Origin of the sequence: Glycomyces luteolus (assembly GCF_027622875.1) — a bacterium.
Lineage (GTDB): Bacteria > Actinomycetota > Actinomycetes > Mycobacteriales > Micromonosporaceae > Glycomyces > Glycomyces luteolus.
Genome location: NZ_JAPZVP010000008.1, coordinates 42,518 through 157,860 on the forward strand (window position 1 = coordinate 42,518; position 115,343 = coordinate 157,860).

Sequence of the window (115,343 nt, forward strand, 5' to 3'; positions counted from 1 at the left end):
CCCCCGGGCGCCACCCGGCACGGCCCCCCCCCGACGCCCGCTGGGTGCCGCCGGCGAACGGCGGGCCGCTCCCATCGGGAGCGGCCCGCCTTCTTCTTCCGTGCTCGCTTACGCCGCTTCGAGATCGAGGCGCTCGGCGGCCTGGCGCTTGAGGGCCGCCTCGACCAGGCCCGCGAAGAGCGGGTGCGGGCGGGTCGGGCGCGACTTCAGCTCCGGGTGGGCCTGGGTCGCGACGTAGTACGGGTGCACGTCGCGGTCGAGCTCGATGAACTCGACGAGTCGGCCGTCGGGCGAGAGGCCCGAGATCACGAACCCGGACTTCAGCAGCTGGTCGCGATAGGCGTTGTTCACCTCATAGCGGTGACGGTGGCGCTCGTTGACCTCCGTGGCGCCGTAGACCTCGGCGGCGATCGAGCCCTCGGCCAGCTGCGCCGGGTAGGTGCCCAGGCGCATCGTGCCGCCCATGTCGCCGCGCCCGGCGACGATGTCCGTCTGGTCGGCCATCGTGGAGATGACCAGGTGCTCGGCCTCGCGGTCGAACTCCTCGGAGTTCGCGCCGACGAGCCCGGCGACCTCGCGCAGGCCCTCGATCGCCATGCACTGCATGCCGAGGCACAACCCGAGCGTCGGGACGAGCCGGGTGCGCGACCACGTGAGCGCCTGCAGCTTCCCGGGCACGCCCCGGTCGCCGAAGCCGCCCGGGATCACGACCGCGTCGACACCCGCGAGGGCCTTCGCGGTGCCCTCGGCGGTGGAACACTCGTCGGAGATGACCCAGCGGACCTTGACCTTCGCGCGGTTCGCGAAACCGGCGGCGCTCAGCGCCTCGACCACGGACTTGTACGCGTCGGGCAGCTCGACGTACTTGCCGACGATCGCGACCTCGACCGTGGCGACCGGATTGTGGACGCGGTCGAGCAGGTCGTCCCAGCGGGTCCAGTCGACGTCGCGGAACGGCAGGTCCAGCTTGCGGACCACGTACGCGTCAAGGCCCTCCGAGTGGAGGGTCTTGGGGATCTCGTAGATCGACTTCGAGTCCGGCGCGGAGACGACCGCCGCCTCGTCCACGTCGCAGAACCCGGCGATCTTGCCCTTGAGCCCGTCCGGCAGCGGCCGGTCCGAGCGGCACACGATCGCGTCGGGCTGGATGCCGATGCTGCGCAGCTGCGCCACCGAGTGCTGCGTCGGCTTGGTCTTCATCTCCGAGGACGCGGCCAGGTACGGCACGAGCGAGACATGGAGGAAGAAGCAGTTGTCGCGGCCGATGTCGTGCCGGTACTGGCGGATCGCCTCGAGGAACGGCAGCGACTCGATGTCGCCGACGGTGCCGCCGACCTCGGTGATCACGACGTCCGGGACGCGCCCGGTCTCGGGGTCCGGGTCGGCCATCGCGGCGAGGCGCGACTTGATCTCGTTGGTGATGTGCGGGATGACCTGCACGGTCGCGCCGAGGTAGTCGCCGCGGCGCTCCTTGGCGATGACGTCGGAGTACACCTGGCCCGTGGTCACGTTGGCGTGCTTCGACAGGTTCCGGTCGAGGAACCGCTCGTAGTTGCCGATGTCGAGGTCGGTCTCGCCGCCGTCGTCCGTGACGAAGACCTCGCCGTGCTCGTACGGGTTCATCGTGCCGGGGTCGACGTTGAGATACGGGTCGATCTTCTGCATCACCACGTACAGGCCGCGCGCGGTCAGCAGATTGCCGAGACTCGCGGCGGTCATGCCCTTGCCGAGAGCGGAGGTGACTCCACCGGTGACGAAGAGGTGCTTCGTGGAACGGATCTGACCATTAGCGGCGCTGGCCAAGGCGGACTCCCGTGATGTTCGTGGCGAACGAGCCGCTAGAAAAGCAGCCGGTGGATCGCATCATCCACGGGATTCCACACTAACACTTTCACCGTCGTTTTCCTCATCGACCCACGACGGTGCGTCGACGATCATGTCCGAGTACTGGCCGTCCTTGACGTGCGCGCGGGCCAGCACGCGGTGACTCATGATGACCGCCAAGGGAACCATGACGGCGAGCGCCGAGCCGAGGCTCATGAGGCCCTTGCCGAGGAGGAGGCCCGCGACGGCGGCGCCGACCACGGCGGCGGAGAACCCGGCCCGCAGCGGCGGATACAGGCCGAAGGCCCGGCGCAGGCCGCCGCCCGGTCGCAGGAGGATGAGCCAGCAGTAGGCCCCGGCCATGACGGTGAGCACGCTCAGCGGCGAGGTGAAGACCGCCACGATGTTCGAGCCGACGCCGGAGGCGATGACGCCGTTGGTGTCGCCCATGATGTCGCCGAGGAACGAGCCGAGCTCGCCGCGTTCGGCGGCGGGCCGCTGGAAGTCGATCCACATCAGGCCGAACAGGACCGCGACCCCGGCGAGGCCCGACCACACGAAGCGCTGGAAGGTGACCCAGCCGCCCGTGGCGAGCGCGGCCGCGAGGCAGGTGCCGACGATGATGGCCACGGCCGCCGGGACGGAGTCGCCGAGGAACCCGGCCGAGGCGACGATCACGCCGGCGCAGCCGATCCCGGCCATGGCCGGGGACTGGAAGCGGCGCGGCAGCCGCCACGACACCGTCGCGGCGAGCAGCCACAGCGAGGCGATGAACATGCCGGTGGCGACCGGCCCGAGCTCGTTCGAGGCAGAATCGGCCACGGTGTAGTCGCCGAGGAGGGTCCCGAGGGGGTCCTGCGTGTGGAGGAGCATCGCGAGGACGGTCACGATGATGCCGAAGGCGGACACCGAGATCATGAGGCTCGCGGGCCCGTGCCGGCCGGGCAGGACGATCGCGACGAACGCGCACACGACGGCGATGCCGAGGGCCGTGAGCGGCCCGACGACGCCGGGACGCGCGGCCGACCACCAGCCGAAGAAGTCGGCGAGGATCGCGGCGGCCACGAACAGGGCGCACACGAGCGCCGAGACGATGTTCAGGCGCATGAGCCACAGCGGCGGCGGCTTGACGCCGGGCTGCCCTGCGCGGCGCAGCAGGTGCAGCAGCGGCCAGGCCACGAAGGTCAGGGCGAGGAACAGGAGCACTTGGAGCCACTGGGTGGCAGGGGCGGCAGCGTCGGCGGCCATGAGGCGCGTGTCGGTGTCGTCGAACACCGCCTGACGGTCCTCATAGGTCAGCGAGTCCTCGGCGGCCCCGGCGGCGGTGCCGGTCACGGTGTCAGGGAGCGGCGAGTCCAGGAGCGTCAGGATGGTCGCGGTCAGATCGGTGAGCCGCAGGTAGCCGGGGCGTTCGGCGGGCAGGTCGAGGAGGTTGTGGCCGTCCTCGTCGCCGAAGTTCGCGACCGTGGCAAGCAGCCGGTCCGGTTCGGCCACCTGGCCGATCCCCGAGATGATGAGCGCCGAGTTCTCGCCGCGGGCGGCCTCGAGCTCGCCGACGGTGGCGTCGAGCTGCGCGAGCGCATCGGCCCGCGACTGGGTCTCGACCGGCAGGATGCCGCCGTCGACCACGGTGAGGGGGCATTCCGCCAGCGTCTCCTGGAGCTCGTCTCCGGCGGGCAGGCCGGGCGAGTAGTCGGCGACGCGGCCGACCGAGTTCGCCGTCGCGTACGCCGCGCCGGGGCCGATCGCGGTCGCGCAGCTGGTCCCCGCGGCGAGGGTGCCGAGCTGCGTGCCACGGTCGAGGTCGCGGTTGAGGGTCACGAGGTCGGTCATGTCCCCCACGGTCGCGGTGCCGTCCTCGACGCCGATCCGGTCGGCCGAGACCGGCTCGCACGACGAGCCCTGCCCGTAGGGGTCGCTCACGGCGGGAGCGCCCGCCGAGAGGGTGAGCCAGCCGTCGAGGGCGCACGTGAAGTTGCGGCCCGAGTTCGTGTTCAGCTCGGCGAGCGAGCCGTCCTGGGCCAGCTCGGCGAGGTTCGGGGTCGTCTGGGCGTCGATGTCGGTCCAGGTGAGGCCGCTGACGCCGAGGAGCACCACGGCATCGACCGTGCTGGGCAGCGACTCCTCGCCGTCTTCGGGGAGGAGCTGGAAGGCCGCCACGGCAGCGAGGACGGCGACGCCGGTCCAGGCGCCGATCCTGCCGAGGTTCTCGGTGAAGCCGCGGGCGATCGCTTTGCGGGCTTTGCGGGTCAGGCGCCCGGCATCGAGTTTTCGCGACACGGCGGCGCTATCTTCCCGTCAGTTCCAGGTAGAGCGCGTCGAGGGAGTCGAGCATCTGGGCCTCGTCGGGCCACGTGGCGGCGCGGGCGAGGCTCTTCTCGCCGTAGGAGGCGAGGCGGTCGGGGTCGTCGAGGAGACCGTGCACGGTCTGGTCGAGGCCGTCCACGTCGCCGACCTCGAAGTACGCGGCGGCGTCGCCCACGAGCTCGGGGATGCCGCCGGTGCGGGTGGTCACGAGCGGCACGCCGGCCTGCATGACCTCCTGCGCGAAGAGCTGGCGGGCCTCCCACTGGCTGGAGATGACGGCGAGGTCGGCGGCCGCGAGGAGGTCGGCCACGTCGGTGCGGTGGCCGAGGAGGCGCACGTCGGCCCCGGAAGCGTCGATGAGTCCCTGCAGGCGCATCCGTTCGGGCCCGTCGCCGGCGATCGCGACGACCGGCTGCCGGTCGAGGGCGGTCCAGCGCTGCGCGGCGGCGATGAGCGTGTCGTAGTCCTTCTGCGGGTGCAGGCGGCCGACGGAGAGCAGCAGCGGGCGGTCGCCGATGCCGAGTTCGGCCCGGATCGCGCCGGCGTCGCTGACGGCGATGCGCGGCGGGGCGGCGACGGGGGCGAGGCGGGCGTCGCGCGCGCCGAGGTCGATCAGGTGCTCGTGGAGATCGGAGGAGGCCGCGAGGGCGACGTCGACGCCGCGCGCGAGGCGCTTCTCGAGCTCGTCGGAGACGCGCCGCTTGATACCGGAGGTGATGAGCTGGTTGTGCCAGGTCGTGACGAGGGCCGCGCCCGAGGGGCGGGCCGCGAGCGCGGTCAGGCCGCCGGTGAGGCCGTGCGCGTGCACGAGGTCCACGCCGCGACCGGTGATGCCGCGCAAGGCGTTCCGGGCCGCCCACCAGGCGAGCGGGAGCTCGGGCGAGGGCTTGGCGGTGATGGGGGCGGGCGCGAAGCGCGCGCCCTTGGCGCGGAAGCCGAAGCGCTCCTCGGTCTCGGGCGGGCCGACGACCAGGACGGCGTCGCCTCGTTCGACGAGGCCCGCCGCGAGCGACGCGACGTGCGTCCCGATGCCGCCGGTCGAAGGGCCGAGCACCAAGGCGATACGGCGATGGCTCACTTGTCTGCTCCACTGGGTTCGTCGGGTGCTTGGGCTTCGGGTGCATGGTCGTCGGATGCGCTGTCGTCTGAGGCGCTGTCGTCGGGCGCTTGGCCTTCGGGCGCGCTCTCGTCGGGTTCTTCAGACGCTCGGATTATGCCAGCGCGTCGCAGGACGGGCCGCACGACACCGGAACCGCCGATGAGCGCGGCGAGGCCGAGATAGACGACGCCGACCGCGGCGCCGACGACGACGCCCTGGACGAGGGCCGAATAGAAGGATTCGGCGTGGCCCCAGAAGGCGATGATCTCGCGGGCGGCGAGGACTGCCGCGATCGCGGCGACGACGGTGGCGAGCGCGGCCCGGGGGATGCCCTTGAGGCTCGCGGCGCCGGTGTGGCGCGCGATGGCGGCCGTGAGGGCGAGGCCGATGACGGTCATGCCCACGGTCCAGGCGATGGCCAGCGCCAGGGTGCGGTCCTCGACGGGCATGGTCATCGAGAGGATGACGGCGGCCAGTGCCCCTGCGCCCCAACCGATCGAGGTCGCACCGGCGGCGTATTTGTTGCGGCCGATGGCGTACAGGCCCCGCGAGTAGATCGCGAACATCGAGTAGCCGAACAGGCCGAAGGCGAGGCCGGTGAGGGTGTCGCGGAACTGCGCCAGGGTGTCCGCGGACTGGTCTGCTGAGACCGAGGACAGGACGGTCGCGATGGGTTCGGCGATGCCGGCGAGGGCGGCGACGCCGAGACCGGACAGGAGCAGGACCGCGCGGCCGGTCTGGGAGAGGCGGCGCTCGAAGCGGTCGTTCTCGCCGAGCGAGTAGGCCTCGGCGAGGACGGGGTACGCGGCGGTGGCGAGGGGGACGGCGAGGATGGCCCAGGGCAGGAGGAAGAAGGTCTGCGAGATGGTGAAGACCGCGGCGGGTCCTTCTCCCGCGCGGTTGGCGAGGGTGATGAGCAGGGCTTGGCACAGCTGCTGCGCGCCGACCGTGATGGCTCCGGCGATGGCGAGGGACTTCAGGCCCGAGGCCACGTGGGTCTCGAGTCTCCACGCGGGCCGGATGCGGAGTTCCAGGCCGCGCAAGGGCATGATGAGCGATCCGGCGAGGACGGCGACGCCGACGGTGGTGCCGAGCGCGAGGAGGATCAGTTCGCTCTCGGTGATCTGCTCGACCTTGTCGTTGCGGCCGGACAGCAGTCCATAGAGGACGTAGACCCCGGCCATGACGACGCTCGAGAGGAGCGGGGCGAGCGCGGGCCACGCGAAGCGCCGGTGCGACTGGAGGATGCCGGTGAGGACGACGGCGACGCCGTAGAGCGGCAGCTGCGCGGCGAAGAGCACGAGCATCTGGGTGCCGGCGTCGACGCCCGCTTCCGAGTATCCGCCGCCGGAGAGGAGTTCGATGATCGGGCGGGCGAATACGGCCACGAGGAGCCCGGCCGGGACGAGGATGGTCAGCGCCCAGGTGAGCAGCGCCGAGGCGATGCGGCTGACCTGGTCGGGATCGTGCCTCGCGAGCGGCGCGGCGAGCAGTGGGATCACCAGGGCGGCGAGCGCGCCTCCGGCGACCAGTTCGAAGATGATGTTCGGGATGCCGTTGGCGGTCTGGTAGACCGCACCGAGGGTCCCGGCGCCTACAGCCCACGTGAACACCATGGTGCGGCCGAATCCGGCCAGGCGGGAGGCGACGGTGATCGCACCGATGACCGAGGCGGCACGACCGACTTCGCGTCGGGTCTCGGTCAAGACTTCGTCCGACCCAGCTCGTCCAACTCCCGCAGCACGGGCGTCTCGGCGATCACTTTCGTGAAGCTCACTTTTTCGGAGGCGGCGATGAGGGCCGCGACGCCCGCGAGGGCGACGTGGCGGCCGATCATGCCGGTGCGGGCGATGTAGGCGAGGCCGAGGAGCGCGCCGAGGGCGTTCGCGCCGCCGTCGCCGAGCATGGTCTTGCCGTCGAGGTCTTCGGCCATCGCGGCGCCGGCGGCCGCGGAGACGGCGAGCGCGGTGTTCGCGCCGCCGGCCGCGGTGCGGCGGCGGGATTTGGGCCCGGCGGGGCGAGAGAGCGGCGCGGAGGCGAGGGTGACCACTTTGAGGGCGCGGCCGGGCCGCAGGTCGAAGAGGTTGATCACGTTGGCGGCGCCGGCGATGACGCCGCCGCCGACGCCCACGTTCCAGACGCGGCGCAGCAGCGGGCGGCGCTCGTCGGTGAGTTCGCCGTTCTGCAGGTCGATGAGGGCGGCGGAGGCGATCCCGGCGGCGGAGATGCCGAGGACCTTGACGAGTCCGGCGCTGACGCGGCCCTTGAGGAGCGCGCCGACGTGGCCTTTGAAGCCTTTGGCCTTCTCGCCCTTGGCGTCCGCGAGGTCGTCGTAGAGGCCGACCGCTCCGGCGGTGAGTCCGGCGGTGGCGGCGGCGGCCGCGTACGCCGGGGAGTTCGCCCCGAGGACCGCTCCGGCGGTGGCGCCCACCGTGATCCCGGGGCCTTCGGCCAGGGACACGGTGTCGCCCTTGTGGTTGACCCGTTCCAGTTCGGCCGCCCACTTGGAGCGGCGTACGGCGCTGATCGCGGCCATCGTGCCGCCCGCGGCGAGGCCTCCGATGAACGCCCGCCCTACCGTGCGCGTTAGCTGGCTCATGGCCGCGATACTAGGCCGCGCCGGGAAGCAGGTCTGAAGCGCCCTCCCCGGTGCCGAGGTGGTTGACGGTGCCGGTGTTGATGAAATCGGCGAGCGCGGCGACGGCGGCGATCTGTCCCTGGGTGAGGGCGACGTTGTCGACGGTGGCGACGGTCTCGCTGTTCTCGGCGAGGAGCGTCTTGATCGGATTGCCGTCGCCGGTGTCGGTCGTGGCCGCGTAGACCGTGGGGTCGTCGGCGGCGTACGCGTTGGTGAACGCGACCATGCCGGCGTTGCGGTCGGCGGCGTCGGAGTCGACGAAGCCGGACCCGGCGATGATGACGACGCCGTCGGCGACGCCCGTGGGCGTGGTCTCGACCGTGAGCATCCCCAGTTCGGTCAGGCCGGTGGTGACGGTGGTGATGGCGCCGGGGGTGATCGCCACGGTCGCGCCCGCCGCTTCACCGGTGGTGACGGCGGCGAGCACATAGCTCATCGCGGTCACGCCGTCGTAGGTGACGGGCGTGGTCATCGTGTCGGGGGTGGTCCGCTCCGCGAGATCGCCGAGGGTGCCCGTGTTGGCCGGGTCGAAGAAGTCGTCGAGGATCGAGATCCGGCCGGAGACGGTGGCCCCCGAGTAGCCGAGCATCTCGACGGTGCCGTCCACGACTTCGGGTTCGGCGCCGGGCAGGGCGACGACGAGGACGTTCCGCGCGGTGAGCTGACCGGCGAGATAGGACGGGGCGACCGCGTTCGCGAAGGCCTGGTCGTCCTCGAGGTCGTTCTCCATCTGCTGGGCCTGCTCCCGCAGCTGCTCGTTGCTGTCGCGCAGGCTCTGGATGGTGTTCTCGAAGGTCTGGATGGCGGGGCCGTTGAGGGCGGCGGTGCCGAGGATGAGGCCCACGGTGAGGGCGAGGAACACCGCGGTGAGGCTCACCAGGTGGTAGCGGAAGTTGATCACGAGAACAGCCTTTGGATTTGGTAGAGCAGTCCGTCCCACCAGTCGGCGATGACGTCGACGAATGAGCGCCCGACGGTGGAGATGGCCACGGCGGTGGCCATCGCGGCGAGCCCGGAGACGATGAGCAGGAGCAGTGCGGAGATCGACATGTCCTGGCGGTAGAGGCGCGAGACGCCCTTGGCGTCGACGAGCTTGCCGCCGACGCGCAGCCGGGTGAGGAAGGTGGAGGCCATGCCGCCGCGTCCCTTGTCGAGGAACTCGACCATGGTGACGTGGGTGCCGACGGCGCAGATGAGCTCAGCGCCCTTCTCGTCGGCCATGAGCATGGCGATGTCCTCGGAGGTGGCCGCGGCCGGGAACGGGATCGCGGGGACCCCGAGCTTGTCCATGCGCTCCATGCCCGGGGCGCGCCCGTCGGCGTAGGCGTGGACGACGATCTCGGCGCCGCAGCGCAGGGCGTCGTCGGAGACGGAGTCCATGTCGCCGACGATCATGTCGGGCGTGTACCCGGCTTCGAGGAGGGCGTCCGCGCCGCCGTCGACGCCCACGAGCACGGGTTTGAACTCGCGGATGTACGGGCGAAGGACGTCGATGTCCTCTTTGTAGTTGTAGCCGCGGATGACGATGAGCGCGTGGCGGCCGTTGAAGGAGGTCTTCACATCAGGCACGCCGACGCCGTCGAGCAGGAGGTCCCGCTCGCGCTTGAGGTACTCCATAGTGTTGGCCGCGAACGCCTCGAGCTGGATCGAGAGCCCTTCCTTGGCGGCCTCCATGTCGGCGCCCACGGTGACCTCGGTCTGGACCGCGCCTTCGGCGATCAGGTCGCCTCCGGAGTAGATCTGCCCGGCCTCGAGGTCTACGGAGACGGACCGGCCCTCGCGCACGCGGTCGAAGATCTCGTCGCCGACACCGTCGATGAGGACGATCCCGGCCTTGACGAGCACTTCGGGGCCGAGGTTCGGGTAGCGGCCGGAGATCGACTTGGCGGCGTTCACGACCACCGGGACGCCGGTGCCGACCAAGGTGTCGGCGGCGACCCGGTCGAGGTCGACATGGTCGATGATCGCGATGTCGCCGGGTTCGAGCCGGCCGCACAACCGCTTCGTACGGCGGTCGAGGCGGGCGGTGCCGACCAGCCGATCATCGGAGGGATCACCCTCCGGGTTCCGCCCGGGCAAACGCAAGCTAGGTACACGCATCGTGCATCATCATGCCATCCGATCGCACGCTCCGAGGCGACGGCTCGCCGGGGCGGGCCGTGCCGATCGAGCGTCGTCAGGACTTCATCTTCGCAGCCTCTGCGAGCAGTTCCTCGGCGTGGGCCACGCCCAGGTGCGAATCGGGCATCCCGGCGAGCATGCGAGCAAGCTCACGCGCCCGCTCCGCGTCGTCGACCACCCTCACGCCCGAGACCGTGACGGCCCCCGACGTGTCCTTCGAGACCACCAGGTGGCGGTCCGCGAAGGCCGCGACCTGCGGGAGGTGGGTGACGACCAGCACCTGGTGGCGGCGGGCGAGCTTGGCGAGGCAGCGGCCGATCTCGATCGCGGCCCCGCCGCCGACCCCGGCGTCGACCTCGTCGAACACGAGGACGGGCGGGCCGCCGATCTCGGCGAAGACCACTTCGATCGCGAGCATGACGCGGGAGAGCTCGCCGCCCGAGGCGCCCTTGTGCAGGGCGGCGGGCAGTGAGCCCGGGTGCGGGCGCAGCAGGAGCTCGACCTCGTCGGCGCCGTCCTCGGTCGCGCCGGAGACCGCCGTCTCGACGGCGAGGTCGATGCCGCCGCGACCGGCCGGTCGCGGCTCGACCGCGGCCGTGACCTCGGCGTGCGGCATGGCGAGGCCCTTGAGTTCGGCCGAGACCGACGCGGAGAAGCGCTCGGCGGCGGCGCGGCGGGAGGCGCGCAGCTGGGCGGCGAGCTCGGCGGCCCGCACGGTGAGCTCAGTGTGCTGGGATTCGAGCTCGGCGACGCGCTCATCGGAGACGTCGAGCTCCCCGAGTCGCTTGCGGGCGTTCTCGGCCCAGGCCAGCACGCCGGGAAGGTCCTCGGCGTACTTGCGGTACAGCGTCTTCATGGCCGCCTGGCGCTGGTAGATCTCCTCGAGGCGACGCGGATCGGCCGAGAGGTCGTCGAGGTACGCGGAGAGGTCGACGGCGGCCTCGGCGAGGAGCGCGCCGGCCTCGGCCAGGCGCTCGGCGAACTCGGCGAGCTTCGGGTCGGAGTGGGCGTCGTGCTCCAAGGCGCGGGCGGCCGCGCCGACCGTGTCGGTCGCACCGCCTTCGCCTGTGGACGGGTCGCCGCTGATCGCGCCGTGCGCGGTGGCGGCGGCGAGGCGCAGCGCCTCGGCGTTCTCCAGGCGGCGGGCCTCTTCGGCGAGCTCGGCGTCCTCGCCTTCCTGCGGGTCGACGGCGGTGATCTCCTCGAGGCCGAGGCGCAGCATGTCCGCCTCGCGGGCCATCTCGCGGGCGCTGGTGCGCAGGCGCGAGAGCTCGGCGGCGCAGGCCCCGAGTTCGTGGAAGGCGGCGCGGTAGGCGTCGAGGATCTTGCCGTGGTCGGACCCGGCGAAGCGGTCGAGCGCGGCCCGCTGCTCGGCGGGCTGCAGCAGCCGCATCTGGTCCGACTGGCCGTGCACCGAGATCGCCAGCTCGCCCAGTTCCGCCAGGACGCCGACGGGCGCGGAACGGCCGCCGACCCAGGCCTTCGAGCGGCCCTCCGAAGACACCGAGCGGGCCAGCAGCAGCTCGCCGTCCTCGAGGTCGGCACCGGCCTCGATCGCGCGTTCACGCAGTTCGAGCGCGCTCTCGGGTACGGCGAATCGGCCCTCCACAAGGGCCTTATCCGCGCCGAGGGGGGCACGGGAGGCACGACCGCCGAACAGCAGCCCCAGACCGGCGACGACCATGGTCTTACCGGCGCCGGTCTCACCGGTGATGCAGGTCAGGCCGGAATCGAGCGGCAAGGTGGCGTCAGCGATCACGCCCAGGTTCTGGATGCGAAGCTCCTCCAACACGCTTCGAAGCCTAGCCGGTCTGTCTGACATCCGGCGGCCGAGCGGGGTCAGATGCGGCCGTGACGCCAACCGTCAACGGGCAGAGAGAGTTTCGACACGAGCCGGGAGGCGAAGGGCTGACTGGACATGCGCACCAGGCGTACCGGGCGGTCCGAGCGGCGGATGGTCACCGTCGATCCCGAAGTGAGCCGCGTGAGCTCCTTGCCGTCCGCGATGAGCGAGCCCTCGGTGCCCACCGACTCCACGCCGATGCGGATCACGGAGGAGGAGTGCACCACCATCGGCTTGGCGAACAGGGCGTGCGCGTTCATGGGGACCACCACGAGGGCATCCACATCGGGCCAGACCACCGGGCCGCCCGCCGACATCGCGTGCGCGGTCGAACCGGTCGGCGAGGCCACGACGACGCCGTCGGAACCGTAGCGGGAGATGCGGGTGCCGTCGATCTCGATGTACAGCTCCAGCATCCGCGCGGGCTCGGCCTTCTCCACCGCGATGTCGTTGAAGGCCCAGGAGACGTGGTGCGCGCCGTCGGTGCCGAGGGCCTCGACCGCCAGCGCGGTGCGCTCCTCGACCGTGTACTCGCCGTCGAGGAGGCGTGAGACGACGGTCTCGAGTTCGCCGGTCTCGGCTTCGGCGAGGAAGCCGACCTTGCCGAAGTTGACGCCGAGCAGCGGGACGTCGGCCTTGGCGGCCATCTTGGCCGAGCGGAGGACCGTGCCGTCGCCGCCGAGGGCGAGCACGAGGTCGGCGGTCTCGCCGGTGACCTCGCTGCCGACCACGAGCGCGTCGGGGCGCTGGAGCGACTGGGTCGCGCCGGAGCAGACTTTGACCTCCACGCCCTCCGCCCGCAGGGCGGCGGCGAGCTTGTCAGCGAGTTCGGCCACGTCCTCGCGCAGCGGATGCGTGACCACCAAGACCCGGCTCGGCTTCTGCTGCGGCTCCACTCGCGCTCCTACTCAGACGGTTCCAGGGCCTCGAACTGTACTCCAGGCGGGTTCACCGGGAGTACCGGAGAGCATACCGAGGATAACGCTTGCACAAAGCGGTTCCGCGTGAAAGCACTGCATCCGACTTCCCTTGGGAGACAAGCCGCTCTGAGCCCTGGTTAGGTGTGATCCCTTGCGGCACAATGTGTCCCCAACACCACCAGATACCAAGGGAGACCCCGTGGCGACACGCAGACAACTCTTCGGCTACTCGGCGCTCACCGCCGCCGCGGCGGCCGGGCTCACCACCGTCGGACCCCGGGCCGCCGCCGCGAACGGCGCCCACGTCCCCGCCATCGTCATCGGCTCCGGCTACGGCGCGGCCGTCTCGGCCCTGCGCCTCGGCGAAGCCGGGATCGAGACCACCGTCCTCGAGATGGGCCGCCTCTGGAACGAACCGGGCGGGGACGGCAAGGTCTTCTGCACCATGACCAGTCCCGACGAGCGCAGCATGTGGTTCAAGCGCCGCACCGAAGCGCCCCTGTCCACGCTCCTGTGGCTCGACGTCGTCAACCGGGACATCGACCCCTACCCGGGCGTCCTCGACCGCGTCAACTACGCGGACATGTCCGTCTACGTCGGACGCGGCGTCGGCGGCGGCTCACTCGTCAACGGCGGCATGGCGGTGGTCCCCCGCCGCGACTACTTCGAAGAGGTCCTCCCCGGCGTCGACGCGAACGCGATGTACGACCGCTACTTCCCGCTCGCGCAGACCGAACTCCAGGTCAACACCATCGACACCGAGTTCTACAAGTCCACCGAGTACTACCGCTTCAGCCGCGTGGCCGCCGCCCAGGCCGAGGCCGCCGGGATCAAGACCGTCTTCGTGCCCGACGTCTACGACTTCGACTACATGGAGCGCGAAGCCGCCGGGACCGCTGAGAAGTCCGCCCTCGGCGGCGAGGTCATCTACGGCAACAACCACGGCAAGATGAGCCTCGACAAGACCTACCTCGCGTCCGCGCTCGCCACCGGCAAGGTCACCATCGCCGCCCGCCACCAGGTGCGGTCCATCGAGCTCGACGCCGACGGGAACTACGCCCTCACGGTCGAGCACCGGGGCGACGCGGACGAGCTCATCGAGACCAAGCGCCTCACGTGCCGCCACCTGTTCCTCGGCGCGGGCAGCCTCGGCACCACCGAGCTGCTCCTGCGCGCCCGCGACACCGGCGCGCTCCCCGACCTCGACGAGGCCGTCGGCTCCGGCTGGGGCCCCAACGGGAACGTCATGACCGCCCGCGCCAACCACCTCTGGAACCCCACCGGGCTCAAGCAGTCCACGATCCCCGTGATGGGCATCGACGACTGGGACAACCCTGAAGCGCGGGTCTTCGCCGAGCTCGCGCCGCTCCCGGCGGGCATCGAGACCTGGATCAGCCTCTACCTCGCGATCACCGACAACCCCGAGCGCGGCCGCTTCACGTACGACGCCGCCGCCGACAAGGCCGTGCTCGACTGGAGCCTCGAGCAGGCGCAGCCGGGCGTCGCCGCCGCGAAGTCGATGTTCGACCGCATCAACGAGCGGCACGGCACCTCGTACCGCTACGACCTGTTCGGCGACGACCGGGCCTTCGCGGACGACTTCTGCTACCACCCGCTCGGCGGCTGCGTCCTCGGCAAGGCCACCGACGGATACGGGCGCCTCAACGGGTATGAGCGGCTGTACGCCACCGACTCCTCGCTCATCCCCGGCTCGATCGGCGTGAATCCGCTCGTGACGATCACGGCGCTGGCAGAGCGGAACCTGGAGGCGATCATCGCCGCCGACTTCGCTTAGGGAACGCCGCAGGCCGCGTCGACTCCGGCTCGGTCGATCAGTTCGCCTTCGGTGACCATGCGGCAGAAGAACTCCACGTTCCCCTTGGGGCCGGGCAGCGGGCTCGCGGCCACCGCGGTGGTGGTCCAGCCGAGCTGTCCGGCCTTCTCGATCACGCCCCACACGGCGTCGGCGCGCTGGGCCGGGTCGCCCACGACCCCGCCGGCGCCCACCTGGCCCTTGCCGACCTCGAACTGCGGCTTGACCATCGGCAGCATCATGCCCTCGGGTTTCGTGCACGCGGCCAGCGCGGGGAGGACGAGTTCGAGGGAGATGAAGGACAGATCCCCCACCGTCAGGTCAACCCGGCCCCCGAGCTGCTCGGGGGTGAGGTGGCGGACGTTGGTGCGGTCGTGGACGACGACGCGGTCGTCGGTCTGGAGCTTCCAGGCGAGCTGGCCGTAGCCGACGTCGACGGCGAGCACCTGGGCGGCGCCGCGGCGCAGGAGGACGTCGGTGAAGCCGCCGGTGGAGGCGCCGGCGTCGAGGACGCGCAGGCCCTTCGGGTCGACGTCGAAGGCGTCGAGGGCGCCGATGAGTTTGTGGGCGCCGCGGGAGACGTAGTCGTCCGCGTCGCCGACGAGGCGGATGGAGTCGTCGCCGGTGACGCTCGTGGCGGGTTTGGTGGCGGGGATGCCGCGCAGGTGGATGCGGCCGGCCGCGATGAGTTCGCGGGCGTGCTCGCGGGAGCGGGCGATCTTGCGGCGCACGAGTTCGGCGTCGAGTCGGTAGCGCGTCGGCATGGCGCGGGATCGGTGCTTTCTAAGGCTGGACGCTAGGCGTCGTCGACGTTGCTGAGGATCTCGGAGAGGCGCTGCTGGACGCCTTCGAAGACCTGGACGTGCTCGGTGACGGGCAGGTCCGGCAGGGCTTCGAGGCGGCCGAGGGCCTCCTCGACCTCCATCTCGACGTCGTCGGTGTCGGCTGCGGGCTTCAGCCGGCTGGCCAGGGCCCCCGGGCTGGGCGTGTCGGTCATGCGTCCTCTTCCTCGCCGTCGATCGGCTCCATGGTCGCGGCGGAGTCGGACGGGGGCGTCTCGGCGGGAGCCCGCTTCTCCGCGGCGTTCATGCGGGCCTCGGCTTCGGCGAGGCGGATGCGGAGATCGCGGACCTGCTCTTCGGAGTGCTCGAGGCGCAGGTTGAGGTCGTCGAGGTCGGCCTGGGTGGCGACGCCGAGGCGGGTGAGGCTGGCGTCGAACTCGGCTCGGATGAGTCGGCCGAGGTCGGTGGCGGTGCGGCTGCCTTGCTCGCGTACCTGCTCGGTGCCGGTGCGGAGGTCCTCGCGGACCTTGCCGGCGAGATTGCGGGCGCGGCGCGCGGGTTCGCCGGCCATGCCGAGGAATGCGTCGAAGTAGGTGCGGGCGGAGTCCGTCATGGTGGTCCCACTCCCTTCAGGGTCTGCCGAGTCCGCGGGTTGGCGTCCCCGCCTCGGTGAGGCTCGCGAGCCGTAGTCTGGCTCTGGCGTCAACGGTACTGCCAAGCTACCGGTGCCCGGCCTCGCCCGCGAGGTCGTACTGGCCGGTAACATTCTGACGGGGCGCACTGCCGCGCCCGCGCCGATCGAAACAGGAGGGCCCATGGCCACCATCGACGAATGCCGGACCGCACTCGAGCAGTTCTCGGAGAACCTCGCCTCGAACCCGAAGACGGTCCGCAAGCTCCAGGGCTTCCAGCGCTCGCTCGCCGCCGACATCACCGACCTCTCGGTGTCGTTCAACGGCAAGTTCGACCAGGGCAAGCTGACCGGCATCACCGACGGCGACAACCCCGACGCGGAGATCCGCATGATCGTCTCCTCGGACAACCTGCTCAAGCTCGTCGCCGGGGAGCTCGACTTCATGAAGGCCTTCACCGGAGGCCAGGTCAAGTTGAAGGCCAACATGATGGACCTCATGAAGCTCCGCGGCGTGCTGTAGACGGCCCTGCTCGCGCCGTCGGTTCGCATTGGGCGGCTTGGACAGCGCGAGGTGCGTAGGGTGCGCGGGCGCGGGCCGTGAGGCCCGTCCCGCGCCCGGCCGCGGCGACGCCTGCGAGCCGTGAATCTGCATGAGCGTCCCAAGGGTCAAATGCGTCCCGGTCGGACGCAACGGCATTCGGGCCACGTTGTAATCTCTCGGCAGTCGAGCGCTTCGAGCTCAAGAACTATCCGGGAGGACCGTATGGCCACTGTTGACGAATGCCGCAATGTGCTGGAGAAGATGGCGGGCAAGGTCGCCAGGAAGTCCGACGAGCTCGAGCTCGAAGAAGACTTCGAGCGCACGCTGGCCGTTGAGATCACCGACCTGAACCAGGCCTTCAGCGCCAAGCTCTCCGGCAACAAGCTGACCGACCTGCTCGACGGCGACGCCGCCGACGCCGAGGTCCGCATCCTCATCGGCTCTGACGACCTGATCGCCCTGTCCAAGAAGGAGCTCAAGCCCGCCAAGGCGCTCCTGACCGGCAAGATCAAGATCAAGGCCTCCGTGAAGGACCTCGCCAAGCTGCGCAAGGCCCTCAAGGTCGACAAGTAGCCGAACCATGCCCTGAGGCGTTGCGCCCCACCGGTGCAGCGCCGTAAAGAAAACGAAGCCCGGACTGCGGCAGTCCGGGCTTCTCGCTTGCCTTCGTCAGGCCGACAGGAGCTTTTCTGCGGCCTCGCCCACCGGGATCGGCGCCGATGTCGGCTCGTAGCCGGTCATATCGGCTGCGGCCCAGCTCAACTCGCAGAGGGCCCGCCACGCGTCCAGTTCGGCGCCCTGGCCGCTGAGACGGATCTCCTTGCCGTCCAAGGCCGCCGTCCACCCGCCGCACTCGATGCGGTCGACAGCGTCGTTCCAGTCGGGTTCGGGGTGCGACTCGGTCAGGGCGGCAAGGCTCCAGCCGAGGTATGTCGGCCGCTGCTCGGGTGGCAGCGCGAGCGCCTCGCGCGGCGAGACGACACCGGTGAAGACCAGCAGCGAGTCGATGCCCGCCCGGTTGGCGCCCTCGATGTCCGAGTCCGGCCGGTCGCCGACCATCACCGCGCGGGCACCGGGCTTGCGCGCCAACGCCGAGCGGTAGATCCCCGGCTCCGGCTTCCCTGCGACGATATCCGGGCCGCGGCCCAGCGCCGTGCTGATCGCCCCGGCCAGCGCGCCCGTACCGGGCAGCGGACCGTCCGGCGTGGGCAGGGTGGCGTCGAGGTTCGTCGCCACCCACAGGGCCCCGTTGCGGGCCGCGATGGTCAGGTCGGCGAGGTCCCGCCACGTCAAGGACGGGATCATGCCGTAGCCGATGCCTTGGGCCGCTTTCGGATCCGTCGTCGCCACCAGGCCCTGGGACTCGACGGCGACGCGCAGCGCCTCCGAACCGGTCACGAGGATCCGGGCGCCCTCGCCGAGCCGCTCGCGCAGGATCTCGGCCACCACCTGCGCCGAGGTGAGCACCTGGGTGTCCTCGGCCGGGATGTCCATGCCGCGCAAGGCCTCCGCGACCGTCTGGGGGCTGCGTGAGGCGTTGTTGGTGACGAACACCGGGTCGCAGTCGAGCCCCGGAAGGGCCGCGAGGGTCGCGGCCGCTTCCGGGATCGGCTGACTGAGCAGGTAGACGACGCCGTCGAGGTCGAGCAGCGCTTGGTCGTAAGCGCCGGCGAGAGCCTCAGGCGCGCCTTTCAGTCGAGTCATCGGACTCCTCAGCGTCGGGGGTCGACTCGGCGTTGGAAGCCGCCGGAGTCGCGAACGGAGTGGTCGAAGGCGGCGCGGGGGTCGTCCCGGTCCTCACGTCGTCCTTGACGTCGGCCTCGGACTCCTCGTCGTCTTCGAAGTCTTCTTCTTCGTCGTCGAAGTCCTCGTCGTCTTCGTCGTCGTAGTCGTCCTCGGCTTCCACGTCGCGGTCGTCGTAGTCGGCCCGCACGTCGCGGTCGTCGTCCGAGTCCTCGTCGTCGTCTTCGAGGCCGTCTTCGTCGTCCTCGTAGTCGTCCTCGTCTTCGAACTCGTCGTCCTCGTCGTACTCCTCGACGACGATGCCCTCGAGCTCGAGCAGGCGCTCGGCGGCGCCGGTCTCGCCGGTCTCGTCGGCGGCGACCGCCTTCGAGAGCCATTCGCGGGCTTCGTCTTCGCGGCCGTCGGCCAGCAGGCCCTCGGCGTACGCGAAGCGGAGGCGGGCGACCCAGGGCTCGGTCTTCGGCGAGTTGAGCCCGCCGACCTTCAGCATCGCGGTCGCGGCCTCGCCCATGCCCATGTCGCGGCGGGCGCCGGAGGCGACGATGAGGAGCTCGACCCGCACCTCGGGGTCGACGCTCTCGTCGCTGCCGAACTCGCGGTACAGGTCGATCGCGCGCTCGGGGTGCCCAAGGGCGCGTTCGCAGTCCGCGATGAGCGCCACGTGGTCGTGCGTGCCGCCCAGGCGCTGCGCGGCGCGCAGCTCGTTGACGGCCAGCTGCCACTCTTCGGCGCCGTACGCGGCCACACCGGTGACCTCGCGGACCACGGCCACGCGGGACGCCTTGCGGCGGGCGTAGCGGGCCTGCTCGAGCGCGCCTTCGACGTCGTCCTCGGCGAGGAGCGCGGCGGCGGCGATGAGCCGGTTGCCGACGGCCTCGGCGAGCTGCTTGTTCAAGCTGCGCAGCCCGGCCTTGGTCTCCTTGTCGAGCTGGTCGAAGCCGTACTCGATGCCCTCGGGAAGGTCCGGGGCCTCGTCGGACTCGCCCATGCGGATCGGGCCTTCGTGCCCGGCCTCGCGCTCCTCGAGCGGACGCAGGGCGTCCTTGCCGCGGCGCTCCTTGCCGTCGCGGCCGAAGCGGTCGTCGCCCCGGTCGCTGCGGCGGGGGCGGTCGTCGCGGTCGAAGCGGCGCGGGCCGCCTCGGTCGTCACGGCGGGGACCCCGGTCGCCGCGGTCGAAGCTGCGCGGGCGGTCGTCGCCGTCGCGGCGGGGGCGCTCGTCGCGGCCGCCTTCGCGCTTCTCGAACTGGCGCGGACGGTCGTCGTCACGACGGGGACGGTCCTCGCGGCTCTCGAACTGGCGGGGCCGGTCGTCGTCGCGGCGCGGGCCGCGGTCGTCGCGCTTGTCGAAGCTGCGCGGACGGTCGTCGCCGTCCCGGCGCGGCCGGTCGTCCCGGCTGCCCTCGAAGCGACGAGGACCGCGGTCATCGCGGTTGAAGCCGCCACTGCGGTTGTCGCCGTCGCGGCGGGGGCGGTCGTCGCGGTTGCCCTCGAAACGGCGCGGGCCGCCACGGTCGTCGTCGCGGCGGGGGCGGTCGTCGTCGCGGCGGGGGCGGTCGTCGTAGCGGCGCGGGCCCCGGTCATCGCGGCTGAACCCGCCACCGCGGTTGTCGCGGTTGCCCTCGAAACGGCGCGGACCGCCACGGTCATCGCGGCTGTAACCGCCGCGGCTGTCGCCATCGCGGCGGGGACGGTCGTCGCGGTTGAACCCGCCGCTGCGCGGACGGTCCTCACGGTTGTAGCCACCACCGCGGTTGTCGCGGTTGAAGCCGCCACCGCGGCTGTCACCGTCGCGACGGGGCCGGTCGTCCCGGCTGCCCTCGAAACGGCGCGGACCGCCACGGTCATCACGGTTGTAACCGCCACTGCGGCCGTCCCGGTTGAAACCACCGCCGCGGCTGTCGCCATCGCGGCGGGGACGGTCATCGCGGTTGTAGCCACCGCGGTTGTCGCCGTCGCGACGGGGCCGGTCGTCCCGGTCCTCGTAGCGCCGCGGGCGGTCATCGCGGCCTTCACTGCGGCCGTAGCCGCCCCGGCTGTCCCCTCGGCCGTCCTGGCGGTTGTACCCGCCGCTCCGGCCCGAACGGTCGCCGTAGCCGCCGCCCTCGCGACGGCCGTAGCCGCCTCGTCGGTCATCTCCACCCTTGCGGGCGCGGCCGTCTTCAGCCACTCGATTCTCCCCCTCTATTCACCGCGACAAAACCAACCAAGTGTATGCCTCAGCTGACGACCTCGAATCCGGCGACGGTCTTCTTGCCGCGCCGGATCACTCCGTACCGCCCGTGAAGCAGGACAGACTGGTCGATAACGGCCGCAGGATCACTCACTCGGACGTTGTTGAGGTAGGCGCCACCCTCTTTCGCGGCACGGCGGGCCTCGCCCAGGCTCGCGACCACGCCGGACTCTTTCATGGCCTCGGCCACGGTGACGTCCGGCTTGGTGAACTCGGCAAGGCCGGCCTCCACGAGCGCGGCGCGCAGCGTCGGCTCGGGCAGCTCGGCGAGCTCGCCGCGGCCGAAGAGGGCCTGCGAGGCGGCCACGACGTGCGCCGTCTCCTCGGCGCCGTGCAGCAGCGTGGTCATCTCCTCCGCGAGCGCCTTCTGCGCGAGGCGCGCGGCGGGCTTCTCGACGGTGGCCCGCTCGAGCTCCTCGATCTCCTCGTGGGACTTGAACGAGAAGTACTTGAGGTAGCCCACGACGTCGGCGTCGGCGGCGTTCACCCAGAACTGGTAGAACGCGTACGGGCTGGTCAGCTCGGGGTCGAGCCAGACCGCGCCGCCTTCGGTCTTGCCGAACTTCGTGCCGTCGGCCTTGAGGACCAGCGGGGTCACGAAGGCGTGCACGTGCTCGGCCGCCTTGCGGCGCACGAAGTCCACCCCGGCGGTGATGTTGCCCCACTGGTCCGACCCTCCGAACTGGAGGGTGCAGCCGTGGCGGCGGTGCAGCTCGTAGAAGTCGTTCGACTGCAGGAGCTGGTAGGAGAACTCGGTGAAGGAGATGCCGGATTCGAGCCGGGCCTTCACGACCTCGCGGGCGAGCATCTTCGAGACCGGGAAGTGCTTGCCCACATCGCGCAGGAACTCCACGACGCCCATCTCGCTGGTCCAGTCGAGGTTGTTGACCGGGATCGCGCCGTTGTCGCCGTCGTACGTGACGAACGGCGAGAGCTGCGCCCGGATCTTCTCGACCCAGCCGGCCACCACCTCGGGCGGGTTGATGCTGCGCTCGCCCGCCTCCTTCGGGTCGCCGATCTGGCCCGTCGCACCGCCCACGAGCAGCAGCGGCTTCAAGCCCGCCTGCTGGAGGCGGCGGGCGGTGACGACCTGCATGAGGTGGCCGACGTGCAGGCTGACCGCGGTCGGGTCGAAGCCCACATAGAAGGTCACCGGGCCCGCGTCGATGTGCTCGCGGAGAGCGTCGATACCGGTGGAGTCCTGGATGAGGCCGCGCCATGCGAAGTCGTCGAGAATATGCACGTTCCCATTGTGCCCTAGCGGCCGAAACGCTTTTCGCGCTCCGAGGCCGCGCGTGACCCGCGCCGTCAGGCGTCCGCGTGCCGCCCGGTCTCGCCGAGCGCGAGGGCTACCTCGATCTGGACGCGCAGCTCAAGAGCCGCATTGGTCTTCGCGACCTGCTTGGTCGGGCCCTTCCCCTCGGCGGCGACGTGCTCGCCCGAGGCCGGCATCCAGCCCTCCGCCCGGCACGTGAAGATCCGCTCGTGCGAGGGACCGTCGACCGAGAAATCCCAGGTGAGCGGTTTGACCGCCCCCCTGGCGGCGTAGATCTGGACCGCTTCGGCGGGGTTGACCGCGGCGTCCACGAGGAGCTTCTTCGGGCCCTCCGTGCGCGGCTTCGCGGTCACGTCCGAGGAGGGGTCCGGCAGGCCCGCCAGCGCCGCGACGAGCGCCAGAGCGGCCTGATTGCGGGCCTCCTTCTTGTTGCGCTGCAGTCGTTTCGGCGAGTCGACCTGTTCGCCGTTGCAGCGGATCGAGACCTGGGCGGAGAAGAGCGGGCCCTCGAAGCCGGGGGCGTCCTCGACGGTCCAGAGCACGTTGGTCTCGTTGCTGACCGGGCCGCCGAGTCGGTCCTGGAGGTAGACGTTGACGATCGACTGGGCCTGCTGGGGCTCGTCGGCGAGCATCCGGTTCATGCGCTCGCGCAGCGGTTCGAACTCGCCGCGGCCGTAGAGGTAGACGGAGGCGAACTCGCGGAGCTGGAGTTCGCGGGCGTCGAGGCGGCGGGCGGTGTCGGCGGCGAGCCCGGCGGGGTTCTCGCCGCGTTCGACGGCGAACTGGAGGACGCGGGCGTACTGCTTGTAGGGCAGGGCGGCGAAGTCGGCGGTCTCGGCGTGCCGGGCGGTCTGCTCGTGGGCCTTCTGCTTGAAGTACTCGGCCTTGGCGCGGCGCTCCTCCTCGACGCGCTCGTTGACGTGGGCGGCGACCGCTTCGAGTTCCTCGATCGGGTAAGGGCTCGGGTGGCCGAGGGCGGCGGCGAGCAGGATGCGCTGGACGACGAGGTCGGGGTAGCGGCGGATCGGGCTCGTCGCGTGCGTGTAGGCGGGCAGCTGGAGGCCGTGGTGGCCGTGCACGGTGGGGCCGTAGGTGGCGGCGCGGGCGACCATGCGCATGCGGGTGCGGAGCATCTCGAAGGCGGCGCCGTCGCCGGTGGCGGCGATCGAGTCGAGCTCGGCGCGCAGTTCGGCGGGGTCGCCCGCGACGGCGGCGAGGCGGTGGTTGCGGAAGAGGATCGGCAGGTCCTCGCGCACGGCCCACGCGGCGATCTGCGCGTTGGCGGCGATCATGAACTCCTGCACGATGATGTAGCCGGAGTTGCGCTCGGCGCTGTCGAGTCGCACGAGTTGGCCCTCTTCGTTGGTAGCGAAGCCGGAGAGGAGGTCGTAGAAGGCGAGGGCGCCCGCGTTGCGGCGGGCGGCGAGCATGGTCTGGGCGAAGCGCAGGGCGAGCGCGAGGGTGGTGTGGAGGGGGTGGCCGGGGTCGTTCGCGGCGTCGGCGGCCTCGCCGTGGGTCATGACCCAGGACTTGGTGAGGCGGCCGGGGCCGAGGTCGGCGGAGCGGACCTGCCCGGCGTGGTCGAGTCGTAGGTGGACGGCGAAGGTGTCGTTCTCGCGGCCGGGTTCGAGGGAGGCGGCTTCGACCACGGGCGCGGGGAGCATGTGCTCGGTGTGCTCGGGCCGGTAGCGGGTGTGGACGCGGTGGTGGGCCTCGGCGTCGGCGCGGCCGCCCGTGGTGACGTGGTCGGCGACGCGGGCGATGTGGATCCAGACGTCGAAGCCGTCGCCGTCGGGTTCGATCCAGATGGCGTCGTCGCGATCGGCCGTGGTCGCGGCGTCGATCATGATCCCGGTTTCGGCTGGGTGGTGGTCGGCCAACTGCGCTCCTTCGAAGTCCGGCAACAATCGTAACCGCAGACACACGATGAGGTATGGACGGCGCGGGCGGTCGCGGCGATCCTGATCGCCGACCGGAACGGGCCGGAGGTTCGTCCAGGAACGTCCGGCCCGTTGTCGCGCTTCGGTCAGGGGCGCAGGTCCCAGGTCTCCAGGCGTCCGCACATGCCCCATTTGGCGGCCGCGTCCCCGGCGTCGCCGACGTGGGCGTCGCACAGGTGGGCCGCTTCGGCTTTCGCGAGGGCGTCCAGGTGGGCGCCGGTGGCGTCGGCCTGGGCCTTCGGGCCGTCGGCCCAGAGTCCTCGCCAGGTCCCGGTGCGGGACGCGACGATCTGGGCCGCCCGGTCCCACAAGGGCCGCATGGCCGTCGGGCCTTCGGTCTCGACGCGTTCGCGCAGGGCGAGGTAGCCGTCGATCGCGAGGTCCCGTCGGGCCCTGGTGGCTTCGCCGCGTTCGCCCTCGCTCAGGCCCGGAGCGGCGGGCGCGGTCGCGGCGGCGAGGTAGGCCTCCGGGTCGGCAAGGGTCGCTTCGGGAAAGGTGAACACGGCGTCCCCGGCCTCGGGGATGCCCGCGTTCTGCATGACCACCACGACCTGGAGGTCGCCCGAGCCGTTGACGAGGCGGTGGACCGTCCCGGGGGTGAACCACAGGACGGTCCCGCGCGCGAGGTCGCGGCGCTCGTAGCCGTTCCCCGAGAGGGTCTCGACCGCTCCGGTGCCGCTGACGACGACATAGCCCTCGGTGGAGGCGGTGTGCAGGTGCGGGCTGCCGCCCGCTTGGCCGTCCACTGTGGGCCAGTTGTAGACGGTGACGAGGGAGACGGCCGTGCCGCCGGGGAAGCCGCTCATGGCTACCCCAGCCGGGCCAGTTCGGCGGCGGCGAGCTCGGCGGTCTTGGCGGCGCCGTCGATCCCGGTGTCGCCGTTGCAGACCGCGACGGCGTGGCGCAGGGTCACGGTGTCGCCGGGCGCCATCGGCAGCTCGGTGTCGAAGAACGGCGCGGGGCAGACCGCGGCGAACGGGGTGGTGCGCACGAACCACTTGACGGGCGCGGTCGGGTTCTCCGGGTGGTCGGTGAAGACCAGGGTGGAGACGGCGTCGACGGAGTCGTGCTTGCCGCGGAAGGCGAGCCAGTCGCCGCGCTCGCCCATCTTCTCGTCGCCGCCTTCGCCCGCGGCGGTGTAGACCGTGCCCTCGGTGAAGGAGCGCGGTCCGCGCCAGAAGAAGCCGCCGTAGCCGGCGTTCTCGCGGCCCTCGGTGGTGGGGCTGCCCATGACGACCGTGTCCTGCGTGTCGTTGGTGAACGCGGTCGTGAAGGAGAGCACCCAGGTGTCGTCCGAGAGGACCGTGACGGCGAAGCTGCGCGTCTCGGAGAAGAAGTGGCGCCCGTCCTGGGTGACCCAGTCGAGTCGTTCGACCGCCTTGACGCCGTTCTCGTCCGTGGTGAGCTCGGTGAACTCCTGGTGGACCATGGAGCCGTCGTTCTTCTCGTCCACGTAGCCCTTGCCGCGGCGGAAGGTCGCGCCGCCCCAGAAGTTCTCCGGGCCCGCGTTCGGGATCGAGAGCGCGATGCCCTTGTGCCACACGTGGTCGTGCGGACGGTAGAGGCTCACCTGGTTGCCGGCCAGGTCGTAGAGCGGCTCGAAGTACGGCCGCGGAGACTCGAACTGGGCGTTCTGCGGACGATAGACGTAGCGCAGGATCTGCAAGTCGCCCCTGGTGATCGAGAGGGCGGTGCCGTCGTCTTCGAGGTTCAGCGTCATCGGTGTTCTCTCCAGTCGTTCCGGTAGGTCGTCACTTGCGGTCGGGCCAGGGTGCGCCGGTGCCGTCCATGCGCTGGTAGAACGGCGAGGTCGGGTCGATCTCGCCGGCGCGGACGCGCTTGCCGGTGAAGGCCGAGGCGTAGATCGCCGCGAGCAGTTCCAAGGTGCGGCGGGAGTCCTCGATGGTGACCGGCGGGGCGGTCTTGCCGTCGAGGGCGTCGGCGACGCGCAGGAACTGGGCGTAGTGGCCCGAGGACTTGCCGCGCGGCTCGCCCGCCCAGGCGAGGTTCACTTCCTCGGCGGCGGCGTCGATCGGGTGGATGCTCCAGTTGTCGTCGCCGTAGCCGTAGAGGTGGTCGAGCTCGACGGTGGCGTTGTCGAAGTCGAGCCGGATCTGCGAGACCTCGCGCGGGCTGAGCAACGAATTCGTGATGACCACGGACGCACCGGATTCGAGCGTGACGATCGCGTGCGAGACGTCCTCGGTGTTGGTGATGCGGCGGTGGCGGTGCGCGGTGGCGACCACTTCGGACCAGGGACCGACCATGGAGAGGAGCGTATCGATCTGGTGGATGCCGTGGCCCATGGTGGGGCCGCCGCCCTCGGTCTCCCAGCGCCCGCGCCATTCGACCGCGAAGTACTCCTCGGGGCGGTACCAGAGGGTGTCGCATTTGGCGACGGCGAGGCGGCCGAGGACGCCTGAGGCCATCATGTCGCGCACGCGGTCGGCGCCGGAGCCGAAGCGGTGCTGGGAGATGAGCGCGAAGTCGCCCTTCGAGGCGGACGCGGCGGCCGCGATCCGGTCGAACTCGGCCAGGCTGAGGGCCGGGGGCTTCTCGCAGATGACGCCGACCCCGGCTTCTAGGGCGGCGATGGCGCCGGGCGCGTGGGCCACGGGCGGTGTGCACAGGTCGACCAGGTCGAGGGCCTCCGCGGCGAGGAGCGCTTCGATCGAGGCGTAGCCGTGCTCGACGCCGAACTTCTCCTTGAACGCGTCGAGCCGGTCGGTGTCGGGATCGACGGCCGCGACCAGTTCGATCCGGCCCTGGCAGTGATCGCGCAGCTGTTCGGCGTGCAGGTGGGCGATGCCGCCGGTGCCGACCACGGCGAGGCGGTAGGGGGAGGACACAGTGGACTCCTTCGTCACAGGGTCTGTAAACGCTTTCCAGCGTTCGGGTCAATACTAGCCGACAACGGTCGCGACGGTGACCTGGGTCGCCAGAGCGCGGGTCCCCGGCTCAAGGCGGCGGGAGCCGGTCACCTCGACGTCGAGCGAGGCCACGGTGTCGGCGGCCGAACGCGCGACGCGCAGTTCGAGCGCCCCGGCCTCGACGATCCACTCGCCGTCGACACCCACGAACGCGGCCAGGTCGACGGGCATCGCGAAGCGGGCCTCGCCGGCCTCGCCGGGAGCCAGTTCGAGCCGCGCGAACCCGACCAGGCGCTGCACGGGGCGGACCGCGGAGGCCACCGGGTCGTGGAGGTAGAGCTGCACGACCTCGGTGCCGTGGCGCGCTCCGGTGTTGCGCACGCGCACCGCGAGCTCGACGACGCCTTCGGGGCCGACCTCGGCGCCGGACACGAGTTCCGGTGCGTCCCATTCGAACTCGGTGTACGAAAGGCCGTAGCCGAAGACGTACTGGGCCGTGGGGTCCACGGAGGAGACCGAGGAGCGCCGGGCGAGCTCGGGGGCGAGGTAGGTGGCGGGCGGCGAGTCGGGGCGGGCCGGGACGCCCGCGGGCAGGCGGCCTTCGGGCTCGGCGGCGCCGGTGAGCACCGCGCTGATCGCGCCCGCGCCCTCCTGGCCGGGCAGGAACGCCTGCACGATCGCGGCGGCCCGCTCGGGGGCCGTGCCGAGCGCGTACGGGCGACCGGAGATCACCACGAGGACGGTGGGCGTGCCCGAGTCGAGCACCGCTTCGACCAGTTCCGCCTGGCGTCCGGGCAGCGCGTGCGTCGGCGCGTCGCAGCCCTCGCCGGAAGTGCCGCGGCCGAAGAGCCCGGAGCGGTCGCCGACCGCGACGATGGCGAGGTCGGCGGCGGCGGCGGCGTTCGCGGCCGCGGCGATCTCGGCGTCGGTGGCGTCGAGGACGGAGCCCGCGGCGAGGTGCTCGATGGCCGTGCCCGGGAGGTCCGCGGTGAGCCGCTCGACGACGGTGGCGATCGAGACGCCCATGTCGACGTGCGGGTACGGGTCGTCCGAGTCGATCGACGCGGCGTCGTTGCGGCCGTGGTGGTTGGGGAAGGCGTAGCAGCCGAGCATGACGGCCTTGTCGTCGGCGACGGGGCCGACGAGCGCGATCCGTCCGGGCTGCGTTTCCGATCCCGCCTGCAGCGGCAGCGTGCCGTTGTTGGCCAGGAGCACGATCGACTTGCGGGCCACCTCGGCGGCCAGCGCGCGGGCGTGGGGCGGGTCGAGGTCGATCACCGCGGCGGGCTCGGGGAGCTCCTCGAGCAGGCCGAGCTCGATCTTCTGGGTGAGCACGCGTTCGACGGCGCGGTCGACCACGCCTTCGTCGATGCGCCCGGCGGCCACGGCGGCCTGGAGGGGCTCGCCGTAGCAGTCGACGCTCGGCAGCTCGACGTCCACGCCGCCCGCGAGGCCGAGCACGGCGGCGTCGGTGCGGTCGGCGGCGACGCTGTGGAGGGAGTTGAGGAAGTTGACGCCGAAGTAGTCGGAGACGACGGTGCCGTCGAAGCCCCACTCGTCGCGCAGGACGCCTTGCAGGAGTTCGGGGTTGGCGTGGGAGGCGATGCCGTCGTTGGCGGCGTAGGAGGGCATCACGGAGCCGGCGCGGCCGATGCGCACGGCCATCTCGAACGGAGTCAGGTAGGTCTCGGCGAACTGCCTGGGGCCCATGTAGACCGGGCCGAAGTTGCGGGCCGCGTGCGAGGCGGAGTACCCGGCGAAGTGCTTCAATGTGGCGATGATGCCGGAGTCCTGCAGGCCCGAGACGTAGGCGGTGGCGAGCGTGCCAGTGAGGTAGGGGTCCTCGCCCATGGTCTCCTCGGTCCTCCCCCAGCGCGAGTCGGCGACGACGTCGAGCACGGGGGCGAGGCCCTGGTGGACGCCGACGCTGCGCATGGTGACGCCGATCTGCTGGGCCATCGCGCCGATGAGCTCGGGGTCGAAGGTCGCGCCCCAGGCCAGTGCGGTCGGGAAGATGGTGGCGCCGTGGGCCATGAAACCGGTGAGGCATTCCTCGTGGGCCAGTGCGGCGATGCCGAAGCGGCTGGAGGCGCGGATGCGCTGCTGGAGGGCGGCGAGGTTGGCGGCGCCTTCGGCGGCCGGAACGGGGGCCGAGCCGAAGGGGCGGGTCAGCTGGCCCAAGCCGTGCGCGATGGCCTCGTCCTCGGAGACCCCGCCGGTCTGCTCGCTCTGGTGCGGGGCCATGTCGGCGGCGTCCGCGTCGACGCCGCGCCACAGGCTGTACAGCTGCGCGCATTTCTCTTCGAGCGTCATCCGCTTGACAAGACCGGCGGCGCGTTCGGCCGCGTCCGCGGGGGTGTCGGTGTCCATGCTGCTCCACTCAAGCGGCCCGGAACACTGGAACCGCTGGTTCCGGGCCGATAGTTTCTGAAACTTTTCTGATCGTTTTCGATACAGGTTTGCACACCATAACATTGATGACGGGCTACTTCTAGGCTTGATTTTGTCTTGGGATGCGTTTGCCCAGGACGCTTAATCGAGCAAAGTTCTCGAAAGTTTCGGGTGGAATCCGGGAGCCCAGAGGTGCCGCTATAAGATGTCGGCACTACGGTTGGGCAGGAACGACCAGGAGGACCCTTGAGCGAAGACGAACATGGGCGCATCACGATCCGCGCCATCGCCGACGAGGCCGGCGTCAGCGTGCCGACGGTCTCGCGCGTCATCAACGGCCGCTCGGACGTCGCCCCCGAGACGCGCAAGCGCGTCGAGGAACTGCTGAACGAGCGGGGCTACCAGCGCCGCCGCTCCACCCGCGCGCCGAGCCGCGCGCGCCTGGTCGACCTGGTCTTCAACGAGTTGGACAGCCCCTGGGCCGTGGAGATCATCCGCGGCGTCGAGGACGCGGCCCACGCCGCGGGCGTGGGCACGGTGGTCTCGGCGGTCCACCGGCGCCGCGCCTCCACCGAGCAGTGGCTGGACAACCTCCGCACCCGCGCCTCCGACGGCGTGATCCTGGTGGTCTCCCAGCTCGCGTCCCCGATCCTGGAGCAGCTGCGCCACCTCGGCGTCCCCATGGTCGTGCTCGATCCCTCGGGCGGTCCCACGATGGACGCCCCGGCGATCGGCGCCACCAACTGGGCGGGCGGGCTCGCCGCGACCGAGCACCTGATCTCCTTGGGCCACAGCCGCATCGGCTTCATCCACGGCCCCAAGCAGGTGCTGTGCTCCCGGGCGCGCTTCGACGGCTACCGCGCCGCCCTCGACGCGGCGGGGCTGCCCTTCGACCCGGCGCTGATCTACGACGGGGACTTCTACCACCAGTCCGGTTTCGACGCGGCCGCCGCGCTGCTGCGCCTGCCCGAGCCGCCCACGGCGATCTTCGCGTCCTCGGACCAGATGGCCTTCGGCGCCTACGAGGCGATCCGCCAGGCGGGCCTGCGCATCCCCGAGCACGTGAGCGTCATCGGCTTCGACGACCTGCCCGAATCCCGGTGGACCAGCCCGCCCCTGACGACGGTCCGCCAGCCCCTCGCGGAAATGGGCGCCCTCGCGGCGCGCACGGTCCTCGAGATGGCGGCGGGCAACGACATCGACTCGCCCCGTCTGGAACTGGCCACCGAGCTCGTGGTCCGCGAGTCGACCGCGAGGCTCGTGAAGTAGCTCAGCCCTGCGGGATGCCGCCGTTCTCCAGCGGCACCGGCGCGGCCTCGACCTCGGTCACCTGGCCGACGTTCAAGTGGTACGTGGTGCCCTCGTAGTCCTGGACGCCGTCGTCGATCGTGGCGATGCCGACGGTCTGGTACCCGGCGTGGTTGCCGTCGCTGTAGGTCAGCGGCACGATGCCGTTGCCGCGCAGGCCGCCCGATTCGACCGCGGCGATGAGGGACTCGCGCGTGGGCTCGTCGCCGGCGGCAGCGAGCGCCTCGGCGAACAGATAGCCCACGCTCATGCCGAACACCGTGTTGGCGGTGAACGGCGCGCCGTCGTTGTACTCGTCGTTGATCTGCCTGAACAGCGCGTTCCATTCGCTGTCGGCGTTGAACGGCAGGTAGTTCACGCTGACCATGCCCTCGAGGAGGGTCGGCCCGGCGTCGCCGAGGTATTGGAGCAGGGTCGGGTAGTCGGCGCCTGAGGAGGAGACGTACCACTCCGGCGACCAGTCGAGCTCCGCGGCCGTGGCCATCGCCATGGCGGTGAAGCCGTTGATGGTGCCGAGGATGTTCACTTCGCAGCCCGCCGTCTTGAGCGCGATGATCTGGTCGGTCAGGTCATCGTCCCAGGACAGGTAGGTCTCGACCTGGGCGACCTCGTTGCTGTCGATGACGATCTCGACGCCCTCGAGGATGCCCTCGCCGTAGTCGTCGTCCTGGCCGAGCACGCAGACCGTCGCGTCGGGCCGCTGGTCGACCGCGTACTGGGCGAGCGCGGCGCCCTCGGTGACGTACTCGGCGTTGAAGCCGAAGGTGTTGGGGTAGATGTCCGGCTGGTTCCACTCCCGCGAGCCCGAGGAGATGAACAGGTCCGGGACGCCCTCGTCGTCGACGTAGTCGAGCACCGAGGCGTGCGTGGGGGTGCCGAGGCCGTTGACGATGGCGAGCACGTCGTCGCGCTCGACCAGCTCGGTCACCGCGGTCTGCGTGGCGGTCGGGTCGTAGGAGTCGTCCTTGACCAGGTATTCGATCATGCGACCGTTGATGCCGCCGCCCGCGTTGACGTACTCGAAGTAGGCCGCGGTGGCCGCCGAGATCGCCGCGTACCCGGCCGCCGCGGGCCCGGTCAGCGGCTGATGAGTGCCGATCGTCACAGTGTCCGCCGTGACGCCGGGCGTGGCCTCCTCCTCGGGCTCGGTGCAGGCCACGAGGGCCAATGACGCCGTCGCGGCCAGTGCCGCGATTGCCGATACCGTTGTGGGAGAACGCATGACGATGACCTCTGACGTATTCGCTACCAATGGGTCACTTACTCGTGAGTAAGTAACACGTGAAGCGAAATCGTATGCGCTTTTGTCGATTTACGGGGTCCGGCGTTCGGTCAAGTTCTCCGTCGTTCGTTCGGCCCGGGAGCGACGCTAGGCGTTCGGGGCGACGTCGGTGCCCGCGCCGCGCTTGCGGGGCCTCACCGCTTCGGGGGCCGCCTCGGGCATCGCCTCCAGGCCCAGCGGCACCAGGCCCGCGTCCGCGATGAGGGCGAGGTCGTCCTTCGCGGCCTGGCCCTCGCTCGTGAGGTAGTCGCCGAGGAAGATCGAGTTCACGATCTGGAGCGCCACGGCCTGCAGGTGCCGCAGGTGGACCTCGCGCCCGGCCGCGAGGCGGACCTCGGCGGCGGGGTTCGCCAGGCGGACCATCGCCAGGATGCGGACGCAGCGGCGCGGGTCGAGCTCCCAGGTGCCCTCGAGCGGTGTGCCGTCGAAGGGCAGCAGGAAGTTGACCGGGATCGAGTCCACGTCGAGTCCCCTGAGCCCCAAGGCGACCGAGACGAGGTCGGCGTCCGACTCGCCCATGCCCGCGATGAGGCCCGAGCACGGGGAGAGGCCCGCGCCGTGCGCGGCGTTGACGGTGTCGACCCGGTCGTTGAACGTGTGGGTCGAGCAGATCTCGGCGTACGAGTCCTCGGAGGTGTTGAGGTTGTGGTTGTAGGCGTCCGCGCCGAGGTCGGCGAGGCGCTCGGCCTGGCCGTCCTTGAGCAGGCCCAGGCACGCGCACACCTCGACGCCCGGCGCGGCGTTCTTCACCGCGGCGATGGTCTTGCCCACCCGCTCGACGTCCATATCGGTCGGACCGCGCCCGCTCGCGACCAGGCACACCCGCGAGGCCCCGCCCGCGACCCCGGCCGCGGCCTGCTCGGCGGCCTGGTCCGGGCTCAGCCACGTGTACTTGAGGACGTCGGCCTTCGAGCCGAGGCGCTGCGAGCAGTAGCCGCAGTCCTCGGGGCACAGCCCGCTCTTGAGGTTCACCAGGTAGTTGAGTTTGACGGTGTTCCCGAAGTGGCGGAAGCGAAGCCGCGCGGCGGCGGCCACCACGTCCATGAGCTCGGCGTCAGTGCTGGCCAGCACCGCTTCGAGATCGGCGGCGGCCGGGTCCTCCCCCGCGTCGGCGGCGGCGGACAGGCGGCTGAGGGCTTCGTGCACTGCGGTCATGGCAAAAATCTTGCCACAGCACCGGCGAGGGGGACCTTTCGCATGGTTCACGGCCATTGGGCGGTATCGGCATCGGACATCACCCTCGGACCGCAGCGTCGCCATCTGGATACACTTGCTACAGTGGGTAGTCGGTGCTGCGAAGAACGCGGCGGGCTGGTGGAGGTCCCCCCTGCTCGCGTTTCATACGACGAACCGCTCGAGCCATCCGGAGAGAACCAACCGTGCCGATCGCACCTGGACAACCGGCGTTGATCGCCGTCGCAGTCGCGACCCTCTGGGCCCAGCCCTCTGCCCCGGGACCGGAGGACCGACTCGCGCTCGGCGTGCCTTCCGCCATCCGCGAATGGGTCGCCCGGCTCACCAACGACATCCGCGCCAACGGCCTCAAAGGACGCGTGCGGACCCAGTGCCTCCTCGGCACCCGCGTCGAGGTCCAGCGGATTACCGACGGCTGGGCCGAGGTGATCTGTCCCCAGCAGGAGACCTCCGGCTGGGTCCCGCTCGACCAGTTGGTGTACCCCGCCGAGGGCGACACCGACGGCGTCGAGCACTTCGTGAGCGCCACCGCGACCGCCGTGCGCGAAGAACCGGGCGGCGACGTCGCCATCCCGGGAGTCACGCTCGGCACCCGACTGCGGATCGTCGGGGCCGCCTACCGAGGCTGGGTCCCGGTGAGCCTGCCCGGACCGCGGCAGCCCGGCTGGGTGCCCCAGCGGGACCTCGCCAACGAACCCGTCGCGGTGCTGTCGAAGGCGGAGCCGCCCTCGATCGGGCTCATCTCCGCCGGACTCGACGCGGTGAAGCTCGCCCAGCAGCTCCTGGAGATCCCGTACCTCCACGGCGGCGTCAGCGCCTACGGCATCGACGCCCCCGGCCTGGTATGGATCGTCTACCGCCAGTTGGGGATCGACGTGCCGCGCTTCAACGACGCGCTCATCGAGTCCGGCGAGGCGGTCGAGTTCGAGGACCTGCACCCGGGCGACCTCGTGTTCATCGAGCACGGCGGCGACCCCAAGACCCCGGCGATCATGGCCGAGCGCAGCCAGTCCGACCTGCCCGAGGTCATCTTCTCGTCCTCGGTCTACGGCAAGGTCGTGGTCGAGTCGCTCAAGGACTCCGAACTGGCCGGCATCACCGCCTGCCGCCGCCTGCCCGTGCAGGCCTGAGACGCCGAAACGGCCCGCCCTCCCATACCGGGAAGGCGGGCCGTTTCGCTTGCCGTGCTTACTTCTCGGCGACGGCCACGGCGGGGGTGCCGCCGCCGCCCTCCATCGAGGCCTCGGACTCCGCGAAGAGCTCCTTGAAGGACTTGCCCTGTCGGCGCAGCAGGATCCAGTTGGCGAGCACGACCGCGGCCAGCACGCCGGCGATGATGCCGAGCGAGAGCGTGGTCGGGATGTGCGGCATCCACTCGATGTGGTGCCCGCCGTTGATGAACGGCAGCTGGTTCTCGGCGAGGCCGTTCATGACCAGCTTGACCCCGATCCAGCCGAGGATCGCGGCCAGGCCCAGGTGCAGGTACTTCAGCGACTTGAGCATCGCGGCCAGCAGGAAGTACAGCTGGCGCAGGCCCATGAGCGCGAAGATCGTGGCGGTGAAGACCAGGTAGGGCTCCTGGGTGAGGCCGAAGATGGCCGGGATCGAGTCGAGCGCGAACAGGATGTCCGTCGAGCCGATCGCGATCATCGCCAGCAGCAGCGGCGTCACGAACCTGACCCCGTCGATGCGGGCGAAGAGCTTGCTGCCGTGGTAGTCGGCGCTGACGCGCATCTTCGACTCGGCGAACTTCATGAAACGGGACTTCTCATAGTGTTCTTCGCCTTCTTCGCTCTCATGGGCGTTCTCGCGCAGCTGCCCGATCGCGGTCCAGATGAGGATCGCACCGAAGATGAGGAAGACCCAGCTGAACTTCGCGATGAGCACGGAGCCCACCGCGATGAAGCCGCCGCGGAGGACGATCGAGAGGACGATGCCGACGAGCAGCACGCGGGACTGGAGCACCGCCGGGACTCGGAAGCCCTGGATGATGAGCAGGAAGACGAAGAGGTTGTCGACCGAGAGCGCGAGCTCGGTCAGATAGCCGGCGTAGAACTGCCCGCCGTAAGACGCGCCTTGCGTGGCGAACATGATGATGCCGAACACCAGCGCGGCGCCGATGTAGACGCCGGCCCACGAGGCCGCTTCTTTTGTGGAGAGTTTGTGGGGGTTGCGGATGGCCATCGCCAGGTCGAGCACGACTACGGCCGCAAGCACCACCATCGTGAGAGCCCAGGCCCACGCGGGGAGGTCCAATGTGTTGCCTTCCTTGCCTTTGGAGGGTCACATGGTCTCTCCCGGTCCTCGCGGACCAGCGCCACCGGGGACCGATCGCGGTCCCGTGCATTGACGACGACGCTAACAGCGACGAGCGCTGCGGGATACTCCCCACATACCTGATTCTGAACAGACGGGACTATTCTGCCTGCCGGAACCCGACTTGTCATCAGTCAGATTTGTGACTTCACTCTCGACACTACGCCGCGTGGTGTCACTGTGGCAGAAGCTGTGGAAAGCTCCGCTTCATGGTTCTCGAAGTCGCTGAAATCAAGATCACCCCCGGGCAGGAGGACGCCTTCAAGGAGGCGTACCGCGCCGCCCGTGAATTCGTGAAGGTCTCCCCCGGCCTGCGCTCGATGCGCATGACGCAGGGCGTCGAAACGCCGAGCCGCTTCGTGCTCCTCATCGAGTGGGACTCGGTCCAGGCCCACGAGGAGGGCTTCCGCGAGACCGACCGGTTCCCGAAATGGCGCGAGGCCATCGGCCCGTACTTCGCCCAGCCTCCGCATGTCGAACACGTCGAGGACGTCGACTAGGCGATGCTTCGTGGAACGGCTCGCAGCCCGAGGGCTGCGAGCCGTTCTCGTCGGCTTAAGCGCCGGCCTCGTCGATCTCTCGCAGCTCGCGCTTGAGGTCGGTGATCTCGTCGCGGTAGGCGGCGGCCAGTTCGAACCTGAGTTCCCTTGCGGCCGCGAGCATCTGCTCGTTGCGCTCGTCGAGCTGCTTGAGGATCTCCGAGCGGACCTTTCCGGCGCCCTGCTCGCGCTTGCCCTTCGGGAGGGTCGCCCAGGGGTCCTCTTCGACCAGCTTCGCGGTCTCGGCCGCCGAGTCGTAGAGGTCCTCCATGATGTCGCCGATGCGCTTGCGCAGCGGCTGCGGGTCGATCCCGTGCTCCTTGTTGTAGGCGATCTGCTTCTCGCGGCGCCGGTCGGTCTCGTCGAGCGCGGACTTCATCGAGTCGGTGAGCTTGTCGGCGTACATGATCACGGCGCCGGAGACGTTGCGGGCCGCGCGCCCGATCGTCTGGATCAGCGAGGTGCCCGAGCGCAGGAACCCCTCCTTGTCCGCGTCGAGGATCGCCACCAGCGAGACCTCCGGAAGGTCGAGGCCCTCCCGGAGGAGGTTGATGCCGACGAGCACGTCGTAGTCGCCGCGCCGCAGCTCCCCCAGCAGCTCGACCCGGCGGAGCGTCTCGACCTCGGAGTGCAGGTAGCGGACCCGGATGCCGTTGTCCATGAAGTAGTCCGTGAGGTCCTCGGCCATCTTCTTGGTCAAGGTGGTGACGAGCACGCGCTCGTTCCGCTTGGCGCGCTCGCTGATCTCGTGCATGAGGTCGTCGATCTGGCCCTTGGTGGGGCGGACCTCCACGTGCGGGTCGACCAGGCCGGTAGGGCGGATCACCTGCTCCACGAACTGGCCGTTCGTCTGCTCGAGCTCCCACTTGCCCGGGGTGGCCGAGAGGTACACGCTCTGGCCGACGCGCTCGCGGAACTCGTCGAAGCGCAGCGGCCGGTTGTCCTGCGCGCTCGGCAGCCGGAAGCCGTAGTCGACCAGGTTGCGCTTGCGCGAGGCGTCGCCCTCGTACATCGCGCCGATCTGCGGGACGGTCTGGTGCGACTCGTCGAGGATGGTGATGAAGTCGGAGGGGAAGTAGTCGATCAGCGTGTGCGGCGGCGTGCCCGCCTCGCGTCCGTCGATGTGGCGCGAGTAGTTCTCGATGCCGTTGCAGGTGCCGATCTGCTTCATGTTCTCCAGGTCGAACACGGTGCGCATCCGCAGGCGCTGGGCTTCCAGGAGCTTGCCCTGGGACTCCAGTTCGGTGAGGCGCTCCTCGAGTTCCGCCTCGATGGTGCGGATCGCGCGGGCCATGCGCTCGTTGCCGGTGGCGTAGTGGGAGCCGGGGAAGATGAGCACCCGGTCGACCTCGCGGACCACGTCGCCGGTGAGCGGGTGGAGGTAGTAGAGCCGGTCGATCTCGTCACCGAACATCTCGATGCGGATCGCCAGCTCCTCGTAGGCCGGGATGATCTCGATCGTGTCCCCGCGCACCCGGAAGGTGCCGCGGGTGAAGGCGACGTCGTTGCGGCTGTACTGGACGTCGACGAGGCGGCGGAGCAGCTTGTCGCGGTCCCACTGCTGGCCGATCGCGACCTCGGTGGCCTGCTCGAGGTACTCGGCGGGGGTGGCGAGGCCGTAGATCGCGGACACCGTGGCGACCACGACCACGTCGCGGCGGGTGAGCAGCGAGTAGGTGGCGCGGTGGCGCAGCCGCTCGACCTCCTCGTTGATCGACGCGTCCTTCTCGATGTAGGTGTCGGACTGCGCGACGTACGCCTCGGGCTGGTAGTAGTCGTAGTAGGAGACGTAGTACTCGACCGCGTTGTTCGGCAGGAGCTCGCGGAGCTCCTTCGCCAGCTGCGCCGCCAGGGTCTTGTTGTGGACCATCACGAGCGCGGGCCGCTGGAGCTTCTCGATCAGCCACGCGGAGGTGGCCGACTTGCCGGTGCCGGTCGCACCGAGCAGGACCACGTCGCGCTCGCCTCGGTTGATGCGTTCGGTCAGGTCGGCGATCGCCGTCGGCTGGTCGCCCGACGGCTCCCAGTCGCTGACCACCTCGAAGCGCCCTTCGGCGCGGGGAATGTCGAATGCCACGGTCCAACGGTAGCGCCGGGGTACGACAGCGCCCGCACCCTGCTAGTGACTTTTCGCGGTCCGGCTCGTTGGTCCCTCCGTGAGCTCCACTACCGCAGTTCCCTGGAAATCGGCCCTGGTGTGGGTCATGGCCATCATCGTCGCGATCGCGGTCACCGGATGGTTCGCCGTCTCGTGCAGCCCCGGCGGCTCGAGCGCCGAACGGCCGGTGAACGAGGAGGAGGCCGCGCTGCTGGCCGGGATGCGCGAGCGCAACCACGGCGCGGATCCGGTCGCGGTGCGCATCAGCCTCCCGATGGACGGCGAGACGGTGACGGCCGACGGCTACCTCGACTGGCAGGTGCCGATGCTGTACGCGCGCGTCCCCGACGCCGAGGGCGGCCGCAGCCTGGTGCAGGCCATCCCGGGCCTCATCGCCACCCGGGCCGACGACGAGGCGGCGTTCGGCGAGCAGCGCGTGCCCGAGGACGGCTGGACGACCAGGCGGATGCTCTCCGGCGCGGCCACGCCCCTGGAGACGACCATCGACATCCTCGCGTCGTCGCTGTTCACACTGACCGCGGCCGAGGCGGACGACCCGGCCGAGCTGGCGAAGCAGGCCACCTGGCGGGAGGAGGGGGTCATCGACGGCGAGCCCGTGGACTCCTTCCGCGCGCCGATCATGGTGGAATCGGACGAACAGGGCGCGAGCAGCCCAGAGGCCCTGTACTCGCTCGACGCGAGCGGGGACCTGCGCCGCTTCCAGGTGAACACGGGCGAGGCGAGCCTCTCGGCCGTGGACTTCCTGCGCGACGTCGAGTTCGACGCGAGCGGGCTCGAGGCCACGGACCTCCTGGGCGGCCCGGCGATCGAGCCGACCGCCGTCGACGAGGACCTGGCCGAGACCATTGCGGGAGTGCGCCAAGGCAACTGGCAAGAAACGGCCATGGTGGACCTGGCCGTGCCGACCGGCGACGGACAGCTGACCACGGGCCGCGGCTCGATCGACTGGCGCACCATGACCGCGTACCTGCATCTGACCGACGCGAGCGGGCAGCGGCTGTTCCTGGCCAGGCCCGGCGGCTACGCCACCGCTGCCGCCGAGGGCGACGAGCTGCCCGAGACCCCGCCCGCCGAGGGCTGGGAGGCGCACGCGCTCGCCGACGAGGGCACCGCGGAGCAGTTCGGGGCGGTCGAGACGCTGGTCTTCCGACTGCTGGAGATGGCCTCGGAGGAGGCCGACGATGCCGACGCGATGGCCGAGAAGGCGTTCCTGCTCCGGGTCGACGAGGTCGACGGCGAAGCGATGAACGTGGTCGAGTTCCCGGTCGCCGGCGACACCGAGGCGGCCGCGGGCCAGTCCGCCTTCCGCTACCACCTCAGCGGCGAGCGGCTCAGCGAGGTCGAGATGATGTCGTACTACGGCGTCGGGAGCGCCGAGCTGTCCGATGAGGACTTCCCGATGGTCGAGATCCCGTGGGAGCTGGCCGAGCAGATCGGCTGACCCGGGACATTCGGAAGGGGCCCGGCGCAGTCGGCCGGGCCCCTCCTCATCTCACCTCCGCTAGCAGACCGGGGCGTGCCAGCCGGTCTCGGCGGCCCAGCGGTTGGCGCGGGGCCAGCCTTCGTGGTCGAACCAGGGCTCCTTGGCCTCGGCGTACTCCGAGGTCGAGTCGGCCTTGGCGGCGAGCACGCCCTTGGCCTGGGCGTAATCGGTCCGGGCGGCCGCGTCGGCGCGCATCCAGTCGCGGAACAGCAGCGCGAACCGCTGACCGGGGCTGTCGATCGGCCGGAAGTGGACATGGGCGACGTTGCCGGGGTCGGCGTACCCGTAGAGGCGCTTCTCCCAGGCCGCGGGGTCCGGGAACTCGGGCTTGGGCGCATCATGCATCACCCTGCCGTAGAACCCGGCATCGCCGAGGGCCTCCTCGAAGGGGTCGAGAAGCGGAAGCGACAGCACGGTCACCTGGATGTCGATGACGTCCTTCGCCGGCAGTCCCGCGACGGCGGTGGAGCCCACATGGTCGATCCGGATCGCGGTCGGGCCCAGAACGCGGCGCAGCCGCGCGGCCAGGTGCTCGAACCGCCGCGGCCAGGCCGGGTCGGATTCGACGAACTGGAGTTTCTCGGGGCGGGGCTCGGCGCGACCGGCCTGCACGTTCTCGGCGTACGGCACGATGCGCTCCTCCCAGAGCATCGCGACGCGGCGCTCCAGGTCCTCGCGGCCGTCCCGGTTGTGGATGACGACGTCGCAGACCTCGCGGCGCTCCGCGTCAGAGGCCTGGGCGTCGATGCGTCGGATGGCGTCTTCGCGGGGCAGGCCCCGCTCGGCGAGCCGTTCGAGCCTGAGCTCTCGCGGCGCTTCCACGTCGATGTTGAGGTGGAAGCCTGGCGCCTGACCGGTTTCGGCCAGGAGCGGAATGTCTTGGACGACGATCGCGTCCTCGGGCATGGCATCGGTGAGTTCACGGGCGCGGGTCCGAACGCGCGGATGCACGATCGCCTCGAGCTCCGCCCGGGCGGGCGGGTTGCTGAAGACGATCTTTGCGAGTTCGGCGCGGTCCAGCGCACCGTCGGTGTCGAGCACCTCTGGGCCGAAACGGGAGACCACCGCGGCGAGCCCCTCGGTGTTCGGGGCGACGACTTCGCGGGAAAGGGCGTCCGCGTCGATGACGCGGGCCCCGAGCTCTGACAGCTTCGCTGCCACCGTGCTCTTACCGGCTCCGATGCCACCTGTCAATGCGACTCTAAGCACATCTAAAACACTACCCGCCCCAGGCGAACGGCCTGGGACGGGCAGTGTGTATTTCAGCTAAACGAGCGACGAACCTAGTTGCCGGCGAGCTTCTCGCGCAGAGCCGCGAGCGCCTCGTCGGTGGCCAGGGTGCCCTGAGGCTCGGCCGGAGCCGACTTCTTCTCAGGAGCCTTGCCGCCCTTCTTGTCGCCCTTGGGGGCCGCTTCGCCCTCGGCAGGCTTGGCGGGAGCCTCGGTGATGACGCGCTCGGCGATCTGCTTGCCGTGCTCCTCCCACCGGGTGCGGGCCTCGGCGTACTGACGCTCCCACTCTTCGCGGGCCTCGTCGTAGCCTTCCATCCACTCGCCGGTCTCCGAGTCGAAGCCCTCCGGGTAGATGTAGTTGCCCTGGTCGTCGTACTGCGCGGCCATGCCGTACAGCGTCGGGTCGAACTGCTCCTCGTTCTCGACGAAGGCCTCGTTGGCCTGCTTGAGCGAGAGCGAGATCCGGCGGCGGTCCAGGTCGATGTCGATGACCTTGACCATGGCGTCGGAGCCGACCTTGACGACCTGCTCGGGCACCTCCACGTGGCGCTCGGCCAGCTCGGAGATGTGCACCAGGCCCTCGATGCCGTCCTCGACGCGGACGAACGCGCCGAAGGGGACGAGCTTGGTGACCTTGCCCGGCACGATCTGACCGATCGCGTGGGTGCGGGCGAACTGGCGCCACGGGTCTTCCTGGGTCGCCTTCAGCGACAGGGAGACGCGCTCGCGGTCCAGGTCCACCTCGAGGACCTCGACCTCGACCGGCTGACCGACCTCGACGACCTCGGACGGGTGGTCGATGTGCTTCCAGGACAGCTCGGAGACGTGCACCAGGCCGTCGACCCCGCCGAGGTCGACGAACGCGCCGAAGTTGACGATCGAGGAGACCGTGCCCTTGCGGACCTGGCCCTTCGCGAGCTGGTGGAGGAACTCCGTGCGGACCTCGGACTGGGTCTGCTCGAGCCAGGCGCGACGCGACAGGACCACGTTGTTGCGGTTCTTGTCGAGTTCGATGATCTTGGCTTCGAGCTCGCGGCCGACATACGGCTGCAGGTCGCGCACACGACGCATCTCGACCAGGGACGCGGGCAGGAAGCCGCGCAGGCCGATGTCGAGGATGAGACCGCCCTTGACCACTTCGATGACCGAGCCGCGAACGACGCCGTCCTCTTCCTTGATCTTCTCGATGGTGCCCCACGCACGCTCGTACTGAGCGCGCTTCTTCGAGAGGATCAGACGGCCTTCCTTGTCCTCCTTCTGGAGGACGAGGGCCTCAACGTGATCGCCCACAGAGACGACGTCTTCAGGGTCCACGTCGTGCTTGATCGACAACTCGCGCGAGGGGATGACGCCCTCGGTCTTGTAGCCGATGTCGAGCAGGACTTCATCCCGGTCGACCTTGACGACGGTACCTTCGACGATATCGCCGTCATTGAAGTATTTGATGGTCGCGTCGATCGCCGCGAGGAGTTCCTCGTCGGAAAAGACTTCTTCGACCGTGCTGTTCTCAGCGTTGCTCGAGGTGGCCTCGATGCTGCTCGTCATGTGGGCTGGTGCTCCGGATACGTAAGAATCGTGGGCTCGCGCCCGCGCCCTCGCTAGACGCGAATGCTCGCAGTTCGTTCCCGGGCCGCCCTTGCCGCTGGCAACGCGTCCTACTCCATTCTGAGGACGCGGACATGCCCAGGCCATCCCAGATTACCGTGCGCGATAACGCCGCGCCAGTCCGGGCCGGGGGCTCGTGTCGACAGCCACCGCTAATGGGCAGCGGCTTCCCACGATTCGCCGAATCCAGCCTGCACCGTGAGCGGCACCGCGAGCTCGGCGGCGTTCGACATCTGCTCGCGGACGAGCGTTTCAAGCGCTTTCGACTCACCGGGTGCAACCTCGCACACCAATTCGTCGTGCACCTGCAGCACCACCCGCGAGTTGAGCCCGGAGGCCCGCAGCTCGCGGTCGACGCCGAGCATCGCGGTCTTCATGATGTCGGCGGCACTGCCCTGGATCGGGGCGTTGAGCGCGGCCCGCTCGGCCATCTCGCGGCGCTGGCGGTTGTCGGAGGTGAGGTCGGGGAAATAGCGGCGGCGGCCCATGATCGTCTCGGTGTAGCCGGTCTTGCGGGCCTCCTCGACCACCCGGTGCAGGTAGTCGCGGACCTTCCCGAAGCGCGCGAAGTACTCGTCGGAGAGCTGCTGGGCCTCCTCGGTGGAGACCGCGAGCTGCTGGCTCAGGCCGTACGTGGACAGGCCGTAGGCGAGCCCGTAGGACATGGCCTTGATCTTGCGGCGGTGCTCGGCCGTGACCGCCGCGGGCGCGACGCCGAAGACCTTCGCGGCGACCGCGCGGTGGATGTCCTCGCCCGAGACGAATGCGTCGATCAGGCCCTCGTCGCCGGTGAGGCTCGCCATGATCCGCATCTCGATCTGGCTGTAGTCGATGGTCATGAGCGACTCGAAGCCCTCGGAGACCACGAACCCGGCGCGGATGTTGCGGCCGGCCTCGGAGCGGACCGGGATGTTCTGCAGGTTCGGGTCGGCCGACGAGAGGCGCCCGGTGGCGGCCACGGTCTGGTGGAACGTGGTGTGGATGCGCCCGTCGGTCTGGATCGTGGCGCGCAGCGTCGCGACGATCTGCTTGAGCTTCTCCACATCGCGGAACCGCAGCAGCTGCTCCAGGAGCGGGTGCTGGTTCTTCGCGTAGAGCTGCTGGAGCGCTTCGGCATTGGTGGTGTAGCCGGTCTTGGTGCGCTTGGTCTTCGGCATCTTCAGCTCCTCGAAGAGGATCTCCTGGAGCTGCTTCGGGGAGCCGACGTTGAAGGGGCGGCCCACGATCTCGTGGGCTCGCTCGGTGGCCTCCTTCGACTGCATGGCGAACCCGGCCTCGATGTCCGCGAAGTGGCCCTCATCCGCGGCGATCCCGAGGATCTCGATGCGCGCCAGGACGCTCGCGAGCGGGTACTCCATGTTCTCGGCGAGGCGCTCCTGGTGCCGGTCGGCCAGGCGCGCGGCCTGCTCGACGGCGAGGTCGCCGATCACCGCGGCGGCGGCGCAGTCGGCCTGCAGCTGCGCGGCGCCGTCGTTCATGGCGGCGTCGAGGCCCACGAGCGCGCCGTCGTCGGCGGGCGTCTCCGGGGTCTCCAGCTCGCGGCCCAGGAACTGCATGGCGAGGTCGCCGAGCGCGTACGAGCGCTGCTCGGGCTTGAGCAGGTACGCGGCGAGCACCGTGTCGGCCTTGATGCCCTGGACCTCGGGCCAGCCCGAGGCATCGGCGCCCCACAGGAACGACTTCGCGTCGTTGACGAACTTGCCCTTCGCGGGATCGGCGAGCCACGCGGCCCAGGCCGCTTCGTCCTCGGCGTCGAGCTGCGAGGGCTCGAACCAGAGCGCCTGGCCGCCCTCGGCCAGCGCGATCGAGTCGAACGAGCCGGAGCCGGAGGCGAAGGTGCCGGAGTAGGCGATCGCGACGGTGCCTTCGCGGGCGGCGAGCCAGGTGGCGAGCCCGCCGGGCACGAGCGCGGCGGCTTCGATGTGGTCGACCTCGGCGGCGGGGACGGCGACGGCGCCGACGGCCTTGGCCGCGAGGTTGGCGTTGAGCCGTTCGCCGAGGGCGCGGAACTGGAGGGCGTCGAAGAGGCGGTTGGTCTCGGCGACGGACCAGCCCTCCCATTCGAGGTCGTCGATGCCCTGCTCGAGTTCGAGGTCGCGCACGAGGTTGTTGAGGCGGTGGTTGCGCAGCACGTCGTCGAGGTGGTCGCGAAGGCTCTGCCCGGCCTTGCCGGTGATCTCGTCTACCTTGGCGACCAGGCCGTCGAGGGAGCCGTACTTGACGATCCACTTCGCGGCGGTCTTGGGGCCGACGCCGGGGACGCCGGGGAGGTTGTCGGCCTTCTCCCCCACGAGCGCGGCGAGGTCGCGGTAGCGGTCGGGGGTGACGCCGTACTTCTCCTCGACCTTGTCGGGGGTGTAGCGGGCGAGCTCGGTGACGCCCTTGACCGGGTAGAGCAGGGTCGTGGCCTCGTTGACGAGCTGGATGGCGTCCCGGTCGCCGGAGGAGATGAGGGTCGACAGGCCCGCCGCCTCGCTCTGGGCGGCGAGGGTGGCGATGATGTCGTCGGCCTCGAAGTTCTGCTTGGTGAGCCACTTGATGCCGAGGGCGTCCAGGAGCTCCTGGATGATCGGGATCTGGCCCTTGAAGTCCTCGGGGGTCTCGCCGCGGCCGTCCTTGTAGGCGGCGTACTCCTCGGTGCGGAAGGACTTGCGGGAGACGTCGAAGGCGACCGCGACGTGGGTGGGCTCCTCGGCCTTGAGCAGGTTGATGAGCATCGAGGCGAAGCCGTAGACGGCGTTGGTGACTTGCCCGTCGTCGGTGGAGAACTTCTCGGCGGGCAGCGCGAAGAACGCGCGGAAGGCCATCGAATGGCCGTCGATCAGGAGCAGGCGCGATTGCGAAGCGGTCACGTCCCCGAGCCTAGCGAGTGGGTCCGACAAGTCCGGCACAAGCCGGTGGCGGCGTGGCTCGGGCAAGAGGTAAGGCCCGCGTCGCATGGTGCGGCGCGGGCCTCGACGTATCTGAAAACCGGGGTGGCTGAGAACCGGGGGCTTACTCGGCCTCTTGGGCTTCCTTCTGCTCGGCCTCGGCGATGACGCGCTCGGCGACGGCGCGCATGGAGAGCCGGTGGTCCATCGCGGCGCGCTGGATCCAGCGGAACGCGTCGGGCTCGGGCATGCCGTACTGGGTCATGAGCAGGCCCTTGGCGCGGTCGACGAGCTTGCGGACCTCGAGGCGCTCGGTGAGGTTCGCGACCTCCTTCTCGAGGGCGGTCATCTCGGCGAAGCGGGTGAGGGAGAGCTCGATCGCGGGGACCAGGTCCGACTTCTGGAAGGGCTTCACGAGGTAGGCCATGGCGCCGGCGGACTGGGCGCGGCTGATGAGATCGCGCTGGCTGAAGGCGGTGAGGATCACGACCGGGGCGATGCGCGCGGAGACGATCTTCTCCGCGGCCTGGAGGCCGTCCATGATCGGCATCTGGATATCGCAGATGACCAGGTCGGGCTGGTGCTCCTGGGCGAGGCGCACGGCGGCTTCGCCGTCGGCGGCCTCGGCCACGACCTCGTAGCCCTCCTCGGTGAGCATCTCGGCCAGGTCGAGGCGAATGAGCCCCTCGTCTTCGGCGATGAGCACGCGCTTGCGCGGCTCCTCGGCGGCCTTGCTCGTCATGCGGGTCCGTACCTTTCCTGCGCGGATGGACGTGGGGGCGTGCGTAGGATCCGGCACACCAGGACGCTAGCTTAGCCGCAGGCTTTCGAGCCCGCACGTTCCTATGCCGAGCGTTTCGGACGATGGAACCGAAACGTGAGCGGCGCAACCCCGCCGCGGTGTTCGCGGTCCGCCGTCCGGAGGTGACCTCGGGCGCCGGGTCGCGGGGACCGGCGGGCCGTCGCCCGCCTCGCACCGGGTATCATTTGCTGCGGCTCCGGCGTACTGTCCGGTGCCCGGCCCGGTATTCCAACTGGCAGAGAAGACGGATTCAAAACCCGTACAGTGTGGGTTCGAATCCCACCCGGGCTACTTTGGAAACACCCAGCTCAAGCGCAAAGAAACCGCCGCCAACCAGGTGAAACACCGGTCAGCGGCGGTTTCTTCATGTGCGGCTGCGTGCCGCTTTCGGACGCTCTGTGGGAGACCCACGGACGCCCGGGACCTGGCTTGGTCAGGACCGGACGGTGAACTTGATCTTGTTGCTCTCCCCGGTGCCGTTGGACACCGAGATCTGGCCGCCACCGGCGGACAGGCCCCGCGGGACCCGCACCTTCACCTGGTTGTCCTCGCCGCGGTGGACGACCTCGCCGCGGCGAGAGTCCTGCCCGACCTGGAAGGTGCACTTGTCCACCGACACCAGGTGGCTGCCCCTGATGGTGATGGTGTCGCCTTCCCGGCCGGACTCCGGCGACGCCTGCTCGATGCTCGGTGCCCGAGTGTCGAGGTCCCGGTCGCGGTCGCGGTCGCGGTCGAGTTCGGGCCGCTGCTGTGCCTGTGTCATCTTGTTCCCCCGTGATCGATGACTGACTCCGGATGATCCGAAAGTCGCTCAGAGCAGATTCTGCGGGAGACGGAAGCCGTCATGGCCGAATCCGCGATGGTCGAGCTGTCGGAAATGCGACGCACTTATCCCAGGCCAAGTTCCAACACCGCCGATTCATTCCGACTAGGATGCCCCGTCGAGCAGATCGCGGGCGCCGGCGGACGAGTGGTCGGCGCACTGACACGATCCGGGGAGGATGCGGCTTGCGTACGGGTTCTATGGTTCTCTTCGAAAGCGTCGAACACTTCTCACACCTGAGGCAGGGCGAGCGATGAGCGAATTTGACACGGTCGAAGACGACTACACCACGGACGGTTACGGAACCGATTCGACCGAGGAATTCTCCACTGAGGACTCCACGTCGTACTCGGACGACTCGTACACCGAGGACGCGTACGCCGACGAGTCGTCGGACGACGTCTACTCCGCGGTCGTGGACACCGACGTCGACGGTGACGGCGTGATGGAGTCGGTGTCCTACGACAACGACGGCGACGGGTACGCCGAGACCATCGAGTCCGACATGGATGCCGACGGCTGGGTCGACACGGTCGCGACCGACGCGGACGGGGACGGGTACTCCGAGACCCTCCTGCTGGACACCGACGGGGACACGCAGCTCGACACGTACGCCACCGACACCGACCTCGACGGCTTCACGGACACCGTGGAGGCCGACACCGACGCGGACGGCTTCCTCGACACCTACGCGGAGGACGCCGACGGCGACGGCAACTACGAGGTCGTCGAAGCGATCTAGACCCGGTCAAAGCCGCTGCCGACCCGCTGGTCGGCGGCGATTTTCGTGTGTCCGGTCAGCGCAGGGGCGCGTTCGCGAAGGCCGCCATGCCCTCGGCGAAGGCGGTCTCGGCGCGGAAGCCGAGGGCTTCGGCGGCGAGGTCGGGGGCGGCGACGACGTGGCGGACGTCGCCCAGGCGGTACTCGCCGGTGACGACCGGGGCGGCCCCGAATCCGGCCGCGAGGGCCTCGGCCATGTCGGCGATGGTGTGCGGCTCGCCGCTGGCGATGTTGGCGGCGCCGGTCCAGTCCGAGTCGAGAGAGAGGAGGTTGGCGCGGGCGACGTCGGCGACGTGGACGAAGTCGCGGGTCTGGCGGCCGTCCTCGAAGACGCGCGGGGCCTTGCCGGATTCGAGGGCACTGCGGAAGATGCTGGCCACGCCCGCGTAGGGCGTGTCGCGGGGCATCCTGGGGCCGTAAACGTTGTGGTAGCGCAGAGCGCACACGGTCGCGCCGGATTCGCGGCCGTAGAGGAACGACAGGTGCTCGGTGTGGACCTTCGTGGCGGCGTACACGTTGCGCGGATCGAGTGCGGCGTCCTCCCGGACCGCAGCCCAGGCGAGGTCCGATCCGCAACGGCCGCAGCGGGGTTCGAATCGGCCCGCGTCGAGGTCGGCGCGCCGCCTCGGTTCGGCGCGCATATCGCCGTGGGTCGGGCAGCGGTAGCGGCCCTCGCCGTAGACGACCATGGAGGAGGCGACCACGAGGCGGCCGTCGAAACGCCGCCGCCACAGGGCCCGCAGGAGGTTCGCGGTGCCCAGGTCGTTGTCCGCCACGTACGCGGTCACGTCGTCGAAGTCCACGCCGAGGCCGACGCGAGCGGCCTGGTGGCAGACCGCGTCGACGCCTTCGACCGCGTCCCGCAGCGACGCTTCGTCGGCGAGGTCGCCCACGATCAGCTCCGCCTCGGGCGGCAGGTGCTTCGGGGCTGCCTCATGTGCGGCGAGGGAGTCGAGGATCACCACCTCGTCGCCTCGGGCCGCCAGCTGGTCGACGATGTGGCCGCCGATGAATCCGGCTCCGCCGGTCACGAGCACGCGCATGGACTGCCTTTCGTTCAGGTCACCACTGCACACGCAGCGCAGCGGCGAGGAGGACGGCCACGGCCAGCTGGAGCGCCAGCCAGGCCCGGGGCCGGGTCAGGGCGCATCCGGCGAGGAGCACCAAGGGCATGAACGGCTGCCAGATGCGTTCGGTCTCCGCCGACGACATGCCCGAGAGGTCCGCGACGGCGACGGCCGCGAGGCACGAGCCCACCACTATCCACATGCGGCGGTGGCGCAAGCGCGCCAGCGCGACCGCGATCGCGGGGCCGAGCGCGAGCGCGAACACGGCGAGGTTGGCGAACAGGAAGTACCAGTAGCCGCGGTCGGAGGCCACGCCCGCGTAGTAGCGGTCGCGGGTGGTCTGCAGGCCTTCCAGCCACCAGTAGCCCCACGCGAGCGGCAGCAGGAGCACCAGCGCCGCGAGCGCACCGCCGGCGAGGATGACCCGCCAGCGCCGCCGCATCACCGCCACGACCAGGAACGGGATCGCCAGTAGCGCGGCCGAGAACGACAGCATCAGCGCCGCCCCGGCGAGCAGCCCCCCGGCGGTCGTCAGCAATGCCGCCTTCGCGCCGCGGCGGCCGGTGGCGAGGACGAGGCAGGCGACGGCGGCGAGGGCGACGCCGCCGAAGATGATGTCGGCGTTGCTGTGCCAGAACGCGGCCGGGGTGACGACGAGGAACGGCGCGGCGCGGCGGGTGAGCCGCTCCCCCGCGACGTCCCGGGCGATGGCGAGCGCGGCCGCGATCGCCGCGGCGGCGCCGAGCAGCGCCAGGGTGTTCTCGAAGATCAGGCCCTTGAACCCGATCTGCGCTGCGGCCCAGAGGAAGAGGACCAGCCCTGGCGGGTGGGACTGCAGGTGGATCGCGAAGTGGTCGGTGGCCTGGATGTCGGTGTAGGTCTCGAGGAACGCGGTGACGCCGCCCGCGTCCTCGACGTAGTGGATCGGGTCGCCGTAGTGGTGGTGGATGTCCGTCCACGTGAGGGGATGCGAGTGGGCGGCGGCGAGTGCGAGGCTGATCGCGACGCCGCCGAGGGCGGTCGCGAGGACGGTCCAGCGCCAGCGCCAGTGCGCCGCGATCCAGGGCAGGGCGGCAATGAGCAGGCCGCCGACCGCGATGGGCACCAGGAGGTTCGGCTCGAAGTGCCATTCCCAGCTGCCGAAGAGCGGCATCGCCCCGAGCTGGAGGCTCGCCTCGGTCTCGGCGAGCTTGCGCTGGCCGAGCAGCCAGGCGGCGTACAGGGTGAGCGCCCAGCCGGTGAGGACGGCGGCGTTGAGGATCAGGGTGCGGCGCTGGGTCACCGGCGCGCCCCGGCGGGGATGCGGACGGTGAAGCGGCAGCCGTGATCGCCGTTCTCGACGGTGACGATCCCGCCGTGGGCCTCGATGAGGCCGCGGGTGATGGCGAGGCCGAGGCCGCCGCCGCGTTCGTCCCGGCGGCGGGCCTCGTCGCCGCGGAAGGCGATGTCGAAGACGCGCGGGAGGTCGTGGTCGGGGATGCCGCCGCACTGGTCGCGGATGTGGACGAGGGCCGCGTCGGGGGTGCCGGTGGCCTCGATGAGGACGGTGCCGCCGGGCGGGGTGTGGCGGATGGCGTTGTCGAAGAGGTTGTCGAGGGCGCGGCAGAATTCGCGGGCAGCGACCTCGACGGGCGGGGTGTCGCCGAGGCGTTCGCGCAGGTCGACGCCTTTGAGTTCGGCGGCGGCGCTGGCTCCGGCGAGGGAGTCGGCGACGGCGTCGCAGAGGTCGACGTGCTCGCTGCCGAGGGTGAGGGAGCCGCTGTTGATGCGGGAGAGCTCGAAGAGGTCGTCGACGAGGGCGGAGAGGCGTTCGGCGTCGGTGCGGATCTGGGAGTGGTAGCGCTTGACGGTGGCGTCGTCGTCGACCACGTCGTCGTCGAGGGCCTCGGCCATCGCGCGGATGGTGGCCAGGGGGGCGCGGAGGTCGTGGGAGACCCACGAGATGAGTTCGCGCCGTGAGGCTTCGAGGGCTCGTTCGCGGCGCTGGGACTCCTCGAGGCGGCGGGAGACGGCGGCGAGTTCGCCCGCGAGGGCGGCGAGTTCGCCGGGGCCGGTGACGGCGGGGGCGACGCCGTGGGTGATGCGGCCGTCGACGTCGACCATGGTGCGGGCGTAGGCGCCGACCTGCTTGGCGCCCGCGTCGATGTCGTCGCCGAGCTGCCAGGCAGCGCCGAGCGCGACGGCGGAGGCGACGATGAGGACCACGAAGAGCACGACCAGGTCGTGCAGGGAGATGAACATGGCCAGTGCGGCGGTGACGACGCCGGTGGCGGCGACCAGGACCGAGGAGAGGGCGACGGTGAGGGTCTGGAGGCGGGCGGGCCGGGTGCGCAGGAGCCGGAGGGCGATACCGCCGATGAGGCCCGCGGCGGCGGAGGCGACGGCGGCGATGGTGATGAGCGCGGCGATGTCGGCGGCGGGGAATTCGAAGGCGACGGCGATCATGCCGGCGCCGAGGATCGCGGCGAAGAGGACGATGACGGAGCCGAGGTAGCGGCGCATCAGGCCTCCCACTTGTAGCCGACGCCGCGGACGGTGGTGAGGTGGCGCGGCTGCGAGGGGTCGTCCTCGATCTTCTCGCGCAGGCGGCGGACGTGGACGGTGACGGTGGAGGTGTCGCCGATGCGCCAGCCCCACACGGTTTCGAGGAGTTCCTCGCGGCGGAAGGCCCGGCCGGGGTTGGCGAGGAAGCATACGAGGAGGTCGTACTCCTTGGTGGTGAGGGTGAGGAGTTCGCCGCTGCGGCGCACTTCGTGGGCGAACGTGTCGATGGCGATGCCGCCGCCGGATAGGGGTTCGGCGGCGGAGCGGGGGTCGCCGGGGCCGGGGCCTTTGGCGCGGCGGAGGACGGCGCGGACGCGGGCGGCGAGTTCGCGGGGCGAGAAGGGCTTGGTGACGTAGTCGTCGGCACCGAGGTCGAGGCCGCTGATGCGGTCGTCCTCCTCGCCGAGCGCGGTGAGCATGACGACGGGGAGGTCGGTGGCGAGGCGCAGGCGGCGGCAGACCTCGAAGCCGTCCATGCCGGGCATCATGAGGTCGAGGACGACGAGGTCGGGGAGGGTGTCGAGGGCGATGCGGAGCCCGGTGGCGCCGTCGGGGGCGTACTCGACCTCGAAGCCTTCGCGGCGCAGATAGCGGGCGACGACGTCGGCCAGGGCGGGGTCGTCGTCGACGACCAGTACGCGCGGGTCGGCGTCGGAGTGCATGGGGTAACGATGACCGATCACGGGCCGCCTCGTCATGTGTTGGGCCAAGACTTTCGCATACCGTAAGATTTCACGGCCCCGAAGGGCCCTCGCTGCGCATAGCATCGGCCGCATGCAGTCGCATCTCCTTGTTCTGGCGAAGGCCCCGGTCCCGGGGCGGGTGAAGACCAGGCTCTCCCCTCCGTTGACCACTGTGGAGGCGGCGGCGGTGGCGGAGGCGGCGCTCGCCGACACCCTCGAAGCGGTCGCCGGATGCGGGGCGGACCGGTTGATCGTGGCGCTCGACGGCGAGCCGGGGCCGTGGCTCCCGGAGGGTTTCGAGGTCGTGCCGCAGGTGCCGGGTTCGTTCAATGAGCGGCTGGCGGCGGCGTGGGCGTTCGCGGGCGGGCCGGGCCTGCAGATCGGCATGGACACGCCGCAGGTCACGCCCGGGCTGCTCGACGAGGGCCTGGCGGCGGCGGTCGAGCACGGGTCGGCGCTCGGGCTCGCCGAGGACGGCGGCTGGTGGGCGATCGGGCTCGGCGAGCCGCATCCCGAGGCGTTCGCGGGCGTGCCGATGAGCTGTGACGACACCGGACGGCGGCAGTTGGAGCGGTTGCGGGCCTTGGGGTTCCGTCCGGCGGCGCTGCCGGTGCTGCGCGATCTCGACGATGCCGCGGACGCCCGCGCGATCGCGGCGCTGGTGCCGCAGTCGCGTACGGCGGGCGCGGTGCGCGACCTCCTCGAGCCGGACATGGTGGACGTGATCCTGCCGGTGCTCGACGAGAGGGAGGCGATCCCGTGGGTGCTGGAGCGGATGCCCAAGGGGTACAGGGCGATCGTGGTCGACAACGGCTCCGCGGACGGTTCGGCGGCGGTCGCGGCCGAGCTCGGCGCGAGGGTCGTGTCCGAGCCGCGGCGCGGCTTCGGGGCGGCCTGCTACGCGGGGCTGGCGGCGGCGACCGCGCCGGTGGTCGCGTTCATGGACTGCGACGCCTCGCTCGATCCGGGCGATCTGCCGGGGGTGTGCGATCCGGTGCTCGACGGGGAGGCCGACCTCGTGCTCGGCGCCCGCGATGCCGAGCCCGGGGCGCTCGCGCCGCACAACCGGCTCGCGAACCGCTACCTCGCGAGGCAGGTGAAGCGCCTGTCCGGGGCCGAGGTCTCCGACATCGGCCCGATGCGGGCCGCCGGCCGCGAAGCGCTCCTGGGACTGGGCCTGGCGGACCGGCGTTCGGGCTGGCCGCTGGAGATGGTGCTGCGCGCCGGGCTCGCCGGGTGGCGCGTCGCCGAGGTCCGGGTCCCCTACCGGCCCCGGGTCGGCCGGAGCAAGGTCACCGGCACCGCGGCGGGGACGTTCAAGGCCGTCAAGGACATGCGGGCGCAGCTCGCGCGCGTCCGCCGCACATTGAGGAGCAGCGATTGAACGATCAGAGCCAGGCCGATGTCGGCGTCTTCGGCGGTTCGGGCTTCTACGCCTTCGCCGATGAGGCCGTCACCGTGGACGTCGACACCCCTTGGGGCGCACCGAGTGCGCCCGTCACCATCGCCGATGTCGGCGGCGTGCGGGTGGCGTTCCTCCCCCGGCACGGCACCGGCCACCGCTTCCCGCCGCACAAGGTCAACTACCGCGCCAATGTGGACGCCATGCGGGCGCTCGGCGTGCGCGCCTTGATCTCCCCGTTCGCGGCCGGTTCGCTGCGGCCGGAGATCCGGCCCGGCGAGTTCGTCGTCGTCGACCAGGTCGTGGACCGCACGTGGGGTCGGCCCGGCACGTTCTACGACGAGTTCGAGGACGGGCCGGTCCACGTGCCGTTCAGCGAACCGTACGACCAGCGGCTCCGGCGGGTCCTGCTCGACGCGGCGGCCGAGGTCGGCGTGACCGCGGTCGACGGCGGCACCGTCGTGGTCGTCAACGGCCCCAGGTTCTCCAGCCGCGCCGAGTCCCGCTCGCACCGCGACTCCGGCTGGCACGTCGTCAACATGACCCAGGCCCCCGAGGCCTCGCTCGCCGCCGAAGCCGGGATCCCGTTCGCGGGCATCGCCTTGGTCACCGACTACGACGCCGGTCTCGACGAGGACCCGGAGGTCGAGCCGGTGACCCAGGAGGCGGTGTTCGCGGTCTTCGAGGCCAACCTCGGGAACGTCCGCGCGCTCCTCGCGGCGGCGATCCCGAGGCTGGCCTCGCTCTAGGAGACCGATGCTCTCTCGCGCTGCTCGGCGGCGTGCGGGTGGCGGCGTTCGAGGGCGGCGCCTTCGACGTCGACGTCCGGGAGCAGGCGGTCGAGCCACTTCGGCAGCCACCAGACCTTGTCGCCGAAGAGGTGCATGAGCGCCGGGATGATGAGCATCCGCACCAGGAACGCGTCGACGAGCACGCCGAAGGCGAGCGCGAAGCCGATGGGCCGGATCATCGCCGAGTGCGAGAAGACGAACCCGCCGAAGACGGCGATCATGATGATCGCGGCGGCCGTCACGACCGAGCGCCCGGCGCGCAGGCCGTGCACGACCGCGAGGCGGGCGGGCACGCCGTGCGCGTAGGCCTCGCGCATGCCCGAGCCGAGGAACAGCATGTAGTCCATCGCGAGTCCGAACAGGATGCCGACGAGCAGGGTGGGCAGGAAGTTCAGGATCGGCCCGGGGCTGTCGACGCCGAAGACGTCGGCGAGCCAGCCCCGCTGGTAGATCGCGACCACGCCGCCGAGCGCGGCGAAGTAGCTGAGCACGAACCCGAGGGTGGCGACGATCGGCACGAAGATCGAGCGGAACACCAGGATGAGAATGAGCAGCGACAGGCCGACGACGACGCCGAGGTAGACCGGGAGGGCGTCGGCGAGCTTGTCGGAGATGTCGATGTTGCCGCTCGCGTTGCCCGCCACGCCGATCGAGTCGACTCCGTCGATGTCGAGGCCGCGCAGGGTGTGCACGAGCGCCTCGGTCGCCTCGCTGGTGGGGCCCGATTCGGGAAGGACCTGGAAAGCCGCGACAGTGCGGTCTTCCGAGGCGCCGATCGGGGCGACGGCGACGACCCCGTCCTCGTCGGCGAGGGCCTGCGCGATCTGGATCTGCAGGGCCTGCGCCTGGGCTGCATCGGGGCTGCCGGGGAGGGTCGCGACGACGAGCAGCGGCCCGTTCCGGCCTTCGCCGAAGCGCTCGGCGACGGTGGCGTACGCCTGGTACTGGGTGGTGTCGTGCGCTTCAGAGGAGCCGTCGGGCAGGTTGAGGCGCATGTCCATCGCGGGGATCGCGACGACCAGGAGCGCGCCGATGCCGACGAGCACGCGCAGGAGCGCGCCCGGGGTGGGCATGGCCTTCACGGCGGGCGCGCCCTCGGCCGCGGTCGGGTGCTCCGCGGCCAGTGCGGCGCGCTCGGAGCGGCGAAGGATCTTCATGCCCGCCAAGGAGAGCAGGGCGGGGACGAACGTGACCGCGACGAGGACGGCGACGGCGACGCACAGCGCGCCGACCGAGCCCATGAGGCCGAGGAACGGGATGCCAGTGACGTTCAGGGCCGCCAGCGCGATGAGGACGGTGGCTCCGGCGAAGACGACGGCGTTGCCGGAGGTGCCGGTCGCGAGGGCGATCGACTCCTCGAGGTCGTAGCCCTCCTTGAGCTGGCGGCGGTGGCGGTTGACGATGAACAGCGCGTAGTCGATGCCGACGGCGAGGCCGAGCATGAGGCCGAGGACCGGGGTCACCGAGGCCATGTCGATCACGCCGGAGAGCGACATGGTGGTCATGGCGCCCACGCCGACGCCGACCAGCGCGGTGAGCAGCGGCAGGCTGGCGCCGATGAGGGTGCCGAGCATGACGATCAGGGCGACGGCCGCGACGACGAGGCCGGCGACCTCGCCGGCGCCGAAGACGCTCGGCACGGATTCGAGCATGTCGGAGGAGTAGTCGGCTTCGACGCCGTCGATCGGGTTGTCGTCGAAGAGGTCGGTGACGGCGGCCTTGGTCTCGGGGGCGACCTCCATCTGCGGTGCGGTGAAGGCGATGGAGACGACGGCGGCGCTGCCGTCCTCGGCGACCATGGTGATGCCTTCGGCGAGCTCGAGCAGGGTCGCGCCCTGTTCGAGTGCGGCCGACCGGGTCTCGAGGTCGGCGAGCCCGGCGTCGAGCTGGGCCTGCTGCGCGTCGAGCTCGGGGGTGTCGCCCATCTGCTCGCGGGCGAGGTCGAGCTGGGACTGCGCGGCATCGAGTTCGGCTCGGGCCGTTTCGATCTGGGTGCGGCCGTCGGTGACGGCCCGCGCCTGCGCGGCGCGTTCGGCCTCAGTGGCGAAGGGGTCGACGGCGGTCTCGACGCCGTCGGCCTCGGCGGCGCGGGAGACGAGACCGCTGATCTGCGCCTGCTGCTCGGCGGTGAAGGCCTCGCCGTCACTCGTGCTGAGGACGATGCTGCCGGAGCCTCCGGCGGCGGCCGGAATGGCGTCTTCGAGCTGCTCGGTGACGGCCTCGGTGGGCGTGTCCGGGATGGAGAACGCGGTGGTCAGCGCGCCGCCGAAGAGCGCGTATGCGGCCGCCGCCGCGGCGAGCAGCAGCACCCATGCGGCGATGACGGTTTTGGCGCGGCGGGCGCACCAGCGGCCCACGCGGTACAGGGACTCAGCCATTTCGGCCTTTCGGGTGTTGGTGGTCAGGCCGCGGGTTCGCGCAGCACGAGGACGAGGCGGGCGAGGAGGTCGTTCCAGAGGCGCTGGGATTCGGGAGTGTCGGTGCCGCCGGTGGCGGCGGCCCAGCGCTCGACGAGGCCGAGGAGGCCACCGCTGTACGCGGCCACCAGGAGCGCCACGTCGAGTTCGTCGACGTGCGGATGGCGTCGGGTGATGGCGGCCGGCATCTGGGCGGTGAAGAGGGCGAGGGCGCGCTGCATGAGCACGGCGCCGCGCTCGTCCGGGTGCTCCGGCACGCCGCCGAGGATCTCGATGAGGTAGGCGACGGTGGGCACCAGGTGGTCGGCGGAGGCCGCTGCGGCGAGGTCGTCGAGGACGGTCGCGCCGTCGCCGGAGGCGGCCTCGGCCTCCATGGCGTCGACGATGTCGACGAGCATGTGCCCGGCGACGGCGGTGACCACGGCTTCGAGGGAGTCGAAGTGGTTGAAGACGGTACGGCGGGAGACGTCTGCGGCGGCGGCGAGTTCGTCGACGGAGAAGTTCGTGGAGCGGCGCTCGCGCATCAGCGCTGCGGCGGCGTCGAGAATCGCCTTGCGGCTCTTGGCTTTCAGGGCGGCACGCCGGTCGACGGCCTCGGGATTCACGGACATAGTGATTACACTAAGTGCAACGACGCACTGAGTGCAAATACTGGGGGACGTGCTCCTCGGCACAGCGGCGGCTGATACATGAGCGTCGCTTGCAGGCCGGGTTTGTGTCGCTTCGGTGCGTTAATGTGGAGCGCGACACACGGGGGCGATTCGGCTTTCAGGAGTGGAGAGACGGTTGCGCGCTGGGCAGGTTGTGGGCGATCGGTACCGGTTGGAGGAGCGGCTCGGTTCGGGCAGCCAGGGGCAGGTGTGGCGTGCCGCCGACCTGCGGCTGCGCGAGCGGTCGGTGGCGCTCAAGCGGGCCCTGAGCGGCGGCGACGCGGCCGCCGCGGCGAAGGTCCGGCGCGAGGCCGAGGTCCTCGCGAGCGTGAACCATCCCAACGTGGTCACGGTCTACGACGCCGTCGAGGAGGACGGCGACTGGTGGATCGTCATGGAGTACGTCGACGGCCGGACCCTCGCGGAGGCCGGGACCGTCCCGGCCGAGACCGCGGCGCGCTACGGCGCGCAGCTCGCCGGGGGCCTGGAGGCGGTGCACGCCAAAGGGATCCTTCACCGCGACATCAAACCCGCGAACGTCATGGTCACCGAGCAGGGGCACGCGAAGCTCGCCGATTTCGGGATCGCCCGGCAGGTGCACGCCGAGCCGACCCTCACCGGCACCGGCGCGGTCACCGGCACCCCCGGATACGTCGCTCCGGAGGTGGTGCGGGGCGGGAAGTTCACCCCCGCCGCCGACGTCTTCTCCTTGGGCGCCACCGTCTTCCACTTGGTCGAAGGCACCTCGCCGTTCGGCGAGGGGAACGCGCACTCGCTGCTGTGGCGGACCGCCCAGGGCGACCGGATCGAACCGAAGCGGGCTGGAGCGCTCGAGCCCCTGCTCGACCGGCTGCTCCACTCGGACCCGAAGCGCCGCATCAAGGTCGGCGAGGCCCGGGTCGAACTCGGCAGGATCGGCGGCGAGACCGCCATCGGGGCCGCGGGGCGCCCGCGGCGGTCGTGGATCTGGGCGGGTGCCGCCGCGGCGGCGCTCGTGGTGCTCACCGCGGCCGTGTGGAACGGCATGCGCGACACCGGTTCCGAAGCGGCGCAAGAAGACCCACCCGAACTGGACCCGTGGGACCTCGTCGGCGACCAGATCACCGCCGACCCCTGCGCGCTCTGGGACGAAGCGGCGCTCGGCGTCTACGGGCCGACCGACATCGACGCCGACAACGGTCCGTTCGAGAGCTGCGACCTCCGCATCGAGAACGCCACCGGCGGCGTCGACCTCAATCTGTACTTCTACGAGACGAACGGCGACCCCCTCCAGAAAGGCGAGGTCTCGATGGTCGGGGACTTCGGCCTCGTCACCGAGGAGGGCACGCACGACAAGTGCATGCGGACGCTGATCTTCCCCGACGGCGAGCACTTCGTCGAGATGTACGCCAAGCAGGACCCCGGCGAGAACACCGACATCTGCCCCATCATCGACACCGCCGCGAACGCCGCCATCGCCGTGCTCGAGGAGGGCCCGCTGCCGCGACGCGAACACGAGGAGGACCCGGCGTCGCTGTTCCACCTGGACGCCTGCGAGCTCCTGGACGACGAAGCGCTCGAACACTTCCCCGGCGTCGCCGCCGACGATCCGCTGGAAGGCTTCGGCGGCTGGAGCTGCTGGTATGTCAGCACGACCAGCGACACGATGGTGCGTGTCCTGTTCGACCGCGACGACCCCCCGGAGGCCGACGACGGCGAGCGCCTCGAACTCGCCGGCCTGCCCGCGTACAACGAGGGCGACCACTGGGCCGACGACATTTCGTGCCTGGTGAGCGTCATCTACCGCCAGTTTCCCAGCGCCGAGGAGGACGGCACCATCACCGCCGAGAACCTTCGGATCTGGGTGCTCGGGACTGATGAGGACTCGCAGGAGGAGCTGTGCGACCTCGCCGTGGCCATGGCCGGGCCCGCGGCCGAGGCCCTGCCGGACGCATAGCCTTGCGGCGCTTGGCGATTCGACTACATCGCAGTTGCAGCCGAGGCGGCTCGGGACGGGTCCCGAAGCCCCGTGCCAGGCTCGTACGCAGGAAAGGAGGTCGACATGACCGACATACCCCAGGTCGAAGGCCTCGAGCCGCTGCCGGCGAGCCACGCCAGCCTCGCGTTCGGCGTGCCCGAATCCGAGCCGGGCACGATCTACGCCCTCTCCGTCTCCGGCGGGGTCCGCTTCCGGCCCAAGGAGGAGCGGTTCGTCCTGTTCGGACGCAACCGGCCTGACGTGCACGTCTGCGTCGGCGAGGACGACCGCCGCGTCAGCCGCAGCCACGGACGCCTCTCGCGCCGCGGCGACCACTGGTGGCTCGCCAACACCGGCCACCTGCCGCTCCAGCTGCCCGGCGCGCGGATGCTGTTCCCCGAGGACGAGGCCTACCCGCTCGAGACCGGCTACACGCCGGTGTTCATCAGCGGCACGGCGCGGCGGCGCCACCTCGTGGAGGTGTACGTGGCCGGCGTCGACGGGCGCCTGCCGACGCCCGCGCCCGAGGCGTCCACGTTGAAGGACAAGCCCTGGAAGCTCGACGCCGACGAGCGGCTCGCGCTCGTGTGCCTCGCCCAGCGGTACCTCCTCCACGACGCCTACCCGCAGCCGGTGTCGTGGAAGCAGGTCGCCGCCGAACTCGCGGAGCTGCGGCCCGGCGGCGGCTGGCGGCCGAAGAAGGCCGAGCACCTCGTGGCCGGCGTGCGCAAGCGCCTCTCGGCTGCGGGCGTGCCGGGCCTGACCCGCGAGGAGGTCGGGGAACCGGTGGGCAACATGCTCAACCACAACCTCGTCACCGAGCTGCTGCGCACGCGCACCCTCGTCCCGCCGGACCTGTTCGTGCTCGACGAGGGTTGAGACTCGTTCGGACCCGACCGGAGACACCGCCGCGCCGAGTCGGGAAGAATGGTGTCCATGTTGATCGCAGTCCAGATACTCGCCGCCCTCGCCGGCCTCGTGCACGTCTACATCTGGGTCATGGAGTGCCTGCGCTTCTCCGACCCCAAAGTGCACCGCGGAGTGTTCCGCGTCGCGACAGAGAACGTGGAGACCGTTCGCTCCTGGGCGTTCAACCAGGGCTGGTACAACCTGTTCCTCGCGATCGGGGCGCTCCTGGGCGTCGCAGTGGTGCAGGCCGATGCGGCCGTCGGCATGACGCTCATCGTGTTCGCGTGCGGCTCGATGCTGGGCGCGGCGCTCGTGCTCGTGCTCAAGGACCGGTCGATGGCCTCGGCGGCGCTCAAGCAGGGCCTGTTCCCCGCGCTGGTCCTGATCTTCGCGGCGACGCAGCTGTAGCGCCTCCGCGATAGTCTGTCCTTCCTTTCGGAGGGAACGGGAGAGCGAAGTGGACGAACGGCGGTTGGTGAAGGTCTCCAAGTACCTGTCACGGCATCTGCGCCACGACCCGGGCCGGATCGGGATCGAACTGGACGAGCACGGCTGGGTCGAGGTCGACGTGCTCTTGAAGGCCCTTGCCGACCGGAACTTCCACGTCACCCGCGAAGAGCTCGAAGAGGTCGTGGCGCTCAACGACAAGCAGCGGTTCGCCGTGCGGGACGGGAGGATCCGGGCCAACCAGGGCCACACGGTGGATGTGGACCTGGATCTCACCCCTGCCGCGCCGCCGCCCGTGCTCTACCACGGGACCGCCGGCGGATTCGTCCCCACGATCCGCGAAGAGGGCCTCAAGGCCATGAACCGGCACCATGTGCACCTCTCCCCCGACCGCGAGACGGCGGTCAAGGTGGGTTCGCGACGCGGCGACCCCGTCGTCCTCGTGATCGACGCCGCGCGCATGGCCGGATCGGGCCATACGTTCTACAAGTCGGAGAACGGCGTCTGGCTCACCGATCACGTCCCCGCCTGGGCCATCATGCTCCCCGACTGAGAATCCATTTGCGGCGAGGGTGCCGACCCCGCCAGGATGAGCCCATGGACGGATGCCTCATCATCACTGGAACGCCGGGAGCGGGCAAGACCACGGTCTCGCGGCTGGTGGCCGAGCGGCTGCCGCGGTCGGCGCGGATCGACGCGGATGTGATGGCCCACATGATGGTCAGCGGCTGGGCGAACCTGCTCGACGAGCAGGGGAACTGGAATCCCGGGCCGGAAGGGCAACGTCAGCTGCAGCTTCGGGCCGTCAACGTGTGCTCGGTGGCGGACAACTTCGCCGCAGCCGGGTTCACTCCGGTGATCGACCACGTCATCGAGACCCGCGAAGAGCTGGGCTTCATCGCCGGGCGGCTGCTCGCCCGGCCGCTCATGCTCGTGGTCCTCTCCCCCTCGATCGAGGTCGCGCGGGAACGCAATGCCAGCCGGCCGCGCCAGGAGCAGGTCGACTACGACTTCTCACCGCTGGCGAGGAACATGCGCCGCGAACTAGGCGAACTGGGTTGGTGGCTGGACTCCGGCGAGCTGACCGCCGAAACGACGGCCGACCTCATCGTGGCCGAGGCCGCCAAGCGGGCCGTCGTCGACCTCTAGACGCGCCTACGCCCGGGGCCCGCATCCATCGCGGATGCGGGCCCCGGGCGTGTGTCCTCCCCTAGCCGATGGCGACCGGGACCGGTTCGGTGGTGCTGTCGTGGGACTTGCGGGCCTTGATGACCGTGACGGCGATGAGGAGGGCCGCCGCCGCGAGACCCGCGGCGATGGCGTAGCCGAGGCGGAAGCCGCCGGTCAGGGCTTCGGCCTGTGCCGCACCGCCGTCGAGCAGCGTGCCGGTGCGGGCCGAGACCGCGGTGCTGATGACGGCGAGGCCGACCGCGCCGCCGACCTGCTGGGCGGTGTTGAACAGGCCGGAGGTCACCCCGGCGTCCTCGGGCTTGGAGTCGGCCATGCCGAGGGTCATGAGGGCGGGCATCGCCAGGCCGAAACCGAGCGGGGCGGTGACCATGCCGGGCAGGACGTCGACGAGGTAGTTGCCGTCGGCCCGCATCTGGGCGAAGAGGATGAAGCCGGCGACCATGAGCGCCAGACCCGTGAGCACCATCGGGCGGGCGCCGAAGCGGGTCAGCAGCCGCGGGGCGAGCGCCATCGAGACCACCGCGATCACGATCGGCGCCGGCAGGAACCCGAGGCCCGCCGCCAGCGGCGCGAACTCGAGCACCTGCTGGAGGTAGAGGACGGTGAAGAACATGAACCCGAAGGCGGCGCCGACCATGAGCGCCTGGGCGGCGTTCGCCCCGGCCACGTTGCGGGAGAACAGGATGCGCAGCGGGATCAGCGGCGACGCGGCCCTGGCCTGGCGGACGAAGAACCCGGCGAGCAGCGCGATGGAGAGGGCGCCGAGGCCGAGGGTGCGGGCGGAGGTCAGGCCGTAGCGCTCGGTCTCGATCAGGGTGTAGACGGCGAGCATGAGGCCGGAGGTCACGAGCACCGCGCCGATCACGTCGGCTCCGGCTTTCAGGCCGATGCCGCGGTCGGTCGGGAGCAGCTTCCAGGCCAGCGCGGCCACGACGAGGCCGAACGGGAGGTTCACGTAGAAGACCGATTCCCACCCGAGCGTCTCGGTGAGCACGCCGCCGATGACGCTGCCCAGGGCGCCGCCGCTGGCGGAGGCGAAGCCGTAGACGCCGATGGCCTTCACCTGGTGCTGCGGTTCGGGGAAGATCGTGACGATCATGCCCAGGAGCCCGGCGGCCGTGATGGCGCCGCCGATGCCCTGCACGAAGCGCGCGGTCAGCAGGAAGCCCTGGGAGTCGGCCAGCGCCGCCGCGACGGAGGCGAGGGTGAAGAGGGCCAGCCCGGCGAGGAAGACCTGCTTGCGGCTGATGAGGTCGCCGAGCCTTCCGGCGAGGAGCAGCAGGCCTCCGAAGGGGATCACGTAGGCGTTGACGGTCCACACGAGGTTCGCCTGGCTGAACGCGAGGTCCTCGCGGATGGCCGGGAGTGCGATGCTCACGATGTTCTGGTCCAGGACGATCATGAGCTGGGCTGCCGCGAGTGCGATCACGGCGAGCCAGCGGGTGCGAAGGCTTTGCGCTGCAATGGGTGACATCGGAGGTCTCCTCTTGGAAGGGCCGTTTCAGCGGCGCCGCATGGGGAACGTTTTGTTCCTGGGGTAATCATGTGTTCCAATGGAGGAATCCGTAAGAAGGCACTTTCATGTGCCAGGGGGTACAGGAATGTTCCTGTCCAGGTCGATCGGCCATTTCCCTGGTTGTGACGTGCGACATAGATGCCTTGGGTCTCGGTCCAGGACAGGGAGAGCTCGATGAACGACGACGACTGCGTGCTGCCGAAGTCCGACGTGCAGGCCGAGGCCTGCCCCATCGTCCAGATCATCGACCGGGTCGCGGGCAAATGGTCGGTGTCGATCCTGGTCGCGGCCATCCGGAAGCCGGTGCGCTACACCGAGCTCGAGCGCTCGGTCCCCGGCATCAGCCGCCGGATGCTGACCCTGACCCTGCGGAACCTGGAGCGCGACGGCCTGCTGGAGCGCACGGTCTACCCGACCGTGCCGCCGAAGGTCGAATACAGCGCGACCCCGAGCGCACGGGAGCTGTACGGGCACTTGACGGGCCTGCTCGAATGGGCCGAGCGCCACCAGCCCGACATCATCGAGGCCCGGAAGGCCTACGACGAGCAGGCGCTCGCCGCATAAAGGACAGGCGAGCGCCCGCTCGCCGCGTAAAGGACAGGCGAGCGGGCGCTCGCCGCACAACGCGCCCCTTGCTCAGCAAACGTAACGACGCCCGCCGCCTGAAGTCCAGGCGGCGGGCGTCGACGTGTCTGCGGCTCAGCCGAGTTCGGTGAGCAGCGCGCGGTGGATGTCCGGTCCGGCGGCGAGCACCGACACGGCCCCGTCGCCGTAGTCGACGCCGTCGAGGTCGGTGACGAGCACGCCCGCCTCGCGGCAGATCACGGTTCCCGCGGCCACGTCCCAGAGGTTGATGCGCTCGTGGATGACCGCGTCGACCCGGCCCGCCGCGAGCCAGCACATGTCGAGGGCCGCGGTGCCGAGCATCCGGATCCGCTGCACCTTCGGTACGAGCCGCTGCAGGCCGGCGAGGCGGCGCAGGTTGCGCTTGTCCGCGTCGAGGCCGACCGAGAAGTCCCCCATGGCGACCACGGCTTCGCTGAGATCCGAGGGCCCGGAGGCGCGCAGGGCCTGCTTGTTCAAAGCCGCGCCGTGGCCGAGGGCGGCGCTGAAGCGCTCCTCCGACATCGGCGCGTAGACGACGCCGACCACCGGCATCCCGTTGCGCATCAATGCGAGCGAGACGCCGAACAGCGGCGATCCGTGCGCGAAGTTGATGGTCCCGTCGATCGGGTCGAGCACCCATTCGTAGTGGGACTCCGAGTCCCCCGAGCGGCCCCGCTCCTCCCCCAGCAGCGGGATCTCGGGAGTCTCCTGGCCGAGGAACGCGCGCACCGCGTCCTCCACGGCGTAGTCGACGTCCGTGGCGAAATCGCGGTCGCCCTTGCCGCTGATGGAGCGTTCGCGGCCCAACCCCGCCCGGATCACTTCAACCCCCCGCTCGGCAGCATGCTCCGCCGTGCCCAGGTAATCCAGCAGCTCCATCATTATTCGGTTCCTCGTCTCCGTCCGACCCACCCGACGGCCTCATCCTAAGGGTGCATGGCCATGCGGCACTTGGACTCCCGGTGCGACCTTCCGCTGGACATTTCCGGTTTGTAACACGAACGGGGCCGGTGCCCCCGCATTCCGGGTCGCACCAGCCCAATCCGGTCAGTCGACCGGCAGCCATACCCGCATGGACGCGGGGCCGCGAGTCGCCCTGCGGTGGAAGGGAATGAGCGCGACCTCGGCGGACTTGCCCTCGTCGTCCGGTGTGGCCGGACCGTACGGCCAGTCGCCGTCGCGGTCGTGGACGTGCGCGGACACGTACACGCGGCCGTCGCGTTCGATCGGCGCCGCCGACGCGTCGACCGTGAGTTCCGCCACGTCCGCACCTCCAGGCAGGTCGATCGACTCGGCGCACAGCACCACCGGGCCGCGTTCGACGGCCGCGCAGCCGCGCACGGCGTCGATGCGCGGGTCCGGCGCGGTCCACCGCGCGGACACCGGCAGGTGCAGCCGGATCTCGTCCCCCGGCTCGAAAACGGCGGTCACGGTCGCCGCGCCGCCGGCCTCGACCGCGCGGGTGGCGCCGTCCGGGCCGGTGAGCGTGGCGCCTTCGGCCCAGGCCGGCACCCTGAGCGAGACGGTGCGTTCACTGCCCTGGTTGGATTCCACGCGGACCACCACAGTGCCGTCCTCCGGATAGGCGGTCGCCACCGTGAGCGCGAACCGCGAACCGCCGACGACCGTGTCGATCGACCCCGGGGCGTACTGGTGGAGCTGGATCCCCGAGTCGTCGGCCGTGGCCAGGTAGACCGCGAACTGCGCGAAGGTGCGCGCCAGGTTGGTAGGGCAGCACGACACGTCGTACCAGGGGGCGCGCTGGCCGCGAGCCGCCTGGTGCGAGAGGGCGCTGTCGCGGGGCGGTTCCTCGTCGGCGGTGCGCACGTGGAGCGGGTTGGCGTAGAAGAACGCCGTCCCGTCCGGGGCGGCGGCTCCGGAGAGGACGTTCCACGCGACCCTTTCGATGAAGTCGCCGTAGCCCATGTCGCCGGTGGCGAGCATCAGCCGCCACGCGGTCATCACGGCCGCCACTCCGGCGCAGGACTCCGAGTAGGCCCGGTCCGGGGGCAGTGCGAAGTCCGGCCCGAAGGCCTCGTCGATGTAGCGCGAGCCCATGCCGCCGGTGAGGTGGGTGCGGCGCCGCACCGTGGCGCCCCATTGGGCGCGAACGGCTTCCAGCAGCTCCTCGTCGCCCGTGTCGACCGCGACGTCGATCGCCCCGGCGGCGAGGTACAGCGCTCGCACGACGTGCCCCCGCAGCACCTCGGCCTCGCGGACCGGCACGTCGTCCTGGTAGTAGGCCCGGCCGAAGCCTCCGTCGCCGAGGGTGTGCGTGCCGCGCCGCTCGATGAACAGCCGCGCCTGCTCCAGGTACCGCGGTTCGCCGGTGGCGCGGGCGAACTCCGCGAGGGCCGCTTCGATCACCGCGTGCCCGCAGACCCGCTCGATGCCGCCGGGCCCGAACACGTCGCACACGTGGTCGGCGGCGCGGCGGCACAGCCGCGTGAAGTCGTCCTCGCCGTGGCACCGCAGCCGCGCCACCCCGGCTTGGAGGAGGTGGCCGTAGCAGTAGAGCTCGTGCCCCCATTCCAGTTCGGTGTACCGCGGCTGCTGGCCGGGGTGGCCGAACATGGTGTTGAGGTAGCCGTCTTCCTCCTGAGCGGCGCCGATGACCGCGGCGAGCTCGGTGAAGCGCGCTTCGAGGGCGGGGTCGCCGGTGCGGCCGATTTCCCAGGCCATGGCCTCGGCGAGCTTGTAGACCTCGGAGTCGGAGAACTCGCGTCCGGCCCGCTCGAACGGCGCGCCGGTGGCGGCCCTGGTGAAGTTGTCGATCCAGCCGACCTTCTCCAGCCAGTGCAGGCAGTGCCCGATCGTGTTGGCGGCGTTGACGGCCTGGCGTTCACCCCAGTGCCCGCCGGTGAGGCGGACTTCGTCGAGGCCGAGCGGCCGAAGCGTCCCGCTCCCGGGTACCACTGGTGTCGTCATCCTTTGATCGCTCCTGACATGAATCCTCGGACGTAGTGGCGCTGGAGCAGTGCGAAGAGCACCAGGCACGGCAGTGCCATGACGACCACGCCCGCCTGCGTCGCCCCGAAGTCGATGGCGCCCATCGACTGCTGGCGCAGGTTGGCGATGGCCACCGGCAGCACGGCCTTGTCGGCCTCGCTGACGAGAATGAGCGGGGCGATGAAGTCGTTCCAGGCGGCGAGGAACGAGAACAGGCCCACGGTGATGAGGCCCGGCCACACCGCGAACAGCATGATGCGGGTGAGGACGCCGAAGGTGCCGGCGCCGTCGCACATCGCGGACTCCTCGATCTCCTTCGGCACGGCCTCGAACGAGATGCGCATCATGAACACCGCGAACGGCAGCTGGTAGAGGGTGAGGACCAGCGCGAGCCCGGTGAGGGTGTTGCGCAGGCCGAGGTCCCCCAGCATGGAGTACAGCGGGATGAGCAGGGTCGAGTACGGGACCATGAGGATCGCGAGGGTGACGATGAACAGGGTGTCCTTGCCGCGGAAGGTGAACCGCGCGAACGCGTAGCCGCCGAGGACGGACAGCGCGAGCGTGAACGCGACGGTGAGCACCGAGACGTAGGTGCTGTTCCACAGGTAGCGGCCGAGTCCGGCGTCGTAGTCGAGGAGGCTGGCGTAGTTGCCGAAGCCGAAGCCGTCCTGCTGGTTGGTGGCCCCGGCGGGGGCGACCGAGGCGTAGCCGGTCCAGATCAGCGGGAACAGGAACAGGACCGCCAGGCCTCCGGCGAGCACGTAATAGGAAGTGCTCCATAGCTTGGTGCTCACTGGTGGTCCTTTCTGAGGGCGCGGAGCTGCCCGATGTTGATCACCACGAGCGCGGCGAGCACGACCACGGAGATCGCGGCGGCGGCGCCGAGGTCGAAGCGCTGGAAGGCCTCCCGGTAGATGAGCTGCACGACGGTGACCGTGGAGTTGTCGGGCCCGCCCTTGGTGAGGATGAAGAACTGGTCGAAGGCCAGGAGCGAACCCGTGACGGACAGGATGAGGACGAGTCCGAGCGCGGGGCGCAGCAGCGGGACGGTGACGTGCCGGAAGGACTGCCAGCGGTTCGCTCCGTCGAGGCGGGCGGCCTCGTAGACGTCCGGCGGGATCGACTGGAGTCCCACCAGCAGGATGATCATGAAGAACCCGGCGAACTTCCAGACAATGAGGACCACTGTGGACCACAGTGCGGCCGTGGGGGTCCCGAGCCAGGAGACCGGATCCGCCCCGAGCGCTTCCAGGAGCGGGTCGAGCGGGCCGATGGCGGGGCTGTAGAACCCGAAGAACAGCAGCGAGGCCGAGGCGAGTCCGAGGGTGGTGGGCAGGAAGTAGGCCGTGCGGAAGAACCCGGTGCCCTTGCGGCGGTCGGCGACGATGAGCGCCAGGAGCAGCGAGAGTCCGATGAGGAGGACCACGACGATACCGGTGTACTTGAGCGTGAAGCCCACAGCGGGCCAGAACAGCGGGTTGTCGGCGATCCCGGCGTAGTTGTCCGGCATGTTGATGCCGAGGTCGCCGGCCAGCAGCGGCCAGTCGGACGCGGACATGCGCCCGACCAGCAGCAGCGGCGCGACGAAGAAGACCAGCACGAAGACCGCCACGGGGGCGGCGTAGAGGGCGCCGGCCAGCTTGCGCGAGTAACGCATATGGAGTCTGCTCCTCGCTAACTCGAGAGGGAGGCCGTGACGTCCTCGTTGAGGGCGGTCAGGTCGGCGTTCGGATCGCCGTAGACCGCCTCGCGGACCAGCGGGAGCCAGGGCCCCTGCGGGTCGTTGAAGGTCTGGCCGAAGTGCAGCGAGTACGGGGTGCGGCCGACCCCGACGAGGTCGTTGACGATGACGGCGTTCGGGTTGTCCGCGTAGTACTCGTTGTCGCCGAGGTCGGTGCGGGCCATGACGTCCCCGTTGGCGGCGAGGATCTCGACCTGCTGCTCCTCCTCCAGGCTCCAGCGCAGGAAGTCCCACGCCTGGTTCGGGTGCTCGGAGTTGGCGCTGATGCCGATCGAGTCGCCGCCGACGAACGTCGACTGGCCGCCGGTGAGGCCCGGGATGGGCGCCACGCCGATGTTCATGTCCTCGGGCATGAGGCCGAGCATGGTGGAGGGCATCGGCATGACGCCGATGTTCCCTTCGGGGAACAGCGAGACCCAGGTCGCGCCGGTCTCCTCGTTGTGGCCAGGGGCCACGACGCCGTCCTCGACGAGGCCCCGGTAGGTCGCGTAGAGTTCCTGCGCCTCAGGGGAGTCCAGGAGGGATTCGGTGCCCTCCTCGTTCATGACCTCCGCGCCTTCAGCCCAGAGCGTGGGCCACCAGGTGAAGACGAAGCAGCCGCCGCAGTTGCCGCCGAAGAACGTGCCGCTCACGTCCCCGCCGAGGGCGTCCACGGCGCGGGCCTGCTCCGCGAACTCGGCGAGGGTGGTCGGCGGTTTCTCGGGGTCGAGTCCGGCCTGCGTGTAGAGGTCCTTGTTGTAGAACAGGACCGAGAGGTCGAGCGTGTGCGGCACCAGGTACTGGCGGTCGTCCACGGTGCCGACGTCGAGGTGCGAGGGTGCGAGGGCGTCCTTGAACTCGAGCGAATCGATGCGGTCGGTGATGTCGAGGTAGGCCCCGGCGGTGGTGAAGTTCGGGGCGAACACCACGTCGAGGGCGAACAGGTCGGGCAGCTCCTGGTTGCCCGCGGCGGTGCCGACGCGGGTCTGGTAGTCGTCCGTGGGGATCACGGTGAGCTCGATCTGGTTCTCGTGGCTCGCGTTGTAGGCGTCCACAAGGGCCTGCGACTGGGCCTCGGTGGCGGCACGCGTCCACATGGTGAGGGTGGTGCCGTCGTCGACGCCTTCGAGGACGACCTCGTCACCGCCGCCGCCGTTCGGGCGTCCGTCGCCGCACGCGGCGGCGAACAGCGCCGCCGCGGCGACCGCCGCCCCCGCACGCAGAGCTCGTGAGGGGCGCTTGTCGATGCTCATTTCCGGTCTCCTCTGTGTAAGGGATCAAAGGGGTTCGGCGGTGGCTATCGCCGCCGCCAGTAGAGGTGGTACGGATCGCGGTTCCCGAGGTGGAAGGGAGCGAAGGTGTAGCCGCCGGCGGTGAAGTGCAGCGGTTCGCCCGTCGGCTCGAACGCCGAGAGGTCATCCCCGACGGCGAGGTCGATGAGGCCGGTGGCGAGGTCGTCGCCGACCGGCTCGTGCTGGATCGCCAGCAGCGTCGGTCCGTAGTAGACCGATTCGATGCCGGGATCGTCAAGGGCCGCTTCGGTATGGAGGCGCAGCGGCATGGCGATGTCGACGGTGTCGCCGCTCCTCCAGGTGCGGCTGACAGTGACGTAGGTGCCGGGGGCGGTGTCGAGGTCCTGGATGCGGCCGTTCACCTTCACGCTGAACTCCTCGGCCCAGGAGGGGACGCGGAGCTTGAGTGCGAAGGCGGCGCGGCGGCGGGTGCGCACGGTCAGGCGGCTCGCGCCTTCGAACGGGTAGTCCGTGGTCTGCACGACCGTGACGCCGCCCCAGGCCAGGGTCGAGGGCATGTAGAGGTTCACGTAGAGCGCCTCGTCCCCGGCCGCGGCGAAGTAGACCGAGTCCTGGTACTTCGTGTGGTTCTCCATGCCGGTGCCGCCGCAGCAGGTGCCGGTGTTGCCGAAATCGCGCCACCGGCCGGGCCGCACCGGCGCGAAGTAGGTGACCTCGGGGTCCTCGGTGCTGTCCTCGTCGTGGCGCGAGCCGAGGATCTGGTTGTACAGCGCCCGTTCGTAGTACTCCATGTACTTCGGGTCCCCGGTGTGGAAGAACAGGTTCCGCGCCAGTTTGAGGAGGTTGTAGACGCAGCAGGTCTCGGCGTGGTTGGGGTCGTTCGGGTACTGCCACAACGACCCGGCGATCACCCCGCGCTTTCGGAAGATCTCGCCGACCCCGGTGCCGCCGTGGGCGTACAGCCGGTGCGGCACGACCATGTCGAAGAACTGCTCCGCGGCGCGTCGATAGTCCTCGCCCGCGCCCTGCTCGTGCATGCGAAGGTAGCCGGTGAACTGCGGGAGGTGCTGGTTGGCGTGCTTGCCGTCGAGGAGGTCGGTGCCGGCGACGGTGGCCTGCAGGAGCGCGGTGTTGTCGAAGAGCTTCGCGGTCTCCAGGTACTCGGGCCGGTCGGGCCGCGCCTGGGCGAGGTTCGCCAGGCTCTCGTTCATGCCGCCGTACTCGCCCGCGATGTAGATGGACCACATGCGGTCCAGGCGCTCGCGCGGCAGCTTGGACAGTCGCGAGTGGATCCAGTCGCCGAGTCCGGTCGCCAGCTCCAGGGCCGCCGTGCTGCCCGAAAGGCGGTGGGCGTCAAGGAGACCGGCCATGATCTTGTGGGTGGTGTAGTACGGCGCCCAGATCCCGGCGTTGCCGCCGTACGTCGCGAACTCCTCTAGCCGCATGAACTGCGTCTCCGGATACGCGGCGATGAAACCGGCGTGGCGGTTGCCGTCAGAGGGGCCGATCAGCACGGCGTCGCGGCCGTTGCCGGAGGCGTCGGCGCACAAGGGACCGGGCTCGTCGTCGAAGCGGTAGGCGGCCAGGTCACCGCCTTCGCCCTCCCCAGCCGCGAGGGCGGCGACCTGCTCGGCGCCGAGGGCGGTGCCGAACACGTGGAACTCGTCGATATCGGCGTTGAGGTACTGGGTGAGTCCCTGCGGGAACTGCCCGCGGCCGATCCAGTTCGCCGCCGTGGCACCGAGATCGGCCGGGGCCAGCGTCACCGGGCCGGAGCCTGCGGCGGTGCCGTTCACGTACAGGACGGCGGTGCCGCCCCCGAGCGTCACAGCCAGGTGCGTCCACTCCCCCTCTGCGAGCGGCGCCGCCGCGGTCACCCGCTGCTCGGCGGTGGCCCCGCCGGTGGTGACCGCGAAGCGCGGGAACGGGTTCGCGTTGTCGGCGCGGATCGTGAGGTACATGTGCGCGTTCGCGTCGGCCCCGAAGTCGAAGACCTTCACGCCGTTGGCGAGCGGGGCCGGGTCGGCGTACGGGTCCGGCAGCTTTGAGCGGTCGGCCGAGCCGGGTTTGATCCAGGTGGCTACGGTGACGGCGGTAAGGCCGTCCACGAGCCCGGCCGGGAGCGCGAGGTGCTCGGCGTGCCCGATGGGCGAGCCGGTGAGCCGCACGGCGGTGCCGCTCCGGCCCTCCACGCGCGGCGTCGCCACGGCGGCCGCGGCGGCGAACGCGTCCCGGCACTCGCCCAGGCCAGCTACGAAATGGTCGAGCTTGCGCTTGTAGGCACGGTCGCCCGTGCCCGCCCAGGCCTGCGCGAGCATCGACAGGAAGTGCCCGCTGTAGTGGCCGCGCAGATAGCCCGTCTCGTTGTCCCAGCTGCCGGGCGGCTCGATACCGTCCGGGTTGGACAGTCCGGCCGCAGCGCGGAAGTTGTAGAGCATCCGGTCGGGCCCGGCGAGCTCGCCGAGCTCGGCCGCGTATCCCTTGGCGTAGCCGAGCATCCGGTCGCGCTTGGCGGTGAAGATCGAGTCGTCGAGCGCCACGTCGCCGAGCCCGAACGGCCGGATCGACCAGGCGTCGGGCGCGGCCGCTGACGCCAAGGCGCCCAAGCGGAGTGCGTTGCGACGGTTCAGATGCATCAAGCTCCCCTAGTCTGGACGACCTGCTGCATCGTCCCGTCGGCGTTGAAATAGAGCGGGTCGATCGCGACCGACCGGCGGAAGTTCCCTCCACCCGGCGCGTCCGCGGTGTGGTAGACCATCCACCACTGGCCGTTGAACTGCTCGATCGCCGGGTGGTTCGTGGTCGAGGTGACCTGGCCGAGGACCACGCCGCGGTGCGTCCACGGCCCGGCCGGGTTCGAGGCGGTCGCGTAGCGGATGCACGCGTACGCCGAGTCGGTGACGCAGCCCGAGCCGCCGTTGGAGGCGTAGGCCATGTAGTAGGTGCCGTTGCGCTCGAACATCCACGGCGCCTCCCAGAAATCGGTGAGGCCCTGGGGGGTCGTGACCGGACCGGCGAGGGAGGTCATGTCCTGGTTGAGCTTCGCCATGCGCGGCTGCCAGTACGAGCCCCAGTAGAGGTAGATCTGGCCGTCGTCGTCGATGAACACCGTCGGGTCGATGTTGAGCGCCGAGGAGTTCGGGGTCGAGTCCGAGATCAGCGGACCGCCGATCGCGTCGACGAACGGGCCGAGCGGGCTGTTGGAAACCGCGACGCCGATGTTCATCCAGCCGTTGTCGGTGCTGCCGTCCACGGAGACGAACCAGTAGTAGCGCCCGTCAGGGCCTTGGACAACTTCGGACGCCCACGCGTTGGCCCCGGCCCACGCGAAGGTGGAGAGGGACAGCTTGGCGCCGTGCGAGGTCCACGCGGCCGGGTCGTTGTCGGGCGCCTTGGAGGAGAAGACGTGCCACTCGTCCATCACGAAGGCCTGCTGGTTCGAGGCGGCCTCGTCGCGTCCCGAGTAGACGTACATGGTGTCGCCCACGACCAGGGTCGCCGGGTCGGCGGTGTAAATGTTCCGGACGATCGGGTTGCCCGCCTGGGTGGCCGAGCCCTGGCCCCAGACCCTCCATTCGAGGACGCCGACGGAGGCGGTCCCGCTCTGGAGGACGGCGCGGAGCGCGGTGGTGGTGACGGCGTTGAAGTTGGTGTGGTTGTATGCGTTCGCGTTGACGCCGTAAGCGCTGGCGCCGCTCACGGCGGTCCAGGCGCCGTTCGTGAGGTACTCGATGCGCCAACTGGCGGGCACCCTGACCCCGCCGGGGCCCGAGTTGAACGAGTCGTCGAAGAAGTAGAGGTCCGAAGAGGACACGGTGACGGGGGTCGCCCAGGTCAGCTGCACCCATTGCGATCCGGTCTGGGGCCAGGTGCCCCAGCGCGGGTTCTGGGTGTCGTTGGAGCCGGGCGGCTCGATGCCGTCGTTGACGGCGGCGACGGACTCCCACGAGGAGGTGTAGGAGGCCGAGGCGGTCGCCGAGCGGGCGACGTTCACGGACTGCTGCGCGTGGGCGGGGATCGCGATCTGGAAGAGGGTCCAGGCCAGGGCCGCGGCGAGCGCGGCGGCGAGCATTCGTCTGCGTGCGGTGGGCTGCATGGGGAGTCTCCTAGGTGCCGGTGGGAGATCAGCTGATGACGGTGACGGTGGCTTCGGCGGCAAGGGAGGTGCCGGCGATGGCGCCTTGGACAGTGAAGGTGCCGGGCTGGGCGTAGTCGGCCGGGTCGACGGCCTCCCAGGTGACAGTGGTGCTGACGTTGTCCTTCGAGCCGTCGTTGTAGACGGCGGTGACGGTGGGCGGCAGCTGGGGCGCCTTCCCGGCGACGGTGGTGACCGCCTCCGTTTCGAGCGCGGTGATCTCGACCTGGTCGTGGAGTCTGACGTGGACGGTGGCGTTCGCGGGGAGCGCGAGACCGGTGACGAGGCCGCCCACTTCGACTTGGGTGGCGGGTTCGTCGAGGTCCTCGGGGGTGAGCTGCTGCCAGACGACTGGCTGTTCGAGCCGGGAGCCGTCGGCGTACACGCAGGTCACCGTGGGCGGCAGGTCCGGCACGTTGCCCACGATCGTGGGCTGGTGCACCGCGCGGACCTGCTCGGGCGCTTCGGCGAAGGCCTTCCATTCGAGGATGCCGACGCTGGCGGCGCCGCTCTGGAGGACGGCTCGGAGCGCGGTGGTGGTGACGGGATCGAAAGTGACCTGGTTGTACTGGTCGGCGGCGGTGCCGTACGAATCGGCAGTGGTGACGTCCTTCCAGGTCTCGCCGTCCAGGTACTGGAGTTTCCAGGAGGCCGGGGTGCGGACGCCGCCGCCGTCGTCGAGGAAGTACATGTCGCTGGAGTCGAGGCGGACCGGTGTGTCCCAGTCCAACTGGACCCACTGCTCGCCTTCTTCGGGCCAAGTGCCCCAGCGGGGGTTGCCGCCGTCGTCGGAGCGGGGCGGGTCGATGCCGTCGTTGATCGCGGTGACGTTCTCCCATGGCGAGGTGTAGGAGGCTGTGGGCGTGGCGAAGAGGGCCGCGTTGGTGCGGTCGTCGGGTTCGGCGACCGCGATATCCACTGTGGAGATGGCTTCGGCGGTGCCGTCGCTCGCGGCGAGCTGGAGCTTGTAGGTACCCGGCTCAGTGAACGTGGCGACGGTGGCCGATGCGGCGGCGTCCTCGAAGACGACCGCTCCGGGGCCTTCGACCATGGACCACTCGGAGGTCAGGGCCCCGCTGAGCGGGAGGCCGTCGTCCTTCACGGTGCCGGTGAGCCACGCCTGCATCGGTTGGCGGAACTGGAGGTCCTGCCTGGCGAGGGCGTAGGGCGCGACGTTCTCGGGCGGTTCAGCGCCGTGGCCGCTCCGCACCACTTGGACTTCCTTGAGTCCGGTCGCGTGGCCGTCCTGGTGGTCCATGAGGATGCGGACGCGATCCGTGCTGACCTGCGGGAACTGCACGAGGTTGTAGTTGGCCTGCGGTATCGCGGGGGTCTTGGCCTGGTTCTCGATCGTCACCCAGTCGGTGCCGTCGTGGTACTGGACCTGGTAGACGGCGGGTTCGGCGAGGCCGTCCGCCGTTCTGTCGCGGTAGAAGTAGAGCCGGGCCTCGTCGATGCCCACCGTGGACCCGAGGTCCACTTCGTACCAGTCGGTCTCGTTGCCGGACCCGGCGCTGGACCAGTAGGGCGCGTTGACGGTGGTGCCGTCGACGGCCCCGGCGGTGCTGCTGCCGTTCGCGGTGTGCGAGGCGGTGGCGGGCCGGCCTTCGGCGAGGTTCTCGGCGCCGCCCTCGAGGTCGGCGCCCGCCTTGGCGAACACGTCGACCACGCGGCCGTCGAGTTCGACCTCTTCGGGGGCCGAGAGCTCGCTCATCTTCTTGCTCTTGACGACTCTCCCGGCGGCGGGGAGCTCCACCTTGCCGGTGTCCGGGTCCCAGACGGCCGGTACGAGGCTGTTGAGGGTGAAGGCGCGCTTGCCGTCGATGTAGACGGAGTAGCCCTCGGGGATGCCCTGGTAGTGGACCTCGCCGTCGCCGGGCTTGTCCCAGACGATGCTCAGGTCCGAGTCGCGGTAGCGGAGGTTGTTGACGGTGAAGTGGTCCCAGCCGATGTCGATCGGCGAGAGCTCGACCTTGTCGTCAGTGCGGGGCCGCAGGCCCGCCACGTCCTCCACATAGGTCCAGATGCTGGAGCCGAGGGTGGTGTGGTGGATCCAGGAGCGGTAGTCGATCGATTCGCTGCCGGGGTTCCAGTCGGCCCAGAACTCGTTCGAGTCCGGCCAAGCGGTGTCGCCGCCGATGTACGTGGACCAGGCGTTCCAGTAGAGCAGCTTCTTGTAGTCCTCGGTGGTGATCGAGTCCTGGTCGTAGTCGCGGATCGCCGAGGAGAAGAGCCGGAACTGAACGGTGGAGTTGATCTGCGAGAAGTTGTTCGAGCCGGGGTCGCCCTGCTCGGCCGCCTCCTGCTTGTCGGCCTGGTTGGCGGTGTAGAACGGGAAGACCGGGTACTCGGCGGGGTCCTCGAAGAGGCGCAGCGCGTTCGTGTACCGGGGCTCGTTCGGGATGGCGCCCACCGAGAACGGGTAGTAGTTGTTGATCTCCTTCCACGGCACGTGGTCGCCGGATTCGACGTGGACGTGCTCGAACAGCTGCGTCTCGGGGTTCCAGAGAACGTCGGTGAGGGCGGCCTGGATGTTCTCGGCGATGCCCCGCATCTCGTCGGCCTTCGCGGTGTCGCCGATGAGCTCGTAGGCTTCGGCGGCGGCCATCGCCCCGGAGTACTGGTAGGCGGATTCGGCCCGGTCGAGGTCGCCGTCCCTCCAGTGGAAGGAGACGGCGTCGGCGTCGTTGCCGGTCATCGCGCCCCAGTCGTACTCGATGAGGTAGTTCCCGTTCGAGTCGAAGGTCTCGAGCTGGCCCTTCACGTCGCCTTCGGCGTAGCGCGCCAGGTTCTCCACGACCGCCTCAGGGCCGCCGTGGATCTGGTAGGAGCGCCAGGCGGCCTCGGCGATGTACTGGGTGTAGGAGTTCGACCAGTTCTCGGGGTCGCCGGGGTTGTCCATGAAGCGGCCGCCTTCGGAGGACTCGCCGGTGGAGACCCAGGGCCCGTAGGAGTACGCGGGGTCGCGCAGGTACTTCAGGTCGTCGATGAACATCGGGACGGTGAGGGCGATGGCGTTGTTGTAGCCGGTGACACCCTCGATGGAGGTGGGGAACTGGAAGTCGTTGCCCGGGATGTCCGCGTCGAGGTAGTTGTAGCGCATCAGCCACCAGCGGTAGTAGATGAACTTCTTGTGGGCCTCGTCGGGGACGTCGAAGTAGGGCAGGTTGTCCGCCCACCACTGGTTGTAGGCGCGCACGTGGGTCGCGAAGGCGTCCTCCGGCGCGGCCGCCTTGTAGGCCTCGTACTCGGTGCTCGACTCGGGCAGCTCCGTGGCGACCATGCCGAGCTGCACCTTGAACGTCGCCGATTCGCCTTGGGCGAGTTCGAGTTCGCCGGTGAGCGCGCCTTCGGAGGGGGCGAGGCCGGTGCCGGAGAGTCGCGGGAAGACGCTGGTGAGGCGCTCGCCGCGGGAGTTCTGCACGTCGAGCACCCCGGTGAGTTCGTCTCCCGATGCCTGCCAGGCGAAGTCGGAGTCGACGCGGATCGGCACGGTGGCCGCGGAGCCGTTGTTCTGGACCGTCACGTTGGCGACGGCGGTGTTGTCGTCGGTGATGAACTTCTGCACCTCGGCGGTGAGGTCGCCGCCTTCGTGGACGCTCGTCCAGTGGCTGGGGGTCTGGCGGCGCTGGTCGACGACCTCGGTGAAGTCGGTGTCGCCGATGTCGATCGTGAAGCCGTCGGTGTTCGAGGCGCGGTCGAAGAACGGGTCGTAGTAGGCGAGCTGGCCGCCGAAGCCGATCACGTCGGGGTCGTGGACGCGCATGAGGAGCGCCCGGCCGCGGGTCATGAGCCACTGCTCGCCCGCCGGGTCGGCGCCCTCGCGGGCGAGGAGGCGGTCCATCCAGAAGTCGGTGCCGTCGGCCTCGGCCTCGAACATGGCCGGCATCATGCCGTTCACGTCGTAGGGCACCGGTTCCGGCGGGACGGCGTCGCCGCCGGTGAACTCGGGGTAGCCGATGGTCTGCTGGGCCGCCGCGGGCCCGGCGGTGCCGACCACGAGGCCAGTGGTGGAGAAGGCGCAGACGAGGGCGAGGGAACCGGCAGCGAGGAGTCGGGCGGACGTGGGGCGATGCACCATTGCGTGCCTCCGGGGAAGGATGCGGGGTGTGCCGAGGGGTGCCGAAAGAGTCCGAAAACCTTTTCGGTCATTGCGTCGCCACCGATGCTATGGGCCACGCCACTGCGATGTCAATGCATTGATCGCCATGAATTCCAAGCGGAGCGGGAACCGAAAGCCCGTTCGGCAAACTTTCGGCCGGTCGGCTACAGTCGAGCCAGCCCGGAGGAAACGCGGCCGCCGCGGGCGGCCCGGCCCGGGCTCCGGCTGAAGGAGGACGAGTGGCCCGAACCCCCGCATCGCGCGGCACGCGCGCCGCCACACTGTCCGATGTGGCCCGTCTGGCGGGCGTCTCGGTGGCGACGGCGTCGAAAGCGCTCAACGGCCGCAACCATGTGCACGCGCAGACCCGCGAGCGGGTCCTGGAGGCGGCCGCGCAGCTCTCGTTCTCCCCCAACTCGCTCGCCCGCGGGCTCCTCGCCGGGCGGACGGGCACCGTGGGGCTCCTGACCTCCGACCTGGTGGGACGCTTCAGCCTCCCGATCCTCATGGGCGCGGAGGACGCGTTCGGCGCGGGCCAGGTCTCGGTGTTCCTCTGCGACGCGCGCGGCGACGCGATCCGCGAGCGCCACCACGTGCAGGCCCTGCTGAGCCGCCGCGTGGACGGGCTCATCGTGGTGGGCTCCTCGACCGATCCGCGCCCGCCGCTGGCCGACGCGGTGGACGTGCCGGTCGTGTACGCCTACGCGCCTTCCGAAGCGCCCGAGGACCTCTCGATCGTGCCGGACAACGTGAACGCCGGCCGGATGGCCGTCGAGCACCTCATCGCGTGCGGCCGCACCAGGATCGCGCACATCAGCGGCGACCGCCAGTACAGCGCCGCGCGCGACCGCGCGGCGGGCGCGCAGGCCGCCCTCGAAGCGGCCGGTCTCGCCCTCGTCGGCGAAGTCGCCTACGGCGCTTGGGAAGAGGGCTGGGGCCGGGCGGCCGCCGGGATGCTGCTCGACCGCGAGCCCGGAGTCGACGCCGTGCTCTGCGGCTCCGACCAGGTCGCCCGCGGCGTGCTCGACACGCTGCGCGAGCGGGGCCGCCGCGTCCCCGAGGACGTCGCGGTCATGGGCTTCGACAACTGGGACGTGCTCGCCACGGGCGCCCGCCCACAACTGACCAGTGTGGACATGAACCTCGAGGAGCTCGGCCGCGCCGCCGCCCGGGCCCTCTTCGAGGCCATCGACGCCGAGCACGGCCGAGGCGTCCACACCGTCCAGTGCCGGGTCGTCGTCAGAGGTTCCACCGCGTCCGCCGGGTGACCTTGCCCGGCGGCTCGGCGCGCCACCGGATCCGCGAGGAGTATGTTCTCCGTTCGTGACCGGCAGATGACCTCGCCCCGCCACGCGACCTGGCTCGAGCTGTTCTTCGACCTCGTGGTCGTCGCGGCCGTCTCCCAGTGTCTTGTAGCGATGCACACCGAACCAGAAGGTCCTCTCCTCGTCTCAGCCCGACTCAGCTCGTGAGGTGTTCACAACCTCCCGAGACAGAACAGTTAGCGCTCGGGCACGTGGCAGTCGGCGAGGTGGTCGTCGACCATGCCGATCGCCTGCATCATCGCGTAAGCGGTGGTCGGGCCCACGAACTTGAAGCCGCGCTTCTTGAGCGCCTTCGAGAGCGCGGTCGACTCGGGCGTCACCGCGGGCACGTCCTCGATGGTCTTCGGACGCTCGCGCGGCTCGGGCGCGAAGGACCACACGAAGTCGCTCAGGCCACCGCTGGAGGTACCGGCGAGCTCGGCGGCGGCCCTGGCGTTCGCGATGGTCGCCTCGATCTTCATGCGGTTGCGCACGATCCCCTCATCGCTGAGGAGCCGTTCGGCATCGGTCTCGGTGAACGCGGCGACCTTCGCGATCCTGAACCCTGCGAAGGCCTTCCGGAACGCCTCGCGCTTGCGCAGGATCACCAGCCACGACAGGCCGGACTGGAAGGCCTCCAGGCTGACGCGTTCGAACAGGGCGTCATCGCCGCGGACCGGCCGCCCCCACTCCAGGTCGTGGTAGTCCCGGTAGATCTCCGGTGCGACGCCCCAGGGGCACCGCGTCAGCCCGTCGCCTGCGTCGCTCACCGTTCGCTCCCGTCCGTCATGGGCCCCGAGCGTACGCGCCGCAACCGACAATGCCCTCCGCCGCATTCCTCGACAGCCACTTGCTTATTGCAAGGTAGTTGCAATAGAGTCATGCCAGTCCCCCATTGCGAAGGAGCCCCGATGACCGCGACCCCCACCGGCCACCCCCTCCCCGAACTCGTCATGGCCTGGGGCCGCGGCCGCGCCCACTCGCGCATCACCGCGCAGCCCGAGCCGATCGACGGCGGCTTCCGGGTCGCGGTCGGGCCGCCGAGCACCGAGATCCGCCAGGTGTTCCACACCTACACCCCCGGATCCCTGGCCGCCACCGCGGTGCGGCTCGACGAGCCCGGCAACCAGGTCATGATCGCCGGTCCCTCAGCGCTGCTCGCCTCGGTCGTCCCCGCGACCTGGACGATGGACGAGGGCGGCCACCTCATGGCCGTCGCGTTCGGCCCGGCCGCCTACGCGGTGCCCGAGGACTACCGGCTCCTGCTCGATACCGAGGGTCCGCTCACCGTGGCCCGGGTCTTCCACCGCAACGGCGACCTCGCCGCCTCCGCGCGCCTCGGCCGCGACGGCGAGTTCGGCGTCTTCGACAAGGTCGTCACCGCCCCCGCCCACCAGCGCCGCGGCCTCGGCTCGCTCATGATGCGGGCACTGACCGTGAGCGCCTACGCGCAGGGGATGCGGTTCGGGCTCCTCGTCGGCAGCGACGACGGCCGAGCCCTCTACGAGCACCTCGGCTGGTCCTTCGTCAGCGACTTCCCAGGCGCGCGCAGCAAGCGCGATTGAGCAATTCGGTTGCCGCGCGGCCGATCCGCTGCGAAAGTGAGGCCATGACGAGCGGCTCCGAGTATCCCGCGGCCTGGATCGCGGCCAACCGCGAGATGTGGGACGAGCGCGTCCCGCTCCACGCGGCCAGCGCCCTGTACGACCAGGCGGGCTTCCGCGCCGGGCGCGACGAAATCCGCGACTTCGAGGCTGCCGAGGTCGGCGACGTGACCGGTAAGCGGCTCCTGCACCTCCAATGCCACATGGGGCAGGACACGCTGTCATGGGCGCGGCGCGGCGCGGAAGTCGTGGGGCTTGATTTCTCAGAGCCGGCGATCGAGGTCGCGCGCGGTCTTGCCGCCGACATCGGGCTCGCCGACCGCGCCGAGTTCGTGGTCTCGGACGTGTACGAGGCCCGAGAGGCCGTGCCCGACGAGGACTACGACATCGTCTACACGGGGATTGGGGCGCTGTACTGGCTGCCGGACATCGAGGGCTGGGCCGAGACGGTCGCGTCGCTGGTCGCTCCAGGCGGGTTCCTGTACCTCACCGAGTTCCACCCGTTCCTGAACGTCTTCACGTGGGACGGCACCGCCGAGGTCAAGGCGGACTATTTCCGCCCTGAGCCGCTGGTCACGGACGAGCCGGGCTCGTACGTGGACCTCCAGGCGGAGACGATCGACAACCTCAGCTACGCCCGGATCTACACGCTCGGCGAGATCGTGTCCGCGATCTGCGGCTCCGGACTCCGGCTCGAGTTCCTGCACGAGCACGAGGTGACGGTGTTCCAGCAGTTCCCCGAGCTCATGCGCGGCGAGGACGGCTACTTCAGGATGCCCGAGGGGCGGCCGCGGCTGCCGCTGATGTACTCCTTGAAGGCGTCCCGGCCCGCCTGAGGTCCCGGTTTCTCCGAGGTTCCTTTGACATTGCTCCTAGCGGGCCTGGTGGTTTCGCCCGGATCATTCGGTGGACGAACTGCCAGAGAGGGGCACACGGTGAGCAAGCAGCAGGCGGAGACGCTGAGATACGAGGGCCGTCCGTACGCGAAGCAGGACGAGGAGCTGGTCGACCAGGGCCTGCTGTTCGACATCGGGACGCTGCTGAGCCGGCGCGGGGTGCTTTTCGCCGGGGCGGGTGCCGCGGTGGCGGGGCTCGCGGCCTGCGGTACCACCGATCCGAATGCGACCGAGTCGAGTTCGGCGCCGGATTCGTCCGGGGATCTCGCGGAGATCCCCGAGGAGACGGCGGGCCCGTATCCGGGCGACGGGTCGAACGGCCCGGATGTGCTCGAGGAGAGCGGGATCGTGCGCAGCGACATCCGCTCGAGCTTCGGCACCGGCAGCGCGACCGCGGAGGGCGTGCCGCTGACACTGCAGTTCACGATCTACGACATGGCGAACGGCAGCGTCCCGTTCGAGGGGGTGGCCGTCTACGCGTGGCACTGCACCCGCGACGGCGAGTACTCGATGTACGGCGAGGGCCTGGAGAGCGAGAACTTCCTGCGCGGCGTGCAGATAGCCGACGCCGACGGCGTCGTGTCGTTCACGACGGTCTACCCGGGCTGCTATTCGGGCCGCTGGCCCCACGTGCACTTCGAGGTGTACCCGGACGAGGCGTCGATCACCGACAGCGCCAACGTGATCGCGACGTCGCAGCTCGCGTTCCCCGAGGACGTGTGCGACACCGTGTACGCGGAGGAGGGCTACGAGAACTCCGTCGAGAACCTGGCGCAGATCTCGCTGGAGTCGGACAACATCTTCAGTGACGACGGCGGGGAGTCCCAGATGGGGACCGTGTCCGGCGACGTCGCGAACGGCTACACGATCACGCTGGCGGTGGGTGTGGACACGTCGACCGAGGCGGGCGGCGGGGGCAGCGCCCCGTCCGGTGGCGGCGGCGGAGCCCCCGGCGGTGGCGAGATGCCGTCGGGCGAGCCGCCGGCGAACAACGGCTAGACGGACGCGAAAGGCCGCTCCCGCAACGGGAGCGGCCTTTGCCTGGTCTCAGTGGAGCACCACGAGCCCGGTCTCGCCGAAGACCGTGGCCGCCAGTGACGGCCGGTTCCCGGCTTTGACCGGGAGCTTCGCGCCGACGGCGTCGAGGTGCGGTTCGATCCGCTCGGGGTGCGGGTGCACGGCTTCGATTCCCACGAGCGGGACGACCGGCAGGTTCGCGGCCGGGTGCACCGCCTGGCCCCAGTCGATGAGGAACGGGACGAGTCCGGTCTGGCCGCGGTCGACGTCGAGCGTGAGCCGCCAGGAGAGCTGCTCCCCGCCGGGGGTCTGGCGCGACATCGCGTGCGGCTCGCCCGGGTCGTATCCGGCCTGGCGGGAGGCCGCGACGGCGGCGTCGATGTCCTCGACGCGGATAGCCCAGGTCGCCAGGCGGGCCTCGGTGAGGCCGTCGATCCCGAAGGGGCGCGGCGCTTCCGGGGTGCCCTGCTCGGAGTCGGGGCCGATGATCTCGAGGTAGCCGCCGTCGCCGAGGCCGAGCAGGAAGTTCCTGGTGCCGAGGCCGGTATGGACGCCGCCGGGGACCGGTCGGGTCCCCGTGAGGCGCGTGACCTCCGCGACCGTGGCGGCGAGGTCGGGTGTGGCGAGCACGAGGTGGTCGAGTGAGGACATAGGTCGCAGTTTAATCACCGTGCGCCACTGGCGTAACGGGTGTCGCGCGGGCCCCCGGCTCAGCGGCGCTCGGGGTAGGCGATGGTCTGCAGCATGTCGTCGCCGGGGTCGGCGAGGACCTTCTCGACGCTCTCCTCGACCGCTTCCGCGGCGTGCTGGCGGTAGTCGATGCGGCAGCCGTCAGGGGCGTACGCGGGATCGGGCGGGGGCGGATCGGTCTCACGGCGCATGAGGTCGCCGATGCCGTGCTCGAGCAGCCCGAACGCGTGCTCGGCGGCGGACACGGCCGCCGAGTGGATCTCGTCGATCGGGTCGCCGTCCAGGACCCGCCGGACGTTGACCTCGACGATGATGTGCTGGGTGTGCAGCACCTGGGAGGCGACCAGGCGCGAGGTGAGCGGCGGGTTCCCCTCCTCGATCAGGGCCTCGGCGAGCATCACCGCGGACTGGCGGCGGTAGTCCATGGCCCTGATGAGCAGGGAGGGCGTGGCGATGATGAGTCGCTGGACCCGCAGGAACACCGGATCGTCCTTCAGACCCACCTGCGGTGCGCGGCGCTCCAGCAGGTGGAAGTAGTGCTCGCGCAGGGCTTCGAGCGGCGTCTGGCCCTTGCGGCGTTCGCGAACGATCCGCGCCGCGTCGCCCGTGTGGCGCTTCATGCCGCCGATGACGAGGTCTTCCTTCGTGGGGAAGTAGTTGAAGACCGTGGCCTTGGAGACCTCGGCCGCGGCCGCGATCTCGGCCACGGACACGTCCTCGAACCCGCTCTCCTCGAACAGTTCGAGGGCGGTCTTCCTCAACAGCTCCCACGTCGCGTTCTTCTTGCGTTCGCGCAGCCCCGACTTGTGTTCCACCCTTTTACTGTACCAGATCAAAATCTGAGTCAAGAAAAAACTTGTACCCGGTCAAATTCTACTGCTATCCTCGACGACATGACAGGAAAACCACCCGCACCCCCGGCCTCCAAGGCCTTGGACGAGGAGGCCGCACCCGAGGGCTCGATCGTCCGGCTCCTCGCCGAATACCTCCGGCCCCACCGCCGCACCCTCGCCGTCACCGTCGTGCTCCAGATCGTCGGCACCATCGCGTCCCTCTACGTGCCCACGCTCAACGCCGACCTCGTCAACCACGGCGTCGCCACCGGCGACACGGGCTACGTGCTGCGCCACGGCGCGTTCATGCTCGCCGTCACCGTCGTGCAGATCGCCGCCTCCGGCTTCGCCGTCTACTTCGGCGCCCGCACCGCCATGGGCCTCGGCCGCGACCTGCGCGCCGACCTCTTCGCCCAAGTGCAGCGCTTCTCCGCCGCCGAGATGGACCGCTTCGGCGCGCCCTCGCTCATCACCCGCGCCACCAACGACATCACGCAGATCGTGACCATGCTCGTCATGGCCCTCACACTGCTCCTCACCGCGCCCATCGCCGCCTTCGGCGGCCTCGCGCTGGCGCTGAGCCTCGACGTGCCCATGACCGGCGTGCTCCTCGCGGCCATCCCCGTGGTCGCCGTGGCCATCTCCTTCATCGTCATCGCGATGGTCCCCGCCAGCCGGGTCATGCAGCGGTGCATCGACGGCATCAACCGCGTCATGCGCGAGCACATCACCGGCATCCGCGTCATCCGCGCCTTCGTGCGCGACGGCCACGAGCAGCGCCGCTTCAGCGAAGCCAACACCGAGCTCACCGAGGCCTCCCTCAAGGTCGGCCGCGTCCAGGCCTTCTTCGGCGCCACCGCGATGGTCTTCGGCAACCTCACCTCGATCGCCATCGTCTGGATCGGCGCGGGCCGCATCGCCGACGGCACCATGCAGATCGGCGACCTCATCGCCTTCCTCACCTACGCCGGGATGATCCTCGGCGCGGTCATGATGTCCATGGGCGTCTTCATGATGGCCCCGCGCGCCAAAGTCGCCGCCGGGCGCATCCGCGAGGTCCTCGACACCACCCCGAGCATCGCCGACCCCGCCGCACCGGTCACCGAGCTCGCCGGCCTCGGCGAACTCGAACTCAAGGGCGTCACCTTCCGGTACGACGGAGCCGAAGAGGCCGTCCTCCGGGACGTCGACCTCATCGCCAGGCCCGGCCAGACCACGGCCGTCATCGGCTCCACCGGCGCGGGCAAGACCACCCTGCTCCACCTCATCCCCCGCCTGTTCGACGTCGACGCCGGAACCGTCCGCGTCGACGGCGTCGACGTCCGCGAGATGGACCGGGCCCTCATCGCCCGCACCATCGGACTCGTCCCCCAGCGCGCCTACCTGTTCTCCGGCACCGTCGCCTCCAACCTGCGCTACGGCGACCCGGACGCGAGCGACGCCGACCTCTGGCGCGCACTCGAGACCGCCCAGGCGGCCGACTTCGTACGCGCCATGCCCGACGGGCTCGACACCGTCATCGGCCAAGGCGGCACCACCGTCTCCGGCGGCCAGCGCCAGCGCCTGGCCATCGCCCGGACCCTGGTGGCGCGCCCCAAGGTCTACCTCTTCGACGACTCGTTCTCCGCGCTCGACACGGCCACCGACGCCGCCCTGAGGGCCGCGCTCGCCCGCGACATCGCCGATGCCTCCCAGGTGATCGTGGCCCAGCGGGTCTCGACCATCCGCGACGCCGACCGGATCGTCGTGCTCGACGCCGGGCGCGTGGCCGGCACCGGCACCCACGAGGAGCTGCTCGCGGGCAACCCGGTGTACGCCGAGATCGTGAATTCCCAACTCACCCTTCAGGAGGCGCTGTGACCATGATGGGACCCCGGCCGGGCGGTCCGGCCGCGACCAAGGCGGAGGACTTCCGCGGCACCGTCCGCCGCATCCTCGACCTGCTGCGCCGCAACCCGCTGCGCCTCGCCTCAGTGGTCGGCTTCGGCGTCCTCATGGTGGCCGGCATGCTGTCGATCCCCACGGTGCTCGGGCACGCCACCGACCTCGTGATCGAGGGCGCGACCGCGGACGGCCTCGACTTCGCGGCCCTGACCCGGATGCTCGGGCTCGCGGTGGCGCTGGCCCTGGCGACCTTCGCCATCACCGTGCTCAACGGCCGCACGATCGCGAAGCTCGCGCAGGACATGGCGTTCGAGCTGCGCGCGGACGCCGACCGGAAGATCTCGGCGCTGCCGCTGCGGTACTTCGACTCCCGCTCGCGGGGCGAGGTGCTCTCGCGGGTCACCAACGACATCGACAACCTGACGCAGACCGTGGGGCAGGTGACCCAGCGGATCGTGCAGGGCCTGCTGTTCCTCATCGGCGTACCGATCATGATGCTCACGATCTCGCCGCTGCTCACCCTGGTCGTGCTCCTCACGATGCCGCTCACGGTGATCGCGGCGCGGGTCATCGGGAAGCGCAGCCAGCCGCGGTTCGCCAAGCAGTGGGCGACGACCGGGAAGCTCAACGGCCATGTGGAGGAGATGATCACCGGGCACCAGCTCGTGACCCTCTTCGGTCGCCAGGAGCAGGGCGCGGCCCGGTTCAAGGCCCACAACGAGGAGCTGTACGAGAACACCGTGCGCGCCCAGTGGGTGGCGGGCCTGCTCGGCCCGGCGATGGCCTTCCTCGGCTCGGTCACGTATGTGCTCGTGGCCGTGGTCGGCGGGCTCCAGGTGGCCGCGGCAGTGCTCACCTTCGGGCAGATCCAGGCGTTCATCCAGTACACCGGGCAGTTCTCGAACCCGCTGAACATGCTCGCGGGCATGTTCGGGCAGATCCAGTCGGCGGTCGCCTCGGGCGAGCGCGTCTTCGAGTTCCTCGACGCCGAGGAGCAGCGGCCCGACCCCGCGGACGCCGGCACCGAGCTCGACGCGGTGCACGGGAAGGTCGCGTTCGAGGACGTCTCGTTCCGGTACCTGGAGGACGAGCCGCTCATCGAGCACCTGTGGCTCTCGGCCGAGCCGGGCCAGACCGTGGCGATCGTCGGCCCGACGGGCGCGGGCAAGACCACGCTCGTCAACCTGCTCATGCGCTTCTACGACCTCGACGCGGGCCGGATCACCGTCGACGGCGTCGACGTCTCCACGATCGAGCGCGAGCGGATGCGGCGGCGCATCGGCATGGTCCTGCAGGACACGTGGCTGTTCGACGGCACGATCGCCGAGAACATCGCCTACGGCAAGCCCGAGGCCACCCGTGAAGAGGTCGTCGCGGCCGCTTCGGCGGCGCACGCGGACCACTTCATCCGGACCCTCCCCGAGGGCTACGACACCGTCGTCGGCGCCGAGGAGGGCAGCCTGAGCGCCGGGGAGCGCCAGCTCGTGACGATCGCGCGGGCGTTCCTGATCGACCCGTCGATCCTGATCCTCGACGAGGCCACGAGCTCGGTCGACACCCGCACCGAGATGCTCGTGCAGCAAGGCATGGTCGCGCTGCGACAGGGCCGCACGAGTTTCGTGATCGCCCACCGCCTCTCGACCATCCGCGACGCGGACGTGATCGTGGTGATGGAGCACGGCCGCGTCGTCGAGCAGGGCGACCACGACGCGCTCCTCGCCTCCGGTGGCGCCTACGCGCGCCTCTACGAGGCCCAGTTCGCGCAGCCCGCGGTCGAGGAGACGCCGGCAGGCGCCTGAGCGAACGCACCGCGGCGGGAACGGCCAGGAAACCAGGACCCGCGACGCCGGCGGGCCGAGGCAAGAGCCCCGGCCCGCCGGCAACGACCACCACCAGGCCCGGCCTCGCAGGCGACCCCGCCGGGCGGGCCCCGGCGCGCAAGACCCCGCCACACCCTGGTCCCTCGCCGCATCGCGCATTTTCTGCGAGGCCCGTACACCGGCACCGGGGCGATTTACGGTGAAAGCATGCGACTCACCAAATTCGGCCACTCCTGCGTCCGATTCGACACCGACGAAGGCGCCTTCGTGATCGACCCGGGCGTCTTCTCCGATCCGGCGGCCCTCGACGGCGTCGACGCGGTGTTCGTCACCCACCAGCACGCCGACCACTGCAACGACCCCGAGCTGCGGCGGCTCCTCGAAGACCAGCCCGAGACCCGGATCTACGGACCCGAATCGCTTGCCGAGGTGCTCGGCAGCCTCCCGTTCACGACGGTGAGCGCGGGTGACTCGATCCCGGTGGCGGGCACCGAGGTCAGGGTCGTCGGCAAGCACCACGCGGCGGTCCACCCGGACATCCCGGTGATCCCGAACGTCGGCTACGTCGCGGACGGCGTCTTCCACCCGGGTGATGCGCTCACGATCCCCGGCCTGCCGGTCCGGGTCCTGCTGGCGCCGGTGGCGGCGCCCTGGCTGAAACTCTCCGAGGTCATCGACTTCATCCGCCTGGTCGACGCGCCGATCGTGCACCCGATCCACGACGCGATCCTGAGCAAGGACGGCATCACCATCGTCGACCGAAATCTCGCCAACCTCATCGGCGACCCGTTCCAGCGCATCGCCGACGGCGACACCGTCACCATCTGAGGCACCCCCAGCACGGGCCCGGCCGAAGGCGGAGCATTGCGGCGCGCCCGGCCCCGAACACCTTGCCGCTCAGTTGAAGGCGGTGAAGACGCCGTAGGCGGCGCTCACCGCGACCGACGCCGCGCACACCGCCAGCGCCGCCGCGATGACCACCCAGTCCGCCGGGCGCATCCGCTGCTCGCGCGCATGGGTCCGCGGGATCGCCGAATCGAACCCGCGCGCGTCCATCGCGGCCGCGAGACGACCCGCACGGCGGATCGCACCCACGAGCAGGGCGAACATGGTCGAGGCGAACAAGTGCACGCGCCGTACCGGATTCCAGCCGCCTTCCAGGCCGCGGGCGCGGCGGGCGCTGGTGATCTGCCGCCATTCCGCGCCGAGCAGCGGCATCAGCCGCAGCGCCGCCAGAGCGCCGAGCGTGAAGCGGGCCGGGGTGCGGAGCTGCTGTGTGAGCGCGTCGGCGAGGTCGGTCGGGTCGGTGGTCGCGAATCCCAGCACGCCCGCGGTGGCGGCGACGCAGACGCGCAGGCCGATGGCGGTGCCGTCGAGGAGCGCGTCGGTGCCGATCGTCAAGGGGCCGAAGTCGATCAGGATGCGGCCGGTCTGCTCGGCGGCGAAGACCGCGTTCACCACCACCACGGTCGCGGCGGCGAACCAGAGCCAACGCAGCCGTCGGGCGAGCTCGCCGAGTCGGAGGCCGCTGAACGGGACGGTCGCGAGGAGCGCGGTGAGCAGGAGCAGCGGCGTGAGCCAGTCGGAGGCGATGAGCGCGGTCGTCGAGACGGCGGCCGCCGCGGCGAGTTTCGCCACCGGGTTGACGCGGGCGATGGGCGCTTCGGCGTCGCAGACGGGCGCGAGGGTCATGCTCATCGGCGGATCTCCTCGGCGATGCGCCCTTTCCCGAGGACGAGTTCGCGTCCGGCGAGGGCGGCCGCGAAGTCGCGGTCGTGGGTGACGGCGAGGAGCGCGGTGCCTTCGTCGCGGATGTCGGCGGTGAGGTCGACGAGTTCGCCCCAGGTGCGCCGGTCCTGACCGAAGGTGGGCTCGTCGAGCAGGAGCACGCCGGGCGCGGCCGCGAGCGCCCCGGCGACGGAGAGCCGGCGGGCCTCGCCGCCCGAGAGCGTGTGGGGGTTGGCGTTCGCCAAGGGCGCCAGTCGGAGCCGTTCGAGCAGTTCGGCGACACGGGTTTCGACGCGGTCCTTCGGCCAGCCCGCTTGCCGGGGCCCGAAGGCGAGTTCGTCTTTCACCGTCGAGGTGACGAACTGGTGCTCGGGGTCCTGGAACACCGAGCCGACCCGTGTCGCCAGGCGCCGGGCCGGGAGCCGGTGCAGGGGCCGGGGTTCGCCGGGAACGGTGGAGCGGCCGCGCGTGGGTTTCACGAGGCCGCCCGCGAGGAGCGCGAGGGTGGACTTGCCCGAGCCGTTGGGTCCGGTGACGGCGAGCAGTTCGCCTTGGCGCAGTTCGAAGGAGACGTCGTCGAGGGCGGGCGTGTCGGTCCCGGGGTGGACGAGCGTCAGCGACTCGCCGCGAAGCGCCGTGTCGCCCGCACTCGCGGACGGCCGGGTCGGGAGCGGCACCCCGGGGACCCAGACGCCTTGGGCGGCAAGGTGGTCGCCGTGTTCGGCGAGGACCGCCGCGGCGGGTCCGTCGGCGATGAGGGCGCCGCCGGGGCCGAGGGCGATGACGCGGTCGACCAGGTCGAGGATCTCGGCGACGCGGTGCTCGACGACGATCAGGGTGGCCTGCGTGTCGGCGAGCGCGGTCCGGAGGGCCTCGCGGACGTCTCGGGCGCCTTCGGGGTCGAGGTTCGCGGTGGGCTCGTCGAGGAGGATCAGGTCGGGGCGGCGGGCGAGGACTCCGGCGAGCGCGAGGCGCTGCTGCTCGCCGCCGGAGAGGGCGTGCGTGGCGCGGTCGATGGCGTAGGGGAAGCCGACCGCTTCGAGGGATTCGTGGACGCGCGGCCAGATCCGGTCGCGGGGCACGGCCTGGTTCTCGAGGCCGAAGGCGACGTCGTCGCCGCTGCGGGCCATGACGAGCTGCGTCTCGGGGTCCTGGAAGAGGATGCCGACGCGGTCGCGCTGCCCAGTGGCGGGTTGGCCGTCGATGAGGACGTCGCCGTCCTGCTCGCCGGAGTCCTCGGTGAGGAGTCCGGCGAGCGCGGCGAGCAGGGTGGACTTGCCCGACCCGGAGGGGCCGAGCAGGAGGACCCGCTCGCCGGGTTCGACGCGGAGGTCGACGCCCGTGACCGCCTGGGCGCGGCGTCCGGCGTGGCGCCAGGCGAAGCCGCGGAACTCGACCGGGATCATGTCGGCGTCAGATCCGACCGCGCTCGCGTCCGGCGGGGAATCGGTCGAGGACGCCGGTGGGGAGCATGGCCTTGACGAGGGCCTTGGAGCCGAGTCCGGCGACGACGGCGCTGGAGGCGGCGGCGATGGCGACGTAGGGGACCTTGAAAGCCCAGAGGTCGGCGGTGGGGTACCAGTAGAAGACGTCCCAGAGCGTTCCGGCGATGCCTGCGAGCGCGCCGCCGGCGAGGGCGGTGTACTTGCCGAAGCGGCGGTAGCGGCCCGCGGCGAAGGGCAGTTCGCCGCCGAGGCCCTGGAGCAGGCCCTGGTAGATGACGGTCATGCCGTAGGGGGAACCGAGGAGCAGGGACATGAGGGCGGCGAGGCCTTCGGTGAAGATGCCCGCGCCGGCTTTGCGGACGATGAGGGGGGCTAGGACGGCCGGAATGAGCCAGAGGCCGTAGATCACCGCGGCGAGCGGCGGGTAGAAGGACAGGGCCGGGCTGAGGACGGCCCACACGAAGTTCCAGGCCCAGAAGACGACGCTGAAGGCGACGGCGAGGACGGCGCAGGTGAGGATGTCGACGGTGCGCCAGCGACCGGGGGCGCTGACGAGGGTGCTGTCGGGCATGGGCATGCCTTTCACGAAAATCTTGGACACGACGCGACAGCGGTCGACGAACGACTTCCTCCGCCGGTATTACCCGGATCAGGTGTGAGGGTCTGCGGTCGGTTCCGCACTCTCAGCCAATCGGCTCCCCTGTCTGCTTCGACGTTAACACCAGGCGACGGGTCGTTAGCCGTAGCGATCCCGAGGGGTGGCGGCCGACGCTCGCTCGCTCCCGCCGGATGGGCGGCGGGCGTGTCGGCGCGCTGGGTAGATTGCCGTGGTGACGACTGAACGGGATTGGGAGCGGGTGCGGCGGGTCGTGGAGGCGCTGCCGGAGGGCACCTGGACCTCGTACGGGGACCTCGCGGAGTTGATCGGCACGGGCCCGCGGCAGGTCGGGGCGTACATGCGCGACGGCAATGTCGCGCGGGCCTACCGGGTCCTCACCGCGGGCGGCACGGTCTCGGAGGGTTTCCGCTGGGCCGACGGCCGCACCGGCCGCGATGTGCCGGACCTCCTCCGCGCCGACGGCGTGACGGTCAGCGCGAAGGGCCGCGCCGACCGCGCCCAGCGCATGTCGGTCTACGACCTCAAGCTCCTCGCGGCGGAAATCGACGAGGACGAGGCGGCACCAGACGACGAAGAAGACCAGGAATAACACGCTAAATCGTGATATTTCCGCCCTTAGGGACCCCTGGCGCAAAAGTACCCGGTAGGTGCGACATCGCCTTTCGAACAAGACACGAGCCTCGTCAAACCCGAGACCGGATCGGGTTCGGGCGACACTCGGCAAGGCGCGCTCGGTCCAACCCCGCGCTCAGTGCAGGGCCGGGTCCGGCTCCGCGAACCGCCATGAGGTGAAGGCGACCGTGAGGCCGGCGCGGCTCGGCGCGCAGCAGTAGGGCCCGGCTTGCACGCCGGCATCAGGGTCGAGCGGGGCGAGGCGCACGAGCCGCCAGGGCTCGTCCTCCACTCGGGCGCGGACGATGACCGCGTCGTCGAGGCGGCTGGCCCGGATGGTGACCTCGCGGCCGGCCCATTCGGGCACGGGCGCGACCGACCAGTCGGACTTCCTCGCGGTGACGACCGCGCCGACTTGCGGTGCGCCGTCGGCGTATTCGACCCCGGCCTTGATCCAGTGCTCGGCATCGACGCGGATCATCAGGCCCGCCTGGTCGAACTGCGCTTCGAAAGCTGCGATGAAGCTCACCTCGACCGCACGGTCGCGGTCCCAGTCCTCCAGGAGCGCGTGCTCGTTTTCGTGGACGAAGCCGTAGCCGGTGTGCCGCCACGCGTCGCTGCCCTCGGCCGCGGTGACGAGCAGTCGGCCCTCCGACTCCTCCGCCGCGACCGGCAGCGCCGTCCAGGCGCCGGACTTCCAAGGAACTTCGATGGGTGCCAAGTTGTCCATCGCCCCGAGCCTAGTGGCGTCGCCGATCGTCACACCAGTGCGGTACAACGGTCCCTATGGCAGCGACAGCGACACTCAGAGACGAAGCCGAGACACTGCTGCGCGCCCTCGCGGGCGAGCACGCGCGGCTGCGCGAGGACCAGTGGCGGGCCATCGAGGCGCTCTGCGACGACGACGCCGGCGGACGCCGCGTGCTCCTGGTGCAGCGCACCGGGTTCGGCAAGTCCGCGGTGTACTTCACGGCCACCTCGCTGCTGCGCCGCCGCGGCGCGGGGCCCACCGTGATCGTCTCGCCGCTGCTGGCGCTCATGCGCAACCAGATCGAGGCCGCCGAGCGCGCCGGGGTCCGCGCCCGCACCATCAACTCGGCCAACCCCGAAGACTGGGACGCGATCGCCGAGGCCATCGCCGAGGACGCCGTGGACGTGCTCCTCATCAGCCCCGAGCGCCTCAACAACCCCGCGTTCCGCGACTACCAGCTGCCGAAGCTCGCCGCCGGGTGCGGCATGCTCGTCGTCGACGAGGCCCACTGCATCTCCGACTGGGGCCACGACTTCCGGCCCGACTACCGGCGCATCGCCACCTTCATCGAGGACCTGCCCGACAGCGTCCCGGTCCTGGCGACCACCGCCACCGCGAACGCCCGCGTCTCGGACGACATCGCCGAGCAGCTCGACAAGCGGGACTCGGCGACGCTGGTCCTGCGCGGGAGCCTCGACCGCGAGTCGCTGCGACTGTCGGTAGTGGACATGCCCGACAACGCCCACCGCCTCGCCTGGCTCGACGAGCGGCTCCCCCGCATGGACGGCTCGGGGATCATCTACACCCTGACCGTCGCCGCCGCCGAGGAGGTCAGCGACTACCTCTCGTCGCGCGGCCACACCGTCGCCTCCTACACCGGCCGCACCGACAACGCCGAACGCCTTGCGCGCGAGGAGGAACTGCTCGGCAACCGCCTCAAGGCGCTCGTGGCGACCAGCGCGCTCGGCATGGGCTTCGACAAGCCCGACCTCGGGTTCGTCGTCCATTTGGGAGCGCCGTCCTCGCCGGTGGCGTACTACCAGCAGATCGGCCGCGCGGGCCGCGCCCGCGACCGCGCCGAGGTGGTGCTCCTGCCCGGCAGCGAGGACCGGGCGATCTGGGACTACTTCGGTTCGCTCTCGTTCCCGGCCGAGGAGGCGGTGCGCCGCACGCTCGACGTGCTCGCCGCGGAGGGCCGCGCGCTGTCGACCGCGGCGCTGGAGACGCGGGTCGATCTGCGGCGCACCAGACTCGAGATGATGCTGAAAGTGCTCGATGTGGACGGAGCGGTGCACCGTGTGAAGGGCGGCTGGGAGTCCACCGGCCAGACCTGGGACTACGACGCGGAGCGGTACGCCAAGGTCGAGGCGGCCCGGAAGCACGAGCAGCGGCGGATGCTCGCCTACGAGGCCACCGACGCGTGCCGGCTCGAGTTCCTGCGCAGGGAGCTCGACGACGCCGAGGCCGTGCCGTGCGGGCGCTGCGACAACTGCACCGGCACCCGCACCGAGGCGGGCGTCTCGGCGGAGGCGGCCGCGGGCGCGGCGGCGGCCCTGTCGAAGCCCGGCGTGCCGTTCGAGCCGAAGCGCATGTGGCCCACCGGATTGCAGGCCATCGGGATCGACCTGAAGGGCAAGATCCCGGTCGATTCGGGCGCCGAGGCGGGCCGGGCGCTGGCGCGGCTGTCGGACATCGGCTGGGGCGGTCCGCTGCGCGAGCTCTTGTCGGACGGCGCGGACCGGGAGGTTCCCGAGGACGTGTTCAAGGCGGTGGTGCAGGTGCTGGCCTCCTGGGACTGGGCGCAGCGGCCCGCGGCGGTCGTCTCGATGGGTTCGCTCTCGCGCCCGAGGCTGGTCGACGGGTTGGCCGAGCGCCTCGCGCGGCTCGGCCGCATGGAGTACCTCGGCTCCTTGGGCCGCGCGAGCGATACGGGTTCTGGAGCGCACCGCGCGAACAGCGCGCAGCGCCTCCAGCAGGTCCTTCATGCGTTCACTGTGGACTTCCCGGTTCCGGCTTCGAGCGTCCTCCTGGTCGACGATGTGCGCGACAGCGGCTGGTCGATGACCGTGGCGGCCATGCGCTTGCGCGAGGCCGGGGCGGCGGCGGTGTACCCGCTGGCGCTCGCGCTGCAGGCCTGAACGGAGGGGCGTCGCCGCGGAAGCGTCTGGGCGCCAGCGCGTTCGAACAGGTGGACGGCGCCGGTTACCGTCACTCCATGGCCATCTCCTTCAACACCACTGGACTCCAGCAACAGGACGCGACGACCTGGACCGACCCGCGCACCGGCGACGTCGCCAAGCTGATCGTCACGCGGGGGACCCCGTTTCCGGGTGAGTGGCTGTACGACCAGTCCGCGATGCAGCGCGGCTTCGCCGGCATGTCCGCCGAGCGCGGTTGCCTCATCGAGGTCGAACTCGTCAGCCTCGGCGGGGTCACCGCGGTGCGGCAGCTCATCAAGCTGCCGATCCCGAACGCGCCGAGCGGGCAGCTCTTCATGTCCATGTTCACGTTGGCGAAGGCGCCCCAGTACGCGCAGTTGATGTACATCGCCAAGGAAGCGGGCATGACGGGGATGCGCGAGGCCACGCTCATGGCGCAGCTCGGCTTCGACGACTGGACGATGCCGCACCCGTTCGACCCGCAGCTCCAGTCGCGCCTGCCGTTCCACCGCGGCGACGACCCGGCCTTCGACGCCCAGTTCCCCGACCACCCGCTCACGCGCACCCGCGCCTGGACCTGGAACGTGGGCCGCTACGCGGTCGTCGACCCGGGGTTCGCCGCGATCCCCGACAACTGGAACTCCTGAACCCGGCGCGCGAGGCGGGCCTGGCGGCGATGGCCGCCGGGCCCGCCTCGTCCGTTCGCTACAGGGCGCCCAGCACGGCCGGGAGGTAGCCGCCGCTGTGCCCGGAGGCCTTGGGGTGGTAGGGGACGTCGGTGAGGGTGAAGCCGTGCAGCCACGGCTGCTGGGAGCAGATCTCGTGGCCGGTGAACTCGTCGCGCACGTCCGCATAGGTGAACCCGTGGGCTTCGGCGGCCTCTTGGATGACCGCCGAGAGCACGTCCGCGCCGACGTTCATGCGCTGCTGCTCGGCGATGCTGATCGAGCCGAACGCGTCGCAGGTGTTCCGCGCCGCGAACAGCCGCGGGTAGCCGGTGACGACGACTTCGGCGTCAGGGGAGCGCGTCTCGATCTCGGTGTAGACCGCCTCGAGCTTCGCGGGCAGCTCCTCGGTGGCCTTGCGCTCGGCCTCCTGGATCGCCGGGGTGCAGTTCTGGAACGGGGTGATGCACGCAGTGATCGCCTCGGTCCAGCCGATGTCGTTGCCGCCGATGCCGATCGTCACCAGGTCGGTCTCGGCGTCGAGCGCCTGGACCTGCTCGGCGAGCACGTCGTCGGTGGTGGCGCCGCCGCAGGCGACGAAGGTGAACTCGGCGCCCAGCTCCGCGGCGAGGAGGGCGGGGTGGGCTTTGAGGGAGCGCTGGCAGGCCGCGTCGGTGTAGGGTCCGGCGCCCGAGCCCGAGGAGTAGGAGTCGCCGAGGGCGACGTAGTCGATGGCGGGTGCCTGCGCTTGGGCCGCAATGGGAACGGCCAGGAGTGCGAGGGCTGCGGCGGCGACGGTGGCCGCCCGGGGAAGTCGATGCATGGGGGGAGTTCCTTTGCGAGTCGTCGTTGACCTGCCACATATTGTGAACTCGCGAGTAACTTGCGGGGAACCCCTGCACCATCACAAATCGGGAACTTTACATATCTCATTCTATTTTCGGGCGTTGCAGGCGTTGCGCCGCAGGCCGTCGGCGGGGCGGACTCGCCGCGCCGCCGGCGTACTGCGTCAGGCGAGCGCCCGGACCACGGCCGGGTAGTAGCCGTCGCGGTGGCCCATCGCGGTCGGGTGGTAGGACTCCGCGGTCGGGTAGGCCAGGCCGTTGAGATAGGCGACGTCGTCGCAGATCGCGTGCCCGTCGAAGGCATCGCGCACGTCTACAAAGGTGAAACCGTGCTCCTCCGCCTTGTTCTGGAGGACCTCGGCGAGAAGATCTGCGGCCTCGTTCATGCGCACCTGCTCACCGACGTTCGGCTGCTTGAGCGCGCCGCAGGCGCTCTCGCCGTTGAACAGGCGCGGGTAGCCGAGCACGTAGACGTCGGCGTTCGGGGCGCGGTCCTCGATCGCGCCGTACGCGCCGTCGAGGAGCCCGGGCAGCTGGTTCTGCACGAGGGCTTCGGAGGCCTCAATCTCGTCCATGCAGTTCACGAACGGCGTGATGCAGGCCCTGGCCGCCCGCGCCCATTCGATGTCGTTGCCGCCGATGGTGACCGTGACGATGTCCGTCTCGGCGTCGAGCGCGCCGAGCTGCTGCGAGAGCAGATCGGCCGCCGTCGCCCCCGAGCAGGCCTCGAAGGCGAACTCCGCGCTGAGGCCTTCGGCGAGGAGCCGCGGGTACGCCTTGTCCGAGCGGCGGCACACCTCGTCGAAGTAGTCGCCGGTGCCGGTCCCGGAGGAGTATGAATCGCCAAGGGCCACATAGCGCGTCGGGTCGAACTCGGCCTCCGCCGCCGCGGCGGGCAGGAAGGCGAACGCGGCAGTTGCGGCGAGGGCCGCGGCCGCGAGGCGGGCAGGGATCATGCGTGCTCCGTTCCGATCAGGTACGTGGAGGAACGTTAATGCCCGAATAAGGCTGATCCTTGAGGAAACCGCTATAAATGGTGAAAACTGTCGGACACACGACGCAGGGGCCCTGCCGGTGCGGTGCGCGGCGCTGCCGCGGGTCCCGGTACGCCGAACGCACAGCGCCGCCGCGCCTGCTTCACGCGGTGCAGACGGCGCCTTTTCAGACCGTGCCTTTTCAAGACGCGGCGCCCGCGTCACGCTCCTCCCCTACGCTGGAGCCATGGGTGCATCGACGTCACCGCGCCGCCAGACCATGTCCGACCAGGCCCTTATCGAAGGCACCGGCGCGGACTGGAAGACCTGGCTCGCGCTCCTCGACGAACGCGGGGCGGCGCAGCTCGACCACGCCGCGATCGCGCGGATGCTGGTGCAGGAGTTCGAGGTCGACGGCTGGTGGGCGCAGTCCATCACTGTCGGCTACGAGCAGGAGCGGGGCATGCGCGAACCCGGGCAGCGGCCCGACGGCACCTTCAGCGCCACCGCTTCGAAGACCGTGGCCGGCTCCATAACCGACGCGTTCGAGCAGCTCGCCGACCCCGCCGCGCAAGCCGAATGGCTCGACGGCCTCGAACTGTCCCAGCGCAGCGCCGCACCGCCGAAGTCGGTGCGGTTCGACGCCTCGGACGGCACCCGCGTCCTCGCGAACCTCACGGCCAAGGGCGATGACAGGACCGCCGTCCAGATCGAGATCGCCAAGCTCGGCTCGGCCGAGGAGGCCGCCGCCGCGAAGGCGGCGTGGAAGGACCGCCTCGAACGCCTCGCGGAGCGCTTGGCGGGCTTAGCGTTTCCCCGCCGGAGCCGCGGCGTCCGTGGCCTCGACCGGCGGCTTGGGAGCCGCGCCCGCTTTCGCGCGTCCCCGCGAACGCGAGATCCCCACACCGACCAGCGCCAGCGCTCCGCCCGCGAGGGTCAACCAGGTCGGGACCTCGTCGAGGAGCAGCCAGGACAGGCCGACCACGATCGCGGGCACCACATAGGTCGTCGCGCCGAGCTTCCCCGCGGTCGTGAAGCGGAGGGCGTAACCCCAGGTCAGGAATGCCAGCGCGGTCGGGAACAGGCCGAGGTAGAGGACGTGGAGCGTCGCGGACGCCGGAGCGGACTCCAACTGGGAGAACAGGAGCGGTGCGAACGGCAGGCAGAGCACCGCGGCGATGGCGTTGCCGAACGCGGTGAACTGGAGCGAGGTGCAGTGCTTCAGGGTCGGCTTCTGGACGACGACGCTGATGGCGTAGGTGATGGCCGAGACCAGGCAGAGCAGGACGCCGAGGACCGACGAGGCGCCGTCGCGCGACATGGAGAGGCTGACGACGGCGACGCCCGCGAAGGAGATCGTGATGCCGAGGAACAGGCGGGGAGGGAAGCCCTCCTTGAGGATCCAGCCGCCGAGGAGGGCGATGAGGATGGGTCCGATGTTGACGATGAGCGCGGCGGTGCCGGCGTCGACGAGCTGCTCGCCCCAGTTGAGGGCGACCATGTAGAGGCCGAACCAGAGGATCCCGGCGGTGAGGATGCCGGGCCAGGCGGCGCGTTTGGGCAGGCCTTCGCGGCGGATCGCCCAGACGGCGAGGAGGACGACGGCGGCGACGCCGGCCCGGCCGAGCGTCAGCGGCCCGGGGTCGACGTGGCGGCCGGCGTCGCGGATCGACACGAACGCCGAGGCCCAGCACAGGACGGTGATGCCGATGGCGATGGCGGCGCGGGGGTTGAACTTGTCGCTCATGGGCAGTGGCTCCTCACGATGGCGCTGGCGGAGCTCTTTGGGTGGGCGGGCGGCTCCGGCCGGGGGGCGCTGGTGGCGCCTGGGTAAACCTAGCATCGGGAGTCCGATTCGGTTATCTGTTATTTGACTGTGTTCTCAGGCGGCCGCTTCGTTCGAAAGCGCGGCTCGGCGGGAACCCGATCCGGGTGCGCGGCGTCGAAGGGACATGATGGGACACAAGACTATGCAACGGTTCATCCCCGTCGCGCTGCTGCTGATGCTGGCGGCGTGCGGGCAGGGTTCGGGCGACGGCGGCGCGCACGACGGCGGGGCGGATTCGGCCGCCGACGATACGCAGCAGTCGGGTGAGCCGACACCGTCTTCGGACGCGGTGGTCTACCAGGCGGCGCTGACGGTGCTGCAGGGCGTCGAGCGGGACGCGGCGGAGCTGTGCGGCGCGGTGGCGGAGTCGTATCCGCCGCAGTGCGGGGGCCTGCCGGTCTCGGGCTGGGACTGGGACGCGGTCGCGCACGAGGAGGCCGAGGGGGTCCGGTGGGGCTCTTACGTGGTGACCGGGACGTTCGACGGGAAGTCGTTCGTGCTCACGGAGGACCCGGTGCCGACGGAGGAGATCGATATGGCGGACTACCCCGCGCTCCAGTACGAGGAGCCGGAGATCGGCGACCCGGCCGAGGATCTGAGTGCTGAAGAGCTGCAGGCGATCGCGGACGAGATCACGGCGGAGTTCCCGCGGTACGTCAACGGCGGCTGGGCCGACGACCAGAACGGGGTCGCGGTGATCGACACATTCCTGGTGACCCCGGAGCTGGAGGCGTTCGCGGCGGAGCACTATCCGGAGGACACGGTGGTGTTCGCGTCCATGCTGAAGCCCGTTGAATAGGGTGATATCGCGCGTTATGGCGATAGATACCCCCTAAGGGGCCCGGTCTCGGCGACGCTTGCGAGCCTTAGGTTTGCGGGACACAAATATGCCCGGGGGTCCGACATCGTTCACCACTCTTGAAACATGAACGTCTCCCGGGTATTGACTCCTCAATCGCCACCCTTAAGATAGAAACCGGTATCTATCCGGTCGGCCTGCCCTTTGAGACGGCGGGACCGGGCGCGGTAGACGCATCCGCCGCATGGCGGAGAATGAGCGGGCCCGCATCGCCGAACCGAGACGAGGCGGCCGCGCTGAAGCGCGGCAGCTCGGCGGCCGCGGGCTGGAAGTCCGGTCGACCCTCGGCCGACCGGGCGGATCGCATACTGGAAAGGGAACCTGGCGATGAGCCGAACCGATTTCACCTACGTGGAAAGCGTTAGCCCTGGCAGCGGGCGGCGCGATCCGCGGGCGGCGCTGGCCTCCGACGCCGCCGCGCTCAGCCTCGACGGCGAGTGGCGCTTCAACCTGGCCGCCGGCCTCCACGACACCACCGAGGGCTTCGAGGCCCCCGAATTCGACGCGGCGAACTGGGACACCCTCGCCGTCCCGTCGATGTGGCAGATGCACGACCTCGACGGCGACGCCCCCTACGGCAAGCCCGCCTACACCAACACGTACTACCCGTTCCCCGTCGACCCGCCCCGGATCCCCGACGCGAACCCCACCGGCGAATACCGCCGCACCTTCACCCTCCCCGCCGAATGGCCCGCCACCGGCCGCACCGTCCTCCGCTTCGAAGGCGTCGACTCCGCGTTCGCCGTGTGGGTCAACGGGGTCCTCCTCGGCGACGGCAAGGGCAGCCGCCTCCCCACCGAGTTCGACGCCACCGAACACCTCGCGGCGGGCGAGAACACGATCGCCGTCCGCGTCCACCAGTGGTCCGCCGCGTCCTATCTGGAGGACCAGGACATGTGGTGGCTCTCGGGCATCTTCCGCCCCGTCGCCCTCGTCCACCGCCCCGAGAACGGCATCGAGGACGTCTTCGCCCACGCCGACTACGACCACGCCACCGGACTCGGCACCCTGCGCGTCGAGACCACCGCGGGCGCCCGCGTCACCGTCCCCGAGCTCGGCATCGACATCGCCGCGGGTGAGACCGCCAGCGCCCCGGTCGAACCGTGGACGGCCGAGACCCCGCGCCTCTACGACGCCGTCGTCGCCACCGACGCCGAGCGCGTGAACCTCCGCATCGGCTTCCGCACCGTCACGATCGAGGACGGCCTCCTCAAGGTCAACGGCAGGCGCATCCTCCTGCGCGGCGTCAACCGCCACGAATGGGACCCCGACCACGGCCGCACCCTCTCCGTCGAGACGATGCGCCGCGACCTCGAGATCATGAAGCGGCACAACGTCAACGCCGTCCGCACCAGCCACTACCCGCCGGACCGCCGCTTCCTCGACCTCTGCGACGAGATCGGCGTCTGGGTCGTCGACGAATGCGACCTCGAGACCCACGGCTTCGTCCACCACGAGTGGCGGGACAACCCCAGCGGCGTTCCCATGTGGAGGGATGCCTACCTCGACCGCATGGCCCGCATGGTCGAGCGCGACAAGAACCACGCCTCAGTCATCATGTGGTCCCTCGGCAACGAGTCCCACACCGGCGACAACCTCGCCGCCATGTCGGAGTGGGCCAAGCAGCGCGACCCCGGCCGCCCCATCCACTACGAGGGCGACTGGGACTCCGGCTACGTCGACGTGTACTCCCGCATGTACGCCGACACCGCCGAGACCGACCTCATCGGCCAGAAGGCCGAAGGGCGCACCAAGGACCCGGCGCTCGACGAGCACCGCCGCAACATCCCGTTCATCCTGTGCGAGTACGCGCACGCCATGGGCAACGGCCCCGGCGGGCTCACCGAGTACCAGCGCCTGTTCGAGCAGTACGAGCGCTGCCAGGGCGGGTTCATCTGGGAGTGGATCGACCACGGCGTGCGCAGGCGCACCGAGGACGGCCGCGAATGGTTCGCCTACGGCGGCGACTTCGACGAGCCCCTCCACGACGGCAACTTCGTCATCGACGGGCTGATCTTCCCGAACCGCGAACCCTCCCCCGGTCTCGTCGAGTTCAAGAAGGTCATCGAGCCCGTCCGCATCAGCGTCCAGCCCGGCTCGCGCACCGTCACCGTCGCGAACCTCCGCGACTTCGCCGACACCGGCGACCTCGCGTTCACCTGGACGGTCGAAGACGAGGGCCGGGCCGTGGCCGAGGGCGAGCTCGAAGTCCGCGCCGTCGCCGCGGGCGAATCGGCGATCGTCGCCTTCCCCGCGGCCGTCGCCGCGCTCGCCCAGCCCGACGGCGAGCGCTGGCTCACCGTCCGCGCCGTGCTCGCCAAGGACGAGCCGTGGGCCGAGGCCGGGCACGAGATCGCCTGGGGCCAGTCGCGACTGGCCGGCGTCAGCGCGCCCGCCCCCAGCGGCGGCACCGCGCCCGTCGCCGAAGGCGGCGGCTACCGCCTCGGGGGCGCCGCGTTCGACGCCCTCGGACGCCTCACCGCGATCGGCGGCCTCGAGATCGAGGGCCCCCGCCTCGACCTGTGGCGGGCCCCGGTCGACAACGACCTGCTCGGCTGGACCTCCCAGCTGGCGCCCCGGTGGAAGGACCGCAATGCGGGCCTCGACCGCCTGGAACACAAGGTCCTCGACATCGAGTCCACTGCGGACGGTCTCACGGTGTCGACCCGGGTCGGCGCCGGCGGCGCCGAGATCGCCATGGGCGCCGTCTACCGGTGGCGGCTCGAAGGCGCCCGCCTGTGGCTCACCGTCGAGGTGAACCCCGAGGGCAAGTGGGACTTCCCGCTGCCGCGCCTGGGCGTGCGCGCCTCGGTGCCGAAGGCGCTCGACCAGGTCGAATGGTTCGGCGGCGGGCCCGGCGAGGCCTACGCCGACACCCGCGCGGCCGCCCGCGTCGGCCGTTTCCAGTCGACCGTGGCCGGGATGCAGACCCCGTACGTGTTCCCGCAGGAGAACGGCTCGCGCATCGACGTGCGCTGGGCCAGCCTCACGGGCGGGGGCAGGTCGCTCAAGGTGTTCGGTGCGCCGGAGTTCGCGTTCACCGCGCGCCCGTGGACCAGCGAGCAGCTCGAAGCCGCGAACCACACCTACGACCTGGTCGAAGGCGACCGCGTCTACGTCAACTTCGACGCCGCCCTGCAGGGCATGGGCTCGGCCGCGTGCGGCCCCGGAGTCCTGCCCCAGCACCGGCTGCTCCCCGAGGCCACGGCGTTCACGCTCGGCTTCGAGGTGACCGAGTAAGACCAATGCGACGGGTTCGCGCACAATGGAATCTGCGAGCGTGCACGACCCGGGTGCGGACCCGTCGCATCCCCGAGACCGGTGAGAGAAGGCCCCAGTGACCAAGAAGTCGAATACCGAGACGGGCAAGCGCCCCACGATCAGGGACGTGGCCGCCCGGGCCGGCGTATCGGTGCCGACGGTCTCGCGGGTCCTCGCCGGCAACTACCCGGTGGCGCCCGCGACCCGCGCGAAGGTGCTGCGCGCCATGCGCGAACTCGACTACGTGGTCAACGCCCACGCCCGCGCGCTCGCCGGGGCGACCACGAAGACCGTGGCGTTCGTGGTCGACGACGTGACCGGGCCGTTCTACGCGTACATCGCGCGCGGGGTCGAGCAGCAGGCCGCCTCAGAGGGGCGGCTGTGCCTGCTGTGCACCACGCACGGCGACCCGGAGCGGGAGCTGGCGGTCGTGGAGCTCATGCGCGAGCAGCACGCTGAGGCCGTGATCGTCGTCGGCGGGGCCTGGGACGACGAGAAGTACAACGAGCGGATGCGCTACTTCGCGTCGGCGCTGGACCGCTCGGGGTCGCGGCTGGTGCTGTGCGGGCGGCCCTCGCTGGGCGAGGACGTGCCCGCGACGGTGGTGCACTACGACAACGAGGGCGGCGCGTACGCCATGACCTCGCACCTGCTCTCGGCCGGGCACCGGGTCATCGCCTACCTGGGCACGGGCATCGGGCATTCCACAACCGACGAACGGGTGCGGGGTTTCAGGCGCGCGCACGCCGACTACGGCATCGAAGTCGACGAGTCCCTGCTGATCCCCGGCGAATTCTCCAAGCAGAGCGGTTTCGAGAGGACCCGGGAGCTCGTGTCGAAGCGCGACGACGTGACGGCGGTCTTCGGCGCCACCGACATGGTCGCGGCGGGCGTGCTCAAGGCCCTGCGCGAGGCCGGGATCGACGTCCCCAAGGACATGTCGGTGGTCGGCTTCGACGACATCCCGCTGGCCTCGGACCTCACCCCGGCACTCACCACCGTGCATGTGCCGCATGAGGAACTGGGCCGCGAGGCGGTGCGGCTGGGACTGCGCCGCGAGGCGTCGGCCCCCGACCAGGTCGTCCTCGGCACCCACATCGTGGTGCGCGAGTCGGTGGCCCCGCCGCCCCGCCGCGGATAGCGAAGACGTTTCGGGGCCGGGCCGCTGCGAGCGGCCCGGCCCCGATGCTGCGCGGTGGCGAGTGGGTCCCGGCTAGCGCCGGTCCTCGTCCTCGTCGCCGGTAAGGCGTTCCCTGGCTTCGTGGAGCTTCTCATCGCCCTTCTCTTTCAGGTCGTGCCACTCCTCCTTCGCCTTGCCCTTCAGCTCCTGCGCGCGCCCCTCGTTCGCGAGGCGCTCGTTGTCGGTCGCATCGCCGATCTTCTCCTTGGCGCGGCCGATGAGCTGTTCGGTCTTGTCCTTGGCCTTGTCGGTTCCACCCATGGCTTGCCGTCCCTTCTCGAACGGTGAATGCACGAAGGGTGTACCCGCTCAGCCTCCGGGCACACTTCGGCAGGTCAGGGCCGCTTCGGTGGGAATCTAGGAGGCAGGGCTGTAGGAGGCGTAGTCGAAATCGGCGAAACCGCCCTCTGCCGCGAAGTCCTGGACCCAGAGGCCGACGAACGCTCCGGTGAAGCCGAAGGCGTGGAGCAGACCGGGTTCGACCCAGGTGGCGTGCTCGTCGGAGAGAATGGTCGCGTCGCGTTCCTCGTGCAGTTCCGTCCAGGTTCCGGGCTCTCCGGAGGCGTGGTCGCAGTAGGCGAATCGCAGGACCGGACCGTCGAAGACGACGCGCAGGTCGAGCGTCGGGCCGACCTCGGCCACGGTGGCGAACGTGCGGCGGCCGCGGTCGGCGCTCACGAGGCTGAGCGTGCGCCGCCCCTGTTCGAGGCCTACTTGCAGGTAGTGCCAGTTGTAGGTGTTGTAGTAGGCGGTTATCCCGGCCGTCTGGTCGGCGGTCCGCGGGTCGAATGCGAGTCCCGCCTCGAAGACGCCGCGCTTGGCGGTGACGCGCTGCGCGACGAGGCTGGGGGTGCGCTTCCCGTACGGCGACTGGCCCCCGGTGACGCGCAGATGCGAGGGACGCGCGGTGAGGCTGAGCCAGGCCGGGTCGGCGTGGCGGCGGAGGGTGTTCCAGCGCGGGTCGAGGCGCGGGCCGTCGAAGTCGTCGCGGGCCGGCGCGTCCGGCCAGGGATGCGGCGCCACGTCCGGGGCGGGGACTTCCAACGCCGGTGCGGCGCCGTCGATCCGGGGCCAGCCGTCGGCCCAGGAGACGGCGGCGATGGCGGTCTCGCGGCCGAGGACGCAGCGGCCGGTGGCGTCGCGCTCGCGGGCGCTCTGGGGGAGGCCGTCCTCGACCTCGGTGTAGGGCCGCGAGGTCAGGTATGTCATGTACCACTCCCCTGCCGGGGTCGTGGTGAAGCAGCCGTGACCGGCCTTCTGCAGCGGCAGGTCGAGCTTGTCGCGGGTGGTGAGCAGCGGGCCGTTCGGATCGAGTTCGTAGGGACCCAGGAGGTTCCGGGAGCGGGCGACGATCGCGCCGTGGTTGAAGCCGGTCCCGCCCTCGGCGCAGAGCAGGTAGTACCAGCCGTCGGCCTGGTACAGGTGCGGGCCCTCGGTGTTGCCCGCCGGGCTCGTTTCGAGGAGCAGCGTCGGCTCGCCCATGGCCTTGCCGTCTTCGAGCCGCTGGATCTCGACGCCCTTGAAGCCCGTGATCATGTTGAGGAGCCACGTGGAGCCGTCGTCCTCATGGAAGAGCGCGGCGTCGAAGCCTCGTCCGGGCAGGCGGATCGGGTCGGTCCATGGTCCGTCGATCGACTCGGCGGTGGTCAGGTAGTTGGCGCAGTCCTTGTAGCCGTAGGCGTAGTTGTCGAGGACCGAGAAGACCAGGTGGAAGCGGCCGTTCGCGTACGTGAGGTCGGGCGCCCAGACCCCGCCCGAATCGGGGACGCCGGTGAGGTCGAGCAGCCGCGGCGAGTCGGCGACCCCGCCGAGCGGCCGCCAGTGCCGCAAGTCCCTCGAATGGTGCAGGCGGATGCCGGGGCACCATTCGAAGGTCGAGGTCGCCAGGTAGTAGTCCTCCCCGACGCGGACGATCGAAGGATCGGGGTGGAAGCCCGGCAGGACGGGATTGCGGATCACGTCGTTCACGGAACTCGATTCAACCGGTTCGCAGCCGAGTTTGCAAGCGCTATCCCATGGAATCGTCGGTCCCTCGGGGCAGAATCTTCTGGTGACTCGCGATTTCCAGATCCGCCCCATCACCCCGGCTGAACACGATGCGCTCGGCGAAGTGTCGATCCGCTCCTATCTCGAAGGCGGGCTCCTGCTCAAGGGCCTCGACGACCCCTACGCGCCGAACCTGCGCGACGTCGCGCTCCGGGCCGCCTCCTCGACGGTGCTCGTCGCCGCCGACGAGCGCGGGGGCGAGGACGGCGCCCTGCTCGGCGGCGTCACCCTCGCCTTCCACGGCAGCCCCATGGCGCAGCTGGCCGGGCCCGGCGAGGCCGAGATCCGGATGCTCGCCGTCGAACCCGCCGCGCAGGGCCGCGGCGTCGGCTCGGCGCTCGCGGCCGCGTGCGTCGAACAGGCCCGCGCCGACCCCGGGACCAAGAGCGTCGTCCTCTGCGCGCTGCAGGACCTGGCGAACGCGCACCGCGTGTACACCCGCCTCGGATTCGCGCGCGCGACCGACCTCGACTGGTCGCCGGTGCCCGACGTGCTCCTGTGGGGCTTCCGCCTCGATCTCTAGAGGAGCGCCCTGAACGCCCGCTTGTAATCGCCGAGCGCCTGGTCGACCTCGCCCTCGCTGAGGCCGTACCGGGCCAGGTCGTACCGGTGCTGGGTCGGCCGGGCCGCCAGCGCCGCGTCGAGCGCGTCCGCCTCCGTGCTCCCCCAGGGCGCGCCGAGGTGGTCGAAGAGCTGCGGCATCCGCTCGCGGGCGCGGTCGGTGAGGTCGCGGTAGGGCACGTCGACCACGGCGTACGCGGGCATGCGGGCGCGGGCGGCGCGGGCGCGGTCGAGGCCGGTAGCGAAGAGCCCCAGCCAGGTCCGGCCGATCTCGTGGGGGTCGATCTCGGCGGTGTTCATGGCGGTGGCGGTCTCGGTCATCGAGCAGAGCGAGGCGAGGGCGACGGCCGGGTCCCGGTGGGTCCACAGGATCTGGGCGTCGGGGAAGGCCTTGACGAGCGCGTTGAGGTTCCACAGGTGCGCGGGGGCGCGGAGGACCCAGCGGCGGCGCGGGCGGCCGTGCTGGAGCACTTGGAGGGTCTGCTTGAGGTAGCGGTAGTCGGGGGTGTAGTCGCGTTCGAGTATCCACTGGACGTAGCCGGGGGGCTGGGCGCGCACGAGGTGGGCGATGCCGTGCGGGAGGACCCAGACGTCCGCGTCGGGTTTCTGCGGGTGCATGTCGTAGACGGCGCCGAAGGTGGGGATGGCCTTGCCGAGGAAGTCGGTGGCGCGCTCGGCGCGGCGCAGGTGGTCGGCGGTGTCGAGGTCGGCGTGCATGAGCTCGTACATGAGGGGCGCGCGGTGGTCGGCGGGGACGGCGAGGAGTCGCTGGAGCATGGTGGTGCCGGTGCGGGGGACGCCGGTGACGACGATGGGTCGGCTGATGGGCTCGTCGGCGATCTCGGGGTTGAGGGCGTGGAGTTTGCGGATGCGGAGGCGGTTCTCGAGGCGGTCGGTGACCTCCTGCTGGACGGCGACCCAGCCGGTGAGGGTGAGGTCGGGGATGTCGGCGTAGCCGGCGAGGAGGGCGCGCATGTCGTCGATGAAGGCGTCTTCACCGTGGGCGGTGGAGCCGGTGCGGTGCTCGGCTTCGCGTACCGCGCGGTCGAGGAGGCGGTCGATCTTCTTGCGGCGTCCGGCGATGGCGGGGGTGAGCACGGTGTTGACGGCCCTGAGCCAGGGTGAGACGCGTTCCATCCTTAACACTCCTTTTGCCCCGCTTGGAAATTGAGGTGAGCCTACATTCAGGATCGAATGCGGGCCCACCTCAGTGCGGCGCAGTGTGTCGTGGAGCTATCGCGATCCGGGTGCCGCCGCCTCGGCCGCGAGCGGGATCATGGCGGCGATCCGCGGGGTGAGCAGGGACACGAATCTGGGTGCGAGGTGGTTGGAGTCGCGGTAGACGAGGAGGTTGCCGACGATGACGGGACACGTGCGCCGTTCGAGGTCGCACACCCAGGGTGTCGGGTCGACGACGTTCGCGCCGGCCTCGGCGACGGCCGCCATGGTCGCCTCGCGCCGTTCGGGATCGACGTTGGAATCGTCGACGTGGCCGATGCAGACGCTGGCGTTCTGGGGGTTCTCGGCGAGGCAGCCGGGCACGTTCAGGCCGATTTCGGGATTGTCGGCCAGGTAGTAGACCTCGCCCGCCACTTCCTGGAGTCGGTCGACGGTCTCGACCCACCCGTCGGTCCAGGCCTGGTCGGGGTCGTCGGCGATGACGTCCTTGCGGTCGTATGCGGTCGCGACGACCACGTCGGGTTTGATCTCGGCAAGGTAGTCGAGCACGTCCTCCTTCCAGTCCTCGCATTCGGTGTACTCGCGTTCGAGTATCGGATCGTGCTCCTGGATGTCCGCGACCGTGCAGTTGGCCTTCGTCATCGTCAGCAGCCGCCAGCCGGAGGCCGTGGCGGACTGGTTGAACGCCGGGAACCATTGGCCGGCATGGGAGTCGCCGTAGATGACGATGGTCTTGTCGCCGTCGGGGTCGCCGTACCAGCAGTCCTCGTTGACCTCGGGGTCGTTCCGGTCGACCTGGCACCCGTCCTCGTAGAGGGCCGGGACGTCCGCCACCGCGTCGTCCAATGAGGGCGTGAGGTTGGCCGGGACGATGTCGGTGTCCGAGGATTCGCCGAGGAGCTCCCAGACGGTGGTCTCGTTGCCGGTGATCTCGACGGCCTCGTCACTGGACTGGTTCGGCAGGGGCTGCGCGTACATGAACAGCGATGCGGCGAGGGCGGTGGCGATCAGGCCGCCGCCCATCGCCAGTGCCCGGGAGGGCACCTGGACCAGGGGCTTGCGCGTCCTGATCGGGTTCTCGACCAGGTAGAAGGTGGCTACGGTGACGAGGAGCGCCCCGGCCATGAGGACCAGGTAGTGGCGCAGGCGCACGTCTTCGAGACCCATCACCGTCGGACCGATCATGATGAACGGCCAGTGCCAGAGGTAGAGCCCGTAGGAGATCTTGCCGACGAACTGCGCCGGTCTGATCCCGAGCAGCGTCTGGGCGCCGAAGCGGTGCGGGACGCAGCCGGCGGCGATGACGAGCGCGGTGCCGGCGACGGGGAGCAGCGCCGCGGTCCCCGGGAAGACGGTGCGCTCGTCGAGGACGAACACGGACGCGGTGATAGCGGCCAGACCTGTCCAGGAGCCGAGGGCGGCGGCCCATCTGGGGACGGACCGGAGCAGGCCCGCTCCGACGGCGATGAGGGCGCCGACGGCGAGTTCCCAGGCGCGGGTGTGGATGCCGAAGTAGGACCAGACCGGGTCCGACTGCGTCCAGTTGGCGCTCATCCAGAACGAGACGCCCGCGGCGATGACGAGGAATACGGCGATGGCGATGGTTCGGCCGGGCCCGCGATGGCGGTGGCGCGCGGTGGTGAACTTGCCGGGCTTGCTGAGCTTGGCGCCGAGGACGGCGATCGCGAGGAGGATCAGCGGCCAGGCGAGATAGAACTGCTCCTCGACCGCGAGCGACCAGAAGTGCTGCAGCGGCGAGGGCACGGTTTCGGCGTTGAGGTAGTCGGTGCCCTCCTGCGCCAAGCGGATGTTGATGACGTTGAGCGCGGCGGTGGCCGCGTCGACGGCGGTCTCACCCAGCCTGGTGCGGGGCAGCCAGATCCAAGCGGCGAGCAGCGTCGCGAGGAGGACCGTGGCGGCGGCCGGGAGGAGCCGCACGGCGCGGCGGGCATAGAACCCGGCGATCGAGACGGTCCCGGTCTTGTCGATCTCGCGCAGGAGCAGCGAGGTGATGAGGAAGCCCGAGATGACGAAGAAGACGTCGACCCCGATGAAACCTCCGGCCGTGTACGGGAAGCCGATGTGGGCGGCGATGACGACGCCCACGGCCAAGGCCCTGAGGCCCTCGATGTCGGGCCGCCAGTGGCCGGGGCGAGCGCCGGACCGGCTCACGGCCGCCGGGTCGCGCTGGGCGATCCGCTGGATCTGGACGGTTTCGTGGTCCTGTCCTGCGGGGTTGGGGACGGCGGGGTCCTTCGACGTCAACGCTGAGTCTGTTGCGCTGGTCAGACGCATAAGTGATCGGTCTCCGAACGGTTCACCGGGCATCGGACTCCCAGCCGGGCAGGGCTGGGCTGACTGGGGGGCAGGGTCTCACCGGGGCGGGGTCTCACCGGGGCGAATGACGACCTTAACACTGCCCTCCGAACGGGAGCCACTCTCTCATCAGGTGATCGATCATTCAGTCTCAGCGTCGCGGAATGGTTTCGCACCGTGATGTGACGGGCGCCCTCCGCGCGAAGACGAGGTGAGCCTGCATTCAGGATCGAACGCGGGCCCACCTCTGCGGTGTGTCGTGAAGCTACCGGGTCTCGGCCGGCTGCGCCTCCAGCGGGACCGCCGCGGCGACTTGCGGTGCGAGTTCGGCGACGAAGCGCGCTGACAGGTGGTTGGTGTCGCGGTAGACGAGGAGGTTGCCGACGACGACGGGGCAGGTGCCCTGGTCGATGTCGCACAGCCACGGCACAGGGTCGACCACGTTGGCGCCGGTGCCGTCCACGGCCTCGATGAGTTCCTCGCGGCGTTCGGGTTCGACGATGGATTCGTCGAGGTCGCCGACGCAGACGCTGGCGTGCTCGGGGTTCTCGGCGAGGCAGCTCGGCGGGTCTTCCGGGAGGCGGGGCGAGCCGGCCATGTAGTACACGTCGTCGGCGGATCGCTGGAGCCGTTCGACGGTGTCGACCCAGCCGTCGATCCAGGCCTGGTCCGGGTCGTCGGCGACGACCTCCTTCGCGTCGTAGGCGGTGGCGAGGACGGCGTCGGGCTGGAGTTCGTCGAGGAGGTCGAAGGCCTTCTCCTTCCATTCCTCGCATTCGGTGTACTCGCGTCCGAGCTTCGGGTCGATCTCGACGACGTCGGCGACGGAGCAGTTGGCCTTGGTCAAGGTCTTGAGTTTCCAGCCGGCGGCCTCGGCCATCTGGTTGAGTGCGGGGAACCATTGGGCGGCATGGGAGTCGCCGAACAGGACGATGGTCTTCCCGCCGTCGGGGTCGCCGTACCAGCAGCCGTCCTCGTCGAGCTCGGTGCTGTCGCGTTCGGTGACGCAGCCGTCGTCGTAGAGGGTGGGCTCGTCGTCGACGGCCTCTTCCAATGCGGGGGTGAGGTTCGCCGGCACTGTGTCCACATCGGATGATTCGCCGAGCTGCTCCCAGACGGTGGTGTCGTTGCCGGTGATCTCGGCGGCCTCGTCGTTCTCCTGGGTCGGCATGGGCTGCGCGGCCATGAACAGCGAGGCGGCGAGGGCGGTGGCGATGAGGCCGCCGCCCATGGCGAGCGCCCGGGACGGCACCTGGACGAGCGGGCGCCGGGTGCGGATCGGGTTCTCGATGAGGTAGAACGTGGCGATGGTGAGCAGGAACGCGACGCCCATGAGAACGAGGTAGTGGCGCACGCGCACGTCGTCGAGTCCCCATACGGTGGGGCCGATCATGATGAGCGGCCAGTGCCAGAGGTAGAGGCCGTACGAGATCTTGCCGACGAACTGGGCGGGACTGATGCCCAGGAGCACGGTCGCGCCGAAGCGGTGCGGAGCGCATCCGGCGGCGATGACGAGCGCGGTGCCTGCGACGGGGAGCAGCGCCGCGGTGCCGGGGAAGACGGTGCGCTCGTCGAGGACGAACACGGACGCGGTGATGAGCGCGAGCCCGGCCCAGGAGGCGAGCGCGGCGGCCCACTTGGGAGCGAAGGCCCGGATGCCCCCGGCGGCGACGGCGATGAGCGCGCCTACGGCGAGTTCCCATGCGCGCGTGTGGATGCCGAAGTAAGACCAGATCGGGTCCGACTGCGTCCAGTTGGAGCTCATCCAGAACGAGACGCCCGCGGCGATGACGAGGAACGCCGTGATGGCCGCGGTGCGGCCCGGTCCCCGGTGGCGGTGGCGAGTGGTGGTGAACCTTCCGGGCTTGCCGAGCTTGGCGCCGAGGAACGCGATGGCCAGCAGGACGAGCGGCCAGACGATGTAGAACTGCTCTTCGACCGCGAGCGACCAGAAGTGCTGCAGCGGTGAGGGATCGACCGCGGCGTTGAGGTAGTCGGTGCCTTCGCGCGCCAGCCGGATGTTGATGACGTTGAGCGCGGCGGTGGCCGCGTCGGCGGCGATCTCGCCGAGCCTGGTGCGGGGCAGCCAGATCCAGGATGCGACGAGCGTTGCGAGCAGGACCGTGGCGGCGGCGGGCAGGAGCCGCACGGCGCGGCGGGCGTAGAACCCGGCGATGGACACGGTGCCCGTCTTGTCGATCTCGCGCAGGAGCAGCGACGTGATGAGGAAGCCCGAGATGACGAAGAAGACGTCGACGCCGACGAATCCCCCTGCCATGTAAGGGAAGCCGATGTGGGCGGCGATGACGGCGCCCACGGCCAGGGCCCTGAGGCCTTCGATGTCGGGCCGCCAGTGGCTGGGGCGCGCACTGGTCGGGCTCTGGTTGTTCTCCTGGTCCCGCCGGCCGATCCGCTGGATCTGGACGGTCTCGGGATCCCGCTCTGCTGATATGCGGGCGGCGGCGTCCGCAGACGTCTTCGCCGGTTCTGTTGCGTTGGTCAGACGCATAAGTGATCGGTCTCCGAACGGTTCACCGGGCATCGGACTCCCAGCCGGGCAGGGCTGGGCTGACTGGGGATCGGGGTCTTACCGGGGACGAACGCCGACCCTAACATCGCCCGCCGCATGGGATCCACCCCCTCCGAAACGGTGATGTATCCCTCAGCTGCAGCGTATCGGGGTTGCTACGCCACGCGAAACGACGAGGGCGCCCCGGTGTTCGGGAGCGCCCTCGTCGTGCGTTGTCGTCCGTTTCAGTGACCGCTTGGCCCTAGGGGACTCCGGGGGGTTCCGGGGTCTGGCGGAGCAGGCCTTCCTGCGTGGCCGAGGCGAGGTGCACCCCGTCCGCGTCGAAGAACCGGCCCTGGGCCAGGCCGCGGCCGTCGGCGGCGGTCGGCGACATCGAGTCGTAGAGGATCCAGTCGTCGAAGCGGAACGGCCGGTGGAACCACAGGGCGTGGTCGAGGCTCGTCCCGAGGTAGCCGCCGGGGCCCCAGACCTCGCCGTGGCGGGACAGGACCGAGTCCAGCAGGGTCAGATCGGAGGCGTAGGTGAGCACGCACACGTGGATGAGCGGGTCGTCGGGCAGTCGGCCGTCGGCCTTCATCCACACCCGCTGGTGCTCCTGCGCCGGGCGCTGGCCCGAGGCCGAGAAGCCCGAGCCGCCACCGGCGTAGCGCACGTCGATCGGGCGCGGGACGCGCGACCAGATGCCGAGGCGGTCCGGGTGGGACTTGAGCTGCTCGCTCAGCGGCGGGATGTCCTCGGGCCGGGCCAGGCCGTTCGGGGCCGGGTCCGAGTGCTCGAGGCCGCGCTCGCCGGTGTGGAACGAGGCGGACATGAAGAAGATCGTCTGCCCGTTCTGCAGCGCTACCGTACGGCGTACGGAGAAGGAGCGGCCGTCGCGGATGTTCTCGACCTGGTAGACGATCGGCTTCGTCGAGTCGCCGGGGCGCACGAAGTAGCCGTGCAGCGAGTGCACCCGCCGGTCGCCCGGGACGGTGCGCCCGGCGGCGACCAGGGCCTGACCGGCGACCTGGCCGCCGAAGACCCGCTGGTGGGCCCCTTCGGCGCGCGGGCCCCGGTACAGGCCCTTGTCGATCTCCTCGAGGTCGAGGACGCCGAGGAGCGAGTCCACGGCGTCCTGGCCTACGAGGACTTCACGCCCTGAGCTGTGCAACGGTCAGGAGCCGATCTGGTGGACCCGGACGGTGTTCGTCGAACCGGGGGTCCCGGCCGGCGTGCCGGCCACGATGACGACGAGGTCGCCCGGCTGCGCCAGGTGGTGCTCCTGCAGGGTCTTGTCGACCAGTTTGAACATCGCGTCGGTGTGGTCCACGTGCTCGACCAGGTAGGAGTCGGTGCCCCAGGACAGCGCCATCTGGTTGCGGACGCTCTCGATCGGGGTGAGCCCGTAGATCGGGCGGTCCGGCTTGAGGCGGGCGAGGCGCTTCACGGTGTCACCGGTCTGGGTGAACGCGACGAGGGCCTTCGCGCCGATCGCGTCGGCGATCTCGGCGGCCGCGTGGGTCACCGCGCCGGACTTCGTCTTCGGGTCGTGCTCCATCGCGCGCAGCGGGATCGGGCCGCCCTCGGTGGTCTCCACGATCTTGGCCATGGTGCGCACGGTCCCGATCGGGTACTTGCCGACCGAGGTCTCACCGGAGAGCATCACGGCGTCGGTGCCGTCGAGGACGGCGTTGGCGACGTCGGAGACCTCGGCGCGGGTGGGCCGGGCGTTCTCGATCATCGAGTCGAGCATCTGGGTCGCCACGATGACGGGCTTCGCGTTCTCGCGGCAGAGGCGCACGATCTCCTTCTGCACGATCGGGACCTCGTCGAGGGGCATCTCGACTCCCAGGTCGCCGCGGGCGACCATGACGCCGTCGAAGGCCCGGACGATCTCCTCGAGGCGCGCGACGGCCTCGGGCTTCTCGACCTTCGCGATGATCGGGCGGCGCACGCCGACCTCGTCCATCACCTTGTGGCCCAAGCGGACGTCGTCGGGGGTGCGCACGAACGACATCGCGATGAGGTCCACGCCGAGGTTCAGCGCGAACTTCATGTCGGAGATGTCCTTCTCGGACAGCGCCGGCACGGAGA

At 70.4% G+C, this 115,343-nt stretch carries 94 protein-coding genes, 1 tRNA gene and 1 riboswitch (1 of these 96 cut by a window edge); of the genes, 33 read left to right on the forward strand and 62 right to left on the reverse strand.

Annotated elements, in window-relative coordinates; translation table 11 throughout:
• Positions 1–108: 108 nt before the first annotated feature.
• The 9 genes from O1R50_RS11740 to O1R50_RS11780 form a co-directional block, all read right to left on the reverse strand.
• A complete protein-coding gene (locus tag O1R50_RS11740) occupies positions 109–1,719 on the reverse strand; it encodes a CTP synthase (protein WP_408612682.1) in 1,611 nt (536 codons plus the stop codon).
• Positions 1,720–1,863: 144 nt separating this feature from the next.
• Complete coding sequence (locus O1R50_RS11745; RefSeq protein ID WP_270110213.1) at positions 1,864–4,104, reverse strand: hypothetical protein; 2,241 nt, start codon at positions 4,102–4,104, stop codon at positions 1,864–1,866.
• Between the two features lie 7 nt (positions 4,105–4,111).
• Positions 4,112–5,209, reverse strand: a complete 1,098-nt coding sequence (locus O1R50_RS11750; RefSeq protein ID WP_270110215.1) for a glycosyltransferase family 4 protein — start codon at positions 5,207–5,209, stop codon at positions 4,112–4,114.
• Positions 5,206–6,936: a murein biosynthesis integral membrane protein MurJ gene (gene murJ / locus O1R50_RS11755; protein ID WP_270110216.1), complete on the reverse strand. Its 1,731-nt coding sequence runs from the start codon at positions 6,934–6,936 to the stop codon at positions 5,206–5,208. Before murJ ends, O1R50_RS11750 begins: the two co-directional genes overlap by 4 nt.
• Positions 6,933–7,829 (reverse strand): hypothetical protein, encoded by an 897-nt coding sequence (locus O1R50_RS11760; protein WP_270110218.1) that lies wholly within the window; start codon positions 7,827–7,829, stop codon positions 6,933–6,935. The genes murJ and O1R50_RS11760 overlap by 4 nt, the downstream gene beginning before the upstream one ends.
• A 10-nt stretch (positions 7,830–7,839) precedes the next feature.
• The gene (locus O1R50_RS11765; protein ID WP_270110219.1) at positions 7,840–8,769 is read right to left on the reverse strand and encodes a copper transporter; all 930 of its coding nucleotides are present in this window, start codon (positions 8,767–8,769) and stop codon (positions 7,840–7,842) included.
• On the reverse strand, positions 8,766–9,968 hold the full coding sequence (gene steA, locus O1R50_RS11770) for a putative cytokinetic ring protein SteA (RefSeq protein ID WP_270110220.1): 1,203 nt from the start codon (positions 9,966–9,968) through the stop codon (positions 8,766–8,768). Before steA ends, O1R50_RS11765 begins: the two co-directional genes overlap by 4 nt.
• 76 nt (positions 9,969–10,044) lie before the next feature.
• Complete coding sequence (gene recN / locus O1R50_RS11775; protein WP_270110221.1) at positions 10,045–11,781, reverse strand: DNA repair protein RecN; 1,737 nt, start codon at positions 11,779–11,781, stop codon at positions 10,045–10,047.
• Positions 11,782–11,828: 47 nt separating this feature from the next.
• Entirely contained in the window at positions 11,829–12,728 is a 900-nt protein-coding gene (locus O1R50_RS11780) for an NAD kinase (RefSeq protein WP_270110222.1), read from the reverse strand.
• Between the two features lie 223 nt (positions 12,729–12,951).
• Between O1R50_RS11780 and O1R50_RS11785 the strand changes: the two genes are divergently transcribed.
• Complete coding sequence (locus O1R50_RS11785; protein WP_270110223.1) at positions 12,952–14,547, forward strand: GMC oxidoreductase; 1,596 nt, start codon at positions 12,952–12,954, stop codon at positions 14,545–14,547.
• Here O1R50_RS11785 and O1R50_RS11790 read toward each other — a convergent pair.
• The 3 genes from O1R50_RS11790 to O1R50_RS11800 are packed head-to-tail and all read right to left on the reverse strand — an operon-like array spanning position 14,544 to position 15,960.
• On the reverse strand, positions 14,544–15,329 hold the full coding sequence (locus tag O1R50_RS11790) for a TlyA family RNA methyltransferase (RefSeq protein ID WP_270110224.1): 786 nt from the start codon (positions 15,327–15,329) through the stop codon (positions 14,544–14,546). The two genes, O1R50_RS11785 and O1R50_RS11790, sit on opposite strands and share 4 nt — an antisense overlap.
• A gap of 32 nt (positions 15,330–15,361) precedes the next feature.
• Positions 15,362–15,562 carry a hypothetical protein gene (locus O1R50_RS11795; RefSeq protein WP_270110226.1) on the reverse strand — a complete coding sequence of 67 codons (201 nt, stop codon included), beginning with the start codon at positions 15,560–15,562 and terminating at the stop codon, positions 15,362–15,364.
• A complete protein-coding gene (locus O1R50_RS11800; RefSeq protein WP_270110228.1) occupies positions 15,559–15,960 on the reverse strand; it encodes a phasin family protein in 402 nt (133 codons plus the stop codon). The genes O1R50_RS11795 and O1R50_RS11800 overlap by 4 nt, the downstream gene beginning before the upstream one ends.
• A gap of 202 nt (positions 15,961–16,162) precedes the next feature.
• Here O1R50_RS11800 and O1R50_RS11805 point away from each other — a divergent pair, with 202 nt between their 5' ends.
• Both O1R50_RS11805 and O1R50_RS11810 read left to right on the forward strand, forming a co-directional pair.
• Complete coding sequence (locus tag O1R50_RS11805; protein ID WP_270110229.1) at positions 16,163–16,501, forward strand: SCP2 sterol-binding domain-containing protein; 339 nt, start codon at positions 16,163–16,165, stop codon at positions 16,499–16,501.
• A 243-nt stretch (positions 16,502–16,744) separates the two neighbouring features.
• Positions 16,745–17,095: an SCP2 sterol-binding domain-containing protein gene (locus tag O1R50_RS11810; protein ID WP_270110230.1), complete on the forward strand. Its 351-nt coding sequence runs from the start codon at positions 16,745–16,747 to the stop codon at positions 17,093–17,095.
• A 96-nt stretch (positions 17,096–17,191) separates the two neighbouring features.
• On the opposite strand, the gene O1R50_RS11815 is transcribed toward O1R50_RS11810, so the two are convergent.
• Positions 17,192–18,226: an HAD-IIA family hydrolase gene (locus O1R50_RS11815; protein WP_270110231.1), complete on the reverse strand. Its 1,035-nt coding sequence runs from the start codon at positions 18,224–18,226 to the stop codon at positions 17,192–17,194.
• Positions 18,201–19,253: a hypothetical protein gene (locus O1R50_RS11820; RefSeq protein WP_270110232.1), complete on the reverse strand. Its 1,053-nt coding sequence runs from the start codon at positions 19,251–19,253 to the stop codon at positions 18,201–18,203. The genes O1R50_RS11815 and O1R50_RS11820 overlap by 26 nt, the downstream gene beginning before the upstream one ends.
• A 15-nt stretch (positions 19,254–19,268) precedes the next feature.
• Here O1R50_RS11820 and O1R50_RS11825 point away from each other — a divergent pair, with 15 nt between their 5' ends.
• Positions 19,269–20,489, forward strand: coding sequence for a hypothetical protein (locus O1R50_RS11825; protein ID WP_270110233.1), 1,221 nt, complete (start codon positions 19,269–19,271; stop codon positions 20,487–20,489).
• Here the strand turns inward: O1R50_RS11825 and tyrS are convergent.
• The 6 genes from tyrS to O1R50_RS11855 form a co-directional block, all read right to left on the reverse strand.
• Complete coding sequence (gene tyrS / locus O1R50_RS11830) at positions 20,482–21,738, reverse strand: tyrosine--tRNA ligase (protein WP_270110235.1); 1,257 nt, start codon at positions 21,736–21,738, stop codon at positions 20,482–20,484. The genes O1R50_RS11825 and tyrS overlap by 8 nt on opposite strands.
• A 65-nt stretch (positions 21,739–21,803) precedes the next feature.
• Positions 21,804–23,651, reverse strand: a complete 1,848-nt coding sequence (locus O1R50_RS11835; RefSeq protein WP_270110236.1) for an RNB domain-containing ribonuclease — start codon at positions 23,649–23,651, stop codon at positions 21,804–21,806.
• Between the two features lie 146 nt (positions 23,652–23,797).
• Positions 23,798–24,517, reverse strand: coding sequence for a cupin domain-containing protein (locus O1R50_RS11840; RefSeq protein WP_270110238.1), 720 nt, complete (start codon positions 24,515–24,517; stop codon positions 23,798–23,800).
• A 2-nt stretch (positions 24,518–24,519) separates the two neighbouring features.
• Positions 24,520–25,431 (reverse strand): DUF6807 domain-containing protein, encoded by a 912-nt coding sequence (locus O1R50_RS11845; RefSeq protein ID WP_270110239.1) that lies wholly within the window; start codon positions 25,429–25,431, stop codon positions 24,520–24,522.
• A gap of 31 nt (positions 25,432–25,462) precedes the next feature.
• Complete coding sequence (locus O1R50_RS11850; protein ID WP_270110241.1) at positions 25,463–26,560, reverse strand: Gfo/Idh/MocA family protein; 1,098 nt, start codon at positions 26,558–26,560, stop codon at positions 25,463–25,465.
• Positions 26,561–26,614: 54 nt separating this feature from the next.
• The gene (locus O1R50_RS11855) at positions 26,615–28,951 is read right to left on the reverse strand and encodes a beta-glucosidase family protein (protein WP_270110243.1); all 2,337 of its coding nucleotides are present in this window, start codon (positions 28,949–28,951) and stop codon (positions 26,615–26,617) included.
• Between the two features lie 267 nt (positions 28,952–29,218).
• Between O1R50_RS11855 and O1R50_RS11860 the strand changes: the two genes are divergently transcribed.
• Positions 29,219–30,241 carry a LacI family DNA-binding transcriptional regulator gene (locus O1R50_RS11860; protein WP_270110244.1) on the forward strand — a complete coding sequence of 341 codons (1,023 nt, stop codon included), beginning with the start codon at positions 29,219–29,221 and terminating at the stop codon, positions 30,239–30,241.
• A gap of 1 nt (position 30,242) precedes the next feature.
• On the opposite strand, the gene O1R50_RS11865 is transcribed toward O1R50_RS11860, so the two are convergent.
• Both O1R50_RS11865 and bioB read right to left on the reverse strand, forming a co-directional pair.
• Complete coding sequence (locus O1R50_RS11865; RefSeq protein ID WP_270110246.1) at positions 30,243–31,502, reverse strand: ABC transporter substrate-binding protein; 1,260 nt, start codon at positions 31,500–31,502, stop codon at positions 30,243–30,245.
• 147 nt (positions 31,503–31,649) lie between these two features.
• The gene (gene bioB / locus O1R50_RS11870; protein WP_270110247.1) at positions 31,650–32,717 is read right to left on the reverse strand and encodes a biotin synthase BioB; all 1,068 of its coding nucleotides are present in this window, start codon (positions 32,715–32,717) and stop codon (positions 31,650–31,652) included.
• A 224-nt stretch (positions 32,718–32,941) separates the two neighbouring features.
• Here bioB and O1R50_RS11875 point away from each other — a divergent pair, with 224 nt between their 5' ends.
• Positions 32,942–33,886, forward strand: coding sequence for a C40 family peptidase (locus O1R50_RS11875; RefSeq protein WP_270110248.1), 945 nt, complete (start codon positions 32,942–32,944; stop codon positions 33,884–33,886).
• A gap of 58 nt (positions 33,887–33,944) precedes the next feature.
• Here O1R50_RS11875 and O1R50_RS11880 read toward each other — a convergent pair whose 3' ends face one another.
• A complete protein-coding gene (locus O1R50_RS11880) occupies positions 33,945–35,012 on the reverse strand; it encodes a TerC/Alx family metal homeostasis membrane protein (RefSeq protein WP_270110250.1) in 1,068 nt (355 codons plus the stop codon).
• A gap of 269 nt (positions 35,013–35,281) precedes the next feature.
• Here O1R50_RS11880 and O1R50_RS11885 point away from each other — a divergent pair, with 269 nt between their 5' ends.
• Positions 35,282–35,572 (forward strand): antibiotic biosynthesis monooxygenase family protein, encoded by a 291-nt coding sequence (locus O1R50_RS11885; RefSeq protein ID WP_270110251.1) that lies wholly within the window; start codon positions 35,282–35,284, stop codon positions 35,570–35,572.
• Between the two features lie 55 nt (positions 35,573–35,627).
• Here the strand turns inward: O1R50_RS11885 and uvrB are convergent, their stop codons facing one another.
• The gene (uvrB, locus tag O1R50_RS11890; RefSeq protein ID WP_270110253.1) at positions 35,628–37,688 is read right to left on the reverse strand and encodes an excinuclease ABC subunit UvrB; all 2,061 of its coding nucleotides are present in this window, start codon (positions 37,686–37,688) and stop codon (positions 35,628–35,630) included.
• Positions 37,689–37,767: 79 nt separating this feature from the next.
• Here uvrB and O1R50_RS11895 point away from each other — a divergent pair, with 79 nt between their 5' ends.
• Complete coding sequence (locus O1R50_RS11895) at positions 37,768–39,171, forward strand: hypothetical protein (RefSeq protein ID WP_270110254.1); 1,404 nt, start codon at positions 37,768–37,770, stop codon at positions 39,169–39,171.
• A gap of 60 nt (positions 39,172–39,231) precedes the next feature.
• On the opposite strand, the gene coaE is transcribed toward O1R50_RS11895, so the two are convergent.
• From coaE to O1R50_RS11915, 4 genes are all read right to left on the reverse strand, one after another.
• Complete coding sequence (gene coaE, locus O1R50_RS11900) at positions 39,232–40,422, reverse strand: dephospho-CoA kinase (protein ID WP_270110255.1); 1,191 nt, start codon at positions 40,420–40,422, stop codon at positions 39,232–39,234.
• Positions 40,423–40,496: 74 nt separating this feature from the next.
• On the reverse strand, positions 40,497–41,990 hold the full coding sequence (rpsA, locus tag O1R50_RS11905) for a 30S ribosomal protein S1 (protein ID WP_270110257.1): 1,494 nt from the start codon (positions 41,988–41,990) through the stop codon (positions 40,497–40,499).
• A gap of 212 nt (positions 41,991–42,202) precedes the next feature.
• On the reverse strand, positions 42,203–44,902 hold the full coding sequence (gene polA, locus O1R50_RS11910; RefSeq protein ID WP_270110258.1) for a DNA polymerase I: 2,700 nt from the start codon (positions 44,900–44,902) through the stop codon (positions 42,203–42,205).
• Between the two features lie 142 nt (positions 44,903–45,044).
• On the reverse strand, positions 45,045–45,662 hold the full coding sequence (locus tag O1R50_RS11915) for an ANTAR domain-containing response regulator (RefSeq protein ID WP_091038394.1): 618 nt from the start codon (positions 45,660–45,662) through the stop codon (positions 45,045–45,047).
• A 277-nt stretch (positions 45,663–45,939) separates the two neighbouring features.
• Here O1R50_RS11915 and O1R50_RS11920 point away from each other — a divergent pair.
• Positions 45,940–46,013 (forward strand) — tRNA-Leu (locus O1R50_RS11920).
• Between the two features lie 142 nt (positions 46,014–46,155).
• On the opposite strand, the gene O1R50_RS11925 is transcribed toward O1R50_RS11920, so the two are convergent.
• Complete coding sequence (locus tag O1R50_RS11925) at positions 46,156–46,485, reverse strand: IPT/TIG domain-containing protein (protein WP_270110260.1); 330 nt, start codon at positions 46,483–46,485, stop codon at positions 46,156–46,158.
• Positions 46,486–46,798: 313 nt separating this feature from the next.
• On the opposite strand from O1R50_RS11925, the gene O1R50_RS11930 reads away from it, so the two are divergent.
• Positions 46,799–47,287, forward strand: coding sequence for a hypothetical protein (locus O1R50_RS11930; protein WP_270110262.1), 489 nt, complete (start codon positions 46,799–46,801; stop codon positions 47,285–47,287).
• 55 nt (positions 47,288–47,342) lie between these two features.
• Here O1R50_RS11930 and O1R50_RS11935 read toward each other — a convergent pair whose 3' ends face one another.
• The 4 genes from O1R50_RS11935 to O1R50_RS11950 are packed head-to-tail and all read right to left on the reverse strand — an operon-like array spanning position 47,343 to position 51,598.
• Entirely contained in the window at positions 47,343–48,368 is a 1,026-nt protein-coding gene (locus O1R50_RS11935) for an SDR family NAD(P)-dependent oxidoreductase (protein WP_270110263.1), read from the reverse strand.
• 19 nt (positions 48,369–48,387) lie between these two features.
• A complete protein-coding gene (locus tag O1R50_RS11940) occupies positions 48,388–49,674 on the reverse strand; it encodes a hypothetical protein (RefSeq protein WP_270110264.1) in 1,287 nt (428 codons plus the stop codon).
• Positions 49,671–50,894, reverse strand: coding sequence for a sensor histidine kinase (locus tag O1R50_RS11945; protein WP_270110265.1), 1,224 nt, complete (start codon positions 50,892–50,894; stop codon positions 49,671–49,673). Before O1R50_RS11945 ends, O1R50_RS11940 begins: the two co-directional genes overlap by 4 nt.
• A complete protein-coding gene (locus tag O1R50_RS11950) occupies positions 50,894–51,598 on the reverse strand; it encodes a response regulator transcription factor (protein WP_270110266.1) in 705 nt (234 codons plus the stop codon). Before O1R50_RS11950 ends, O1R50_RS11945 begins: the two co-directional genes overlap by 1 nt.
• Before the next feature lie 112 nt (positions 51,599–51,710).
• Here O1R50_RS11950 and O1R50_RS11955 point away from each other — a divergent pair, with 112 nt between their 5' ends.
• Complete coding sequence (locus O1R50_RS11955) at positions 51,711–53,003, forward strand: glycosyltransferase family 2 protein (RefSeq protein ID WP_270110268.1); 1,293 nt, start codon at positions 51,711–51,713, stop codon at positions 53,001–53,003.
• Positions 53,000–53,770 carry an S-methyl-5'-thioadenosine phosphorylase gene (locus tag O1R50_RS11960; RefSeq protein WP_270110269.1) on the forward strand — a complete coding sequence of 257 codons (771 nt, stop codon included), beginning with the start codon at positions 53,000–53,002 and terminating at the stop codon, positions 53,768–53,770. The genes O1R50_RS11955 and O1R50_RS11960 overlap by 4 nt, the downstream gene beginning before the upstream one ends.
• On the opposite strand, the gene O1R50_RS11965 is transcribed toward O1R50_RS11960, so the two are convergent.
• Both O1R50_RS11965 and O1R50_RS11970 read right to left on the reverse strand, forming a co-directional pair.
• Positions 53,767–56,190: an MMPL family transporter gene (locus tag O1R50_RS11965; RefSeq protein ID WP_270110270.1), complete on the reverse strand. Its 2,424-nt coding sequence runs from the start codon at positions 56,188–56,190 to the stop codon at positions 53,767–53,769. The genes O1R50_RS11960 and O1R50_RS11965 overlap by 4 nt on opposite strands.
• A gap of 23 nt (positions 56,191–56,213) precedes the next feature.
• Complete coding sequence (locus O1R50_RS11970) at positions 56,214–56,840, reverse strand: TetR/AcrR family transcriptional regulator (protein ID WP_270110271.1); 627 nt, start codon at positions 56,838–56,840, stop codon at positions 56,214–56,216.
• 175 nt (positions 56,841–57,015) lie between these two features.
• Here O1R50_RS11970 and O1R50_RS11975 point away from each other — a divergent pair, with 175 nt between their 5' ends.
• The 5 genes from O1R50_RS11975 (at position 57,016) to O1R50_RS11995 (ending at position 61,341) form a co-directional block, all read left to right on the forward strand.
• Positions 57,016–58,815 carry a serine/threonine-protein kinase gene (locus O1R50_RS11975; RefSeq protein ID WP_270110272.1) on the forward strand — a complete coding sequence of 600 codons (1,800 nt, stop codon included), beginning with the start codon at positions 57,016–57,018 and terminating at the stop codon, positions 58,813–58,815.
• 105 nt (positions 58,816–58,920) lie between these two features.
• Positions 58,921–59,715, forward strand: a complete 795-nt coding sequence (locus O1R50_RS11980; protein ID WP_270110274.1) for an FHA domain-containing protein — start codon at positions 58,921–58,923, stop codon at positions 59,713–59,715.
• Positions 59,716–59,772: 57 nt separating this feature from the next.
• Positions 59,773–60,153: a DUF1304 domain-containing protein gene (locus O1R50_RS11985; RefSeq protein ID WP_270110275.1), complete on the forward strand. Its 381-nt coding sequence runs from the start codon at positions 59,773–59,775 to the stop codon at positions 60,151–60,153.
• Positions 60,154–60,202: 49 nt separating this feature from the next.
• Positions 60,203–60,745 (forward strand): RNA 2'-phosphotransferase, encoded by a 543-nt coding sequence (locus O1R50_RS11990; protein ID WP_270110276.1) that lies wholly within the window; start codon positions 60,203–60,205, stop codon positions 60,743–60,745.
• Positions 60,746–60,789: 44 nt separating this feature from the next.
• Positions 60,790–61,341: an AAA family ATPase gene (locus O1R50_RS11995; RefSeq protein ID WP_270110277.1), complete on the forward strand. Its 552-nt coding sequence runs from the start codon at positions 60,790–60,792 to the stop codon at positions 61,339–61,341.
• A gap of 61 nt (positions 61,342–61,402) precedes the next feature.
• Here O1R50_RS11995 and O1R50_RS12000 read toward each other — a convergent pair whose 3' ends face one another.
• Positions 61,403–62,857, reverse strand: coding sequence for an MFS transporter (locus tag O1R50_RS12000; RefSeq protein ID WP_270110278.1), 1,455 nt, complete (start codon positions 62,855–62,857; stop codon positions 61,403–61,405).
• 216 nt (positions 62,858–63,073) lie between these two features.
• Between O1R50_RS12000 and O1R50_RS12005 the strand changes: the two genes are divergently transcribed.
• The gene (locus O1R50_RS12005; RefSeq protein ID WP_270110279.1) at positions 63,074–63,463 is read left to right on the forward strand and encodes a winged helix-turn-helix transcriptional regulator; all 390 of its coding nucleotides are present in this window, start codon (positions 63,074–63,076) and stop codon (positions 63,461–63,463) included.
• A 135-nt stretch (positions 63,464–63,598) separates the two neighbouring features.
• Here the strand turns inward: O1R50_RS12005 and O1R50_RS12010 are convergent, their stop codons facing one another.
• The 8 genes from O1R50_RS12010 to O1R50_RS12045 form a co-directional block, all read right to left on the reverse strand.
• Complete coding sequence (locus tag O1R50_RS12010; protein ID WP_270110280.1) at positions 63,599–64,387, reverse strand: inositol monophosphatase family protein; 789 nt, start codon at positions 64,385–64,387, stop codon at positions 63,599–63,601.
• A gap of 165 nt (positions 64,388–64,552) precedes the next feature.
• Positions 64,553–66,433: a glycoside hydrolase family 127 protein gene (locus tag O1R50_RS12015; RefSeq protein WP_270110281.1), complete on the reverse strand. Its 1,881-nt coding sequence runs from the start codon at positions 66,431–66,433 to the stop codon at positions 64,553–64,555.
• Positions 66,430–67,248, reverse strand: coding sequence for a carbohydrate ABC transporter permease (locus O1R50_RS12020; RefSeq protein WP_270110282.1), 819 nt, complete (start codon positions 67,246–67,248; stop codon positions 66,430–66,432). The genes O1R50_RS12015 and O1R50_RS12020 overlap by 4 nt, the downstream gene beginning before the upstream one ends.
• The gene (locus tag O1R50_RS12025; protein ID WP_270110283.1) at positions 67,245–68,111 is read right to left on the reverse strand and encodes a carbohydrate ABC transporter permease; all 867 of its coding nucleotides are present in this window, start codon (positions 68,109–68,111) and stop codon (positions 67,245–67,247) included. The genes O1R50_RS12020 and O1R50_RS12025 overlap by 4 nt, the downstream gene beginning before the upstream one ends.
• Positions 68,112–68,128: 17 nt before the next feature.
• The gene (locus O1R50_RS12030; protein ID WP_270110284.1) at positions 68,129–69,427 is read right to left on the reverse strand and encodes an ABC transporter substrate-binding protein; all 1,299 of its coding nucleotides are present in this window, start codon (positions 69,425–69,427) and stop codon (positions 68,129–68,131) included.
• A gap of 44 nt (positions 69,428–69,471) precedes the next feature.
• Positions 69,472–72,063: a beta-L-arabinofuranosidase domain-containing protein gene (locus O1R50_RS12035; protein WP_270110285.1), complete on the reverse strand. Its 2,592-nt coding sequence runs from the start codon at positions 72,061–72,063 to the stop codon at positions 69,472–69,474.
• Positions 72,063–73,523, reverse strand: a complete 1,461-nt coding sequence (locus O1R50_RS12040; protein WP_270110286.1) for a family 43 glycosylhydrolase — start codon at positions 73,521–73,523, stop codon at positions 72,063–72,065. Before O1R50_RS12040 ends, O1R50_RS12035 begins: the two co-directional genes overlap by 1 nt.
• Positions 73,524–73,551: 28 nt before the next feature.
• Positions 73,552–77,643, reverse strand: a complete 4,092-nt coding sequence (locus tag O1R50_RS12045) for a galactose-binding domain-containing protein (protein ID WP_270110287.1) — start codon at positions 77,641–77,643, stop codon at positions 73,552–73,554.
• 260 nt (positions 77,644–77,903) lie between these two features.
• Between O1R50_RS12045 and O1R50_RS12050 the strand changes: the two genes are divergently transcribed.
• Both O1R50_RS12050 and O1R50_RS12055 read left to right on the forward strand, forming a co-directional pair.
• A complete protein-coding gene (locus tag O1R50_RS12050) occupies positions 77,904–78,932 on the forward strand; it encodes a LacI family DNA-binding transcriptional regulator (RefSeq protein WP_270110288.1) in 1,029 nt (342 codons plus the stop codon).
• A gap of 42 nt (positions 78,933–78,974) precedes the next feature.
• Positions 78,975–79,136, forward strand: a complete 162-nt coding sequence (locus O1R50_RS12055; protein ID WP_270110289.1) for a low temperature requirement protein A — start codon at positions 78,975–78,977, stop codon at positions 79,134–79,136.
• A gap of 29 nt (positions 79,137–79,165) precedes the next feature.
• On the opposite strand, the gene O1R50_RS12060 is transcribed toward O1R50_RS12055, so the two are convergent.
• Complete coding sequence (locus O1R50_RS12060) at positions 79,166–79,738, reverse strand: DNA-3-methyladenine glycosylase I (protein ID WP_270110290.1); 573 nt, start codon at positions 79,736–79,738, stop codon at positions 79,166–79,168.
• A 141-nt stretch (positions 79,739–79,879) separates the two neighbouring features.
• Here O1R50_RS12060 and O1R50_RS12065 point away from each other — a divergent pair, with 141 nt between their 5' ends.
• The 3 genes from O1R50_RS12065 (at position 79,880) to O1R50_RS12075 (ending at position 82,467) form a co-directional block, all read left to right on the forward strand.
• Complete coding sequence (locus O1R50_RS12065) at positions 79,880–80,533, forward strand: GNAT family N-acetyltransferase (protein WP_270110291.1); 654 nt, start codon at positions 79,880–79,882, stop codon at positions 80,531–80,533.
• A 44-nt stretch (positions 80,534–80,577) separates the two neighbouring features.
• Positions 80,578–81,408 (forward strand): class I SAM-dependent methyltransferase, encoded by an 831-nt coding sequence (locus O1R50_RS12070; RefSeq protein ID WP_270110292.1) that lies wholly within the window; start codon positions 80,578–80,580, stop codon positions 81,406–81,408.
• A gap of 99 nt (positions 81,409–81,507) precedes the next feature.
• Positions 81,508–82,467 (forward strand): intradiol ring-cleavage dioxygenase, encoded by a 960-nt coding sequence (locus tag O1R50_RS12075; protein WP_270110293.1) that lies wholly within the window; start codon positions 81,508–81,510, stop codon positions 82,465–82,467.
• A 48-nt stretch (positions 82,468–82,515) separates the two neighbouring features.
• On the opposite strand, the gene O1R50_RS12080 is transcribed toward O1R50_RS12075, so the two are convergent.
• Entirely contained in the window at positions 82,516–83,136 is a 621-nt protein-coding gene (locus tag O1R50_RS12080) for a VOC family protein (RefSeq protein ID WP_270110294.1), read from the reverse strand.
• Positions 83,137–83,195: 59 nt separating this feature from the next.
• Complete coding sequence (locus O1R50_RS12085) at positions 83,196–83,990, reverse strand: TetR/AcrR family transcriptional regulator (RefSeq protein WP_270110295.1); 795 nt, start codon at positions 83,988–83,990, stop codon at positions 83,196–83,198.
• A gap of 78 nt (positions 83,991–84,068) precedes the next feature.
• Between O1R50_RS12085 and O1R50_RS12090 the strand changes: the two genes are divergently transcribed.
• The 3 genes from O1R50_RS12090 (at position 84,069) to O1R50_RS12100 (ending at position 88,540) form a co-directional block, all read left to right on the forward strand.
• Positions 84,069–85,868, forward strand: coding sequence for an ABC transporter ATP-binding protein (locus tag O1R50_RS12090; RefSeq protein ID WP_270110296.1), 1,800 nt, complete (start codon positions 84,069–84,071; stop codon positions 85,866–85,868).
• Between the two features lie 2 nt (positions 85,869–85,870).
• Complete coding sequence (locus tag O1R50_RS12095) at positions 85,871–87,691, forward strand: ABC transporter ATP-binding protein (protein ID WP_270110421.1); 1,821 nt, start codon at positions 85,871–85,873, stop codon at positions 87,689–87,691.
• Positions 87,692–87,919: 228 nt separating this feature from the next.
• Complete coding sequence (locus O1R50_RS12100) at positions 87,920–88,540, forward strand: MBL fold metallo-hydrolase (protein WP_270110297.1); 621 nt, start codon at positions 87,920–87,922, stop codon at positions 88,538–88,540.
• Positions 88,541–88,609: 69 nt separating this feature from the next.
• Here O1R50_RS12100 and O1R50_RS12105 read toward each other — a convergent pair whose 3' ends face one another.
• The 3 genes from O1R50_RS12105 to O1R50_RS12115 are packed head-to-tail and all read right to left on the reverse strand — an operon-like array spanning position 88,610 to position 91,456.
• Positions 88,610–89,410, reverse strand: coding sequence for an energy-coupling factor transporter transmembrane component T family protein (locus O1R50_RS12105; RefSeq protein ID WP_270110298.1), 801 nt, complete (start codon positions 89,408–89,410; stop codon positions 88,610–88,612).
• Positions 89,407–90,846 (reverse strand): ABC transporter ATP-binding protein, encoded by a 1,440-nt coding sequence (locus O1R50_RS12110; RefSeq protein ID WP_270110299.1) that lies wholly within the window; start codon positions 90,844–90,846, stop codon positions 89,407–89,409. The genes O1R50_RS12105 and O1R50_RS12110 overlap by 4 nt, the downstream gene beginning before the upstream one ends.
• A 7-nt stretch (positions 90,847–90,853) precedes the next feature.
• Positions 90,854–91,456: an ECF transporter S component gene (locus tag O1R50_RS12115; protein ID WP_270110300.1), complete on the reverse strand. Its 603-nt coding sequence runs from the start codon at positions 91,454–91,456 to the stop codon at positions 90,854–90,856.
• Between the two features lie 38 nt (positions 91,457–91,494).
• Positions 91,495–91,597, reverse strand: a riboswitch (TPP riboswitch).
• 118 nt (positions 91,598–91,715) lie between these two features.
• Here O1R50_RS12115 and O1R50_RS12120 point away from each other — a divergent pair.
• Positions 91,716–92,093, forward strand: coding sequence for an MGMT family protein (locus tag O1R50_RS12120; protein WP_270110301.1), 378 nt, complete (start codon positions 91,716–91,718; stop codon positions 92,091–92,093).
• Positions 92,094–92,252: 159 nt separating this feature from the next.
• Here the strand turns inward: O1R50_RS12120 and O1R50_RS12125 are convergent, their stop codons facing one another.
• Positions 92,253–92,846, reverse strand: coding sequence for a DUF1349 domain-containing protein (locus O1R50_RS12125; protein WP_270110302.1), 594 nt, complete (start codon positions 92,844–92,846; stop codon positions 92,253–92,255).
• 56 nt (positions 92,847–92,902) lie between these two features.
• Here O1R50_RS12125 and O1R50_RS12130 point away from each other — a divergent pair, with 56 nt between their 5' ends.
• Positions 92,903–95,005, forward strand: a complete 2,103-nt coding sequence (locus O1R50_RS12130; RefSeq protein WP_270110303.1) for a RecQ family ATP-dependent DNA helicase — start codon at positions 92,903–92,905, stop codon at positions 95,003–95,005.
• A gap of 77 nt (positions 95,006–95,082) precedes the next feature.
• A complete protein-coding gene (locus tag O1R50_RS12135; protein WP_270110305.1) occupies positions 95,083–95,673 on the forward strand; it encodes a hypothetical protein in 591 nt (196 codons plus the stop codon).
• A 58-nt stretch (positions 95,674–95,731) separates the two neighbouring features.
• Here the strand turns inward: O1R50_RS12135 and O1R50_RS12140 are convergent, their stop codons facing one another.
• From O1R50_RS12140 to O1R50_RS12155, 4 genes are all read right to left on the reverse strand, one after another.
• Positions 95,732–96,514, reverse strand: coding sequence for an SGNH/GDSL hydrolase family protein (locus tag O1R50_RS12140; protein WP_270110306.1), 783 nt, complete (start codon positions 96,512–96,514; stop codon positions 95,732–95,734).
• A gap of 186 nt (positions 96,515–96,700) precedes the next feature.
• Positions 96,701–97,492, reverse strand: a complete 792-nt coding sequence (locus tag O1R50_RS12145; RefSeq protein ID WP_270110307.1) for an SGNH/GDSL hydrolase family protein — start codon at positions 97,490–97,492, stop codon at positions 96,701–96,703.
• A 280-nt stretch (positions 97,493–97,772) separates the two neighbouring features.
• Positions 97,773–98,084 (reverse strand): hypothetical protein, encoded by a 312-nt coding sequence (locus O1R50_RS12150; protein ID WP_270110308.1) that lies wholly within the window; start codon positions 98,082–98,084, stop codon positions 97,773–97,775.
• A 231-nt stretch (positions 98,085–98,315) separates the two neighbouring features.
• Positions 98,316–99,257, reverse strand: a complete 942-nt coding sequence (locus O1R50_RS12155) for a DMT family transporter (RefSeq protein ID WP_270110310.1) — start codon at positions 99,255–99,257, stop codon at positions 98,316–98,318.
• 223 nt (positions 99,258–99,480) lie between these two features.
• On the opposite strand from O1R50_RS12155, the gene O1R50_RS12160 reads away from it, so the two are divergent.
• From O1R50_RS12160 to O1R50_RS12170, 3 genes are all read left to right on the forward strand, one after another.
• Positions 99,481–100,137, forward strand: a complete 657-nt coding sequence (locus O1R50_RS12160) for a hypothetical protein (RefSeq protein ID WP_270110311.1) — start codon at positions 99,481–99,483, stop codon at positions 100,135–100,137.
• A gap of 387 nt (positions 100,138–100,524) precedes the next feature.
• Positions 100,525–103,437 (forward strand): glycoside hydrolase family 2 TIM barrel-domain containing protein, encoded by a 2,913-nt coding sequence (locus O1R50_RS12165; protein ID WP_270110312.1) that lies wholly within the window; start codon positions 100,525–100,527, stop codon positions 103,435–103,437.
• Positions 103,438–103,534: 97 nt separating this feature from the next.
• Positions 103,535–104,599, forward strand: a complete 1,065-nt coding sequence (locus O1R50_RS12170) for a LacI family DNA-binding transcriptional regulator (protein ID WP_270110313.1) — start codon at positions 103,535–103,537, stop codon at positions 104,597–104,599.
• A gap of 72 nt (positions 104,600–104,671) precedes the next feature.
• On the opposite strand, the gene O1R50_RS12175 is transcribed toward O1R50_RS12170, so the two are convergent.
• On the reverse strand, positions 104,672–104,899 hold the full coding sequence (locus O1R50_RS12175) for a CsbD family protein (RefSeq protein WP_270110314.1): 228 nt from the start codon (positions 104,897–104,899) through the stop codon (positions 104,672–104,674).
• 96 nt (positions 104,900–104,995) lie between these two features.
• The gene (locus O1R50_RS12180) at positions 104,996–106,606 is read right to left on the reverse strand and encodes a family 43 glycosylhydrolase (RefSeq protein ID WP_270110315.1); all 1,611 of its coding nucleotides are present in this window, start codon (positions 106,604–106,606) and stop codon (positions 104,996–104,998) included.
• Between the two features lie 82 nt (positions 106,607–106,688).
• Between O1R50_RS12180 and O1R50_RS12185 the strand changes: the two genes are divergently transcribed.
• A complete protein-coding gene (locus O1R50_RS12185) occupies positions 106,689–107,207 on the forward strand; it encodes a GNAT family N-acetyltransferase (RefSeq protein WP_270110316.1) in 519 nt (172 codons plus the stop codon).
• On the opposite strand, the gene O1R50_RS12190 is transcribed toward O1R50_RS12185, so the two are convergent.
• The 5 genes from O1R50_RS12190 to pyk form a co-directional block, all read right to left on the reverse strand.
• Positions 107,204–108,382 (reverse strand): sulfotransferase family protein, encoded by a 1,179-nt coding sequence (locus O1R50_RS12190; RefSeq protein ID WP_270110317.1) that lies wholly within the window; start codon positions 108,380–108,382, stop codon positions 107,204–107,206. The two genes, O1R50_RS12185 and O1R50_RS12190, sit on opposite strands and share 4 nt — an antisense overlap.
• Positions 108,383–108,478: 96 nt before the next feature.
• The gene (locus O1R50_RS12195; protein WP_270110318.1) at positions 108,479–110,689 is read right to left on the reverse strand and encodes an acyltransferase family protein; all 2,211 of its coding nucleotides are present in this window, start codon (positions 110,687–110,689) and stop codon (positions 108,479–108,481) included.
• 316 nt (positions 110,690–111,005) lie between these two features.
• Complete coding sequence (locus O1R50_RS12200) at positions 111,006–113,249, reverse strand: acyltransferase family protein (RefSeq protein WP_270110319.1); 2,244 nt, start codon at positions 113,247–113,249, stop codon at positions 111,006–111,008.
• 262 nt (positions 113,250–113,511) lie between these two features.
• The gene (locus O1R50_RS12205; protein WP_270110320.1) at positions 113,512–114,420 is read right to left on the reverse strand and encodes an acyl-CoA thioesterase; all 909 of its coding nucleotides are present in this window, start codon (positions 114,418–114,420) and stop codon (positions 113,512–113,514) included.
• Between the two features lie 3 nt (positions 114,421–114,423).
• On the reverse strand, positions 114,424–115,343 hold the 3' portion of the coding sequence (gene pyk / locus O1R50_RS12210) for a pyruvate kinase (RefSeq protein ID WP_270110321.1). Its footprint extends 490 nt past the window's final position; the window shows 920 of its 1,410 coding nt (coding positions 491–1,410); its start codon lies beyond the right edge, outside the window; the stop codon is at positions 114,424–114,426.

What these genes read in the sequence shown, in the direction of transcription:
- O1R50_RS11845 (WP_270110239.1), bottom strand. Translation starts at nt 25,431, where the DNA reads ATGACGCTGAACCTCGAAGACGACGGCACCGCCCTCTCGATCACCAGG.
- O1R50_RS11840 (WP_270110238.1), bottom strand. Translation starts at nt 24,517, where the DNA reads ATGAGCGGCTTCCCCGGCGGCACGGCCGTCTCCCTCGTCACCGTCTAC.
- O1R50_RS12070 (WP_270110292.1), top strand. Translation starts at nt 80,578, where the DNA reads ATGACGAGCGGCTCCGAGTATCCCGCGGCCTGGATCGCGGCCAACCGC.
- O1R50_RS12025 (WP_270110283.1), bottom strand. Translation starts at nt 68,111, where the DNA reads ATGCGTTACTCGCGCAAGCTGGCCGGCGCCCTCTACGCCGCCCCCGTG.
- O1R50_RS11865 (WP_270110246.1), bottom strand. Translation starts at nt 31,502, where the DNA reads ATGCGTTCTCCCACAACGGTATCGGCAATCGCGGCACTGGCCGCGACG.
- O1R50_RS12175 (WP_270110314.1), bottom strand. Translation starts at nt 104,899, where the DNA reads ATGGGTGGAACCGACAAGGCCAAGGACAAGACCGAACAGCTCATCGGC.
- O1R50_RS11810 (WP_270110230.1), top strand. Translation starts at nt 16,745, where the DNA reads ATGGCCACTGTTGACGAATGCCGCAATGTGCTGGAGAAGATGGCGGGC.
- O1R50_RS12080 (WP_270110294.1), bottom strand. Translation starts at nt 83,136, where the DNA reads ATGTCCTCACTCGACCACCTCGTGCTCGCCACACCCGACCTCGCCGCC.
- O1R50_RS12140 (WP_270110306.1), bottom strand. Translation starts at nt 96,514, where the DNA reads ATGCATCGACTTCCCCGGGCGGCCACCGTCGCCGCCGCAGCCCTCGCA.
- O1R50_RS11820 (WP_270110232.1), bottom strand. Translation starts at nt 19,253, where the DNA reads ATGGGCGAGTCCGACGAGGCCCCGGACCTTCCCGAGGGCATCGAGTAC.
- O1R50_RS11950 (WP_270110266.1), bottom strand. Translation starts at nt 51,598, where the DNA reads ATGCACTCCGACGCCGACCCGCGCGTACTGGTCGTCGACGACGACCCC.
- O1R50_RS11795 (WP_270110226.1), bottom strand. Translation starts at nt 15,562, where the DNA reads ATGACCGACACGCCCAGCCCGGGGGCCCTGGCCAGCCGGCTGAAGCCC.
- O1R50_RS11945 (WP_270110265.1), bottom strand. Translation starts at nt 50,894, where the DNA reads ATGCGCCGCTACCTCGGCTCCGTCATCGTCCTCTTCGCCGCGATCCTC.
- O1R50_RS11790 (WP_270110224.1), bottom strand. Translation starts at nt 15,329, where the DNA reads ATGCCGACGCGCTACCGACTCGACGCCGAACTCGTGCGCCGCAAGATC.
- O1R50_RS11995 (WP_270110277.1), top strand. Translation starts at nt 60,790, where the DNA reads ATGGACGGATGCCTCATCATCACTGGAACGCCGGGAGCGGGCAAGACC.
- O1R50_RS12035 (WP_270110285.1), bottom strand. Translation starts at nt 72,063, where the DNA reads ATGCATCTGAACCGTCGCAACGCACTCCGCTTGGGCGCCTTGGCGTCA.
- O1R50_RS11885 (WP_270110251.1), top strand. Translation starts at nt 35,282, where the DNA reads ATGGTTCTCGAAGTCGCTGAAATCAAGATCACCCCCGGGCAGGAGGAC.
- O1R50_RS11935 (WP_270110263.1), bottom strand. Translation starts at nt 48,368, where the DNA reads ATGCGCGTGCTCGTGACCGGCGGAGCCGGATTCATCGGCGGCCACATC.
- O1R50_RS12040 (WP_270110286.1), bottom strand. Translation starts at nt 73,523, where the DNA reads ATGCAGCCCACCGCACGCAGACGAATGCTCGCCGCCGCGCTCGCCGCG.
- O1R50_RS12125 (WP_270110302.1), bottom strand. Translation starts at nt 92,846, where the DNA reads ATGGACAACTTGGCACCCATCGAAGTTCCTTGGAAGTCCGGCGCCTGG.
- O1R50_RS11855 (WP_270110243.1), bottom strand. Translation starts at nt 28,951, where the DNA reads ATGGACACCGACACCCCCGCGGACGCGGCCGAACGCGCCGCCGGTCTT.
- O1R50_RS11965 (WP_270110270.1), bottom strand. Translation starts at nt 56,190, where the DNA reads ATGGCTGAGTCCCTGTACCGCGTGGGCCGCTGGTGCGCCCGCCGCGCC.
- bioB (WP_270110247.1), bottom strand. Translation starts at nt 32,717, where the DNA reads ATGACCGCAGTGCACGAAGCCCTCAGCCGCCTGTCCGCCGCCGCCGAC.
- O1R50_RS12200 (WP_270110319.1), bottom strand. Translation starts at nt 113,249, where the DNA reads ATGCGTCTGACCAACGCAACAGAACCGGCGAAGACGTCTGCGGACGCC.
- O1R50_RS12135 (WP_270110305.1), top strand. Translation starts at nt 95,083, where the DNA reads ATGGCCATCTCCTTCAACACCACTGGACTCCAGCAACAGGACGCGACG.
- O1R50_RS12190 (WP_270110317.1), bottom strand. Translation starts at nt 108,382, where the DNA reads ATGGAACGCGTCTCACCCTGGCTCAGGGCCGTCAACACCGTGCTCACC.
- O1R50_RS12015 (WP_270110281.1), bottom strand. Translation starts at nt 66,433, where the DNA reads ATGACGACACCAGTGGTACCCGGGAGCGGGACGCTTCGGCCGCTCGGC.
- O1R50_RS12000 (WP_270110278.1), bottom strand. Translation starts at nt 62,857, where the DNA reads ATGTCACCCATTGCAGCGCAAAGCCTTCGCACCCGCTGGCTCGCCGTG.
- O1R50_RS12095 (WP_270110421.1), top strand. Translation starts at nt 85,871, where the DNA reads ATGATGGGACCCCGGCCGGGCGGTCCGGCCGCGACCAAGGCGGAGGAC.
- O1R50_RS11800 (WP_270110228.1), bottom strand. Translation starts at nt 15,960, where the DNA reads ATGACGGACTCCGCCCGCACCTACTTCGACGCATTCCTCGGCATGGCC.
- O1R50_RS12105 (WP_270110298.1), bottom strand. Translation starts at nt 89,410, where the DNA reads ATGAGCATGACCCTCGCGCCCGTCTGCGACGCCGAAGCGCCCATCGCC.
- steA (WP_270110220.1), bottom strand. Translation starts at nt 9,968, where the DNA reads ATGCGTGTACCTAGCTTGCGTTTGCCCGGGCGGAACCCGGAGGGTGAT.
- O1R50_RS11925 (WP_270110260.1), bottom strand. Translation starts at nt 46,485, where the DNA reads ATGACACAGGCACAGCAGCGGCCCGAACTCGACCGCGACCGCGACCGC.
- rpsA (WP_270110257.1), bottom strand. Translation starts at nt 41,990, where the DNA reads ATGACGAGCAGCATCGAGGCCACCTCGAGCAACGCTGAGAACAGCACG.
- O1R50_RS11930 (WP_270110262.1), top strand. Translation starts at nt 46,799, where the DNA reads ATGAGCGAATTTGACACGGTCGAAGACGACTACACCACGGACGGTTAC.
- O1R50_RS12090 (WP_270110296.1), top strand. Translation starts at nt 84,069, where the DNA reads ATGACAGGAAAACCACCCGCACCCCCGGCCTCCAAGGCCTTGGACGAG.
- O1R50_RS12100 (WP_270110297.1), top strand. Translation starts at nt 87,920, where the DNA reads ATGCGACTCACCAAATTCGGCCACTCCTGCGTCCGATTCGACACCGAC.
- O1R50_RS12005 (WP_270110279.1), top strand. Translation starts at nt 63,074, where the DNA reads ATGAACGACGACGACTGCGTGCTGCCGAAGTCCGACGTGCAGGCCGAG.
- O1R50_RS11970 (WP_270110271.1), bottom strand. Translation starts at nt 56,840, where the DNA reads ATGTCCGTGAATCCCGAGGCCGTCGACCGGCGTGCCGCCCTGAAAGCC.
- O1R50_RS11815 (WP_270110231.1), bottom strand. Translation starts at nt 18,226, where the DNA reads ATGACTCGACTGAAAGGCGCGCCTGAGGCTCTCGCCGGCGCTTACGAC.
- O1R50_RS12110 (WP_270110299.1), bottom strand. Translation starts at nt 90,846, where the DNA reads ATGATCCCGGTCGAGTTCCGCGGCTTCGCCTGGCGCCACGCCGGACGC.
- O1R50_RS11980 (WP_270110274.1), top strand. Translation starts at nt 58,921, where the DNA reads ATGACCGACATACCCCAGGTCGAAGGCCTCGAGCCGCTGCCGGCGAGC.
- O1R50_RS12030 (WP_270110284.1), bottom strand. Translation starts at nt 69,427, where the DNA reads ATGAGCATCGACAAGCGCCCCTCACGAGCTCTGCGTGCGGGGGCGGCG.
- O1R50_RS12130 (WP_270110303.1), top strand. Translation starts at nt 92,903, where the DNA reads ATGGCAGCGACAGCGACACTCAGAGACGAAGCCGAGACACTGCTGCGC.
- O1R50_RS11805 (WP_270110229.1), top strand. Translation starts at nt 16,163, where the DNA reads ATGGCCACCATCGACGAATGCCGGACCGCACTCGAGCAGTTCTCGGAG.
- O1R50_RS12045 (WP_270110287.1), bottom strand. Translation starts at nt 77,643, where the DNA reads ATGGTGCATCGCCCCACGTCCGCCCGACTCCTCGCTGCCGGTTCCCTC.
- O1R50_RS11760 (WP_270110218.1), bottom strand. Translation starts at nt 7,829, where the DNA reads ATGAGCCAGCTAACGCGCACGGTAGGGCGGGCGTTCATCGGAGGCCTC.
- O1R50_RS12115 (WP_270110300.1), bottom strand. Translation starts at nt 91,456, where the DNA reads ATGCCCGACAGCACCCTCGTCAGCGCCCCCGGTCGCTGGCGCACCGTC.
- O1R50_RS12165 (WP_270110312.1), top strand. Translation starts at nt 100,525, where the DNA reads ATGAGCCGAACCGATTTCACCTACGTGGAAAGCGTTAGCCCTGGCAGC.
- O1R50_RS11985 (WP_270110275.1), top strand. Translation starts at nt 59,773, where the DNA reads ATGTTGATCGCAGTCCAGATACTCGCCGCCCTCGCCGGCCTCGTGCAC.
- O1R50_RS12055 (WP_270110289.1), top strand. Translation starts at nt 78,975, where the DNA reads ATGTTCTCCGTTCGTGACCGGCAGATGACCTCGCCCCGCCACGCGACC.
- O1R50_RS12160 (WP_270110311.1), top strand. Translation starts at nt 99,481, where the DNA reads ATGCAACGGTTCATCCCCGTCGCGCTGCTGCTGATGCTGGCGGCGTGC.
- O1R50_RS12155 (WP_270110310.1), bottom strand. Translation starts at nt 99,257, where the DNA reads ATGAGCGACAAGTTCAACCCCCGCGCCGCCATCGCCATCGGCATCACC.
- O1R50_RS12065 (WP_270110291.1), top strand. Translation starts at nt 79,880, where the DNA reads ATGACCGCGACCCCCACCGGCCACCCCCTCCCCGAACTCGTCATGGCC.
- O1R50_RS11955 (WP_270110268.1), top strand. Translation starts at nt 51,711, where the DNA reads ATGCAGTCGCATCTCCTTGTTCTGGCGAAGGCCCCGGTCCCGGGGCGG.
- O1R50_RS12145 (WP_270110307.1), bottom strand. Translation starts at nt 97,492, where the DNA reads ATGATCCCTGCCCGCCTCGCGGCCGCGGCCCTCGCCGCAACTGCCGCG.
- O1R50_RS11915 (WP_091038394.1), bottom strand. Translation starts at nt 45,662, where the DNA reads ATGACGAGCAAGGCCGCCGAGGAGCCGCGCAAGCGCGTGCTCATCGCC.
- O1R50_RS11740 (WP_408612682.1), bottom strand. Translation starts at nt 1,719, where the DNA reads ATGACCGCCGCGAGTCTCGGCAATCTGCTGACCGCGCGCGGCCTGTAC.
- O1R50_RS12010 (WP_270110280.1), bottom strand. Translation starts at nt 64,387, where the DNA reads ATGATGGAGCTGCTGGATTACCTGGGCACGGCGGAGCATGCTGCCGAG.